Source organism: Micromonospora sp. A202 (assembly GCF_006715105.1).
Lineage (GTDB): Bacteria > Actinomycetota > Actinomycetes > Mycobacteriales > Micromonosporaceae > Micromonospora > Micromonospora zamorensis.
Genome location: NZ_VFMP01000001.1, coordinates 5735980 through 5847931 on the forward strand (window position 1 = coordinate 5735980; position 111952 = coordinate 5847931).

At 70.6% G+C, this 111952-nt stretch carries 107 protein-coding genes and 1 pseudogene (2 of these 108 running past the window's edge); 56 read left to right on the top strand and 52 right to left on the bottom strand.

The window, feature by feature from the left end; genetic code table 11:
• The 4 genes from FBZ33_RS26480 to FBZ33_RS26495 all read left to right on the top strand — a co-directional run.
• Positions 1–267: the end of a TldD/PmbA family protein gene (locus FBZ33_RS26480; protein WP_141911072.1), read on the top strand. The gene continues 1131 nt to the left of window position 1, outside the view; only the last 267 of its 1398 coding nucleotides appear in the window; the start codon falls outside the window, past its left edge; its stop codon occupies positions 265–267.
• Positions 268–520: 253 nt separating this feature from the next.
• Positions 521–1327 carry a hypothetical protein gene (locus FBZ33_RS26485; protein ID WP_088950095.1) on the top strand — a complete coding sequence of 269 codons (807 nt, stop codon included), beginning with the start codon at positions 521–523 and terminating at the stop codon, positions 1325–1327.
• A 12-nt stretch (positions 1328–1339) separates the two neighbouring features.
• On the top strand, positions 1340–3268 hold the full coding sequence (locus tag FBZ33_RS26490; RefSeq protein ID WP_141911073.1) for a fumarate reductase/succinate dehydrogenase flavoprotein subunit: 1929 nt from the start codon (positions 1340–1342) through the stop codon (positions 3266–3268).
• Complete coding sequence (locus tag FBZ33_RS26495) at positions 3265–4329, top strand: succinate dehydrogenase/fumarate reductase iron-sulfur subunit (RefSeq protein ID WP_088950097.1); 1065 nt, start codon at positions 3265–3267, stop codon at positions 4327–4329. The genes FBZ33_RS26490 and FBZ33_RS26495 overlap by 4 nt, the downstream gene beginning before the upstream one ends.
• Positions 4330–4512: 183 nt before the next feature.
• Here FBZ33_RS26495 and FBZ33_RS26500 read toward each other — a convergent pair whose 3' ends face one another.
• Entirely contained in the window at positions 4513–4962 is a 450-nt protein-coding gene (locus FBZ33_RS26500) for a (deoxy)nucleoside triphosphate pyrophosphohydrolase (protein WP_099848486.1), read from the bottom strand.
• Positions 4963–5145: 183 nt separating this feature from the next.
• Between FBZ33_RS26500 and FBZ33_RS26505 the strand changes: the two genes are divergently transcribed.
• Entirely contained in the window at positions 5146–5454 is a 309-nt protein-coding gene (locus FBZ33_RS26505) for a 4a-hydroxytetrahydrobiopterin dehydratase (protein ID WP_141911074.1), read from the top strand.
• A gap of 123 nt (positions 5455–5577) precedes the next feature.
• On the top strand, positions 5578–5901 hold the full coding sequence (locus tag FBZ33_RS26510) for a hypothetical protein (RefSeq protein ID WP_141911075.1): 324 nt from the start codon (positions 5578–5580) through the stop codon (positions 5899–5901).
• Positions 5902–5980: 79 nt separating this feature from the next.
• Here FBZ33_RS26510 and FBZ33_RS26515 read toward each other — a convergent pair whose 3' ends face one another.
• Positions 5981–6409, bottom strand: coding sequence for a VOC family protein (locus FBZ33_RS26515; RefSeq protein ID WP_141911076.1), 429 nt, complete (start codon positions 6407–6409; stop codon positions 5981–5983).
• 115 nt (positions 6410–6524) lie between these two features.
• On the opposite strand from FBZ33_RS26515, the gene FBZ33_RS26520 reads away from it, so the two are divergent.
• From FBZ33_RS26520 to FBZ33_RS26545, 6 genes are all read left to right on the top strand, one after another.
• Positions 6525–7427, top strand: coding sequence for a LysR family transcriptional regulator (locus FBZ33_RS26520; protein WP_141912964.1), 903 nt, complete (start codon positions 6525–6527; stop codon positions 7425–7427).
• A 10-nt stretch (positions 7428–7437) separates the two neighbouring features.
• The gene (locus FBZ33_RS26525; RefSeq protein WP_030337500.1) at positions 7438–7800 is read left to right on the top strand and encodes a PH domain-containing protein; all 363 of its coding nucleotides are present in this window, start codon (positions 7438–7440) and stop codon (positions 7798–7800) included.
• A gap of 220 nt (positions 7801–8020) precedes the next feature.
• The gene (locus tag FBZ33_RS26530) at positions 8021–8752 is read left to right on the top strand and encodes a class I SAM-dependent methyltransferase (RefSeq protein WP_141911077.1); all 732 of its coding nucleotides are present in this window, start codon (positions 8021–8023) and stop codon (positions 8750–8752) included.
• A 27-nt stretch (positions 8753–8779) separates the two neighbouring features.
• Positions 8780–8980, top strand: a complete 201-nt coding sequence (locus FBZ33_RS26535; RefSeq protein WP_088950102.1) for a hypothetical protein — start codon at positions 8780–8782, stop codon at positions 8978–8980.
• Between the two features lie 197 nt (positions 8981–9177).
• Entirely contained in the window at positions 9178–9462 is a 285-nt protein-coding gene (locus FBZ33_RS26540; protein ID WP_141911078.1) for a hypothetical protein, read from the top strand.
• Between the two features lie 81 nt (positions 9463–9543).
• Positions 9544–10824 carry an MFS transporter gene (locus FBZ33_RS26545; RefSeq protein ID WP_141911079.1) on the top strand — a complete coding sequence of 427 codons (1281 nt, stop codon included), beginning with the start codon at positions 9544–9546 and terminating at the stop codon, positions 10822–10824.
• Here FBZ33_RS26545 and FBZ33_RS26550 read toward each other — a convergent pair.
• The 3 genes from FBZ33_RS26550 to FBZ33_RS26560 are packed head-to-tail and all read right to left on the bottom strand — an operon-like array spanning position 10808 to position 12059.
• On the bottom strand, positions 10808–11251 hold the full coding sequence (locus tag FBZ33_RS26550; protein WP_088950105.1) for an SRPBCC domain-containing protein: 444 nt from the start codon (positions 11249–11251) through the stop codon (positions 10808–10810). The genes FBZ33_RS26545 and FBZ33_RS26550 overlap by 17 nt on opposite strands.
• 2 nt (positions 11252–11253) lie before the next feature.
• Positions 11254–11604, bottom strand: a complete 351-nt coding sequence (locus FBZ33_RS26555; RefSeq protein WP_088950106.1) for a metalloregulator ArsR/SmtB family transcription factor — start codon at positions 11602–11604, stop codon at positions 11254–11256.
• Positions 11601–12059, bottom strand: coding sequence for an SRPBCC domain-containing protein (locus FBZ33_RS26560; protein WP_141911080.1), 459 nt, complete (start codon positions 12057–12059; stop codon positions 11601–11603). Before FBZ33_RS26560 ends, FBZ33_RS26555 begins: the two co-directional genes overlap by 4 nt.
• 116 nt (positions 12060–12175) lie before the next feature.
• Between FBZ33_RS26560 and FBZ33_RS26565 the strand changes: the two genes are divergently transcribed.
• Genes FBZ33_RS26565 through FBZ33_RS26575 form a run of 3 tightly spaced genes read left to right on the top strand, consistent with a single transcriptional unit; the run spans position 12176 to position 14011 of the window.
• Positions 12176–12550 carry a VOC family protein gene (locus FBZ33_RS26565; RefSeq protein ID WP_141911081.1) on the top strand — a complete coding sequence of 125 codons (375 nt, stop codon included), beginning with the start codon at positions 12176–12178 and terminating at the stop codon, positions 12548–12550.
• A gap of 12 nt (positions 12551–12562) precedes the next feature.
• Positions 12563–13165: an NAD(P)H-dependent oxidoreductase gene (locus FBZ33_RS26570; RefSeq protein ID WP_141911082.1), complete on the top strand. Its 603-nt coding sequence runs from the start codon at positions 12563–12565 to the stop codon at positions 13163–13165.
• A gap of 39 nt (positions 13166–13204) precedes the next feature.
• Positions 13205–14011, top strand: coding sequence for a nucleotidyltransferase domain-containing protein (locus FBZ33_RS26575; RefSeq protein ID WP_141911083.1), 807 nt, complete (start codon positions 13205–13207; stop codon positions 14009–14011).
• Between the two features lie 344 nt (positions 14012–14355).
• Here FBZ33_RS26575 and FBZ33_RS26580 read toward each other — a convergent pair whose 3' ends face one another.
• Positions 14356–14733, bottom strand: coding sequence for a helix-turn-helix domain-containing protein (locus tag FBZ33_RS26580; RefSeq protein WP_141911084.1), 378 nt, complete (start codon positions 14731–14733; stop codon positions 14356–14358).
• Positions 14734–14833: 100 nt separating this feature from the next.
• Here FBZ33_RS26580 and FBZ33_RS26585 point away from each other — a divergent pair, with 100 nt between their 5' ends.
• The gene (locus tag FBZ33_RS26585; RefSeq protein ID WP_141911085.1) at positions 14834–15199 is read left to right on the top strand and encodes a DoxX family protein; all 366 of its coding nucleotides are present in this window, start codon (positions 14834–14836) and stop codon (positions 15197–15199) included.
• Positions 15200–15258: 59 nt separating this feature from the next.
• Here the strand turns inward: FBZ33_RS26585 and ychF are convergent, their stop codons facing one another.
• From ychF to FBZ33_RS26600, 3 genes are all read right to left on the bottom strand, one after another.
• Positions 15259–16344, bottom strand: a complete 1086-nt coding sequence (ychF, locus tag FBZ33_RS26590) for a redox-regulated ATPase YchF (protein ID WP_141911086.1) — start codon at positions 16342–16344, stop codon at positions 15259–15261.
• A 94-nt stretch (positions 16345–16438) separates the two neighbouring features.
• Positions 16439–17173 (bottom strand): peptidase E, encoded by a 735-nt coding sequence (locus FBZ33_RS26595; protein WP_088950114.1) that lies wholly within the window; start codon positions 17171–17173, stop codon positions 16439–16441.
• Between the two features lie 61 nt (positions 17174–17234).
• Entirely contained in the window at positions 17235–17741 is a 507-nt protein-coding gene (locus FBZ33_RS26600; RefSeq protein WP_255509049.1) for a hypothetical protein, read from the bottom strand.
• 139 nt (positions 17742–17880) lie between these two features.
• On the opposite strand from FBZ33_RS26600, the gene FBZ33_RS26605 reads away from it, so the two are divergent.
• The 8 genes from FBZ33_RS26605 to valS all read left to right on the top strand — a co-directional run bounded on the left by FBZ33_RS26605 (position 17881) and on the right by valS (position 29130).
• A complete protein-coding gene (locus tag FBZ33_RS26605) occupies positions 17881–18390 on the top strand; it encodes a SigE family RNA polymerase sigma factor (protein ID WP_141911087.1) in 510 nt (169 codons plus the stop codon).
• A complete protein-coding gene (locus FBZ33_RS26610; RefSeq protein ID WP_141911088.1) occupies positions 18387–18902 on the top strand; it encodes a hypothetical protein in 516 nt (171 codons plus the stop codon). The genes FBZ33_RS26605 and FBZ33_RS26610 overlap by 4 nt, the downstream gene beginning before the upstream one ends.
• A 282-nt stretch (positions 18903–19184) precedes the next feature.
• Complete coding sequence (locus FBZ33_RS26615) at positions 19185–20609, top strand: FAD-binding oxidoreductase (protein ID WP_141911089.1); 1425 nt, start codon at positions 19185–19187, stop codon at positions 20607–20609.
• Positions 20610–20680: 71 nt separating this feature from the next.
• A complete protein-coding gene (locus FBZ33_RS26620) occupies positions 20681–22171 on the top strand; it encodes a DNA-3-methyladenine glycosylase 2 family protein (RefSeq protein ID WP_141911090.1) in 1491 nt (496 codons plus the stop codon).
• Positions 22168–22677 (top strand): methylated-DNA--[protein]-cysteine S-methyltransferase, encoded by a 510-nt coding sequence (locus FBZ33_RS26625; RefSeq protein WP_141911091.1) that lies wholly within the window; start codon positions 22168–22170, stop codon positions 22675–22677. Before FBZ33_RS26620 ends, FBZ33_RS26625 begins: the two co-directional genes overlap by 4 nt.
• Before the next feature lie 38 nt (positions 22678–22715).
• Positions 22716–24593, top strand: a complete 1878-nt coding sequence (locus FBZ33_RS26630; protein WP_141911092.1) for an ABC transporter ATP-binding protein — start codon at positions 22716–22718, stop codon at positions 24591–24593.
• The gene (locus FBZ33_RS26635; RefSeq protein WP_141911093.1) at positions 24590–26470 is read left to right on the top strand and encodes an ABC transporter ATP-binding protein; all 1881 of its coding nucleotides are present in this window, start codon (positions 24590–24592) and stop codon (positions 26468–26470) included. Before FBZ33_RS26630 ends, FBZ33_RS26635 begins: the two co-directional genes overlap by 4 nt.
• A 95-nt stretch (positions 26471–26565) precedes the next feature.
• Complete coding sequence (gene valS, locus FBZ33_RS26640; protein ID WP_141911094.1) at positions 26566–29130, top strand: valine--tRNA ligase; 2565 nt, start codon at positions 26566–26568, stop codon at positions 29128–29130.
• Between the two features lie 46 nt (positions 29131–29176).
• Here the strand turns inward: valS and FBZ33_RS26645 are convergent, their stop codons facing one another.
• From FBZ33_RS26645 to FBZ33_RS26665, 5 genes are all read right to left on the bottom strand, one after another.
• A complete protein-coding gene (locus FBZ33_RS26645) occupies positions 29177–29827 on the bottom strand; it encodes a hypothetical protein (RefSeq protein WP_247671908.1) in 651 nt (216 codons plus the stop codon).
• Positions 29828–29914: 87 nt separating this feature from the next.
• Positions 29915–30625, bottom strand: coding sequence for an ABC transporter permease subunit (locus tag FBZ33_RS26650; protein WP_099848524.1), 711 nt, complete (start codon positions 30623–30625; stop codon positions 29915–29917).
• Position 30626: 1 nt separating this feature from the next.
• Positions 30627–31538 (bottom strand): ABC transporter ATP-binding protein, encoded by a 912-nt coding sequence (locus FBZ33_RS26655; RefSeq protein ID WP_141911095.1) that lies wholly within the window; start codon positions 31536–31538, stop codon positions 30627–30629.
• Positions 31538–32443, bottom strand: coding sequence for an ABC transporter permease (locus FBZ33_RS26660; RefSeq protein WP_088950125.1), 906 nt, complete (start codon positions 32441–32443; stop codon positions 31538–31540). The genes FBZ33_RS26655 and FBZ33_RS26660 overlap by 1 nt, the downstream gene beginning before the upstream one ends.
• A complete protein-coding gene (locus tag FBZ33_RS26665) occupies positions 32436–33350 on the bottom strand; it encodes an ABC transporter ATP-binding protein (protein ID WP_088950126.1) in 915 nt (304 codons plus the stop codon). Before FBZ33_RS26665 ends, FBZ33_RS26660 begins: the two co-directional genes overlap by 8 nt.
• A gap of 331 nt (positions 33351–33681) precedes the next feature.
• On the opposite strand from FBZ33_RS26665, the gene cysC reads away from it, so the two are divergent.
• The 3 genes from cysC to galT all read left to right on the top strand — a co-directional run bounded on the left by cysC (position 33682) and on the right by galT (position 37221).
• On the top strand, positions 33682–35211 hold the full coding sequence (gene cysC, locus FBZ33_RS26670; protein ID WP_141911096.1) for an adenylyl-sulfate kinase: 1530 nt from the start codon (positions 33682–33684) through the stop codon (positions 35209–35211).
• 112 nt (positions 35212–35323) lie between these two features.
• On the top strand, positions 35324–36148 hold the full coding sequence (locus tag FBZ33_RS26675) for a DeoR/GlpR family DNA-binding transcription regulator (RefSeq protein ID WP_141911097.1): 825 nt from the start codon (positions 35324–35326) through the stop codon (positions 36146–36148).
• Positions 36145–37221, top strand: coding sequence for a galactose-1-phosphate uridylyltransferase (gene galT, locus FBZ33_RS26680; protein WP_141911098.1), 1077 nt, complete (start codon positions 36145–36147; stop codon positions 37219–37221). The genes FBZ33_RS26675 and galT overlap by 4 nt, the downstream gene beginning before the upstream one ends.
• A 369-nt stretch (positions 37222–37590) precedes the next feature.
• On the opposite strand, the gene FBZ33_RS26685 is transcribed toward galT, so the two are convergent.
• Positions 37591–38808, bottom strand: a complete 1218-nt coding sequence (locus FBZ33_RS26685) for an NADP-dependent isocitrate dehydrogenase (RefSeq protein ID WP_091406326.1) — start codon at positions 38806–38808, stop codon at positions 37591–37593.
• Positions 38809–38946: 138 nt separating this feature from the next.
• Here FBZ33_RS26685 and FBZ33_RS26690 point away from each other — a divergent pair, with 138 nt between their 5' ends.
• Positions 38947–39753: an MBL fold metallo-hydrolase gene (locus tag FBZ33_RS26690; RefSeq protein ID WP_141911099.1), complete on the top strand. Its 807-nt coding sequence runs from the start codon at positions 38947–38949 to the stop codon at positions 39751–39753.
• Between the two features lie 165 nt (positions 39754–39918).
• On the opposite strand, the gene FBZ33_RS26695 is transcribed toward FBZ33_RS26690, so the two are convergent.
• Both FBZ33_RS26695 and FBZ33_RS26700 read right to left on the bottom strand, forming a co-directional pair.
• Positions 39919–40869 carry a malate dehydrogenase gene (locus FBZ33_RS26695; RefSeq protein WP_088950131.1) on the bottom strand — a complete coding sequence of 317 codons (951 nt, stop codon included), beginning with the start codon at positions 40867–40869 and terminating at the stop codon, positions 39919–39921.
• A 140-nt stretch (positions 40870–41009) separates the two neighbouring features.
• Positions 41010–41870: a bifunctional methylenetetrahydrofolate dehydrogenase/methenyltetrahydrofolate cyclohydrolase gene (locus FBZ33_RS26700; RefSeq protein ID WP_141911100.1), complete on the bottom strand. Its 861-nt coding sequence runs from the start codon at positions 41868–41870 to the stop codon at positions 41010–41012.
• Between the two features lie 448 nt (positions 41871–42318).
• Here FBZ33_RS26700 and FBZ33_RS26705 point away from each other — a divergent pair, with 448 nt between their 5' ends.
• The 5 genes from FBZ33_RS26705 to FBZ33_RS26725 all read left to right on the top strand — a co-directional run bounded on the left by FBZ33_RS26705 (position 42319) and on the right by FBZ33_RS26725 (position 48123).
• Positions 42319–43920 carry an ABC transporter substrate-binding protein gene (locus FBZ33_RS26705; protein WP_141911101.1) on the top strand — a complete coding sequence of 534 codons (1602 nt, stop codon included), beginning with the start codon at positions 42319–42321 and terminating at the stop codon, positions 43918–43920.
• A gap of 197 nt (positions 43921–44117) precedes the next feature.
• The gene (locus FBZ33_RS26710) at positions 44118–45056 is read left to right on the top strand and encodes an ABC transporter permease (RefSeq protein WP_088950134.1); all 939 of its coding nucleotides are present in this window, start codon (positions 44118–44120) and stop codon (positions 45054–45056) included.
• Positions 45049–46005, top strand: coding sequence for an ABC transporter permease (locus FBZ33_RS26715; RefSeq protein ID WP_088950135.1), 957 nt, complete (start codon positions 45049–45051; stop codon positions 46003–46005). The genes FBZ33_RS26710 and FBZ33_RS26715 overlap by 8 nt, the downstream gene beginning before the upstream one ends.
• Positions 46006–46070: 65 nt before the next feature.
• A complete protein-coding gene (locus FBZ33_RS26720; RefSeq protein ID WP_099848537.1) occupies positions 46071–47102 on the top strand; it encodes an ABC transporter ATP-binding protein in 1032 nt (343 codons plus the stop codon).
• Positions 47083–48123: an ABC transporter ATP-binding protein gene (locus FBZ33_RS26725; RefSeq protein WP_099848539.1), complete on the top strand. Its 1041-nt coding sequence runs from the start codon at positions 47083–47085 to the stop codon at positions 48121–48123. Before FBZ33_RS26720 ends, FBZ33_RS26725 begins: the two co-directional genes overlap by 20 nt.
• 120 nt (positions 48124–48243) lie before the next feature.
• Here FBZ33_RS26725 and purH read toward each other — a convergent pair whose 3' ends face one another.
• Together purH and purN are read right to left on the bottom strand one after the other, a co-directional pair.
• Positions 48244–49815 carry a bifunctional phosphoribosylaminoimidazolecarboxamide formyltransferase/IMP cyclohydrolase gene (purH, locus tag FBZ33_RS26730; RefSeq protein ID WP_141911102.1) on the bottom strand — a complete coding sequence of 524 codons (1572 nt, stop codon included), beginning with the start codon at positions 49813–49815 and terminating at the stop codon, positions 48244–48246.
• The gene (gene purN, locus FBZ33_RS26735) at positions 49812–50432 is read right to left on the bottom strand and encodes a phosphoribosylglycinamide formyltransferase (protein WP_141911103.1); all 621 of its coding nucleotides are present in this window, start codon (positions 50430–50432) and stop codon (positions 49812–49814) included. Before purN ends, purH begins: the two co-directional genes overlap by 4 nt.
• Before the next feature lie 329 nt (positions 50433–50761).
• Here purN and FBZ33_RS26740 point away from each other — a divergent pair, with 329 nt between their 5' ends.
• Positions 50762–51250 carry a DUF4190 domain-containing protein gene (locus FBZ33_RS26740; protein ID WP_141911104.1) on the top strand — a complete coding sequence of 163 codons (489 nt, stop codon included), beginning with the start codon at positions 50762–50764 and terminating at the stop codon, positions 51248–51250.
• Positions 51251–51304: 54 nt separating this feature from the next.
• Here FBZ33_RS26740 and FBZ33_RS26745 read toward each other — a convergent pair whose 3' ends face one another.
• On the bottom strand, positions 51305–52594 hold the full coding sequence (locus FBZ33_RS26745; protein WP_141911105.1) for a DUF6350 family protein: 1290 nt from the start codon (positions 52592–52594) through the stop codon (positions 51305–51307).
• Between the two features lie 198 nt (positions 52595–52792).
• Between FBZ33_RS26745 and FBZ33_RS26750 the strand changes: the two genes are divergently transcribed.
• The gene (locus tag FBZ33_RS26750; protein ID WP_088950142.1) at positions 52793–53059 is read left to right on the top strand and encodes a hypothetical protein; all 267 of its coding nucleotides are present in this window, start codon (positions 52793–52795) and stop codon (positions 53057–53059) included.
• A gap of 96 nt (positions 53060–53155) precedes the next feature.
• On the opposite strand, the gene sucD is transcribed toward FBZ33_RS26750, so the two are convergent.
• The 3 genes from sucD to FBZ33_RS26765 all read right to left on the bottom strand — a co-directional run bounded on the left by sucD (position 53156) and on the right by FBZ33_RS26765 (position 56056).
• The gene (sucD, locus tag FBZ33_RS26755) at positions 53156–54043 is read right to left on the bottom strand and encodes a succinate--CoA ligase subunit alpha (RefSeq protein WP_088950143.1); all 888 of its coding nucleotides are present in this window, start codon (positions 54041–54043) and stop codon (positions 53156–53158) included.
• A gap of 2 nt (positions 54044–54045) precedes the next feature.
• Positions 54046–55224, bottom strand: coding sequence for an ADP-forming succinate--CoA ligase subunit beta (sucC, locus tag FBZ33_RS26760; RefSeq protein ID WP_088950144.1), 1179 nt, complete (start codon positions 55222–55224; stop codon positions 54046–54048).
• 427 nt (positions 55225–55651) lie between these two features.
• The gene (locus FBZ33_RS26765) at positions 55652–56056 is read right to left on the bottom strand and encodes a cobalamin B12-binding domain-containing protein (RefSeq protein ID WP_141911106.1); all 405 of its coding nucleotides are present in this window, start codon (positions 56054–56056) and stop codon (positions 55652–55654) included.
• Between the two features lie 504 nt (positions 56057–56560).
• Between FBZ33_RS26765 and FBZ33_RS26770 the strand changes: the two genes are divergently transcribed.
• A complete protein-coding gene (locus FBZ33_RS26770) occupies positions 56561–57268 on the top strand; it encodes a M23 family metallopeptidase (RefSeq protein ID WP_141911107.1) in 708 nt (235 codons plus the stop codon).
• Positions 57269–57541: 273 nt separating this feature from the next.
• On the top strand, positions 57542–58309 hold the full coding sequence (locus FBZ33_RS26775; RefSeq protein WP_141911108.1) for a M23 family metallopeptidase: 768 nt from the start codon (positions 57542–57544) through the stop codon (positions 58307–58309).
• Positions 58310–58324: 15 nt separating this feature from the next.
• Here the strand turns inward: FBZ33_RS26775 and FBZ33_RS26780 are convergent, their stop codons facing one another.
• Together FBZ33_RS26780 and pcrA are read right to left on the bottom strand one after the other, a co-directional pair.
• Positions 58325–59335, bottom strand: a complete 1011-nt coding sequence (locus FBZ33_RS26780) for a hypothetical protein (protein ID WP_141911109.1) — start codon at positions 59333–59335, stop codon at positions 58325–58327.
• Between the two features lie 104 nt (positions 59336–59439).
• Positions 59440–61845, bottom strand: coding sequence for a DNA helicase PcrA (gene pcrA, locus FBZ33_RS26785; protein WP_141911110.1), 2406 nt, complete (start codon positions 61843–61845; stop codon positions 59440–59442).
• A gap of 326 nt (positions 61846–62171) precedes the next feature.
• Here pcrA and FBZ33_RS26790 point away from each other — a divergent pair, with 326 nt between their 5' ends.
• Positions 62172–62567: a chorismate mutase gene (locus tag FBZ33_RS26790; RefSeq protein ID WP_172862108.1), complete on the top strand. Its 396-nt coding sequence runs from the start codon at positions 62172–62174 to the stop codon at positions 62565–62567.
• A 141-nt stretch (positions 62568–62708) separates the two neighbouring features.
• On the opposite strand, the gene FBZ33_RS26795 is transcribed toward FBZ33_RS26790, so the two are convergent.
• The 7 genes from FBZ33_RS26795 to FBZ33_RS26825 form a co-directional block, all read right to left on the bottom strand.
• Positions 62709–63722 carry an ABC transporter ATP-binding protein gene (locus FBZ33_RS26795; RefSeq protein ID WP_088950150.1) on the bottom strand — a complete coding sequence of 338 codons (1014 nt, stop codon included), beginning with the start codon at positions 63720–63722 and terminating at the stop codon, positions 62709–62711.
• Positions 63715–64758 carry an ABC transporter ATP-binding protein gene (locus tag FBZ33_RS26800; protein WP_370453048.1) on the bottom strand — a complete coding sequence of 348 codons (1044 nt, stop codon included), beginning with the start codon at positions 64756–64758 and terminating at the stop codon, positions 63715–63717. The genes FBZ33_RS26795 and FBZ33_RS26800 overlap by 8 nt, the downstream gene beginning before the upstream one ends.
• Before the next feature lie 10 nt (positions 64759–64768).
• Entirely contained in the window at positions 64769–65737 is a 969-nt protein-coding gene (locus FBZ33_RS26805) for an ABC transporter permease (protein ID WP_141911111.1), read from the bottom strand.
• Positions 65730–66656 (bottom strand): ABC transporter permease, encoded by a 927-nt coding sequence (locus FBZ33_RS26810; protein ID WP_088950152.1) that lies wholly within the window; start codon positions 66654–66656, stop codon positions 65730–65732. Before FBZ33_RS26810 ends, FBZ33_RS26805 begins: the two co-directional genes overlap by 8 nt.
• A gap of 148 nt (positions 66657–66804) precedes the next feature.
• Positions 66805–68445, bottom strand: coding sequence for an ABC transporter substrate-binding protein (locus FBZ33_RS26815; protein ID WP_141911112.1), 1641 nt, complete (start codon positions 68443–68445; stop codon positions 66805–66807).
• 582 nt (positions 68446–69027) lie between these two features.
• A complete protein-coding gene (locus tag FBZ33_RS26820) occupies positions 69028–69714 on the bottom strand; it encodes a response regulator transcription factor (protein WP_141912967.1) in 687 nt (228 codons plus the stop codon).
• A gap of 2 nt (positions 69715–69716) precedes the next feature.
• Complete coding sequence (locus tag FBZ33_RS26825; RefSeq protein WP_141911113.1) at positions 69717–70955, bottom strand: ATP-binding protein; 1239 nt, start codon at positions 70953–70955, stop codon at positions 69717–69719.
• A 181-nt stretch (positions 70956–71136) separates the two neighbouring features.
• On the opposite strand from FBZ33_RS26825, the gene FBZ33_RS26830 reads away from it, so the two are divergent.
• The 3 genes and pseudogenes from FBZ33_RS26830 (at position 71137) to FBZ33_RS26840 (ending at position 74986) form a co-directional block, all read left to right on the top strand.
• Positions 71137–72960, top strand: coding sequence for a PspC domain-containing protein (locus tag FBZ33_RS26830; RefSeq protein WP_141911114.1), 1824 nt, complete (start codon positions 71137–71139; stop codon positions 72958–72960).
• Positions 72957–73190 (top strand): annotated as a pseudogene (locus FBZ33_RS26835) (hypothetical protein); the annotation flags it as partial. The gene FBZ33_RS26830 and the pseudogene FBZ33_RS26835, both read left to right, overlap by 4 nt.
• 542 nt (positions 73191–73732) lie before the next feature.
• Positions 73733–74986 (top strand): phosphatidylserine decarboxylase, encoded by a 1254-nt coding sequence (locus tag FBZ33_RS26840; RefSeq protein ID WP_141911115.1) that lies wholly within the window; start codon positions 73733–73735, stop codon positions 74984–74986.
• A gap of 126 nt (positions 74987–75112) precedes the next feature.
• Here FBZ33_RS26840 and FBZ33_RS26845 read toward each other — a convergent pair whose 3' ends face one another.
• The 3 genes from FBZ33_RS26845 to FBZ33_RS26855 all read right to left on the bottom strand — a co-directional run bounded on the left by FBZ33_RS26845 (position 75113) and on the right by FBZ33_RS26855 (position 78834).
• On the bottom strand, positions 75113–76051 hold the full coding sequence (locus FBZ33_RS26845) for a phosphatidylcholine/phosphatidylserine synthase (protein WP_141911116.1): 939 nt from the start codon (positions 76049–76051) through the stop codon (positions 75113–75115).
• Positions 76052–76398: 347 nt separating this feature from the next.
• Positions 76399–77301 carry an NUDIX hydrolase gene (locus tag FBZ33_RS26850; protein WP_141911117.1) on the bottom strand — a complete coding sequence of 301 codons (903 nt, stop codon included), beginning with the start codon at positions 77299–77301 and terminating at the stop codon, positions 76399–76401.
• A 582-nt stretch (positions 77302–77883) separates the two neighbouring features.
• Positions 77884–78834, bottom strand: a complete 951-nt coding sequence (locus tag FBZ33_RS26855; protein ID WP_099848569.1) for an NUDIX hydrolase — start codon at positions 78832–78834, stop codon at positions 77884–77886.
• 143 nt (positions 78835–78977) lie between these two features.
• On the opposite strand from FBZ33_RS26855, the gene FBZ33_RS26860 reads away from it, so the two are divergent.
• The gene (locus FBZ33_RS26860) at positions 78978–79298 is read left to right on the top strand and encodes a PspC domain-containing protein (protein WP_141911118.1); all 321 of its coding nucleotides are present in this window, start codon (positions 78978–78980) and stop codon (positions 79296–79298) included.
• Positions 79299–79305: 7 nt separating this feature from the next.
• Here FBZ33_RS26860 and guaA read toward each other — a convergent pair whose 3' ends face one another.
• The gene (gene guaA / locus FBZ33_RS26865) at positions 79306–80862 is read right to left on the bottom strand and encodes a glutamine-hydrolyzing GMP synthase (protein WP_099848573.1); all 1557 of its coding nucleotides are present in this window, start codon (positions 80860–80862) and stop codon (positions 79306–79308) included.
• Positions 80863–80927: 65 nt separating this feature from the next.
• On the bottom strand, positions 80928–82625 hold the full coding sequence (locus FBZ33_RS26870) for an FAD-dependent oxidoreductase (protein ID WP_141911119.1): 1698 nt from the start codon (positions 82623–82625) through the stop codon (positions 80928–80930).
• A 146-nt stretch (positions 82626–82771) separates the two neighbouring features.
• On the opposite strand from FBZ33_RS26870, the gene FBZ33_RS26875 reads away from it, so the two are divergent.
• Positions 82772–83890, top strand: a complete 1119-nt coding sequence (locus FBZ33_RS26875; RefSeq protein WP_141911120.1) for an LCP family protein — start codon at positions 82772–82774, stop codon at positions 83888–83890.
• 6 nt (positions 83891–83896) lie between these two features.
• Here the strand turns inward: FBZ33_RS26875 and FBZ33_RS26880 are convergent, their stop codons facing one another.
• Positions 83897–85354: a M1 family metallopeptidase gene (locus tag FBZ33_RS26880; protein ID WP_141911121.1), complete on the bottom strand. Its 1458-nt coding sequence runs from the start codon at positions 85352–85354 to the stop codon at positions 83897–83899.
• A 110-nt stretch (positions 85355–85464) separates the two neighbouring features.
• A complete protein-coding gene (locus FBZ33_RS26885) occupies positions 85465–86886 on the bottom strand; it encodes a M1 family metallopeptidase (RefSeq protein ID WP_141911122.1) in 1422 nt (473 codons plus the stop codon).
• Between the two features lie 185 nt (positions 86887–87071).
• Here FBZ33_RS26885 and FBZ33_RS26890 point away from each other — a divergent pair, with 185 nt between their 5' ends.
• A complete protein-coding gene (locus tag FBZ33_RS26890) occupies positions 87072–88181 on the top strand; it encodes a sugar phosphate isomerase/epimerase (RefSeq protein WP_141911123.1) in 1110 nt (369 codons plus the stop codon).
• A gap of 72 nt (positions 88182–88253) precedes the next feature.
• Here FBZ33_RS26890 and FBZ33_RS26895 read toward each other — a convergent pair whose 3' ends face one another.
• Together FBZ33_RS26895 and guaB are read right to left on the bottom strand one after the other, a co-directional pair.
• Positions 88254–89372: a GuaB3 family IMP dehydrogenase-related protein gene (locus FBZ33_RS26895; protein ID WP_088950166.1), complete on the bottom strand. Its 1119-nt coding sequence runs from the start codon at positions 89370–89372 to the stop codon at positions 88254–88256.
• A gap of 30 nt (positions 89373–89402) precedes the next feature.
• The gene (gene guaB / locus FBZ33_RS26900; protein ID WP_088950167.1) at positions 89403–90965 is read right to left on the bottom strand and encodes an IMP dehydrogenase; all 1563 of its coding nucleotides are present in this window, start codon (positions 90963–90965) and stop codon (positions 89403–89405) included.
• 186 nt (positions 90966–91151) lie between these two features.
• Here guaB and FBZ33_RS26905 point away from each other — a divergent pair, with 186 nt between their 5' ends.
• A complete protein-coding gene (locus FBZ33_RS26905; protein WP_088950168.1) occupies positions 91152–91571 on the top strand; it encodes a DUF5319 domain-containing protein in 420 nt (139 codons plus the stop codon).
• Positions 91572–91644: 73 nt separating this feature from the next.
• Here the strand turns inward: FBZ33_RS26905 and FBZ33_RS26910 are convergent, their stop codons facing one another.
• Positions 91645–92463, bottom strand: a complete 819-nt coding sequence (locus tag FBZ33_RS26910) for a helix-turn-helix transcriptional regulator (protein WP_099848589.1) — start codon at positions 92461–92463, stop codon at positions 91645–91647.
• A gap of 253 nt (positions 92464–92716) precedes the next feature.
• Between FBZ33_RS26910 and FBZ33_RS26915 the strand changes: the two genes are divergently transcribed.
• Complete coding sequence (locus FBZ33_RS26915; RefSeq protein ID WP_088952018.1) at positions 92717–93100, top strand: WhiB family transcriptional regulator; 384 nt, start codon at positions 92717–92719, stop codon at positions 93098–93100.
• An 889-nt stretch (positions 93101–93989) separates the two neighbouring features.
• A complete protein-coding gene (locus FBZ33_RS26920; protein ID WP_141911124.1) occupies positions 93990–94553 on the top strand; it encodes a hypothetical protein in 564 nt (187 codons plus the stop codon).
• Between the two features lie 275 nt (positions 94554–94828).
• On the opposite strand, the gene FBZ33_RS26925 is transcribed toward FBZ33_RS26920, so the two are convergent.
• The 3 genes from FBZ33_RS26925 to groES form a co-directional block, all read right to left on the bottom strand.
• Positions 94829–96592 (bottom strand): molybdopterin-dependent oxidoreductase, encoded by a 1764-nt coding sequence (locus tag FBZ33_RS26925; protein ID WP_141911125.1) that lies wholly within the window; start codon positions 96590–96592, stop codon positions 94829–94831.
• Positions 96593–96717: 125 nt separating this feature from the next.
• A complete protein-coding gene (groL, locus tag FBZ33_RS26930) occupies positions 96718–98358 on the bottom strand; it encodes a chaperonin GroEL (RefSeq protein WP_141911126.1) in 1641 nt (546 codons plus the stop codon).
• A gap of 70 nt (positions 98359–98428) precedes the next feature.
• Positions 98429–98743: a co-chaperone GroES gene (gene groES / locus FBZ33_RS26935; RefSeq protein ID WP_030330046.1), complete on the bottom strand. Its 315-nt coding sequence runs from the start codon at positions 98741–98743 to the stop codon at positions 98429–98431.
• 259 nt (positions 98744–99002) lie between these two features.
• Between groES and FBZ33_RS26940 the strand changes: the two genes are divergently transcribed.
• From FBZ33_RS26940 to FBZ33_RS26975, 8 genes are all read left to right on the top strand, one after another.
• Positions 99003–100199 (top strand): methyltransferase domain-containing protein, encoded by a 1197-nt coding sequence (locus FBZ33_RS26940; protein ID WP_141911127.1) that lies wholly within the window; start codon positions 99003–99005, stop codon positions 100197–100199.
• A gap of 10 nt (positions 100200–100209) precedes the next feature.
• Positions 100210–100689 (top strand): Cys-tRNA(Pro) deacylase, encoded by a 480-nt coding sequence (gene ybaK, locus FBZ33_RS26945; protein ID WP_141911128.1) that lies wholly within the window; start codon positions 100210–100212, stop codon positions 100687–100689.
• 179 nt (positions 100690–100868) lie between these two features.
• Positions 100869–101954, top strand: coding sequence for a sugar ABC transporter substrate-binding protein (locus FBZ33_RS26950; RefSeq protein WP_141911129.1), 1086 nt, complete (start codon positions 100869–100871; stop codon positions 101952–101954).
• A gap of 114 nt (positions 101955–102068) precedes the next feature.
• A complete protein-coding gene (locus FBZ33_RS26955; RefSeq protein WP_141911130.1) occupies positions 102069–102887 on the top strand; it encodes an ATP-binding cassette domain-containing protein in 819 nt (272 codons plus the stop codon).
• Complete coding sequence (locus FBZ33_RS26960) at positions 102884–104146, top strand: sugar ABC transporter permease (protein ID WP_141911131.1); 1263 nt, start codon at positions 102884–102886, stop codon at positions 104144–104146. Before FBZ33_RS26955 ends, FBZ33_RS26960 begins: the two co-directional genes overlap by 4 nt.
• 22 nt (positions 104147–104168) lie before the next feature.
• A complete protein-coding gene (locus FBZ33_RS26965) occupies positions 104169–105350 on the top strand; it encodes an ROK family protein (RefSeq protein ID WP_088950177.1) in 1182 nt (393 codons plus the stop codon).
• 19 nt (positions 105351–105369) lie between these two features.
• The gene (locus tag FBZ33_RS26970) at positions 105370–105666 is read left to right on the top strand and encodes a DUF1707 domain-containing protein (protein ID WP_088950178.1); all 297 of its coding nucleotides are present in this window, start codon (positions 105370–105372) and stop codon (positions 105664–105666) included.
• A 125-nt stretch (positions 105667–105791) separates the two neighbouring features.
• Positions 105792–106535 carry a DUF4142 domain-containing protein gene (locus FBZ33_RS26975; RefSeq protein ID WP_141911132.1) on the top strand — a complete coding sequence of 248 codons (744 nt, stop codon included), beginning with the start codon at positions 105792–105794 and terminating at the stop codon, positions 106533–106535.
• A 31-nt stretch (positions 106536–106566) separates the two neighbouring features.
• Here FBZ33_RS26975 and FBZ33_RS26980 read toward each other — a convergent pair whose 3' ends face one another.
• From FBZ33_RS26980 to tsaB, 4 genes are read right to left on the bottom strand one after another with little or no spacing between them, the layout of a single operon-like run.
• Entirely contained in the window at positions 106567–106821 is a 255-nt protein-coding gene (locus FBZ33_RS26980) for a hypothetical protein (RefSeq protein WP_053660576.1), read from the bottom strand.
• A gap of 14 nt (positions 106822–106835) precedes the next feature.
• Positions 106836–107882 (bottom strand): tRNA (adenosine(37)-N6)-threonylcarbamoyltransferase complex transferase subunit TsaD, encoded by a 1047-nt coding sequence (gene tsaD / locus FBZ33_RS26985; RefSeq protein ID WP_088950181.1) that lies wholly within the window; start codon positions 107880–107882, stop codon positions 106836–106838.
• Positions 107875–108357 (bottom strand): ribosomal protein S18-alanine N-acetyltransferase, encoded by a 483-nt coding sequence (rimI, locus tag FBZ33_RS26990; RefSeq protein ID WP_141911133.1) that lies wholly within the window; start codon positions 108355–108357, stop codon positions 107875–107877. Before rimI ends, tsaD begins: the two co-directional genes overlap by 8 nt.
• Positions 108354–109031 carry a tRNA (adenosine(37)-N6)-threonylcarbamoyltransferase complex dimerization subunit type 1 TsaB gene (gene tsaB, locus FBZ33_RS26995; protein WP_088950183.1) on the bottom strand — a complete coding sequence of 226 codons (678 nt, stop codon included), beginning with the start codon at positions 109029–109031 and terminating at the stop codon, positions 108354–108356. Before tsaB ends, rimI begins: the two co-directional genes overlap by 4 nt.
• A gap of 358 nt (positions 109032–109389) precedes the next feature.
• On the opposite strand from tsaB, the gene FBZ33_RS27000 reads away from it, so the two are divergent.
• A complete protein-coding gene (locus tag FBZ33_RS27000) occupies positions 109390–110094 on the top strand; it encodes a helix-turn-helix domain-containing protein (RefSeq protein ID WP_141911134.1) in 705 nt (234 codons plus the stop codon).
• A gap of 58 nt (positions 110095–110152) precedes the next feature.
• Here the strand turns inward: FBZ33_RS27000 and FBZ33_RS27005 are convergent, their stop codons facing one another.
• From FBZ33_RS27005 to FBZ33_RS27015, 3 genes are all read right to left on the bottom strand, one after another.
• A complete protein-coding gene (locus tag FBZ33_RS27005) occupies positions 110153–110854 on the bottom strand; it encodes a uracil-DNA glycosylase (protein ID WP_141911135.1) in 702 nt (233 codons plus the stop codon).
• 67 nt (positions 110855–110921) lie between these two features.
• Complete coding sequence (tsaE, locus tag FBZ33_RS27010; protein WP_141911136.1) at positions 110922–111404, bottom strand: tRNA (adenosine(37)-N6)-threonylcarbamoyltransferase complex ATPase subunit type 1 TsaE; 483 nt, start codon at positions 111402–111404, stop codon at positions 110922–110924.
• On the bottom strand, positions 111401–111952 hold the 3' end of the coding sequence (locus tag FBZ33_RS27015; protein WP_088950187.1) for an alpha/beta fold hydrolase. 552 nt of this gene lie beyond the right edge of the window; 552 of the gene's 1104 nt are visible here — the last part of the coding sequence; the start codon falls outside the window, past its right edge; it ends in the stop codon at positions 111401–111403. Before FBZ33_RS27015 ends, tsaE begins: the two co-directional genes overlap by 4 nt.

Consider the following 111952-nt stretch of genomic DNA (forward strand, 5'->3'; position numbering starts at 1 on the left):
TGGTACACCCGGGTGCTGGACCCGAAGAGCCTCGTCGTCACCGGGTTGACCCGCAACGGTGTCTGGCTCATCGAGGACGGCACTGTGGTGCGGGCGGTCCGCGACCTGCGGTTCACCGAGTCGTACCCGCGGGCGCTGGGGCCCGGGGCCGTGCTCGGCCTGGGAGCGCGGGCGGTGCGCCAACCGGATCGGGTGGACGGTGCATGGTGGTCGGCGCCCTCGGTGCGGCTGGCGTCGTGGCACTTCACCGGGGGCGCCTCGGGCTGAACGCGGCGATGTGCACGACGATCCGCCGCCGACCGCCGTGTCGGGGTATTTCCGCAGGCCAGACGCTCGGGACACTCCCTTGCGCGGACGGCTCGCAGAGATCGGCGTAACGTGTGTCACTTAGCTGCGTCGGTCGATCCGGCGTGGTCGTTGGTGTGCGCATGACGTGGCAGCGGGTGCGGGTTCGCCGGTCCGCGTGCCGACCGGAGAAAGATCCGCCCGCCCGTACGGGCCCGTCGAGGAGACGACTCGAATGACTTCAACGGCAACGAGGCCGCGGGGAGCGCGGGCGCGCGCCGCGATCGCGGCGAAGACGTTGCGTACCGACCGCTGGTGGTTCGCCCCGCTGATCACCGTGATCGGGCTGAGCGCCTGGGTCGCGTACGCGACGGTCCGGGTCTTCATGCACGACTTCTACTGGGTCGCGGATTACCACTACCTGACCCCGTTCTACTCGCCCTGCGTCACCGAGCGGTGCATCGAGGGCGCCTCGCACTTCGGCCGGTTCCTGCCCGGCTGGTGGATCATTCCGGACGCGGCGCTGACCCTGCCGTTCCTGCTGCTGTTCCGGCTGACCTGCTACTACTACCGCAAGGCCTACTACCGGTCGTTCTGGCTGTCGCCGCCGGCGTGCGCCGTCCCGGACGGCCACAAGGAGTACGGCGGTGAGACCCGCTTCCCGCTGCTCGGGCAGAACCTGCACCGCTACTTCTTCTACGCCGCCGCGATCATCTCGCTGATCAACACCTGGGACGCGATCCTCGCCTTCCACTCGCCCAAGGGCTTCGGCTTCGGGCTGGGCAACATCATCCTGCTGCTGAACGTGGTGATGCTCTGGGCGTACACGATCTCCTGCCACTCCTGCCGGCACATCATCGGCGGCCGGCTCAAGCACTTCTCCAAGCACCCGGTGCGCTACAAGGCCTGGACGTTCGTCTCGGCCCTGAACGTTCGCCACATGCAGCTCGCCTGGATCACCCTCGGCACCCTGGCGCTGGCCGACTTCTACATCATGGCGCTCGCGGCCGGCTGGTTCTCCGACCTGCGGTTCATCAACTAAAGGGCCCCTGACATGACCACAACCACTCGCATCGAACGACACCACTACGACGTCGTCGTCATCGGGGCCGGCGGCGCCGGTCTGCGCGCGGCGATCGAGGCCCGGCTGGCCGGCAAGAAGACCGCGATCATCTCCAAGTCGCTCTTCGGCAAGGCGCACACGGTGATGGCCGAGGGCGGCGCGGCCGCCGCGATGGGCAACGTGAACAGCCGGGACAACTGGCAGGTGCACTTCCGCGACACCATGCGCGGCGGCAAGTTCCTGAACAACTTCCGGATGGCCGAGCTGCACGCGAAGGAGTCGCCGCAGCGGATCTGGGAGCTGGAGACGTACGGTGCGCTCTTCGACCGCACCAAGGACGGCAAGATCTCGCAGCGCAACTTCGGTGGCCACGAGTACCCGCGCCTGGCGCACGTGGGCGACCGGACCGGCCTGGAGCTGATCCGCACCCTCCAGCAGAAGATCGTGTCGCTCCAGCAGGAGGACCAACGGGAGTTCGGCTCGTACGACGCCCGGATCAAGGTGTTCTCCGAGACCACCATCACCGAGCTGCTGCTCGACGGTGACCGGGTGGCCGGCGCGTTCGGCTACTACCGCGAGTCGGGCGAGTTCATCCTCTTCGAGGCGCCGGCCGTCGTGCTGGCCACCGGCGGCGTCGGTCGCTCCTACAAGGTCACCTCGAACTCCTGGGAGTACACCGGGGACGGGCACGCGTTGGCGCTGCGCGCCGGGGCGACGCTGATCAACATGGAGTTCCTCCAGTTCCACCCGACCGGCATGGTCTGGCCGCCGTCGGTGAAGGGCATCCTGGTCACCGAGTCGGTGCGTGGTGACGGTGGCGTCCTGAAGAACTCCGACGGCAAGCGGTTCATGTTCGACTACGTCCCCGATGTCTTCCGCAAGCAGTACGCGGAGACCGAGGAGGAGGCGGACCGCTGGTACACCGACCCGGACAACAACCGGCGTCCGCCGGAGCTGCTGCCCCGTGACGAGGTGGCCCGCGCAATCAACAGCGAGGTCAAGGCCGGTCGGGGCTCCCCCGCCGGTGGCGTCTTCCTGGACATCGCGAGCCGGCGTTCGGCCGAGGAGATCCGCCGGCGGCTGCCGTCGATGTACCACCAGTTCAAGGAGCTGGCCGACGTCGACATCACCGCCGAGGCGATGGAGGTCGGGCCGACCTGCCACTACGTGATGGGCGGCGTCGAGGTCGACCCGGATTCGGGTGCCGCCTTCGGCCACGTACGCGGGCTGTTCGCCGCCGGTGAGGTCTCCGGCGGCATGCACGGCTCCAACCGTCTGGGCGGCAACTCCCTGTCCGACCTGCTGGTCTTCGGCAAGCGGGCGGGCGGGCACGCGGCCAGCTACGCCGACGGGCTCGCCGCTCGGCCGAAGGTGGCCGTGGACGCGGTCGAGGCCGCCGTGGAGACCGCACTCGCCCCGCTCCAGCGCGACACCGGCGAGAACCCGTACACCCTTCAGCAGGACCTCCAGGCGGTCATGGGCGACCTGGTCGGAATCATCCGGCGCGAGGGCGAGCTGGCCGACGCGCTGGTGCGACTGGCCGAGCTGCGCGAGCGGGTCGCCAAGGTGAGCGCGTTCGGCGGCCGGCGCTACAACCCGGGCTGGCACCTGGCCCTGGACCTGCGCAACATGCTGGTGGTTTCGGAGTGCACCGCGAAGGCGGCGCTGGAGCGGCAGGAGTCGCGCGGCGGGCACACCCGGGAGGACTACCCGGCGATGGAGCCGAAGTGGCGGCAGGTCAACCTGGTCTGCTCGCTGGACGGCGACAGCGTACGGCTGACGCGTAAGCCGCTGCCGACGATGCGGCCGGAGCTGATCGGCCTCTTCGACCGTGCGGAGCTTTCCAAGTACCTCACCGACGAGGAGCTGGGCGACTTCGACGCCCTCGTCGCCGACGCTGGAGAGGCGGACAACCGATGAGCGCGAAGCGTCAGTTCCGGATCTGGCGGGGCGACGAGACCGGCGGGGACCTGCAGGACTACATGGTGGAGGTGAACGAGGGCGAGGTGGTCCTCGACGTCATCCACCGCTTGCAGGCCACCGACGCTCCCGACCTGGCCTGCCGGTGGAACTGCAAGGCCGGCAAGTGCGGCTCCTGCTCCATGGAGATCAACGGCAAGCCGCGACTGGGCTGCATGACCCGGATGTCGACCTTCGGCGACGAGGAGACGGTCACGGTCACCCCGCTGCGTACCTTCCCGGTCATCCGGGACCTGGTCACCGACGTCTCGTTCAACTACGAGAAGGCACGGGAGACGCCCGCGTTCGCCCCGCCTGCGGACGTCGCCCCGGGTGACTACCGGATGCAGCAGGTCGACGTCGAGCGCTCGCAGGAGTTCCGCAAGTGCATCGAGTGCTTCCTGTGCCAGACGGTCTGCCACGTGATCCGTGACCACGAGGAGAACAAGCAGGCGTTCTCCGGCCCGCGGTACTTCATTCGGGCCGCCGAGCTGGACATGCACCCGCTGGACGCCCGGACGGACCGCAAGGAGTACGCACAGGCCGAACAGGGCCTCGGTTTCTGCAACATCACCAAGTGCTGCACCGAGGTCTGCCCCGAGCACATCAAGATCACTGACAACGGGATCATCCCCATGAAGGAACGGGTCGTCGACCGCAGGTACGATCCCCTTGTGTGGCTTGGTAGCAAGATCTTCCGTCGGGGCGAGACGCCCCAGACCAGCGTGACCACCGCCCGTCAGGGCTCGCCGACGCCGGGCTCAGCCCGTGGTGGGCTGCACTCGCATGCGGGTGGCTCCCACGACTCGCAGGCTGAGGCGCAGGCGCAGAGCGGCGTCAACTGGCACCGGGAGGTGCCCCACCCGACCGCTCCGGCGGTGGACGACCGGGGCAAGCTTCCGCTGACCGAGCTCACCTTCGACCGGGCTGCCGCGCCGTCGCCGTTCGGTGACGACGTGACGTTCCCGCTGCCTCCGGAGCACCTGAACTTCGCGCACCCGGACCAGGACAACAAGCACTAGAAACCTCAACGAAGAAGGGGGCCGCGGCTATAGCCGCGGCCCCCGTCCGCATACCCCCACCCCCGCCCCCACCCACCCCGGCCCGGCCCCGGCCCCGGCCCCGGCCCCGGCCCCGACCCCACCCCCGGTCGATCATGAAGTTATTGCCAGCTCAGTCGGCGTGTCGCGGCAATAACTTCATGGTCAACGGGAGCTGGGGGGCCGCAGGAGGGGGCGGAGGGCGGCGACTATGGGGGCGTCGGCGGGGAGCCAGGTGACCGAGTCCAGTTCGTCGGCCGTGAGCCAGCGCAGCGCCTCGTGTTCCAACGCCTCGGGCTCCTCGCCGTCGAGCAGGCGGGCCGCGTACACCTTGAGCACCGAACGGCCGTGCGCCATCCGTACGTCACGGCCGACCCGGTCGCCGATCTCGACGCGTACGGCCAGCTCCTCGACGCACTCCCGGATCAGCGCGTCGATCTCCGCCTCGCCCGGCTCGACCTTTCCGCCCGGAAACTCCCACATTCCTGCCACTTCGGGTGGGGCGGAACGCGCGCAGGCGAGCACCCGCCCGTCCCGGATTATCGCCGCGCCGACGATCACCTTCAGGTCCCGTCGTTCGACCTGCCCGCCACCATTCGCCCGTTCGGTCCGCACGGGCGTCCAGGGTGCCAGATCAATCGGCGGTTTGGGTACCGTAGCCGTCCGCTAGGCCAACAGAACACGGAAGTGTGGGCGTGGACACCCCATCCACGCGGCGAGAGACTAGAGGACACCGACAAGACACGGGATGGCGACGATTTGGCCACGAGCCGGCAACGGCGCTTGGGGGGTGCGGTGATGCGCGTGCTGTTCAACAGCAGGGCCAAGCACGACTACCTTGCCGACGCGTTGACCTTGCTGTCTGGTTGGACACGCGAGGGGGAGCAGATCCGACGGACGCTCGCGATCGACGATACCCAACACGCGGCACTAACTGAACGGGTCAAGGTGGTCGCGGATGCGCTGCGCCTTCGCCCGGAGATCAGCCGGCAGTCCGACAGCACCCAGATCCGGGTCGGGCACGGCAACGGTGAACCGCTGACCGAGGGCGAGGTCCTGTTGGCCGCCCGCATCGAGGACGCGTACCGGGCGGTCACCGAGTCCTGAGCTTCTACTGGTTGGTAAGTCTGAGGTTTTCCTGAGAAGCACTGGGGTACCAGTTCTGCGCGGGAGTTGACAAAGCTCTCGCGACGGACCGAACTACTCAAACCGTGCTTTTCAGGAGCTGACATGACCACCCCCACGCAGAACCGCGCCAACGACCACGTCGAGCACGCCGGCGACCACGACGTCCGCCGCGTGAACCGCCGCGGCGACGAGACCAAGCCGTCCTGGAAGACCAGCGAGCTGGCGATCTACGTGCTCGCCGTCATCGGTGTGCTGATCGCCTCGAACGCCGTCGGCGACGGCGCCGCGAACGACGGCGGCGACTACTTCGCGGCCGACAAGGCCTGGTGGTACATCACCCTGCTCACCATCGGCTACCTGGTGAGCCGGGGTCTGGCCAAGGCCGGCAGCCGCAGCACGGACCACGACCCGCGCAGCGACCACTGACCTGTCGCCGAAGCCCCGCGCCCGCCCGTTTCCGACAGGCAGGCGCGGGGCTTCCGCATGTCCGTCAGGCAGCCGGGGCTCACCGGTCGGCTACGGCGTCCTGCGGGTACCAGCGCAGCTCCACGGAGTTGCCGTCCGGGTCCTGCACGTAGATGGACGTCGCCGACCCGCGGGCGCCGAACCGCCCGACCGGCCCGGTCAGCACCGTGAAGACCCCTGATCCGGTTACTTCGGCCCAGTCCAGCGGTGCCACCACCAGGCAGAAGTGGTCGACGTTCGTGCCCTGCCGCTCGCCACGGACCAGGTCGATGATGCTGTCGCGGCTGATCCGCACGGACGGGAACGGGACGGTGCCCGCGCGCCACTCGTCGACCCGCACCGGCTCCAGGCCGAGTCGGCCGCAGTAGAAGTCCAGTGCCCGTTCCACGTCGGCGACGGTCAGCACCAGGTGGTCGAAGCCGGTTACCCGTACCGCGCTGACGTCGGCCCGCTTTTCGTGGATGCTCATGTCGCAGCCTTTCGCTCGGTGTTCCCTGCCGCGTTCACGATCCCCGGACGGGAGACGCCGACCAAGAGCCGATATCGCTACGATCGTTGCCCACAGGTCAACGATGGGGGCGGACGTGCTGGAGCGGTACGAGGTCGAGACGTTCCTGACCCTCGCCGAGGAGCTGCACTTCGGCCGCACCGCCGAGCGACTGACCGTCAGCACCGGCCGGGTCAGCCACGTGATCAAGAAGCTGGAGCGTCGGATCGGCGCACCGCTGTTCGCCCGCACCAGCCGGGTCGTCCGGCTCACCCCGATCGGCCGGCAACTCGCCGACGAGCTGGCCCCACTGGTTGCCGGGATGGACGAGGCCGTCCGCCGAGCCGTCGACGCCGGCCGGGGCGTGACCGGGACCCTACGGGTGGCGTTCCTCGGCGAGTGGACCGCACCGGTGCTGCTGCGGGCCGTGGCCCTGTTCACCGAGCGGCATCCCGACTGCCAGGTCGAGGTGCGGGAGGCGCAGCTGGCCAACACGCGGTCCGGCCTCCTGGACGGCTCCACCGACGTCCTCATCGCCTCGTTTCCCTTCGACGGGATGGCCACCGGCCCGGCGCTGCTCTCCGAGGACCGGGCGCTGGCGGTCGCGGCGGGTCACCCGCTCACCCGGGAACGCTCGGTGTCGCTGGAGGTCCTCGCCGACCACCCGGTGGTTCAGTACCCGGCAGTGACCTCGGTGGAGTTCAAACGGGACCGCACCCCGGAGCGCACCCCGGCCGGCCGGCCGGTGCCGAAGGGACCCGCCGGGAACACCTTCTCCGAGATGCTGTCCCTGGTCGCACTGGGCCGGGGCGTCCTGCCGGTGGGTGAGCACACGAGGCGCTACTATCCCCGCCCCGACGTGGCGTACGTGCCCATCCACGACGCGCCGCCGATCGAGCGAGGGCCGGTCTGGCTGCCCAGCAACACCACCACCCGGGTACGCGAGTTCGTCCGCGCCGCAACCGACGCGAACGCCGGCACGTTGGCACCGGTTTTCTAGCCTGGATCTCATGGCGAACATCGCGTACGACCGCAAAGAGCAGGTCCAGCAGATCGAGAGTGGCCTTCTCGAGGGTGAGCAGATCATCGCCGTCTACGACGCGGTCGGCACCGGCACCGGGTTCATCGGGCTGACCGACCGCCGGGTGATCATCCAGGACCGTTCCTTCGTCGGGAAGCGGTTCGCGATCACCAGCATCCCGTACTCGAAGATCACCAGCGTGAGTGTGGTCAGCAACAAGTCCTGGGGTGGCTCGTTCTTCTCCACCGGAGCGATCGCGATCCACGTCGGCACGCACACCTACGAGGTGGAGTTCCGTGGCGCGCAGAAGAGCCACCACGTGCACAACGTGATCCTGCACCACATCTCCTGACCGCACGTCCCGTCCTGGGCCCGGCTGGCGTAATTGCCTTGCCGGGCCTGCGGCGTCTCTGGTGTCCTCGGTCGACAGCCGTGCGAAGGGAGCAGCCACCATGCCAGACACGACGAGGTCCCACGAACCCACCGTCATCCGACCTGAGGAATCGAGACTTCGTGAGCACTACCGCTCCCCTGGCGCTGAGCGCCACTGAACCCAACCCCGGAGGCCGCTGATGTCGGTCTTCGACGATCCCGGCCTGTTCGGCCGGCTCTGGGCCACCGACTACGACGGCCCCGGCAACCCCGACCCGGCGCCAGCGGTGGACTTCCTGGCCGATCTTGCCGACGGGGGTCCGGTTCTCGAACTGGCGATCGGCACCGGCCGGGTCGCACTTCCGCTGGCCGAGCGCGGTCTCACCGTGCACGGTGTCGAGGCGTCCGAGGAGATGGTGGCGCAGTTGCGGGCCAAGCCCGGCGGCGACCAGATCCCGGTCGTCATCGCCGACATGGCGGACGTGCCGGTGAAGGGTGAGTTCCGGCTCGCGTACCTGGTCTTCAACACGCTGTTCAACCTGGTGGACGCCGAGCGGCAGGCGGACTGCTTCCGCAACGTCGCCCGCGTGCTGTCGCCCGGCGGCGCGTTCGTCATCGAGACGTTCGTGCCCGACCCGCGCGACTTCGACTCGGACGAGCAGGTGCAGGTGCGGTCCGTGACCGAGGACTCCGCGACGATCCGGCTGCACAAGTACGACCGGCCGGCGCAGCGGTTCATCCGGCAGACCATCACCTTCGACGCCGAGGGTGTGCACCTCAAGCCGTTCGCCATGCGGTACGCCTGGCCACACCAGATCGACGAGATGGCGCAGCAGGCGGGGCTCCGGCTCACCGAAAGGTACGCCGACTGGCAGCGGCGACCGTTCCACGCCGACAGCCCGTCGCACATCTCCGTCTACCGGGCGGAGTAACGGTTTGGTCGAAAGTGAGGTGCCGCCATGAGCAAACGAGCCATCCAGGCAGTCCTGGCCCTGTCGGTCGTCCTGATGGCCACCGGCATCATCCTCAAAGTGACCGGCGACGGCGGCGCCGACACCGCCGGCACGGTGGCGGTGTCGCTCGCCTCGGTGGGTTCGATCGTGGCCGCCATCGGCTCGTCCTTCCGCGCTGCCCGCGAGGACGACAGCCCGCACCGGTGATCCGGCTGTCGCGTTGCCCGATCAGACGGATCCCAGCGGCAACGAGCTGCGCGTCCGGGCCGATGAGGACAGCGCGGTCAGCGCAGCGGTAGATGGATTTCGGTCCCCAAGGGCACGGGCGTGGATGTGTCACTGTGGGCACGACGCCCCGCCACCGAGGGGACGGGGTCGATCTCCGCCAGCGGAAGCGACTGCCCATGATGTTCAAACGAGCCGATCTGGCCGTCCTGGCGCTGGCGCTCGGCCTGTTGATCGTCGGTTACATCCTGCGGGACGACGTGCACGGCACGGCCGCAACGGTCGGCCGGGTGCTGGTGCCGCTCGGCTACATCTGCGGCATGATCGCCGGTATCGGCCCCGCTCGCCGCGCCAGGCGCGAGAACAACCGACTACGAGCGGTACTGCTCCACGGCGACACCGCACCCGTTGCAGACGAGCGCCCGGGCCAGCCTCGCGCCGAGGACACCCACCCGGACCGGTAGTTCGCACGTTTCGCGCTCGGCTGATTCTGCTGCCGGCAGCCTTTCTTGAATCGTCGGGCCCGCGCCGGGTGAGCTGGCAGCATGCCAACAGACGCCGCACGTTTCTCACGCTCCTCGCCGTACTGGCCGGTGGTCAGTCACCCACAACTCCGGCGCGTCCTGCCCGGGCTCGCCGTGTCCGCGTTGGGCGACGGCATGGCGGTGGTCGCGGTGACGTGGCTCGCCATCCAACTCGCCCCGCACGGTCAGCGCGGCACCTGGATCGCGGTGGCCATGGCGGCGTACACACTGCCCAGCGCGGCCGGGACGGTCGTCTTCGGGCGGTTGCTGCGTGGGCGCGGCGGCGCGCAGCTCGCCGGGTGGGACGCGATCCTGCGGGCCTCCGCCCTCGCGGCGATTCCCCTCGCCCACCTGGCCGGCGTGCTCACCATCGGGCTGTACGTGGCCCTGCTGGCCGCGTCGGCGCTGCTGCACTCGTGGGGCTCCGCCGGCCGGTTCACCCTGATCGCCGAACTACTGCCGCAGCAACACCATCTGCCGGCCAATGCCGTGCTCAGCACCATCGGAGGGTTCGCCACCATCGTCGGCCCGCCACTGGCGGGCATCCTGATCGGCTGGGTGGGGCCGGTCTGGATCATCGCCATCGACGCCGCCACCTTCGCCGCGCTGGCCCTCACGTACCGTCTCGCCCTCCCCGCCAACGACGGACCCGCACGGTCCGAGAGCGGCGCTTCGCGAACGGCCGGCTTCGCGGTCATCCGCCAGAACCCGGCCCTACTGGGCCTGCTGGTGCTGAGCCTCGGGTTCTTCTTCCTCTTCGGACCGGTGTACGTGGCGATGCCGATCCACATCACCGACGACCTGCACGCCTCCGCGACGCTGCTCGGGGCCTACTACACCGCGTTCGGCGTCGGCGGCCTCACCGGAGGTCTGGTCGCCGGTTACCTCCGCCGCTGGCCACTGCGAGCCACCACCATCGGCATCGTCGTCGCGTTCGGCGTCGCCATGCTGCCGCTCGGCCTGGGCGCACCGGTCGGTGTGTCGTTGCCGGCGTTCGCCCTGGCGGGCTTCATCTGGGCGCCGTACATGTCCACGTCGATGGCGCTGTTCCAGCGCAGCACGTCGACCGCCCAACTGCCCGCGGTGCTCGCCGCGAACGGTGCCATCCTCGTGCTGGCGGTGCCGCTGGGCACCATGCTGGGCGGGCCGCTGGTGGGTGCCATCGGCCCCCGACCGACGCTGCTGCTCTGCGCCGTGGCGATCGTGGCCCTCGGCCTGATCGCCGGGGCAATCGCTATCCCCAGGCGGAGCTCGCGATTGCCCGGCGATGCAGCCGTCACCGAGGTCAGTGCCAGTCGCTGATCCGGACGTCGTCCGGGGCCGGTCGGCCGTGGCCGGTCTCGACCTGCTCCTTGAGGCTCATCAGGAACAGCGCCCACTTGGTGCTGCAGTGGTGCATGAACTCGACCGGCTCGCGCCAGCCCTGGTGCGCGAACTGGACGATCGTGTACTCGCCGCGCTGGTCGAGACGCCAGTCGACCTCGGTGCCGACCCACTCCTCGGGGCCGTCGACGACGCGCCACCGCACCCGCCCGGCGGGGTTCAGCTCCAGGACCTCCATGTCGAAGCCGCCGGCATCGCCGAACCGGAAGGCCAGCTTTCCACCGACTTCGCTCTTGCCCACCGTGTCGGTGGTCCACCAGGCGGCGAGGCCCTCCGGCGTTGCCACCGCTCGGTAGACGTCGTCGAGCGGTGCGACGACGCCGACCCGGTGCAGGATGTCGACCATTCTCATTCTCCTTCGTCGTTGGTGCGGGTGCGTTCGATCGCCTCGGCGATCCGCTTGATCCGGCGGAGTCGGACGTCCCAGGTGGAGCCCACAGCCGACAGCTGCGCGACGGCGCGGGCGAGCTGTGCCTCGTCGACCTGGTAGTGACGCTCGCGACCGGCCGACTCGGCGTGGATCAGCCCGACCCGGTCCAGGACGGCCAGGTGCTTCGAGACGGCCTGGCGGGTGACGGGTAGCCGCCTGCTCAACGAAGTGGCCGTGCCCGGCCCGTCAGCGAGAAGAAGATCGATCATCGTACGCCGAATCGGGTCGCCGATCGCCGACCACAACTCGTCGTCGACCGCCGTACTCATGGGGTGGAGACCAGCCGCGCGACGTACGCGCCCAGCCGGGGCATGTAGTGGTCCCACCCGTTCTCGTGGTCCTGGTACTGCGCCTCCAGAACGGCGATCTCCCAGCCCATCTCGCGGAACCCGGTCTCGGTCATCCGGATCTGCGTCCCCGTGCCGTCGGGGATCAGGTCGAAGGTGACGAGCAGCGCCTGCCCACTGCGGTCCGGCTCGGTGAAGCACCACCGGAAGGAGAATCGCTTCGGCGGGTCGACCTCGACGACCGCGAGCGCGACGGTCTTCGTCTCACCGGTGTCAGCGTCGCGCCAAACCAGCTCGCCGGGCGCGCCCGCGACCGACTCGAACCGCGCGTCGTCGGGCCACCACTCCCGCATGTGCTCGGGCTGACTGACCACCTCGAAGACCACCTCGGGTGACGCGTCGACGTGGATGTCGCGTTCGATGGTTCCCTGCTCCATGAGCCTCAACCTTTCGCAACCTTTGGTTGCACTCAACCTACGACAGTCCCGCGCTCTCGCGCAACCTTTAGTTGCATGTTGCGGTCGCGTCGTACCCGGGGAGCACAATGCCGTGCATGTCTGAGCCATCGCCGCACCGGCACCACGCCATCGACTACGTCGAGTTCACGGTGACCAACCTCGCCGAGGCCAAGCGCTTCTACGCCGACGCGTTCGGCTGGGAGTTCAACGACTACGGGCCGGCGTACGCCGGCATCCGCAGCCCGCACGGCGACTCCGCGGCCGAGGTCGGCGGTCTCCGCGAGGATCAGGCCGTCCAGGCGGGCGGGCCGCTGGTGCTGCTCTACTCGGCCGACCTCGACCGCTCCGTCCAAGCCGTGAAGGAGGCCGGCGGGCAGGTGGTGAACGGCCCGTACGAGTTCCCCGGTGGCCGCCGGTTCCACTTCACCGACACCAGCGGCAACGAGCTGGGCGTCTGGGCCGAGCGGTAGGGACGCGCACCCGTGCACACCCTGCTGGTAGCCGTGCACCCGGAGCCCGGGTCCCTCACGCACCACACGGTTCGGCAGCTCGCGGCGGCGCTGCGCCCGGGCTCGGTCGAGATCGCCGACCTGGCGGACGAGGACTTCGACCCGAGGTTCGGTGTGGCCGACCGTCGGGCATACCAGCAGCGTGGCGAGCCCCCGCCCGACGTGCGCCGCGAGCAGCAGCGCCTCGACCGCGCCACCGACCTCGTGCTGGTCTTCCCGGTCTACTGGTGGTCGATGCCGGCCCTGCTCAAGGGATGGATCGACCGAGTCTTCATCAACGGCTGGGCCTTCGACTACGCCCCCTCCACCGGCATCCAACCCAAGCTGCAACAGCTCACCACCCACCTGCTCCCCATCGCCGGTGACGACGCGGGGCTCTACGAGCGCCACGGGTACGGGCAGGCGCTGCGGACGCAGATCGAACACGGGATCGTGGACTACTGCGGCAGCCGCCGTGGCGTCACCGCATTCGTGCACGAGTCCGAACAGGACGACTCCTCCGCCACAGGGCGGGAGGTCGAGCGGGCCGTAGCCATGATCCGGGACGCCATCTCCGTACCACTCGACGCCCGTTAACCGGTTCGCGGAGATCGCAAGCTCCGGCAGAGTGGTCGTGTGACCGGAAGAGGACTGCGCGTCGACGGATCGATTGCCCGTGAAGGGGCCCTGAGTCGGGTTCCCGGCGCATTCGCCGATGTTGTCGACGCCGCACGCGATCGGATAGCCAGGCGTTTCGGCGACGGTCAGCTGCACAGCGCCTACGTCTACGGCAGCATCCCGCGCGGCACCGCCAGGCCCGGGATCTCCGATCTCGACCTGCTGCTCGCCCTGCACGCCGAGCCGACCGAGACCGACCGGCTGGATGCGGCGAGGATCGAGCAATCCCTCGACCAGGCCTTCGACCAGATCGACGGCGTGGGGATCCTGCTGTTCAGCACACGCACCCTGCTCAGCGAGCTCGAACGTCATGACCTCGGCTTCTTCGTCGCCTGCCTGTGCACTCCACTGCTCGGCGACGACCTCGCCGAGGAACTTCCCCGTTACCGGCCCACTGCCCTGCTCGCCCGGGAGACGAACGGCGACCTGTCATCGGCGCTGCCGGAATGGGGCAGGCAGGCGGCCAGGGCGACCACTGACAACCAACGTAGGGGCCTCAGCAGGCTCGTCGCTCGTCGCATCGTCAGGACCGGATTCACTCTGGTCATGCCTCGTTGGGGAGGTTGGACGAGCGACCTCACCGAGTCCGCCGAGGCGTTCGGCACCTACTACCCGGCACGTGCCGAGCAGATGCTCGGGGCTGCCAGGATCGGCCGTGCACCGTCGGCGGATCCGGCTGTCCTACGCCAGCTCATCGACGACCTGGGGCCGTGGCTCGCAGCGGAGTACACCGCCGTGCATGGCTTGAAGGCCGTCCGTCCCTGACGTCGCAGCATGCCCCGAGGAAGGCACTGACTCCACGGCGACACCAATGTCGTCCGCTAGCGCCTTTGCTGCCGCGTCGGTCGGCCGACACGAAGGTGCGGGCGACAAGACTCTGTATCTCGACCGGGTCATCCGCTGCGACGAGCGCGATGCCTGTGAGTCATCAATATGACTCACAGGCATCAGCCTCAAAAGAGCGTGGCCACCCAACCGGGGACCGCAGGAGTCAGACGTCGAAGCGGAACTGAGAGCCGCCCCCGGTCATCCTGGAGCGGGAGCCCGCCGGAGGCGCGGGACCCGCCACACCGTGACCGGAGACAGCTCGTCGGCGCGGCCGGAGTCGGTCAGTGCTCGCGCAGGTCGTAGGTGTGCTGATTGCGCTCGATGTCGGCGTTGTGTTCGACAGCCCACTCGGCGAGGGTCACGGCGGGCCCGATCAGGGTGCGGCCGGTGTCGGTGAGCTGGTACTCGACGCGCGGAGGCACCTCGGCGAAGACGTGCCGGGAGACGAGGCCGTCGCGTTCCAGGTGCCGAAGGGTCCGGGTCAGCATGCGCTGAGAAACCCCCGGGATGCGCTGCTGCAACTCGCTGAAGCGCATGCGTTCGCCGTCGAGGGTCGCCACGACCAGCAGGCTCCACTTGTCCCCGATCCGGTTGAGGATGCCGCGAATGACACGGCCGCCGTCGCCACGGATCAGACACGACTTCCCGTACTTCGACATGACCCCTCGATGTGGGTAGGGCACAGGGATGTGCCTTTTGTAGAGCCCTCGATCATGCCCGAGGATCTGGTTACTTACTACTCGTGACCACGGGGGACTGATGGAGATCGCGTACTGGATCGTCAGCGGGCTGCTCGCGCTGTTCTACCTGTACTCGGGCGGCATGAAGATGGTCCGGAGCCAGGCACAGCTCGCACCGATGATGGCGTGGGCAGGCACCGCGGTCCCGATGGCCGGCGTACGCGCCATCGGCGTGGCAGAGGTGCTCGGCGCCCTCGGCCTCATCCTGCCGCCGCTCACGGGAATCGCACCCGTCCTCGCAGTCGCGGCAGCCGCCGGGCTGACGATCCTGCAGGTCCTCGGGGCCGGATTCCACCTCTCCCGAGGCGAACGGAAGGACGTGTGGCTGAACCTGGTTCTGGCCGCGGTCGCCGCGATCGTCACCTGGCTCGCCGTCGCCCTCTGAGCGCCCGACGTCCGCGTGTCAGCCAGACCTGCCCGGCTGGACGGCTTGAACCACAGGGGTCAGACGTTGAAGCGGAACTCCACCACGTCGCCGTCCTGCATAACGTAATCCTTGCCCTCGATGCGGACCTTGCCCGCCGCCTTGGCCGCCGCCATGGAACCGTACTCAACCAGGTCGTTGTACGAGACGACCTCGGCCTTGATGAAGCCGCGCTGGAAGTCGCTGTGGATGACACCCGCGGCCTCCGGCGCGGTGGCGCCGACCGGGACGGTCCAGGCGCGTGCTTCCTTGGGGCCGGCCGTGAGGTACGTCTGGAGGCCGAGCGTGCGGAAGCCGACCCGGACGAGCTGGTTGAGGCCGGGCTCGTTCTGCCCGATCGACTCCAGTAGTTCGCGGGCCTCCTCCTCGGGCAGGTCCACCAGCTCAGATTCGATCTTGGCATCCATGAAGACCGCCTCGGCGGGGGCGACCAGGGCGCGCAGCTCGTCGAGGAACGACTCGTTGGCCAGTTCGGCCTCGTCGACGTTGAAGACGTACAGGAAGGGCTTGGTGGTGAGCAGGTGCAGCTCGCGCAGGTGCTCCAGCTCGATCTTGGCGGCAGCGGCCCCGGAATAGAGGGTGGTGCCGCCGTCGAGCACCTCGATCGCGGCCTTCGCGGCGGCGACCGCGGCGGCCCTGTCCTTGCGGAGCTTGGCTTCCTTCTCCAACCGGGGCAGCGCCTTGTCCAGGGTCTGCAGGTCGGCGAGGATCAGCTCGGTGTTGATCGTCTCGATGTCGTCGGCCGGGGAGATCTTGCCGTCGACGTGCACCACGTTCGGGTCGGAGAAGGCCCGCACGACCTGGCAGATCGCCGAAGCGTCCCGGATGTTGGCCAGGAAGGCGTTGCCCCGGCCCTGCCCCTTGGAGGCGCCGCGGACCAGGCCGGCGATGTCGACGAACGACACCGGGGCCGGCAGCACCTTCTGCGAGGAGAAGATCTCGGCCAGCTTGCCCAGCCGCTCGTCGGGCAGCCCGACCACGCCGACGTTGGGCTCGATGGTGGCGAACGGGTAGTTCGCCGCCAGCACGTCGTTCTTGGTCAACGCGTTGAAAAGCGTGCTCTTGCCGACGTTGGGCAGGCCGACGATGCCGATGGAAAGACTCACGACCGGCCAGCTTACGCGGGTGTCGACCGGACCGGTCCAGGCGGCTCGGTTTCCGACGGCACGGCCCCCGGCGAGGGGCAGCGATGACCGGTCGTCAGCCGAGCAGGCGTGGGGCGATGACCGCCTCGCGGACGCTGCCGTCCGCGCCACGGCTGACCTCGTACGCCGAGACACCCTCGCGGTCCGCGATTGCCTCGACCAGGCGGATGCCCCGGTAGACCAGACCGACCCCGTCGTCGGTGCAGTGGCTGGTCGGGAGCGTCCCGTTGCCCACCAGCTCGTGCATCAGCGGGCGGCGCTGGCCCTCGCTGTCGTAGTGCACCCCGTTGCCGTACGGCAACCAGGCCAACCCCTCGGTGAAGCCGCGCAGTCGGGGGCCGAAGCTGTCGGTGGCACCGCCGACGTGCCAGCAGATCGAGCCGGCGGAGACACCGGCCAGCACCACACCGGCCTGCCAGCACTCGTGCAGGATGTCGTCGAGCCCGTGCACCCGCCAGACGGCGACCAGGTTGGCCACGCTGCCGCCACCGACCCAGATCACGTCCTGGGCGAGCAGGTGGGCGCGGACGTCCTCGACGTTCGGCATGGGGAAGAGGGCGAGGTGCGACAGCCGGAACCGGGTGTCGGCGAACGCGCCGTAGACGGCGGTCAGCGAGGTGGGCTGGTCACCGACGGCCTGCCCGAGGTAGCAGATGCGTGGCTGCGGACCAGCCTCGGCGAGCTCCGCCGCCAGCTCGAAGACCGGGCTGGGGCGCATGTCGTACGGCCCTCGGTCGCCCCGGGAGAAGCCCATGCTGGTGGCGATGATGGTCGGTTCGCTGGCGGGCATCGGGGCGTCCTTCCGTCGGGGCGGTGCGGCGTCCATCCTGCCGCAGCCACGAGGCGGCCGGTCACCCGCCCGCGTGCCGGCCGCGGCGCTGGCGGGGCACCTCGACCTCGGGCCACTGGGCCTCGGGCGGCCGGTCGGCCGGGGGCAGTTGCGCCGCGGCTGCGCGGGGCAGGGTGAACCGGTCGGCGGCGGCCGGGCCTGCCGAGAACGACTCGCGCAGCATCCAGCGCACCTCGTCGGCCGTCCAGCCCAAGCCGGCTCGCGCGGCGATCTCGCGCACCAACCGCCGGCCGACGCGGGTGTCGTCGTCGTAGAAGCGCATGCACCAGTGGTGGGTCCACATCCCGAGTGCCCGCAGGCCCGCGTCGTCGAGTGAGCCGACCAGCCGACCGCAGGCGGTGTCGGAGAAGGCCTGATCGGGGTCGACCGCCCGGTCCCGTTCGATGGCGCCGACGGCGGCCGGTGCGACGGCCCGCATCCGCCGGTAGAAGGACTGCGCCACCGCGCGGGGCAGCGCCGGGAACGCGCCCGGTGTCGACGCCGCCGCCCAACCCGCCACGCTCGTCATGTCCCGCACCCCTTCTTCAGTTGGTTGCCGGACGGTACCCGTCACGACCGACACTTCCGGACCGAAAAACACCCCGGATCGCGGATAGCGACGATGACCTGGGGCGTCTGTATGGGTGACAACGAAACGGGGGTGGTGGGTGGACGAGGACGAACGCGCTCGGCTGGCCGAGTTCGTCGGCAGCCGGACACCGGCGTTGATGCGGGTCGCGTACCTGCTGACCGGGGACCGCAACGCCGCCGAGGACCTGTTCCAGTCGGCGTTGGCGCGAACCATCCCGAAGTGGGAGACCATCCGGCACGCCGATCCCGAGGGGTATCTCCGCGTGGTGATGTACCGCGAGCAGATCAGCTGGTGGCGGCGACTTCGCCGACGGCGGGAGACGCCGCTCAACCCGGCCGACGAGCCCGTTGGCGCCGACCCGAGCGGTGGCTCCGACGTACGGCTGGCGATGCGTGCCGCGCTGCGCCACCTGCCACCGGCGCAGCGGGCGGTGGTGGTCCTGCGCTACTACGAGGACCTGCCCGAAGCCCGGGTGGCCGAGCTGCTCGGTTGCTCGGTGGGCACCGTCCGCAGCCGTGCGCACCGGGCGGTCAAGCGCCTGCGCGACCTGCTGCCGGAGATCGAGTTGCTGGAGGTACGGCGATGATCGATCCCTTCGAGAGCCTCATCCGCTCCACCCTCACCGACCTGGCCGAGGAGGCACCGATCGTGCATGACCAGTTGAACCGAGCGGAACGGCGGGTCCGCAACAGACGCCGCGCCACGGTGACCATGGGGGCGGTGGGCACGCTCGCGGCGATCCTGATCGCGACGCCGATCGCCCTGGCCGCGAGCGGCTCGGACGGGCCTCCGCCAGCTGCGCCGAGCCCGGCGGGCCCGGCAGCCGTCCCCGTCCCGTCCGGGCCGCCGCCCGGCGTGCCGATCGTCACACCAAGCCCCGCCGACCCCACAGCGGTGCCGAGCCCGCCCGGCGTGCCGGGCCGACCGACGGTCACGCCGGTTCCGGGAGGCCCACCCGGCGTACCGGGCCGGCCCACTGTCACCCCGGTTCCGGGAGGCCCACCCGGCGTACCGGGCCGGCCCACTGTCACCCCGGTTCCGGGAGGCCCACCCGGCGTACCGGGCCGGCCCACTGTCAGTCCGACCCCGTCCGGATGAGCAGGACCGGTCAGGCCGGCGGCGTCCCGGCACCGGCCTGACCGGCCGCCCCACGGTCATCTCCGGCCCCGGCGGTGCCACGACGCAATTGACGTCCGTGAGCCGCAGGGCAGGGAATCGGTCGGAGATCCCGGTCACCATCGCGCGGCGCTCCCCGTACCGGCGAGCGCCGCGCGTGCTGGCGAACACGACGCATCGGTCCACCGAGTTTGTCGGGGCCGGCATGCCCGCTCATCCTGGGGCCATGACCGACCACGACGGCCGAGCGGCTCAGGGGCAGCGATGACCACCGCCATGGCCCGGGTGCCCGACTCCCTCCGGGGGCAGATCGTCACACCCGGCGACCGCCGGTACGCGCAACTGCGCTCGACGTACACCACGTCGGCGTCGCCGGCCGCCGTCCTGCTGCCGAAGACCACCGCGCAGGTGGTCGACGCGCTCCGGTACGCGCGGGAACAGCGGCTGCCCATCGCCGTCCGCAGCGGCGGGCACGGCTTCTCCGGGGCGTCGTCCAACAACGGTGGCGTGGTCATCGACCTGTCCATGCTCAACCGGGTGCAGGTCCTCGACGAGCGGGCCGGGCTGGTCCGCATCGAGGCCGGTGCCCGCTGGGCGAACGTCGCGAAGGCGCTGGCCCCGTACGGCCTGGTGGTCAGCTCGGGTGACTACGGCGGCGTGGGCGTCGGCGGCCTGGCCACCGGCGGCGGTGTGGGGTGGCTGGTCCGTGCCCACGGCCTCACCATCGACCGCGTCCGCGCGGTCGAGGTGGTGCTCGCCGACGGGACGCTGGTGCGTGCCGACGCCTCGCACGAGCCGGAGCTGTTCTGGCTGGTCCGGGGTGCCGGAGCAGGCGCGGGGATCGTGGTGGCCTTCGAGGTCGAAGCGGCCGAGCAGCGCAACGTCGGCGTGGCGCAGCTGGTCGTCGAGGCGCACCCGGACGGTCGCACCATCCGGGAGTGGACGAGTTACCTCGCGCAGGCCCCACGGGAGCTGTCCGCGGCCGCCGTGGTGTACGCCGAGGGTCGCTCGGTCCTCATGTCCATCACCGCCGTGGTTGCCGCCGAGAGCCTGCGCCGGGCCCGACCGGCGGTGGAGCCACTGCTCGCCATCGGCAAGGTGCTCGAACACCGGACCGACCTGCTGCCCTACCCGACGCTGGTGCCGACCGCGCACCTGCACCCGAACATCGGGCAGCAGCGGGGCACGACCACCAACGGTCTGTTCACCGGGCTGGACGACGCCGGCGCGCGGGCCGTGACGCGAGCGGTGACCGGGCCGGGGCGGGCGGTGGTCCAACTCCGCTCGTTGGGTGGGGCGGTCAACGACGTCGCGCCCGACGCGACCGCGTACTCCCATCGCCACCAGAACACGATGGTGGTCGCGTCGGTTTTCCCGCCGCAGGGCGCCGGGGCGTTGGACGCGGTCTGGCGGGCCGTCGGTGCCCGCGCCGACGGCGCGTACGTCAACTTCGAGAGCCGACCGGACCCGGCCGCGTTCGCCCGGATCTACCCGGGCGAGACCGGGGCCCGGGTGCGGCGGCTGTGGAAGCGCTACGACCCGGACGGCGTGTTCCGGTCGGCCCTGCTGACCGGCCAACCCAACCGGTCCGGCCAGTCCACCCGCGCAGGCCAGCAGGCCCGCTCCGGCCAGCCCAGCCGCGCCGGGCAGTCCGCCCGGTCCGGCCAGCCTCACCGGCGTCGCCGCTGACCACGCCGGGCGTACGCCGAGGTCCGATTCCCGCCAGCCGACGACGCACCGAGCGGGGCATCATCGGTGACATGGAGATGGACTTCGAGCGGTGTTACCGGGCTGTGGACAGCCGTGACCAGCGGTTCGACGGCTGGTTCTACACCGGCGTGACGTCCACCGGCATCTACTGCCGGCCGTCCTGTCCGGCGATCACGCCGAAGCGGAAGAACGTCCGGTTCTTCCCGTCCGCCGCCGCGGCGCAGGGTGCCGGGCTGCGCGCCTGTCGCCGCTGCCGGCCCGACGCCGCTCCCGGCTCGCCGCAGTGGGACATCCGCGCCGACGTGGTCGGCCGGGCGATGCGGTTGATCGCGGACGGCGTGATCGACCGGGATGGCGTACCGGGGTTGGCCTCCCGTCTGGGCTACACCGAACGGCACCTGCACCGGATGCTGAGCGCCGAGATGGGCGCCGGGCCGCTGGCGCTGGCCCGGGCCCAGCGAGCGCAGACCGCCCGGATCCTGATCGAGACGACCGACCTCGGGATGGCCGAGATCGCGTTCGCCGCGGGCTTCGGCAGCGTGCGGCAGTTCAACGACACGCTCCGCGAGGTGTACGCGAGCGCCCCGTCCGACCTGCGCGCGGCCCGTGGGCGCCAGCAGGCGGCGGTCGGGGCGGGGACCATCGCGCTCCGGCTGGCGTACCGCCCGCCGCTGCACGCCCGGGCGCTGCTGGACTTCCTCACGGTGCGGGCGTTGCCCGGCGTGGAGGAGGTTCGCGACGGGACGTACCACCGGGGTCTGCGGTTGCCACACGGCACCGGCGAGGTGGCGCTGACCCCGGCGGACGGGCACGTGGCGGCGACGCTGCGGCTGACCGACCTGCGCGACCTGGCACCCGCTGTGGCCCGCTGTCGCCGGCTGCTCGACCTGGACGCGGACCCGGTGGCGATCGACGGCACGCTCGCGGCGGACCCGGCGCTGGCGCCGGCGGTCGCCGCCGAGCCCGGCATTCGGGTGCCCCGCGCGGTGGACGGCTTCGAAATGGCCGTCCGTGCCGTCATCGGCCAACAGATCTCGGTAACCGCAGCCCAAAAGACCCTGACCCGCCTCCTGGCCGCCCATGACCCCGTTGATCATGAGGTTGACGAGGCCGATGGAGATCAAACTCCAGGCCAACCTCATGATCAACGCGGCGAGGGCGGGCTGCGGGGGTTCTTGAGCGCCGACGAGCTGCTGGGCGTGCCGGACTCCGGGTTCGGGATGCCGGTGGGGCGGCGGGAGACCTTGCGAGGGCTGGCGCGGGCCGTCACCGACGGGACGGTCGACCTGGCGCCTGGGGTGGATCGGGAGGAAGCCGTGCGGCGGCTGCTCGCCCTGCCCGGCATCGGCCCGTGGACCGCCAACTACCTGGCCATGCGCGCCTTCGGCGACCCCGACATCCTGCTCAGCACCGACCTCGCGGTCCGGCGCGGCGCCGCCGCGCTCGGCCTGCCGGACACCCAACAAACCCTCGACGGGTACGCCGACCGTTGGCGTCCCTGGCGGTCCTACGCCACGATCAGACTCTGGAGAGCGGCATGACCATTGACAGCACCGTCCTGAGCACACCGACCGGCCCGCTGAGCATCCTCATCGGCCCGGACGGCGACGTACGGGCGGCCGGCTTCACCCCGGACCCGGCGGCGCTGCTGCCCCTGGTCCACCCCACCCTGCGGGCGCCACTGCGACAGCTGGCCGACCTCGGCCCGGTGAGCACGGCAGTCCGGTCCTACCTGGACGGCGACCTCGCCGCCATCGACACGGTGCCGGTCCGTCAGCTCACCGGCGGAGAGTTCATGGCGCACGCCTGGCAGGTGCTGCGTGAGGTGCCGCCGGGCACCCCGGTCACCTACACCGGGTACGCGGCACTGGCCGGCCGGCCACCGGCGGTGCGGGCCGCCGCCGCAGCCTGCGCCCGGAACGCGGCGGCACTGTTCGTGCCCTGCCACCGGGTGCTCCGCACCGACGGGACGCTCGGCGGTTACCGCTGGGGGCTGGACGTGAAGAAGTGGCTTCTCGGTCATGAGCGGCGCTTGACAGCAAGCTGACAGAGGCATCGACACCTGTTAGACGCTACCGTCTGGTAGTGCCTGTGGAGAGCGACGGCGACCCGGCCGCCCGGGTCGCCGCGGGCAGCCACCCCGTGCACAACCTCTGGCGGCTGCGCCCCTACCTGCGCCCGTACGCGGCTGAGTTCGCCTGGTTGCTCCTCGCGGGGCTCGCCGGCACGGCGGCCGGGATCGCCGTACCGCTGGTCGTGCAGCGGGTGGTGGACGGGCCGGTGGCCCGCCACGAACCTGCCGGGCTGCTCCAGCTCGGGGGCCTGGCGCTGCTGCTCGGCGTGGCCGAGGCGGTGCTCATCTTCATCCGCCGGTGGGTGCAGTCCTCCTCGGCGGTGGGCATGGAGGCGGCGCTGCGCGCCGACGTCTACGCCCACCTGCAACGGTTGCCGACGAGCTTCCATGACCGCTGGCAGTCCGGGCAGTTGCTCTCCCGGATCACCAGCGACCTGTCGGTGATCCGCCGGTTCCTCTCCTTCGGCGTGTTCTTCCTGGTGCTCAACCTGACCACCTACGTGGTCGTGGTGGTGCTGCTGATCAACCTGCACACGGCACTCGGGGTGCTTGTGGCGGCCAGCGCGGTGCCACTGCTGCTGATCAGTCGCCGGTTCGGGCGGCACTACCACGCCGCGTCCCGACGGATGCAGGACCAGCAGGGCGACGTGGCGACCCTGGTCGAGGAGACCGCGCAGGGCCTGCGCACCATGAAGGCGTACGGCCGGGGGCCCGAACTCGCCGCCCGCTTCGCCGGTGGGGCCCGGAGGTTGCACGACACGGGCGTCGGCAAGGGTCGGCTGCTGGCCAACACCTCGGCGTTGCTCGACCTGGTGCCGAACGTGACCCTGGGCGTGGTGCTGGTGGCCGGGGCGGCCGCCGCCGCCGGAGGCGCGCTCACCATCGGCGAGCTGGTCGCGTTCGTCAGCCTCCAACTGATGCTCATCTGGCCGGTGCAGTCGCTGGGTTGGATCATCGCCAACGGCCAGGAGGCAGCCACCGCCGCCGACCGGATCCAGGAGGTGCTGGACACCCCACCCCGGATCGTGGACTCCCCCGGCGCGCTCGCGCTCCCCCGCGACGCGGTCCACGGGCGGCTCCGCTTCGAGCGCGTCGCGTTCAGCTACCCGGGTGCCACCGCGCCGGTGCTGCACGAGATCGACCTGACCATCGAGCCGGGTGAGACGCTGGCCCTGGTCGGGGCCACCGGGTCCGGCAAAAGCACACTGCTGTCCCTGGTGCCCCGGCTGCACGACGTCACCGCCGGCCGGATCACCCTCGACGGGCACGACCTGCGCGAGCTGCGACTGGCCTCGCTGCGCCGGCTGGTCGGGGTGGCGTTCGAGGAACCCACGCTGTTCTCCATGTCGGTCCGCGAGAACCTCACCCTGGGTCACCCGGACGCCGGCGACGACGACGTACGCGCCGCTCTCGCGCTGGCTCAGGCCGACTTCGCCTACGACCTGCCGTGGGGGTTGGCCACCCGCGTGGGTGAGCAGGGGCTGTCCCTCTCCGGCGGGCAACGGCAGCGGCTCGCGTTGGCGCGCGCCGTGCTCGGCCGGCCGCCGGTGCTGGTGTTGGACGACCCGCTGTCCGCGCTCGACGTGCACACCGAGGCACTGGTCGAGGCGGCGCTGCGTCGGGTCCTGCGCGACAGCACCGCGCTGTTGGTCGTGCACCGGCCGTCGACGATCGCGCTGGCCGACCGGGTGGCGCTGCTCCAGGACGGCCGGATCACCGCGATCGGCCGGCACTCCGAGCTGCTCGCCACAACGCCGGCCTACCGGGCGCTGCTCGCCGCCGAACCGCCACCCAGGACCGGCGAGCCGTCCGTCGGGCACCCGCCGTCGTCCGGAGCCACCGGGTCGAGCCCGTCCGCTTCCGACGGCTGGGGGCTGGTGCACTCGTGACCGTCCCGAAGCAGGCCGACCCACCGCCCGAGGAGGAGCCCGAACTCACCCGCTGGCGCGGAACCGCCACCGACCCGGAGGCCGACCGGAGCCGGGCCGAGGACACCGCGCCCGAGGCGGTAGCCCGGCTACGCCGGCTCAGCCGGGTCCTGCTGGCCAACCTGCTGCGCCCGCACCGGGGGCGACTCACCGTCGCGGTCGGCCTCCTGCTGGCCCAGAACGCCGCGGCGATGGCCGGCCCGTACCTGGTCATGATCGGCATCGACCGGGCCATCCCGCCGCTGCGGGCTGGCGACCCCGGCCCGTTGGTCGCCGTCGCCGGGGCGTTCGCGGCGGCCTCGGTGATCGAGTACGTGGCCCGTCGCGGGTTCCTCACCCTCTCCGCGCGCATCGGCCAGGCCGTCCTGCTGGACCTGCGGCAGCAGGTGTTCGGGCACTTCCTGCGGCTGTCGGTGGGTTTCCACGAGCGCTACACCTCCGGCCGGATGGTCTCCCGGCTCACCAGTGACCTGGACTCGATCGCCGAACTGGTCGACGGCGGGATCGACAGCCTGGTGCTGGCCGGGCTGTCCATCCTGTCGGTGGCCGCCATCCTGCTCTGGCTGGACCTGCCGCTGGCCGCCGTGACGCTGCTCGCCTTCCCGTTCCTGTTCTGGATCTCCCGCTGGTTCGCCCGGTCCTCGGCCAGCGCGTACCGGCGGACCCGGGACGCTGTCGCGCTGGTCATCGTGCATTTCGTCGAGTCGATGCGGGGCATCCGGGCGGTGCAGGCGTTCCGCCGGGAGCCGCGCAACCAACGGATCTTCGTGGCGCTCGGCGACGACTACCGCCGCACCAGCCTGCACGCGTTCCGGCTGATCGCCACGTACTCGCCCGCGATCAAGCTGATCGGCAACATCACAGTGGCGGTGGTGCTCTGCTACGGCGGTTGGCGGGTGCTCGGCGGGCAGACCGAGGTCGGGGTGCTCGCCGCGTTCCTGCTCTACCTGCGCCGCTTCTTCGAGCCGATGCAGGAGCTGAGCCAGTTCTACAACTCGCTCCAGTCGGCCACCGCGGCTCTGGAGAAGCTGGCCGGGGTGCTCGACGAACGACCGGCCGTCGCCGAGCCGGCCCGACCCACCCCGCTGCCGACCGGTCCCGGTCGCGGTGAGCTGACCTTCCGGGCGGTGTCCTTCGGCTACCGCCCGGACACGCCGATCCTCGCCGAGCTGGAGCTGACCGTGCCGGCCGGGCAGACCGTGGCGCTGATCGGGCCGACCGGCGCGGGCAAGTCGACCATCGCCAAGCTGGTCGCCCGGTTCCACGACCCGGACACCGGCACGGTACGGCTGGACGGGGTCGACCTGCGCGACGTGCGCGACGCCGACCTGCGCAGGGCGGTGGTGCTGGTGACGCAGGAGAACCACCTGTTCAGTGGGACAGTCGCGGAGAACATCCGATTCGGTCGCCCGGGCGCGGACGACGCCGAGGTCCAGGCCGCGGCGCGGGCGATCGGCGCGCACAGCTTCATCGCCGCACTGCCTGAGGGGTACGCCACCCAGGTGCACCGGCGCGGCGGCCGACTCTCCGCCGGGCAACGGCAGCTCGTCGCGTTCGCCCGGGCCTTCCTGGCCGACCCGGCAGTGCTGATCCTGGACGAGGCCACGTCGTCGCTGGACGTGCCGACCGAGCGGCTGGTGCAGCGGGCCCTCGGCACCATCCTGCGCGACCGCACCGCCCTGGTGATCGCGCACCGGCTCTCCACTGTGGAAACCGCCGACCGGGTGCTGGTCCTCGACGACGGCAAGGTCGTCGAGGACGGCCCGCCCGCCGTGCTGGCCGAGGCCGACGGCCGGTACGCGGCCCTGCACCGGCAGTGGCGCGACTCGCTGATCTGACTGCCTGTCCCCGGTCGATGCCCGCCCGTCTGCCCGCCGGTGTGTTCGGCGGCAACTACGTGGCCGGGCACCCGGGAGGTGCCTACGATCGCATGATGACCGAAACGGCGAGGACGGCCCGCGCCGGCGTTCCCGAGCGTCCGACCCTGGACGGGCTCGAGAAGAGCTGGGCACGCCGCTGGCAGGAGGAGGGCACGTACGCGTTCGACCGCTCGAAAGAGCGTAAGGACGTGTACGCCATCGACACCCCGCCGCCGACCGTATCGGGCGAGCTGCACATGGGGCACGTCTTCTCGTACACGCACACCGACACCGTCGCGCGCTACCAGCGGATGCGCGGCAAGGCCGTCTTCTACCCGATGGGCTGGGACGACAACGGCCTGCCCACCGAGCGGCGCGTGCAGAACGTGTACGGGGTGCGCTGCGATCCGGCGCTGGCGTACGACCCGGTGTGGCGGCCACCGGCGGCCCCGGTCGACGACGCGGCCCGCCGTGACCCCACCCCGATCTCCCGACGCAACTTCATCGAGCTGTGCGAACGACTGACGGTCACCGACGAGCAGGTGTTCGAGGCGTTGTGGCGGCGGCTCGGGCTCTCGGTGGATTGGTCGTTGACCTACACGACGATCGGCCGGGTCGCCCGGGCCACCAGTCAGCGGGCTTTCGTGCGCAACCTGCTGCGGGGCGAGGCGTACCAGTCGGAGGCACCGACGCTCTGGGACGTCGGCTTCGCCACCGCGGTCGCCCAGGCGGAGTTGGAGGACCGGGAGCGCCCCGGCGCGTACCACCGGCTGCGGTTCGCCACGCCCGACGGGCGTGAGGTGCTCATCGACACCACCCGACCCGAGCTGCTGCCGGCCTGCGTGGCGCTGGTCTGTCACCCCGACGACGAGCGGTACGCCGACCTGGTCGGCGGCACGGTGCGCAGCCCGTTGTTCGCCGTCGAGGTGCCGGTCTATTCCCACCCCCTCGCCGACCCGGCCAAGGGCACCGGCGTCGCGATGGTCTGCACGTTCGGTGACCTGACCGACGTGACCTGGTGGCGTGAGCTGCAACTGGACACCCGGGTGGTGATCGGCCGGGACGGCCGTCTGCTGCCCGAGCCGCCGGCCGGGGTGCCGGCCCAGCCGTACGCGGCGCTGGCCGGGCAGACCGTCAACGGCGCCCGCCGGGAGATCGTCGGGATGCTGGCCGACGCGGGTGACCTGATCGGTGAGCCGCGCCCGATCACCCACCCGGTCAAGTTCTACGAACGCGGCGACCGGCCACTGGAGATCGTCTCGACTCGACAGTGGTATCTGCGCAACGGCGGCCGGGATGCCGAGCTCCGGGCGACGCTGCTGGCCCGGGGCGGGGAGCTGCACTGGGTGCCGGGGCACATGAAGCACCGCTACGACAACTGGGTGGGCGGCCTGACCGGGGACTGGCTGGTCAGTCGCCAGCGCTTCTTCGGGGTGCCGGTGCCGGTCTGGTACCGGCTCGACGACACTGGCGAGCCGGACTGGTCCCACCCTCTCACGCCGGACGAGTCCGCGCTGCCAGTCGATCCATCCAGCGATCCGGCGCCCGGCTACGACGAGTCGCAGCGTGGCCGTCCGGGTGGCTTCATCGGCGACCCGGACGTGTTGGACACCTGGGCCACCTCGTCGTTGACCCCGCAGATCGTCGGCGGCTGGGAGACCGACCCGGACCTGTTCGCCACGGTCTTCCCGATGGACCTCCGCCCCCAGGGGCAGGAGATCATCCGGACCTGGCTCTTCGACACAGTGGTCCGGTCGCACTTCGAGCACGGGGTGCTGCCCTGGCGGGACACCGTGCTCTCCGGCTGGATCCTCGACCCGGACCACAAGAAGATGTCCAAGGCCAAGGGCAACGTGGTCACCCCGCTGGCGCTGTTGGAGCAGCACGGCTCGGACGCGGTGCGCTACTGGGCGGCCAGCGGCAAGCCCGGCATGGATCTGGCCTACGACCCGGCACAGATCAAGATCGGCCGGCGGCTGGCAACCAAGCTGCTCAACGCGTCCAAGTTCGCGCTCGGGCTGGGTGCGGCGGACGCGTTACGCGCACCGGCGACCAGTGCGCTGGACCGGGCCATGCTCGCCGAGCTGGCCACCGTGGTCACCGCCGCCAGCACCGCCTTCGACTCGTACGACCACACGGCGGCGTTGCAGGCCACCGAGGCGTTCTTCTGGCGGTTCTGCGACGACTACATCGAGCTGGTCAAGGAACGCGCCTATGGCACCGGTGCGGGGGCCGACTCGGCGCGGGCGGCGCTGGCCTCGGCGCTGTCGGTGCAGCTGCGACTGTTCGCCCCGTTCCTGCCGTACGTGACCGAGGAGGTCTGGTCGTGGTGGCGGTACGGCTCGGTGCACCGTGCGCCGTGGCCCACCACCTACGAGGTGGCCCGGACGATCGAGGGGTCGGGTGACCCGGCGCTGCTGCGCCTCGCCGGCGACGCGTTGAGCCAGGTGCGGCGGGCCAAGTCGGAGCGGAAGCTGTCGATGAGGGCGGAGGTGCCGCTGGCCGAGGCGCTCGGCCCGGCGGCGCTCCTGGAACAGCTCACCCTGGTCGCCGACGACCTGCGGGCAGCCGGCCGGATCGGCAAGCTCGACCTGCTCCCCGACCGCACCCCGGAGCTGGTGATCGCCTGCGCCTTCTGACCCGTGTCCGCCGCCGCCCACCCCCCGAGGCGGCGGCGGACCGGTGTCACCAACCGCGCAGGAAGCGCAGCCCGAGCAGGAACGCGACCACCGCGGGCCCCACCAGCAGGGTGATCGCCTGGAGGCGGTACGGCATCCGGTGCCGGGTCAGCTCGCCCGCGTTGCCCAGCACGATGGCCCCGGCCAGCATCAGGAACGCACCCCACCAGCCGGTCTCCAGGTCGATCAGGTCCACCCGGATCAGTTGCAGCGTCAGACCGAGCAGGGCGCCGGTCAGCGCGAGCAGGGCCACCGCCCGGTGCAGGCCACGGGCCAGCGGGTGGGCCGCCCGCCAGTAGTAGGTGCCGGCGACCGCCAGACAGGGCAGCACCACCAGCAGGGGCCAACCCCGCCCCATCACGCCGAACATCAGCAGCGCGCCCACCGCGAACACCAGGGTGCCGATGCAGGCGAGCATGTAACCGGCGAACGCCCGGCCACCACCCCGGGCCAGCAACGGCCCGCCGCTGGCCGCGATCAGGGCGGCCGGGATCAGGATGAACACGGCCCACCAGTGGAACTGGCCGGTGCCCTGAGCGGCCGTGGCGACCGTGGCGCAGGCCAGCCCGGCGACGGCCAGACTGGTCAGCCATGGCCGGCTGCTCCGGGAGTACGGCTCAGCCAACGACGTCTGCTCCGCTTCGACGCTCACGCCCATCAGCCTGGCCTGAGGTGGCCTGACCGGTCCATCCGGCCAGCCCTACCGCCAGGCGGGGGCTGGCCGGAACAGCGCTTCGCACCGGTGTCAGCTCGTCTCGCCGGCCACGCTGAACGAGCGCAGACGGTCGATGGCCAGCACTGTGAAACCGACACTGACCAGAGCGGTCATCACCGACGCCACCGGCACCGACACGCTGGTCTCCAGCAGCCCGGTGGGGGCGAGCCGGTCGGCGAGGGCGATCACGTACTGCTGGATGGAGAGCACCTTGGTGCCGCTGACGAAGTTGCCCAGCAGCCCCTCCCAGATCAGCACGTAGACCAGGCCGAGCAGCACCGGCCGCCTGGTGACCAGACTGAGGGCGAGGAACAACGCCGAGTACGCCAGCGCGCCGAGCGCCGCAGCGACCGCCAGTGCCAGTCCGAGGCGTACCGAAGCGGCCAGCACGCCCGCGACGTAGAGCGGCACCACCACGGTGGCCGCGGTGACCCCGGCGGCCACCGCGAGCTTCGGCAGCACGATCTGCCAGCGCGGCAGCGGCTTGGTCAGGATGTGCACCACAGTGCCGTCGTCGATCTCGGCGCCCAGCACGCCGGTGCCGATGATCAGCGCGACCACCGGCAGCACCACGGCCAGCCCGAGGCCGACCAGCACCGGAGGCCCCCACTCGCCCGGGTCCACCCCCAGCGACCGGCAGAGCACTGCCAGCCCGAGCAGCACCAACGGCAACGGGAGCAGCAGCAGGAACCGACGCCGGCCGAACAGCCCGCGTGCGGTGATCCAGGTAATGGTCGACATGTCAGGCCTCCACCAGGTAGGAGAAGACGCTCTCCAGAGACTCGTCGGACGGCACCAGCTGGCGCACCCGGATGCCTTGCTTGAGCGCGATCCGGGGTAGCGCCCGGGTGAAGGCGCCATAGTCACCGGCGCGCACGGTCAGGCCCGTCGGGTCCAGCTCGACTCCGCTCACCGACGGCTCGGCGATCAGCGCGACGGCCAGCGCCCTGTCGTTCGTCGACCGCACCGCGAACACGTGCGGGCGATTGGTCATCAACCGACGGATGGTCCGGAAGTCGCCGGAGGCCGCCAACCGCCCGGCCACCATCACCTGCACCGTCCCGGAGACCTGCTCGACCTCCTCCAGGATGTGCGAGCTGAACAGGATCGTCCGGCCGGCGTCGCCCAGGCTGTGCAGCAGCTCCATCATGTGCAGCCGCTGGCGCGGGTCCATCCCGTTGAACGGCTCGTCGAGCAACAGCACCTGCGGGTCGTGCACCATCGCGGCGGCCACCCGGGCCCGCTGTCGCATGCCCTTGGAGTACGTGCCGATCCGGCGGTCCTGCGCCGACTCCAGCTCCACCAGGTCGATCGCCCGCCGGGTCGCCGCCGCCGGGTCGGGCAGCCGGTGCAGCTTCGCGCTGGCATGCACGAACTCGTACGCGGTGAGGAAGCCCTGCACCGCCTCCCGCTCGCTGACCAGCCCCAGCCGCCGGTAGACGTCGGGGTTGCGCCAGGTCGGCTCGTCGTCGAGCGTGACCGTGCCGCGTGACGGGGACAGGAAGCCGGCCATCATGTGCAGCAGGGTGGTCTTGCCGGCGCCGTTCGGGCCGAGCAGCCCGGTCACGCCCGGCCCCAGGGCCATGCTGATGTCGTTGACCGCGACCACGTTGCCGTACCACCGGGACACCCCGGTCAGGCTCAGCGTGCTCATCAGGAGGCGACCTTCCGGTAGCGAGCCAGCAGGAGGGCGGTCGCGCCGGCGACCAACAGCACCGCGGCCAGGGCGTAGACCGGGCCGAACCCGCCGATCATCATCTCGCCCGGATCGCCCTCGACCAGCAGGTCACCCAGCGACCAGATGCCCACCCCCTGCACCAGCGTGGAGGGCGAGGCCAGCCCGGCCAGCTCGTTGGCGGCGCGCGACGGCAGGATGCTCAGCACCCCGACGATCGGGGTGGTCATCAGGAAGACCGCCACCACCCCACCGGCGGCGAAGGCGCGCTTGCCGGTCAGCGAGGCGACCAGCAGCCCGACCGAGGCGAAGACCACCGCCCACAGCCCGGCGTAGAGCAGCCCGGGCAGCAGGTCGAGCAACTCGTTCCACACCCCGCGCATGCCCTGCTTGGTGGTGAAGGCGGCACCCAGGAACATCAGCAGCTGTGGCCCGCCGAGCAGCAGCCAGAGGGCGGTGACCAGCGCCAGCAGCTTCGCCAGCGCGTAGTCGCTGCGCGGCAGCGGCCGGGAGAAGTACAGCGGCAGCACACCGCTGCGCAGGTCCCGAGAGACCAACTCCGGAGCGACGACAGCGACGAAGAAGATGACAAGCCAGCTCATCGCGTCGGCGAACTGGGCGTACGTGGCGACCGGCTCGCCGATCTGGCTGCGTACCGCGGCCAGGGCCACCGCGACCAGGGAGACGATGCCGACCACCAGCCACGGGAAGATCTTGGCCTTGGCGCTGCGCCCGAACCCGAACGCGGTGCGCAACCCGTGCAGGTAGAGGGCGCCGAAGACCTGCCGGCGGCCCAGCCTCGGGCCCTCGTAGCGCTGGTAGCCGATGTCGTGGATGACGCCTGTCGGCGCGGGGCGCACGGCGGAGGCGGTCGGCTCAGGCATGGGAGAGCTCCCTCGTGGCGAAGAGTTCGGCCACCCGGTGCCGGCGCTGGTCCAGTCGGTGCAGTGGCAGGTCCAGTTCGGCGACCGCGCCGAGGATCAGGTCGTAGGTGCCGTCGTCGGCGAGTGGCACGAGGAGCAGTCGCCCGTCCCGCGCCACCGGCAGTTTGAGCTCGGCGAGCCGGGCGGCAAGCTCCTCGGTGCCCTCGCTCACCTCGACGGCGAGCACGTCGGTGGCCGAGGTCATCGCGGAGATGTGGTCGGCGCGCAGCAGTTTGCCGCCGTCGATGGCGATCAACGTGTCGCAGATCCGCTCCACCTCCCCGAGCAGGTGCGAGCACACCAGCACGGAGATGCCGAACTCGGTGCCGATCCGGTGCACCAGGGCCAGCATGGCGTCGCGGCCGGCCGGGTCAAGGCCGTTGGTCGGCTCGTCGAGCAGCAGCAGGTCGGGGTCGTGCACCAGCGCCTGGGCCAGCTTGACCCGCTGCTTCATGCCGGTCGAGTAGCCACCGACCGGGCGGTAGCGCTCCTCATAGAGCCCCACGTGCCGTAGCGCCTCCGAGGCCCGCTCGCGAGCCGCGGTGCGGGGCAGGCCGCTCATCCGGCCAAGATGGGTGACCAGTTCGGCGGCGGACAGGTCCGGTGGGAGGCAGTCGTGCTCCGGCATGTAGCCGACCCGGTTGCGGACAGCCGCCGGGTCTGCGGTCGGGTCGATGCCGAGCACCGAGACCTGACCGCTGGTTGGTGCGATCAGGCCGAGCAGAATCTTGATCAAGGTGGATTTACCGGCGCCGTTCGCGCCCACCAGGCCGATGATCCCGGGCTCGACGGCGACGGTGAGGTCGGCGAGCGCGGTGACCCGACCTCCGTACGTCTTGGTGAGCGACTGGGTCGCGATCAGTGTCACGGTGCCCAGCGTAGGGAGTGCGGGCCTGCCTGAGACACCGGCGCGCCCCCGGCGCTTCCCTGATCCTTGGCGTAGCGGACCCCTAAGGTCCCCTGCCCTGCTGCTGGGGAGGTTTTTCCGCAGTCCCGCGCCCGGCGCCACCCCGCCTCAGAAAAAGCCCATCGGGGGTGGGACGATTCACGTTCCGTTCAACGGGCAGTAATCGGGCGGTCGTCAGTGAGCGCTGGCGGATCCGGCGCTGCTCCGGCCCGTCGAGGTCGTGGAGTGGCGCCCTCGACCGATCGGCGGTCGGCTGCGAAACTGTGTGCCGGTCAGCGAGTGGGGGGTGTGGATGAGCAACAGCTGGGTGCTGCCCGACGAGGTGCTGCGGGACGCACCGGCGTACACGCCACGTCCGGGTGAGCTCGCGGATCTGGAGCTGCTGCTGACCGGCGCGTACGCCCCTCTGAACGGCTTCATGACCCGCGCTGACCTGGTCTCGGTGAGCCGACGCGGCCGGCTGGCCGACGGCTCGCCGTGGCAGGTCGCGGTGACCCTCCAGGTGCCGGCCGCCCTGGCGCAGAGTTTCGATCCGCGCGACCCGGCCCGTCGGGCGCTGGTGCTCACCGACGGCGAGGGCGCCCCGACGGCTGCCCTGGACGTGGCGGACGTCTGGCCGGTCCGCGAGGGCGTGGCGGGGGTCGGCGGCCAGGTCCGACGACTGGGCGACGGTGGTCACGGCCCGTTCCAACGGCTGCGCCGCAGCCCGGAAGAGGTCCGCGCGCTGCTGCCCCCGGGCCGGGTGCTCGGCGTCGTCGCCGATCGGCCGCTGCATCGTCCGCAGCTCGCCCAGATCGCCCATGCCGCCCGCACCCTGGCCGCGCACCTGCTCGTGATGATCCCGGTCGGTGAGGGTGGCGTCGGCGGGCTCCCGCCGGAGGCGCTGGTACGCGCCGTCTTCGCCGCCCGCGACCGGATGCCGCCCGCCACCCTGGTCGCGGTGCCGTTGTCGCACCGACAGGAGGAGATCAGCGACGCGCTGCTGCGCGCGCGGGTCTCCGCCTCGTACGGGGTCACGCACCTGCTCTCCACCGGCGAGATGCTCTCCGGTGCCGGGCTGCGGGTGCTGGTGCCGCGCGAGCTGGCGTACGACAACCGGGACGGGCAGTGGCGCTGGCGGGAGGACATCCCACCGCGCAACCGCCGGCTCGCGTTGACCCAGCAGGAGATCGACGACCTGCTCGACCGGGGTTTCCCGTTGCCGGAGTGGCACACCCCGCCAGCCGTGGCGAGGGAGCTGGCCCGGGCCCGGCCGCCGCGCCGGCACCGAGGGCTGGTGGTCTTCATGACCGGCCTCTCCGGTTCCGGCAAGTCGACGATCGCCCGAGGGTTGGCGGACGCGTTGCGCGAGAGCGGCGACCGGACCGTGACACTGCTCGACGGGGACGTGGTGCGGCGGGAACTCTCCGCCGGGCTGGGCTTCAGCAAGGCCGACCGGGATCTCAACGTCCGACGGATCGGCTGGGTGGCCGCCGAGGTCGCCCGGCACCACGGGGTGGGCATCTGCTGCCCGATCGCCCCGTACGCGGCCGCCCGCGCCACTGCCCGGGAGATGGCCCTGGCCGCCGGTGCGGGTTTCGTGCTGGTGCACGTCGCCACCCCGCTGGAGGTGTGCGAGCGGCGCGACCGCAAGGGCCTGTACGCGCGGGCGCGGGCGGGCCTGCTCACCGGGATGACCGGCATCGACGACCCGTACGAGGAGCCGACCGACGCCGACCTGGTGCTCGACACCACCGACCTGAGCGTCCCGGACGCGGTGCAGGCGGTGCTGCACCACCTGACCGAGACCGGCTGGGTGGAGCTGAAGATCGCCTCCGCCTGAGGCGTCGCCGTGCCCCCGTTCCTTCCACAGCTGCCCGCTACGCGCTAGTGTTCATCTTTGTTGGAACACGTTTGACCGCGTGAGAGTACGGGGACCCCCGGGAGGCACGGCAATGCTCGCTCAGCAGCGGCAGGTGGCCATCCTGGAGCGGGTCCGGTCGACCGGCGGCGTCCGGGTGAGCGAGCTGGCCACCGAGTTCGGTGTCTCCGACATGACCATCCGCCGTGACCTGGAGGCGCTGCACGAGCGCGGCCTGCTGGCCAAGGTGCACGGCGGCGCCACCACAGCCGGGCCGGGGTCGACCGACGAGCCGGGGTTCCACGCCAAGTCGGTCCGCCAGCTGCCCGAGAAGGCCGCCATCGCGGACCGGGCCGCCCAGCTCGTCCGGCCGGGCGCGGCGGTCGCCCTCTCCGCCGGCACCACCACCGCCGAGCTGGCCCGGAGGTTGGTGGACGTGCCCGGCCTGACAGTGGTGACCAACTCGCTGCCGGTGGCCGAGATCCTGCACGCCGGAGGTCGACCGGACCAGACGGTGGTGCTCACCGGCGGCGTACGCACACCGTCGGACGCGCTGGTCGGTCCACTCGCGGTCGGTGCGGTCCGGTCGCTGCACCTGGATCTGCTCTTCCTGGGCGTGCACGGCATCACCGAGCGGGCCGGCTTCACCACCCCGAACCTCATGGAGGCGGAGACCGACCGGGCGCTCGTGGCCGCGGCGGACCGGTTGGTGGTGCTCGCCGACCACACCAAGTGGGGCACGGTGGGCATCTCCTCGATCGTCGAGCTGGCCGCCGCACACGTACTGGTCAGCGACGACCGGTTGCCTCCGCCCGCCCGACGGGTACTCGGCGAACACGTGGGCGAATTGATCATGGTGAAGGCAACAGGGGCGGGCCGCGCGACGCGCACGCCGACGAGTGAGGGGACGGCGCCGTGAAGCGCACAGCGATCGACCTGGCCGACGGCCGGGAGCTGATCTACTTCGACGAGCGCGACGACGCCGTCCGCGACCAGCCGGACCGCCGCGACCTGCCGCCGCCGCCTCCCGCGTCCCAACTGCGCTACGACCCGCTGACCGACGAGTGGGTGGCGGTCGCCGTGCACCGGCAGACCCGCATCTTCCTCCCGCCGGCGAACGAGTGCCCGCTCGACCCGTCGGTGGGCGACCGGCTGACCGAGATCCCCGCGCCCGACTACGACGTGGTGGTCTTCGAGAACCGGTTCCCGTCGCTGAGCGGCCGGGTCGCCGACGAGCCCGGGCAGATCACCCCGTTCACGTCGGTCCGGCCGGGCCTCGGGCGGTGCGAGGTGGTCTGCTTCACCTCGGACCACAACGCGTCCTTCGCCAGCCTGCCCCCGCGCCGGGTCCGCACGGTGCTGGACGCGCTCGCAGACCGCACCGAGGTGCTCGGTGACCTGCCCGGCGTGGAGCAGGTCTTCTGCTTCGAGAACCGGGGCGTCGAAATCGGCGTCACGCTGCACCACCCGCACGGGCAGATCTACGCGTACCCCTTCGTGACGCCGCGCACCCGCGCGCTGCTGGCCGCGGCCCGCCGGCACGCCGAGCGGACCGGCGGGGGCAACCTGTACGCGGACGTGCTGGCCGCCGAGCGCGCCACCGGCGACCGGGTGGTCACCGAGAACGAACACTGGACGGCGTTCGTCCCGGCGGCGGCCCGTTGGCCATTCGAGGTGCACGTCGCGCCGCGCCGGGTGGTGCCGGACATCCCGGCGCTCAGCGACAGCGAGCGGGACGCCTTCGGGCCGCTCTACCTGGATCTGCTGCGCCGCTTCGACGGCCTGTTCGACATGCCGATGCCGTACATCTCGGCCTGGCACCAGGCGCCGGTGCGCATCGACCGGGAGCTCGGCCACCTGCACCTTCAGCTGTTCAGCATCCGACGCGCCAAGGACAAGCTGAAGTATCTGGCGGGCTCCGAGTCCGGGATGGGTGTCTTCATCAACGACATCTCCCCGGAACGCGCCGCCGAGCTGCTGCGCGCCGCCTGAGCCGCGCTGCTTTCCCGCCCTGCAGTGAGCGCTGCGAAACCCCGCGCTGAGCGCTGCGAAACCCCGCGGTGAGCGCTGCGAAACCCCCGCGCTGAGCGCTGCGAAACAGGGCGCGGGGGGCCCGGGACAGGGCCCCCCGCAGGGAAGGGACGGCTGGCTGTGCACGGCACAGCCGGGAAGGCTGGCTGATCGGCGCACGGTTGCCGCGGGTCGACCGAGGTCAACCTTCCTGGACGCGACTGGCATCTCGTCCATCCTGGTCAACGAGGCGCGCCGACGGCGGTGACGACCCTCGGCGCGTCAGCCCCGGACACGCCGAAGCCCGCCGGCTGAGACGCCGGCGGGCTCCGATGATGCGGTACGCCTGGATCAGGCGGCGATCTTTCGGGCCAGGTTCTCGTCGAGCGCGTTCATGAACTCGTCGGTGGTCAGCCACGGGGCGTCCCGCGAGATGAGCAGCGAGAGGTCCTTGGTCATCTGGCCGCCTTCGACGGTGTCGACGATGACCTGCTCCAGGGTGTTGGCGAACTCGGTGACCGCCGGCGTGCCGTCCAGCTTGCCCCGGTGGGCCAGACCCCGGGTCCAGGCGTAGATCGACGCGATCGGGTTGGTCGACGTCTTCTCACCCTTCTGGTACTGCCGGTAGTGCCGGGTGACAGTGCCGTGGGCGGCCTCGGCCTCGACGGTACGACCGTCCGGGGAGAGCAGGACGGAGGTCATCAGACCCAGCGAGCCGAAGCCCTGCGCGACGGTGTCGGACTGCACGTCGCCGTCGTAGTTCTTGCAGGCCCAGACGTAGCCGCCCTCCCACTTGAGCGCTGCGGCGACCATGTCGTCGATCAGCCGGTGCTCGTAGGTGATGCCGGCGGCGTCGAACTCGGCCTTGAACTCGGCCTCGAACACCTCGGCGAAGAGGTCCTTGAACCGACCGTCGTACGCCTTGAGGATGGTGTTCTTGGTGGACAGGTAGACCGGGTAGTTGCGGTCCAGCCCGTAGCGGAACGACGCCCGGGCGAAGTCCCGGATCGACTCGTCGTAGTTGTACATGCCCATGGCGATGCCGCCGCCGGGGAAGTTGGCGACCTCCATCTCCATCGGCGCGCCACCGTCGGCGGGGGTGTAGGTGATGGTCACCGTGCCCGGGCCGGGGACGACGAAGTCGGTGGCCTTGTACTGGTCACCGTGGGCGTGCCGGCCGATGATGATCGGCTTGGTCCAGCCGGGGACGAGCCGCGGCACGTTGGACATGATGATCGGCTCACGGAAGACGACGCCGCCGAGGATGTTGCGGATGGTGCCGTTGGGCGACCGCCACATCTTCTTCAGGCCGAACTCCTCGACCCGGGCCTCGTCCGGGGTGATGGTCGCGCACTTGACGCCGACGCCGTGCTCCTTGATGGCGTTGGCGGCGTCGATCGTCACCTGGTCGTCGGTCTCGTCGCGGTGCTGGATCGACAGGTCGTAGTAGTGCAGGTCGACGTCGAGGTAGGGCAGGATCAACTGCTCCCGGATCTGCTTCCAGATGATCCGGGTCATCTCGTCGCCGTCGAGTTCAACGACCGGGTTGTTTACCTTGATCTTCGCCATCGACCGGCGCTCCTCTCGGGGGACACGTGCTCAAGCAGTACGAGCGTACTGCAATTGGGCCGGCAGCCCCCAGCCGGCCTCGACCGACCGGCGGAAACCGGGCTGCGCGGAACAGGAATGCCCTGGAATCATCGCCCGATGCCACTGAACCGCACCCTTGGGTCTATCACGGTCACCGCACTCACCGACGGTGAGGGTGCCTTCTTCCAGCCCCGCGCGGAGGCGTTCCCGCAGGCCACGGCGGCGCATTGGGCGGAGGCCGACCGGCGCGACCCAGGCTCGGTGACCGCCGACGGGCAGTGGTGGCTGCCGTTCCGCAGTTTTGCGATCCGCCCCGGCGACGGGCCGGTCACCCTGGTCGACGCCGGGATCGGGCCCGTCGACGCGCCGGCCGCGAGCTGGGCGCCCGTGCCCGGCCGGATGCCCGCCGAGCTGGCCGCGGCGGGCATCGACCCGGCCGACGTCGAAACCGTGGTGCTGACCCACCTGCACAGCGACCACATCGGTTGGGCCGTCACCGGCACGCCGGGCCGGCCGTACTTCCCGAACGCCAGCTATCTGGTGCAGCGCGCCGAGCTGGACGCGGCGGAGACGCTCAACCCCGGACTGCCGGCCGGCCTGATCGCACCCCTGCGCGCCGCTGGCCAGCTCCGGGTGGTCGACGGCGAGACCACTCTCACCCCGGCGGTACGACTGCTGCCCACCCCCGGCCACACCCCGGGCCACCAGTCGGTGCTCCTGACCTCGGCCGACGAACGGATGCTGGTCACCGGCGACCTGCTGGTGCACGCCGTGCAACTCGTCGACCCCGACCTGGCGTACGCCCACGAGGTGGACCCGGACCTGGCCCGCACCTCCCGGCGAACCGCCCTGCGCACCCACTCCCCCACCGTCCTGGCCACCCCCCACCTGGCCACCCCCTTCACCCCGCTTTCCCACCCCTAACCCACCCTCCGAGTTGGTTGATCATGAGGTTGACGGGGTTTTCGATCTCCATCACTGCCGCCAACCTCATGATCAACCGCAGACAGGGGGGTGGGAGCCCCGGGGGACGGGGAAGGGCCCGCCGGTTTGCCGGCGGGCCCTTCGGGTGGTTCTGGTTCGGGGGAACTACATGCTGGAGATGTCACCCTGCTTGGCGCGGACGGCTTCGGCCGCCTCCAGGAGGCTGGCGCGCTCGTCGGCGTCCAGGTCGGTCTCGACGACCCGCTTGACGCCCTCGGCGCCGATCTCGGCCTCGACACCCAGGTAGACACCGGAGATGCCGTACTCGCCGTCGACCCAGGCGCAGACCGGCATGACCTCGCCCGAGTCCTCGGCGACGGCCTTCGCCATCCGAGCCGCGGCGGCGGAGGGGGCGTAGTAGGCCGAACCAGTCTTGAGCAGCGCGACCACCTCGGCGCCACCGTTGCGGGTCTTGACGACCAGCTCCTCGATCTGCTCGGCCGGCATCGCGTCACGCAGCGGCTTGCCGTTGACGGTGCTCTTGGAGGGCACCGGGACCATGGTGTCGCCGTGCGAGCCCAGGGTCAGCGTGCGTACCGACGCCACCGGCACGTTCAACGCCTCGGCGACGAAGTTGCTGAACCGGGCGGTGTCGAGCATGCCGGCCTGGCCGAGCACCCGGTTCTTCGGGAACTGGGTGGCGAGCTGCGCCAGCGCGGTCATCTCGTCCAGCGGGTTGGAGACCACGATGACGACGGCGTTCGGGGCGTACTTGGCGACGTTCTCGGCGACCTGGCGGACGATCTTGGCGTTGGTCTCCAGCAGGTCCATCCGGCTCATGCCGGGCTTACGCGGCAGACCAGCGGTGATCACGACGACGTCGGAGCCCTCGATCTGCTCGTAGCCCTCACCGTTGGGGCCGGTGGTGACACCGACCACCTTGGTCTCGAAGCCCTCGATGGCCCGGGACTGGTTGAGGTCGAGCGCGAGGCCCGCGGGCTTGCCCTCCACGATGTCGGTGATCACTACGGTGTCGAAGACGTCGTACTCGGCCAGGCGCTGTGCGGTGGTGGAGCCGTAGAAGCCAGCCCCGACGACAGTGACCTTCTTACCCATGGTCGTCCCACTCCCTGATACCAGTCGGTTTTCCGGACCGTATCAGTCATCCTGGCACCGATCAGGCCAGGGGCGGCGGCCATCGCCGGGATGGGGCGAACGTCACCGCCGTCCTGGTTCGGCGCTACCGGCGCGCGGGCTCAGCCGCGCTCGGCGCGCTCGACGACGTTGGTGAGCAGCATGGCCCGGGTCATCGGCCCGACACCACCGGGCATGGGGACCAGGGCGCCGGCCGTCTCGGCCACCTCCGGGTCGACGTCGCCGGTGTAGCGGCCCTTGCCGTCCGCGCCGATCACGCGCGTGATGCCGACGTCCACCACAACGGCGCCGGGGTTGATCATGTCGGTGGTGAGCAGGCCCGGCACGCCGGCCGCGACGATGACGATGTCGGCGGCCCGGGTGTGCGAGGCGAGGTCCAGGGTGCCGGTGTGGCAGAGGGTGACGGTGGCGTTCTCGGAGCGGCGGGTGAGCAGCAGGCCGAGCGGTCGGCCGACGGTGTTGCCCCGACCGACCACTGCGACGGTCGCGCCGCGCAGCGCCACGTCGTGCCGGCGCAGCAGCTCGACGATGCCGCGCGGGGTGCAGGGCAGCGGGCCGTCGTAGCCGAGGACGAGCCGGCCCAGGTTGATCGGGTGCAGGCCGTCGGCGTCCTTGTCCGGGTCGATCAGCTCCAGCACCCGCTGGGTGTCGAGATGGGCCGGCAGGGGCAGCTGGACGATGTAGCCGTGGCACGCCGGGTCGGCGTTCAGCTCGGCCAGCACGTCGTCGACCTGCTGCTGGGTGGCGTCGGCCGGCAACTCCCGGCGGATCGAGGCGATGCCCACCTCGGCGCAGTCGCGGTGTTTTCCGTTGACGTACGCCTGGCTGCCCGGGTCCGCCCCGACCAGCACCGTGCCCAGCCCGGGGGTGATGCCGCGTTCCGCGAGTGCCTTCACCCGGATTCGCAGCTCGTCCTTGATCTCCGCCGCGGTTGCCTTGCCGTCCAGAAGCGTCGCCGTCACGTCCAGATCGTCTCACGGCCACCGGCCGCAGTTCCGACGGACCTCGCCCGCGCGGCTCGTCGCCACCTCGGCCACCACCGTTGTACATGACCGTGCGTAACGTGTTGCACGTCACTCTCAGTCACTGTTTGTTCATTCGGTCACCGTCGAACCAGACAGTCGGGCCGAGCACGACGGAGATCGGATGGCCCATCCGGAGAGCCCTATCCCGCCTCAGACCGGCACTGCCGCCCCCACGAACGACAAGACTTTTGCAGGCTGGCGAGGTTTACGGCGGTTTTCGCTAGCAGGCGGACCCGCCTTCGACAAGGGGACCACCCCCGGACCGTTACCCACCCGCAACCGCGTCGTTGTCAAAGGCCTATCGCCGACCTACCGTTGCCGCTTGTTGCGCAGCGTAACCCAGCGTCGGGCCTGACTGCGCAGCGTGAGGAGATGAGGAGGCTCAATGCGAGTTCGTAGACTCGCCGCCTGGACCGCCCTCCCGCTCGCGGTGACGCTGGGCCTCGCGGCCTGCGGCAGCGGCGGAGACGGTGGATCCAGCGGCAACGGCAATTCGGCGGTCAGCATCCAGATCGGCGAGCCGAAGCACCTGGTTCCCACCAACACCACCGAGACGTCCGGCTCGCAGGTGATCGCCGGCCTGTTCAGCCCGCTCGTCGACTACGACGCCCAGAACAAGCCTTACGAGGTCGCGGCCCAGTCGGTGACCTCGTCGGACAACAAGGTCTGGACGATCAAGCTCAAGGACGGCTTCACCTTCCACAACGGTGAGAAGGTCACGTCCGAGGACTACGTCAACGCCTGGAACTACGGCGCGTACGCCCCCAACGGTCAGGACAGCAACTACTTCTTCGAGAAGATCGCTGGCTACGACGACCTCCAGGGCAAGGCGCCGAAGGCCAAGGAGATGTCCGGTCTGAAGAAGGTCGACGACCTCACCTTCACCGTGACGCTCTCCGAGCCGTACATCGACTTCAAGACGGTGCTCGGCTACAACGCGTTCTACCCGATGCCGGACGCCGCGTTCTCGGCCCCGGGCGTGCTCAAGGACTCCTACGAGCAGGCGCCGATCGGGCAGGGCCCCTTCAAGATGAAGGGCACCTGGCAGCACGACAGCAAGATCGAGGTCGAGCGCTACGACGCGTACCCGGGTGAGAAGCCCAAGGTCAAGAACGTTGAGTTCCGGATCTACCAGCAGCTGACCGCGGCCTACGCGGACGTCCTGGCGGACAACCTGGACGTGCTGCCGACGATCCCGACCGAGAGCCTGAGCACCGCGCCGAGCGACCTGGGCGACCGGTACCAGACCAGCCCGATGTCGTCGTTCCAGTTCCTCGCGTTCCCGACGTTCGACAAGGACTACAGCAACCCGGACGTGCGTAAGGCCATCTCGATGGCGATCGACCGTGACGAGATCACCAAGTCGGTCTTCAAGGGCTCTCAGCAGTCGGCGCGCTCCTTCGTCTCGCCGGTCCTGCCGGGCTACCGGGAGAACACCGCGGGCACGGCCGGCGAGTTCAACCCGACCGAGGCCAAGAAGCTCTACCAGGCCGCGGGTGGTCCGTCGAAGGTCGTCATCTCGTACAACGGCGACGGCGGCCACAAGGACTGGGTCGACGCCACTGTCAACCAGCTCAAGGCCAACCTGGGTGTCGACGCCGTCGGCTCGGCCGAGCCGAAGTTCGCCGACCTGCTGACCAAGGTCGAGAAGAAGACGCCGGTGGGTGCGTTCCGGATGGGTTGGGTCATGGACTACCCGACCATGGAGGACTACCTCGGCCCGCTGTACAGCACGAACGGCTCGTCGAACTACTACGGCTACAGCAACCCGGAGTTCGACAAGCTGGTCAAGGAGGGTTCCGCCGCCAAGACGCAGGACGAGGCGATCGCCAAGTACCAGCAGGCGGAGGACATCCTGGCCAAGGACATGCCGGTGATCCCGCTCCGCTTCGGCGAGAACGTGTTCGGCCACTCGTCCAAGGTCAAGAACGTGCAGATGGACCTGTTCCAGCGGGTCAACCTCGTCAAGATCGAAGCGGCCAGCTGAGCTGACCACGGTGCGGGCCACCCGGGCGACGACGCCCGGGTGGCCCAAATCGCGCCACCGGAGCCGGGCCGCAGCAGCGGACCCGGCGTCGGTGGTGCCGGCTCCCCCGGGCCTGACGGCACGTCTCGGATATTTCGGGTACGACCAGAGATGCCGTCCTGCGACCCTTTCGCACATTTCCGGAGAGACTGCTAAGCATGTTCCGCTACATCTTGCGGCGCCTACTGCAGATGGTCCTGGCGTTCTTCGGGACCACCCTGATCGTCTACGCGCTGACATTCGCCGGACAGGGCGACCCGATCCAGGCGCTCGCCGGTGAGCGGCCGGTGACGCCAGCCCAACGGGCCTACCTGACCGAGAAGTACAACCTGGATCAGACGGGCGTCGGCGGCTTCTTCTACCGCTACTTCGACTACGTGAAGGACCTGCTCCAAGGCAACCTGGGCGAGTCGCTCACCGGTCGGAGCATCGGTGACATCCTCCAGCAGGCCTGGCCGGTCACCGTGCGGCTCGCGCTCATCGCCCTCGCCGTGGCGATCATCTTCGGAGTCAGCGCGGGCGTGATCGCCGGTATCCGCCGAGCCAGCATCTTCGACAACTCGACCCTGGTGCTGACCCTGCTGGTGCTGGGCATCCCGACGATCGTGCTGGCGCCGCTGGCGCAGTATTTCCTGGGCGTCAAGTGGCAGCTGTTCCCGCCCACCGCCGGCTCGGACCCGACGTTCTACGCGCTCCTGCTGCCGGGCATCGTGCTCGGCTCGCTGTCGCTGGCCACCGCGCTGCGGCTCACCCGGGCCTCGGTGGCGGAGAACCTGCGCGCGGACTACGTCCGGACCGCCCGGTCCAAGGGCCTGGTCAAGCGCCGCATCGTCATCGTCCACGTGCTGCGCAACTCACTGATCCCGGTGGTCACCTTCCTCGGTGTGGAGCTGGGCAACCTGATGAGCGGCGCGATCATCACCGAGGGCGTCTTCAACATCCCCGGCGTCGGCTTCAACCTCTTCCGCGGCATCCGCACCGAGGACGGCCCCCTCGTGGTGGGCATCGTCAGCGTGCTCGTCGTGGTCTACCTGGTCTCGAACCTGGTGGTGGACGTCCTGTACGCCGTACTCGACCCGAGGATCCGCTATGAGTGATTTTGAAACTGTGGCGGCGACCGAGAACCAGGCCGCGCGGCGTGGCCCCTCGGGCGAGCCGGGCACACCCAATCAGGTCGGCGCCGCGAACAAGCCCCGCAGCCTGGCCGGAGACGCCTGGCGGGACCTGCGCCGCAACCCGATCTTCTGGATCTCGCTGACGCTGGTCGTCATCTTCACCCTGATGGCGCTGCTCCCCGGGGTGTTCACCGCCAACAACCCGAACGACTGCCTGCTCTCCCGGCAGCACGCCGGGCCGTCCGGTGGGGCCATCTTCGGGTACGACTTCCAGGGCTGCGACACGTACTCCCGTGCGGTCTACGGCACCCGCGCCTCGCTGCTGGTCGGCGCGCTCGCCGCTCTCGGCACCGGGATCATCGCGCTGGTGATCGGCATGCTGGCCGGTTACTTCGGCCGGTGGGTCGACGCGGTGCTCTCCCGGGTGATCGACGTGGTGCTCGGCATCCCGCTGCTGCTGGCCGCGATCGTGCTGCTCAAGCGGGTCTCCAGTGACAGCCAGTGGGCACGGATCGGCGCTGTCGTCTTCGTGCTCGCCCTGCTCGGCTGGACCACCGCCGCCCGCGTGGTCCGCTCCTCGGTGATCACCGCAAAGGAGCAGGACTACGTCGCGGCAGCCCGGATGCTCGGCGCCGGCAACAGCCGGATCATGTGGCGGCACATCCTGCCGAACTCGCTGGCCCCGGTCATCGTCGTGCTGACCATCGCGCTCGGCTCGTTCATCGCGGCCGAGGCGACGCTCTCCTTCCTGGGCATCGGCCTGAAGGCGCCCACCATCTCGTGGGGCCAGGACATCGACACCGGCCGCATCCACATGCGGGAGGCGGCCACGCCGCTGATCGTCCCGTCGGCATTCCTCGCGCTGACCGTGCTGGCGTTCATCATGCTCGGCGACGCGATCCGTGACGCCTTCGACCCGAAGCTGCGGTGACTCATGCGAGCGCGAGGAGTGAGCGAAGCGAGCCCCGCAGTCGCGAGCGAAAGGCAGGCACAGCCATGACCGTTCAACCGACGCCCGCCTCCGCCACGCCCGAGGGCGGCCACCTGCTGGAGTTGCGGGACCTGCACGTCGAGTTCCGCACCAACGAGGGCGTGGCCCGGGTGATCAACGGCGTGTCATACCACCTGGACGCCGGCGAGACACTGGCCGTGCTCGGCGAATCCGGCTCGGGCAAGTCGGTCACCGCCCAGGCGATCATGGGCATCCTGGACACCCCGCCCGCGTTCGTCCGCTCCGGCCAGATCCTATACCAGGGTCAGGACCTGCTCACCCGCTCCGAGGAACAGCGCCGGCAGGTACGCGGCAAGGAGATCGCGATGATCTTCCAGGACGCGCTCTCGGCCCTGAACCCGGTGTTTCCGGTCGGCTGGCAGATCGGTGAGACGCTGCGTCAGCGCTCCGGCCTTTCCCGGTCCGACGCCCGACGCCGTGCCATCGAGCTGATGGACCTGGTCAAGATCCCCGGCGCCGCCAAGCGGATCGGCGACTACCCGCACCAGTTCTCCGGCGGCATGCGGCAGCGCGTCATGATCGCTATGGCGCTGGCGCTGGACCCGAAGGTGCTCATCGCCGACGAGCCCACCACGGCGCTCGACGTGACCGTCCAGGCCCAGATCATGGACCTGCTGGCGGACCTGCGCCAGGAACGCAACATGGCGATGATCCTGATCACCCACGACCTGGGCGTGGTAGCCGGTGTCGCGGACCGGATCGCGGTCATGTACGCCGGCCGGATCGTCGAGCACGCCGACGTCCGCTCGCTCTACAAGGCGCCCGCCCACCCGTACACCAAGGGTTTGTTGGAGTCGATCCCGCGCCTGGACGTCCGCGGCGAGGAACTGTCGACGATCAAGGGGTTGCCGCCGAACCTGATGCGCATCCCGTCCGGCTGCCCGTTCCACCCCCGGTGCCCGTACGTCCAGCAGGTCTGCGTGGACGTCGTGCCGCACGACCTGGTCCTCGGCGACGGCCGGACCAGCGCTTGCCACTTCGCGCAGGAGGTCCGTGATGACAGCGCCGCCCGCTAGCCCCAGCAAGGTCCGCGGCGAGACGATCCTCTCCGTCGACAACCTGGTGAAGCACTTCCCGATCACGCAGGGGGTGCTGTTCCAGCGGCAGGTCGGCGCGGTGAAGGCCGTCGACGGGGTGAGTTTCGAGCTGCGTCGGGGCGAGACGCTGGGTGTGGTCGGCGAGTCCGGCTGCGGCAAGTCCACCCTCGCCCGGCTGCTGATGCGCCTGGAGACGCCCACCTCCGGAGGCGCGACCCTGGAGGGCAAGGACCTGTTCAAGGCCTCCGGGGGTGAACTGCGCCGGGTGCGCCGCAACATGCAGATGGTGATGCAGGATCCGTACACGTCGCTGAACCCGCGGATGACCGTCGGCGACATCATCGGCGAACCGTTCGAGATCCACCCGGATGCCGCGCCCAAGGGCAGCAAGCAGAAGCGAGTCCAGGAACTGCTCGACGTGGTCGGGCTCAACCCGGAGCACATCAACCGGTACCCGCACCAGTTCTCCGGCGGTCAGCGTCAGCGCATCGGCATCGCCCGCGCGCTCGCGCTGCGACCCGAGGTGATCGTCTGCGACGAGCCGGTGTCGGCGCTGGACGTCTCCATCCAGGCTCAGGTGATCAACCTGCTGAAGCAGTTGCAGAACGAGCTGGGGCTGTCGTACATCTTCATCGCCCACGACCTGTCCGTGGTGCGGCACATCGCCGACCGGGTGGCGGTGATGTACCTCGGCCGGATCGTCGAGATCGGCACCGAGGACGAAATCTACGAGCGGGCCACCCACCCGTACACCCAGGCTCTGCTCTCGGCGGTGCCGGTGCCCGACCCGGAGGCCCGCGACCAGCGCAACATGATCCGGCTGGTCGGCGACGTGCCCAGCCCGGCCGACCCGCCGAGCGGCTGCCACTTCCGCACCCGCTGCTGGAAGGCCCAGGAGATTTGCGCCGTGGAGGACCCGAAAACGGTCCCGAGAGCGGCGGACCCCCACCCGTCCGCGTGCCACTTCGCCGAACTCCGCCCCACAACCCCAACGGCCTGACCCGCCCGCGCCCGCCCGCCTCACACGTCGATCATGGAGTTGTGGTGGCCGATTTCTTGGCCGGCACCCCTTTTGCGGGGCGCCACAACTCCATGATCGACGCGGACGGGGGTTGGCGGCCTAGTGGAAGAAGTGGCGGGTTTTCGTCAGGTACATCGTTACGTTTGCCTTCTTGGCCGCTGCGATGACTTCTTCGTCGCGGATCGAGCCACCGGGCTGCACGATGGCGCGGACGCCGGCGTCGATGAGGATCTGCGGACCGTCGGCGAACGGGAAGAACGCGTCCGAGGCGGCGACCGAACCCCGAGCCCGCTCGGCGCCGGCGCGGTTGACCGCGAGCTGCGCCGAGTCGACCCGGTTGACCTGACCCATACCGACCCCGACGGTGGCGCCGTCCTTCGCGAGCAGGATCGCGTTGCTCTTCACGGCACGGACCGCCCGCCACGCGAACGCCAGGTCCCGCAGCAGCTCCTCGTCGGCGGCCTCGCCGGTCGCCAACTGCCAGGTCGCCGGGTCGTCGCCCGGGGCGTCCACCCGGTCGGCGACCTGGGCCAGCACGCCACCGGTCACCGGCCGCAACTCCACCAGCGCCGGCGTCCAGGCCGGCGCCCGCAGCAGCCGGATGTTCTTCTTGGCCTGCAACACCTCGACCGCGCCCTCGTCGAAGCCGGGCGCGACCACCACCTCGGTGAAGATCTCGGCCACCTGCCGCGCCAGCTCGACCGAGACCGGCCGGTTGACCGCGATGACGCCGCCGAACGCCGACACCGGGTCGCAGGCGTGCGCCCTGCGGTGTGCCTCGGCCACGTCCACGCCCACCGCGATGCCGCACGGGTTGGCGTGCTTGATGATCGCGACGGCCGGCTGGTCGGCGAAGTCGTTCGCCGCCCGCCAGGCGGCGTCCGCGTCGACGTAGTTGTTGTAGGACATCTCCTTGCCGTGCAGCTGCTCGGCCTGGGCCAGCCCCGCCGGGGCGTCCGGGTCGGTGTAGAGCGCAGCCGGCTGGTGCGGGTTCTCGCCGTAGCGCAGCGCCGCCGACCTGCGCAGCGCCAGCCCCGCGAACTGCGGCCACCAGTCGTCGGCGGGCGCCAGCTCCTGCGCGCACCACCGGGCCACGGCCACGTCGTACTCGGCGATGTCGGCGAACGCCCGGGCGGCCAGCGCGCGCCGCTGAGCCAGGGTGAAGCCCCCCTCGCCGAGCGCGCCGATCAGCGCCGGGTAACCGGCCGGGTCGGTGAGCACGGCGACCGAGGCGTGGTTCTTGGCGGCGGCCCGCACCATGGCCGGGCCACCGATGTCGATCTGCTCCACGCACTCCTCGACGTCGGCGCCGGAGGCGACGGTCGCCTGGAAGGGGTAGAGGTTGGAGACCAGCAGGTCGAACGCCGCAACCCCCAGCTCGTCGAGCTGCGCGACATGCGTGTCCTTGCGCAGGTCCGCGAGGAGACCCGCGTGCACCTTCGGGTGCAGGGTCTTCACCCGGCCGTCGAGCACCTCGGGGAACCCGGTCACCGTCTCCACCGGCGTCACCGGCACACCGGCGGCGGCGATGGTGCCCGCCGTGCTTCCGGTCGACACGATCTCCACACCGGCGGCGTGCAGGGCCTGAGCCAGCTCGACCAGCCCGGTCTTGTCGTAGACGCTGACCAGCGCCCGCCTGATCGGGCGGCGCCCGTCCTGAGTGGGACTCACGGAACCGTGACCTTCCTTCCGGTGATGGTCCAGCCTTCGCGGACCAGGCGACCGACCTGCTCGACGAGCTGGCGCCGCTCGGCTTCCTTGATGCGCTCGGTGAGCTTGTCCACGTCGTCGTCGTCGAGCACCGGCACCGCGACCTGCGCGACGATCGGCCCGGTGTCCATGCCGGCGTCGACGAAGAAGAGGGTGGCACCGGTGAGCTTCACGCCGTAGGCGAGGGCGTCACGCGGGCCGTGGATGCCGGGAAACGCCGGCAGCAGGGTGTTGTGGGTGTTCAGGTAGCGGTCGCCGAAGGCAGCGAGGAAGTGCGGGCCGACCAGCTTGAGGAAACCGGCGGAGATGACCAGGTCGGGTTGGTGCTTCGCGACGTGCGCGGTGAGCGCACGGTCCCAGTCCTCCCGGGTGTCGTGATCACGGACCCGCTCGACGAAGGTCGGCACCCCCGCGGCCTCGGCCCGGTCCAGGCCCGCGATGCCGTCACGGTCCGCGCCGACCGCGACAACCTGCGCACCGTACGCGGGGTCGACGGCGGCATCCAGCAGCGACTGGAGGTTGCTACCGGAGCCGGAGATGAGGACGACGATGCGGGCGACAGGCGCGGGCTCGGTCACCGGGCCACCCTATCGGGCAGGTCAGGGAGCCCTCCGGCTGGGCGGCGCGCCGATCTTTGACAGTGCCGACGTGCATCGACCCGGTACGCTGCCGCTCGCTCGGACTTGACACCTCGTCGGTCCGAACCCCCGCACCGATCGGCACACCAGCGGTGTCGCTGCACTGAGGAGCACCGCGTGTCGCCCGGTCACCACCCGAACGGCAACCGTCGATCGGCAGCACCGTGACGATGTCGTGGTCCTGCCGCGCTGTGCAATCCGAGGACTGACAGCGATCATGGGTGGCAACAACAGCAGTAACTGACGGAACCAGTTCAAGGAGCTCTCGAATGCAACCCGGTAACCCCGGCCAGGACCCGTACGGCCAGCAGCCCAACCAGGACCCGAACGCACCCCAGCCGCCGCAGTACGGCCAGCCGCCGGCGGCCCCGTACGGCCAGCAGCCGACCTCGGGTCAGCCGTACGGCCAGGACCCGTACGGCCAGCAGCAGCCCCAGTACGGCGGCGGCGGTCCGACGTACCCGAACGCCGGCTACCCGCAGGGGGGCCAGGGGCAGAACAACACCCTCGGCCTGGTGTCGATGATCCTCGGTATCGCGTCGATCCCGCTGATCTGCTGCTTCTACCTGGGCATCCCGGTCGGCATCGCGGCCGTGGTGACCGGTTACCTCGCCCGGCAGAAGGTCGCCCAGGGCCAGGCGAACAACGCCGGGCAGGCCAAGGCCGGCCTGATCTGCGGCGCGATCGGTGTCGGGTTGGGCATCATCCTGATCATCCTCGGCATCGTGGCGAACGTGGCCCTGCCCACCCAGCCCTGACAAGCTCGGATTCGACGGGGCGCTCCGGATTCGTCCGGGGCGCCCCGCGCGCGTCTACTGGGCGGGGGTGCGGGTGAGGGCCCGCGTGGCGGCGGCGCCGAGCAGTGCGCCGACCGCGATGACGACAGCGGCCACCGCACCGACCTGCCAGCCCACCGGCCCGACCTGTGCCAGCCGGCCGGCGCCCAGTGACCCGCCGGAGACCGCGGCGGCCACACCGAGCAGCACGCCGGCCACCAGCCCGGCCAGCACCGCCGGGGCCAGCACCTCGGCCCAGCGCTGCGGGGCCCGCTCCGGCCCGGCGAGTCGGGCCACCCGGCGGGCGAGCAGGCAGCCGGCCACCATTCCGGCCAGCACCGGCACCGCGAGCAGCAGGGCGCCAAAGCCGTCCACCGGGCCTCGTGGCAGACCGGCGAGCAGTGGCACGGCTGGCAGTGCGCCGACCGACACCTCGCTGGTGCGAACCGCGGTGTCGGTGCCGACCGCGAAGCCCGGCCCGAGCAGATAGCTGGCCGACCAGATCGCCGCGTTCGGCGCGTACGCGACGCTGACCAGGGTGATCCCGGCCTGCCCGGCGACCCCCGTCCGGTACGCCCCGATCATGTCCGCCGCGTCGCCGCCGCCGGTGGCCACCGCCAGACCGGCCGCACCGGCACCCGCGCCGAGCAGCAGCAGCCCGGCCACCAGGCCGGTGCGAATGCCGTCCCGCACCGGGTTTGACAGCCGGGTGACGAGCAGCCGGGTCACGGCGGTGATGCGGGTGGCGCCGATCAGTGCGGCGAGTGTGCCGACCACCGCGAACGTGGCGCCCGCACGAATCGGGGACACCGTCGGCCCACCGGCTCCCACCAGCACTGCCGCGAGTGCGCCCAGCAGCGCGTACGCGATGCCGACAGCGCCTGCGGCGAGCAGCGCGCGGCGCGGTGAGCGGGTGTCCCGGGCGCCGATCGCGCGGCTGACGTGCACACCGGCCCGGCTGAGCCGCCAGAGCGCGAGCACGGTCAGCGCCAGCGGGGCGAGCCCGAGCGGGCCGGAGTCGGTGTGCAGCGGCACGCCGTGGCCGAGCAGCCAGCCGGCCAGCGCCGTGCGCAGGGTGCTGACCAGTGTCGTCGAATCCGTGCCGAGCTGGACCAGGCCGAGCACGATGGCGACCGGCAGGTAGGAGGTGAGGGCGGCCCAGCCGGCCGCCACCCCCGCGGCGACGGGCAACGGCGCGCGCCCGCGTGGCGCCCCGCCCGCGCGGGGCGCGGGCACCCGTCGGGCCCGGGCGGCACGATCGACCGGCCGGTCGTCGGCGCTCACACCGCCGGGACGGCTGGGACGGTCAGGGGTGACGGGGGACATCCGCTCTACTCTGGCACGTCGCGCGGGCGGTGGCAGTCCGTTAAGCCGCCCGAAGGGCGGCGAGTTGACCGAACCGGGGCCCAGGCCATCCGGCCCGGTCTAGCCTCGGCCAGAGGGGGCGCGAGTCGCCGCCACCCGGGTCGGGTCCGCCGGTCGCGGTCCGGCCGGCTCGCCGCCCACGACCGCCCGGAGGACGCCGTGACAACGCCGTACGCGCCATCCCCGCCCCCACCGGCCCGGGGACGGGACCGGACCACGCTCTGGGGCGTGCTGGGCATCGTGCTGGGGCTGATCTGCTGCGGCATCCTGGGCATCATCTTCGGCTACCTGTCCATCCGCGACGCCCGTCGGTACGGGCAGTCACCGCTACTGGGCTACCTCGCCATCGTGTTCGGCGTGATCAACATCATCGGCGGCGCGATCCTGCGCGCCACCGGCAACTACCCGTTCTGGAACAACGACTGAGCGGGCTGCGCCACCAGCGGGACGCGCCGGCAGCGCAGGTACGCCGAAGGGGGCCGACCGGCTGCGGTCGACCCCCTTCGGTGTTGCCTGACCGGCTCAGTTGCCGGACATGATCTCCCGCATCAGCTTCGCGGTCTCGGTCGGCGTCTTGCCGACCTTGACGCCGACAGCCTCCAGCGCCGCCTGCTTCGCCTCGGCGGTGCCGGCCGAGCCGGAGATGATCGCCCCTGCGTGACCCATGGTCTTGCCGGGAGGAGCGGTGAAGCCGGCGATGTAGCCGACCACCGGCTTGGTGACGTTGGTCTTGATGAACTCGGCGGCCCGCTCCTCGGCGTCGCCACCGATCTCACCGATCATGACGATGGCGTCGGTCTCCGGGTCGGCCTCGAACGCCGCCAGGGCGTCGATGTGGGTGGTCCCGATGATCGGGTCACCGCCGATGCCGACGCAGGTGGAGAAGCCGATGTCGCGCAGCTCGTACATCATCTGGTAGGTCAGCGTGCCGCTCTTGCTGACCAGGCCGATCCGGCCGGAGCCGGTGATGTCGGCCGGGATGATGCCGGCGTTGGACGCGCCGGGCGAGGCGATGCCGGGACAGTTCGGCCCGATGATCCGGGTCTGCTCGCCCTTCGCCACGTTGTACGCCCAGAACGATGCGGTGTCGTGCACCGGCACGCCCTCGGTGATCACCACGGCCAGCGGGATCGCGGCGTCGATCGCCTCGACCACTGCGGCCTTGGTGAACTGCGGCGGCACGAAGATGACAGTGACGTCGGCCCCGGTCTCGGCCATCGCGTCCGCGACGGACGCGAAGACCGGCAGCTCGGTGCCGTCGAAGTCGACCTTCTGGCCCGCCTTGCGCGGGTTGACGCCGCCCACCACGTTCGTGCCGGCGGCCAGCATCCGCCGGGTGTGCTTGGAACCCTCGGAACCGGTCATCCCCTGGACGATGACCTTCGAGTCCTTGGTCAGCCAGATAGCCATGATCAGACCCCCGCAGCTGCCAGCTCGGCGGCCCGCTCGGCCGCACCGTCCATGGTGTCCACCCGCTGCACGAGCGGGTTGTTCGCGCTGTCCAGGATCGCCCGGCCAGCCTCGGCGTTGTTGCCGTCGAGACGGACGACGAGCGGCTTGCTGACCTGCTCGCCCCGCTGCTCCAGCAGCGCCAACGCCTGGATGATGCCGTTGGCGACCTCGTCACAGGCGGTGATGCCGCCGAAGACGTTGACGAAGACGCTCTTCACGGCCGGGTCGGAGAGCACGATCTCCAGCCCGTTCGCCATCACCGCGGCGCTCGCGCCACCGCCGATGTCGAGGAAGTTGGCCGGCTTGACGTTGCCGTGCCGCTCACCGGCGTACGCGACCACGTCGAGGGTCGACATGACCAGACCCGCGCCGTTGCCGATGATGCCGACCTCGCCGTCGAGCTTGACGTAGTTGAGGTCCTTGGCCTTGGCGGCCTGCTCCAGCGGGTCCACCGCGGCCTGGTCGACCAGCGCCTCGTGGTCCGGGTGCCGGAACGCCGCGTTCTCGTCCAGGCTGATCTTGGCGTCGAGCAGGAGCATCCGGCCGTCGCCGTTCTTGGCGAGCGGGTTGACCTCGACCAGGGTGGCGTCCTCGGCGACGAACGCCTGCCACAGGCCGACGGCGATCTCGACCACCTGGTCGGCGACCTCGGCCGGGAAGCCGGCGGCGGTCACGATCTCGCGGGCCTTGGCCTCGTCCACGCCCTTAACGGCGTCGATCGGGGCCTTCACAACCTTGTCGGGGGTGTCGGCGGCGACCTGCTCGATGTCCATGCCGCCGGCGACGCTGGCGATGCAGAGGAAGGTGCGGTTCGCTCGGTCGAGCAGGTACGAGAAGTAGTACTCCTCGGCCACGTCCGCGGTCACCGTGATCATGACCTTGTGGACGGTGTGACCCTTGATGTCCATGCCGAGGATGTCGGTGGCGCGGGCCACCGTCTCCTCGGCGCCCTCGGCGAGCTTGACGCCGCCGGCCTTACCTCGGCCGCCGACCTTCACCTGCGCCTTGACGACCACGCGACCGCCGAGGCGTTCGGCGATCGCACGGGCCTCTTCCGGGGTAGTGGCGACGCCGCCGGCCAGCACGGGCAAGCCGTGCCGTTCGAACAGGTCCCGCCCCTGGTACTCGTACAGGTCCACGATTGCGCGTCCCGTCCCGTCTCCGCGGCGCGCCGTCGCGCCGCCACCAGCGTTCAAAAAAACAGTTTGACGCCTGTCATCAGTTGAAACAGGCCATTGGCCGCAGCCTAGCGAGGTCGGCACCACCGGCAACCGAGCGGGTGCGCGGTGTGCGGTAATGCACAACCGGACATCAGACGCGGCCGGTTTGCGGCCACGACACGGATGGCATCAACCATCCGGGCGATGTTGTCCGGCTTGCGTAACCCGGCCGTGGGGGCGTCGTTGAGTCAGGTGTCGGAGCGCTGAGAAGCGTGACGACGGGAGACGGCCGATGCCCTGTCGGTCGAGGGGTGGCGGCGGGGCATCGTGCATAGAGGGGCCGGACGTGTGAGGGGTGCGTCCGGCCCCTCCCCCGTGCCCAAATCCGGGCGCTGAGCAACGAGACTCAGGAAACCGGCTGCGCCACGTTCTGCCGGACCCACTCGACAATCGACTGAGTGGTGGCGCCCGGCGTGAAGATCTTCGCGACGCCCAGCTTCTCCAACTCCGGAATGTCGCCGTTCGGAATGATGCCGCCGCCGAACACGACGATGTCGCGGGCGTCCCGCTCACTGAGCAGTTCCAGCACCCGCCGGAAGAGCGTCATGTGCGCGCCGGAGAGGACGGACAGGCCGACCGCGTCGGCGTCCTCCTGGATGGCGGTCTCCACGATCTGCTCGGGAGTCTGGTGCAGGCCGGTGTAGACGACCTCCATGCCCGCGTCCCGCAGAGCGCGTGCGACGACCTTCGCGCCCCGGTCATGGCCGTCCAGGCCGGGCTTGGCGACGACGACCCGAATACGAGAGCTCATCAGCGCACACCTTTCACCGGCTTCACGGGCCTTCACCTGAACGAACGGTAACCCGACGGGCCCGGCCCAGGAAATCGGGGCCGGAAACCGGGCTCAGCCGCCGATCCCTGCCCGGCATTGTCGTACGGGCGTACCCGAAGTGGCGGGCAGCGGACCGGGGGCCGTCCGGGGAAGCCGCCGAGCCAGATCCGGGGAGGCTCACCAAGGCACTCTGGCACTGCCCCGAGTCAAGTCGGACGACTCCGCCGGATCGGTCACGCTCGGCGACGAACGGGCAGCATCAGGGGCACCGTTTAGGGGCGCGATGCGTGACAATCATGGACGCAAACGGACAGATCGACACGCCAGTTTGGCGGTCTAGCTTGTGACTCGCCTGGTGGTTGGCTAACGTGTCCACGGTTGTCATCAGGTCCATGGACGGGTGACGACGCGGTCAGCGGACGTTCATTCGAGCTTCACGAACGCCCACCGGCCGCTTCGGAACCCCGACAACGGAGGGTGTGCGTGCGCCAGCGCCTGTCGTCTGAGCCCGATCGATATCGCGGTCGTCGCCGTGTGCCCACCCCACCGCGCAGCCGTTACGCCGCTGTCGTCACCACGGCGTTCGTCGGGGCCGGCATCGTCGCCCTCGGCGCGAGCGCTCTGCCCGACGCCAAGGACGTCAGCCCGTCGGTGCTCGACGAGCTCAAGCAGGCGTCGGTCACCAGTCAGGACGCTGCGGCCCGTGCCGAGAACGCCGAACGCGCCTCGCGGGACAGTCGCAGCAAGGACAGCGCCGAGCCCGAGGTCTGGCTGCTGCCGCTGCAGGGCTACGACTTCAACTCCCCCTACGGGCTCCGCTGGGGCAAGATGCACACCGGCGTCGACCTGGTCGCCGGCGAGGGCACGCCCTACGTGGCGATCCACGACGGGCTGGTCACCAAGGCCGGCTGGTTCGGCGGGTACGGCAACGCGGTGATCGTCCAGCACGCCGACGGTAGCGAGGCCATCTACGGCCACTCCTCCTCGGTGAGCGTGAAGGAAGGCCAGCAGATCAAGGCCGGCGACCAGCTTGGTCTGGTGGGCCAGACGGGCCACGCCTACGGCACGCACCTGCACCTGGAGATCCATGTCAAGGGCCAGCCGGTCGACCCGGTGCCGTTCCTCCAGGACCGCGGAGTGGACATCAAGCTGCAAGTCGAGGCACTCTACAACGAGGTAGCCGCCTCCTGACTTTCCGTAACGACCGTTAACCGCCCGGATCTGTCGATCCGGGCGGTTTTTCGTTGCCCCGGCCGGATGGATGTATCCCGGGTCACAGCCACGATTGTGACCGGCGACACCACGGAGCATGATCACTTTTCCGGATAGAACGCCGTAGAGCGGGTCATATCTGGGCAGCCATCACTCCACGCGCCGCGCGGTCACCCGGTCCCCGCGCCCACCCCAGCTCGGTTCGACACCAGTATTTCGAGGTCAAGTGCCCCTCGACTGTGAAGGTCCGCCGTGCAGGAAGACAGCCCCGTCCAGAACAAGACCGACGCCCCCCATACCGGGCAACCGCAGCGCGCCGGCCGGCGGAACCGCCTCATCGTGCTCAGCGCCGCCGCCCTGGTGGCCCTCGGCCTCGGTGGCGTCGCGGTCGCCACCACCGGCGGCGACCACCCGGCACCCGCAGCCGTCTCCCTCGACGCGCAGAGCCGGGCCGAAGCCGCCAGCCGGGCGGACCGCTCCGCCCGCGAGTCGAGCACACCGGTCGCCTCGCCCAGCCAGACACCGAGCCCGTCCGCGGCCAGCGCCAGCCCGACGCCCGCGAAGACGGCCACCGCCAAGGCCAAGCCGAAGCCGAAGCCGAAGAAGACCACCAAGCCCACGCCCGCCTGGGTCAACCCGATGCCGGGCGCAGCCGTCACCTCCTGCTACGGGCAGCGATGGGGCACCCTGCACGCCGGTATCGACCTGGCGCTGCCCTCCGGCACGCCACTCCGCGCCGCAGCCGCAGGCACCGTGACCCAGGCCGGCGACGCCTCCGACGGGTACGGCAACTCCGTCTTCATCGACCACGGCAACGGGTACCTGACCCACTACGCCCACCAGAGCCGCATCGCGGTCACCGTCGGCCAGAAGGTGAAGGCCGGCCAGGTCATCGGATACGAGGGCGCGACCGGCGACGCCACCGGCCCGCACCTGCACTTCGAGGTGCACCAGGGCATGTGGAACCAGATCGACCCGGCCCCGTTCATGCGGACCCGCGGCGTGGACCTCGGCTGCTGAGCCAGAAACGTCGGTTCACCCCACCGGCCCGCCCGTCCCACTGGCAGCGACGCCGCGCTCGGCTGCTTCGTAACACCGCGCCACCTGGTGGAAGGCTTCCTTGGGCTCCCACTGTGACGGGTCCTCGGGCGGCACCCGCACCACGCCGAAGCCCGCCATGTCCAGGTCGTGACGCGGGTCCGCGCGGTGCGGGAAGTCCGGCATGGCAAAGGTGTAGACGAAGCAGCCGTGCACGTTGTGTGCGGCGTAGAGGTCGATGAGCTCGGCCAGATACGCCGCCTGGGTGGGCTCGTCGCGTACGTGCCCGTCCCTGACCTGGGGCGGTTGGGTGAACCAGTTCACGATCCGAAACGAGCCGGGCCCCCGGCGCTCGGCCCCGAGGTGGGCGCCGCACCCGAACTCGGTGATGACCACCGGCTTGTCCGCCTCGCGTAGCAGGGCACGCAGCCGTTGCTGGTAGGCGGCCGGGTCGGGGCCGAGACGGTAGAGGTTGACGCCGACGAGGTCGAAGCCGGACCAGTCGACCTTCTCCCAGAAGCCCGCGGCGTAGCTGATCGGGCCGCCGAATGCGGCTCGGGCGACAGGCAGGGCGGTGCCGAGCAGGGCGTTGAGCTTGCGGGTGATCCGGCGGTCGAAGAAGCGTCGCCACCGCACCAGCACCTGTAGCCGGATGAAGACACGCGGTCCCGGCAGCATCCCCGGGGAGGTGAGGGAGAACTCGCTGCCGAGCAACAGCGTGACTCGACCCGGATACTGGACGCGCAGTTCCTCGGCCGCGGCGGCCGTCGCCGAGAGATGGGCCAGGATCTCTCGGTGCGGGCGGTCGGCGACATACGGTCGGATGTAGACATCGAGCCCGACTTCCAAGGCGCGCCGCGCGGCTTCCATCTGCGTCCGGGTATCGGTGTCAATCACCATCACGGTCGTGCAGTGCAGGTCCTCGCGGATGGCGCGCATGTCCCGGCGCACCGCCTCGCCGGAGGTATAGCCGGCGACGTACGAGATACCTCTGATGTCCAGGCTCACGCTCCCACTATCCGGGCCGGATGCGTTGCCGGAAACGCCCGAGGAACTGAAATAGACCTTGGTTCACATCCCTATACCTTCGGCGCTGCTGCCCGCCGCGCCGGTCAGAGCTTGTCGACCGGGGCGTGCCGGAGCACCAGCCACATGGTCTGGTCACCGAAGTCGATCTGCGCGCGAGCACCCGGGCCGTGCCCCTCGACGGCGAGCACCCGCCCCAGCCCGTACCGCTGGTGGTTGACCCGGTCCCCGGCCGCCACCTTGGGCCCCTGCGGCAGCTCGCTGGCCGTGGTCAGCCGGCTGGCGTCCACGCCGAGCCGCTGCGCCAACTGGGCCGCCTTCGGCGTACCCCCGGTGAAGTTGCCACGCACGCCGGGCGCGCGGTCCGCGCGGCCTCCGACGCCGCCGCCCCCGCCGGCCCACGAGGTGTACGACCCTTCGGTGCGCTCCCAGTGCACCAACTCGGTCGGCAGCTCCTCCAGGAACCGCGACGGCGGGTTGTAGGACGGCTGCCCCCAGGCCGAGCGGGTCACCGCCCGGGAGAGGTAGAGCCGCTGCCTGGCGCGGGTGATGCCGACGTACGCCAGCCGGCGCTCCTCCTCCAGCTCGCGGGTGTCACCCAGCGAGCGCAGGTGCGGGAAGACGCCGTCCTCCAGCCCGGTCAGGAAGACCACCGGGAATTCCAGCCCTTTGGCGGTGTGCAGCGTCATCAGGGTGACCACCCCCTGGTGGTCGGGGTCGTCGGAGGGGATCTGGTCGGCGTCGGCGACCAGCGCCACCTGCTCCAGGAAACCGGCCAGGGTGGCCCGCTCCCCCTCCTCGCCCAGCGCCTCGATCCGCTCGGTGTACTCCCGGGCGACGCTGACCAGCTCCTGGAGGTTGTCCACCCGGCCGGCGTCCTGCGGGTCCAGGCTCTCCTCCAGCTCGGTGAGGTAGCCCGAGCGGGTCAGCAGTGCTTCCAACACCTCTTCCGGGGTGCCGGTCTCGGACAGCTCCCGGGCCCCGTCGAGCAGCGCCACGAAGTCGGCGATGCCATTGGCTGCCCGGCTGGAGATGCCCGGCGCCTCCCGGGCTCGTCGCAGCGCCGCGCCGAACGAGATCCGGTCCCGGCTGGAGAGCGCCTCGACGCACGCCTCGGCGCGGTCGCCGATCCCCCGGCGCGGGGTGTTGAGCACCCGCCGCAGGCTCACCGTGTCGTCGTCGTTGACCACCGAACGCAGGTACGCCAGTGCGTCGCGGACCTCCTTGCGCTCGTAGAAGCGCACCCCGCCGACCACCTTGTAGGGCAGGCCGACGCGGATGAACACCTCTTCGAACACACGGGACTGGGCGTTGGTGCGGTAGAAGACCGCGACATCGCCGGGGCGGGTCTCGTCGGCGTCGACCAGCCGGTCGATCTCCCGGGCCACCCAGTCGGCCTCGGCGTGCTCGGTGTCGGCCACGTAACCGACGATCCGCTCGCCAGCACCGGCCTCGCTCCACAGCCGCTTCGGCTTGCGGGAGGTGTTGCGGTCGATCACCGCGTTGGCCGCGTTGAGGATGGTCTGGGTGGAGCGGTAGTTCTGCTCCAGCAGGATCGTCCGAGCGTCGGTGAAGTCGCGTTCGAACTCCAGGATGTTGCGGATCGTCGCACCGCGGAACGCGTAGATCGACTGGTCCGCGTCGCCGACCACGCACAGCTCGGCGGGCTCCAGCCCGTCGGTGCCGGAGACCAGCTCCTTGATCAGCGTGTACTGGGCATGGTTGGTGTCCTGATATTCGTCCACGAGCACGTGGCGGAACCGCCGACGGTAGCTCTCCGCGACGTGCGGGTGCGACTGGAGCAGGTGCACCGTGGTCATGATCAGGTCGTCGAAGTCCAGTGCGTGCGCCTCGCGCAGCCGGCGCTGGTAGAGCGTGTACGCCTCGGCCAGCGCCCGCTCGTTGGGCCCGGTGGCCCGTGCGGCGAACTGCTCCGGGTCGACCAGCTCGTTCTTGAGGTTGGAGACCTGGGCGGCCAACCCCCGCGCCGGGTAGCGCTTCGGGTCGAGATCCAGCTCGCGGGTGACCAGCTGCATCAGTCGCCGGGAGTCGTCCGCGTCGTAGATGGAGAAGGTCGACTTGAGGCCGGCGTGCTCGTGCTCGGCGCGCAGGATCCGGACACACGCGGAGTGGAACGTCGACACCCACATCAGGCGCGCCCGCGGACCGACGAGCGCGGCGACGCGCTCCTTCATCTCGCCGGCTGCCTTGTTGGTGAAGGTGATCGCGATGATCTCGCCGGGATGGACGTCCCGTGCGGCGAGCAGGTAGGCGATCCGGTGCGTGAGCACCCGGGTCTTGCCGGACCCGGCGCCGGCCACGATCAGCAGCGGCGAGCCGGCGTGGCTGACCGCGTCGCGCTGCGGCCCGTTGAGCCCGGCGAGCAGCTGCTGCGGATCGAGGCGGACGGCGGCGGGCCGGGGCCGGTCCGGGCGGGCCGGCGCGGACTCCGGCGCAGGCGGGGACGCGGGAATGTCGAAGAGAGGATGCATCGCCCGACAAGTCTATGCCGCCAGTCGGACACTACGGTCTCTGGCGCTCGGCAGCTCGTGCCCGACCGCGTGCTCCCACCGCACTGCGCGCCAGTCGGGCAAAGATCGGCGTCTCCCCACGGAATGCTTGCGCACCCGGCGTCGACGTGGGCATACTCGACGGCGTGATCGCTGCGCGCTACTACTTTTACTACGGCACCGGGAGTCCGGCTGCCGTAGGTCGCGCCTGATCGATTCAGACCTACGAAAGCCCCGGGCTCCTGGAGTCCGGGGCTTTTTCCGTCCCGGGTTCCGGGCACCGGGCACCACAGTGCGAGAGGTACCCGATGATGACAGACGTGATGGAGCAGAGCGGCGGCCCGACCCGACCGAAGGCCGAGCAGCCCGCGGCCAACGGGAGCGAGCCGGCGGCACCCCTGTCGCCGACGGCCGAGGCCGCCGGGCCGCCAGAGGCACGGACCGGCACCGAGGAGCCGTCCGCCTCCGCTCGGATCGTGCAGATCAGAGAACGGATCGACGAGATCGACCACGCCCTGATCACGCTCTGGCAGGAGCGGGCCGCGTTGTCCCAGGAGGTCGGGGTGACCCGGATGGCGTCCGGCGGGACTCGCCTGGTGCTCTCCCGCGAACGCGAGATCCTGGAGCGCTTCCGGGTCGCGCTCGGCGCCGACGGCACCCAGTTGGCCCTGCTGCTGCTCCGCGCGGGCCGCGGCCCACTGTGAGCCGCGCCGGCCCACGGCGACTCACCAGGCCCGTGCGCCCCTCGTGACCTTCGCTGCGCCACGCGGCGCCGGCCCCGGGGCACGGACCAGACGAAACCGCCTGCCGTCGTCGTGGTGACGTCGGCAGGCGGTTCCGGTGACTCACGCCTCGTGGGTGGCGACGATCTGGCGACGCTCCGCGAAGTGGCAGGCGCTCGGGTGGTCCGAGTCCCGTCGGATCTCCAGCAGCGGGACCTGCTCGGCGCAGACGTCCTGCGCCTTCCAGCAGCGGGTCCGGAACCGGCAGCCCGAGGGCGGGCTGATCGGCGACGGCACGTCACCCGTGAGCCGGATGATCGTCTTGTTGTTCCGCTGCGTCGGGTCCGGCACCGGCACCGCGGAGAGCAGTGCCTGGGTGTACGGGTGGGTCGGCCGCTCGTAGATCTCGTCCTCGGTGCCGATCTCGACGATCTTGCCGAGGTACATCACCGCGACCCGGTCCGAGAGGTGGCGAACCACCGACAGGTCGTGCGCGATGAAGACGTACGACAACCCGAACTCGCCCTGGAGCTGCTCCAGCAGGTTCATCACCTGAGCCTGGATGGAGACGTCCAGCGCCGACACCGGCTCGTCGCAGACGATGATCTCGGGCCGCAGCGCGAGCGCGCGGGCGATGCCGATGCGCTGACGCTGACCGCCGGAGAACTGGTGCGGGTACCGGTTGATGTGCTCCGGGTTGAGCCCCACCAGGTCGAGCAGTTCGCGGACCTTGGCCCGGCGGCTGCCCTTCGGTGCCACCTCCGGGTGGATCTCGAACGGCTCACCGAGCAGGTCACCGACGGTCATCCGCGGGTTCAGCGAGGTGTACGGGTCCTGCATGACCAGCTGGATCTGCCGGCGGAGGCGTCGCAGCGCCGCACCGGACAGCTTGGAGGTGTCCTGGCCCTTGTAGACCACGCTGCCTGCGGTCGGCTTCTCCAGGTTCATCAGCACCCGGGCGAGGGTCGACTTGCCACAGCCGGACTCGCCGACCACACCGAGCGTCTCGCCGGCGCGCAGACCGAACGAGACCCCGTCGACCGCCTTGACCTGACCGACGGTCTTCCTGAACACCACGCCCTGCGTGACGGGGTAGTGCTTGACCAGGTCGTTGACCTCGAGGATGTTCTCAGACACGGTTCACCAGCTCCTCGGCGAAGTGGCAGGCGCTGGCCCGGTCGCGGCCGACCTGCAGCAGCGGCGGGACCTTCTCCCGGCACACCGGCTGAGCCATCGGGCAGCGCGGGTTGAACGGGCAGCCCGGCGGGATGTTCATCAGGTTCGGCGGGAGGCCCTTGATCGTCCGGAGCTGCTGCCCCTTCTCGTCCAGGCGCGGGATCGATTCGATCAGACCGATGGTGTACGGGTGCGCCGGCTTGGCGTACAAGTCGTACACGTTGGCTTCCTCGACGATCCGGCCCGCGTACATGACCGCGATCCGGTCCGCGACGTCGGCGACCACGCCGAGGTCGTGGGTGATCAGGATCATGCCCATCTGCCGCTCACGCTGAAGCTCGGCGAGCAGGTCCATGATCTGGGCCTGCACTGTCACGTCGAGAGCGGTGGTCGGCTCGTCCGCGATCAGCACCTCCGGGTCGAGCGCCAACGACATCGCGATCATCGCGCGCTGCCGCATACCGCCGGAGAACTGGTGCGGGTAGTTGTTGAACCGGCTCTTGGCGTTCGGGATCTTGACCTGGTCGAGCATGTCGATCGCGCGCTTCTTGGCCTCCGCGCGACCCATGCCCCGCCGGACCCGGAACTGCTCGGCGATCTGGAACCCGACGGTGAAGACGGGGTTCAGCGCGGAGAGCGCGTCCTGGAAGATCATCGCGATGCCCTCGCCGCGGATGCGGCGGCGCTCCTCGTCGGACATGCGGAGCATGTCCTTGCCGTGGAAGCGGACCTGGCCACCGGTGACGAAGCCGGGCGGCGTGTCGAGGATGCCCATGATGGTCTGCGCCGTGACGCTCTTACCGGAGCCGGACTCGCCGAGCACGGCGAGGGTCTCCCCCGCGTCGACGTGGTACGTGACCCCGTTGATGACCTTTGCGACGCCGTCCCGGGTGCGGAACTCCACCCGCAGGTCGTCGACCTCGAGCAGCCGGCCGGAGGGACGTCCGGACCCGCCGGGTCCCGGCGCGGACTGCTCGGACACGAGAATGTCGGACACTGGATATCCCCTAGCGGAGTTTCGGATCGAGGGCCTCGCGGACCGCCTCACCGAGCATCACGAAGCTCAGCACTGCGGTGACGAGGAACGCGGCGGGGAAGAAGACCAGCCCTGGCGCGACTCGGAGGAAATCCTTACCGTCGCTGATCATGATGCCCCAGGACACCACCGGAGACTTCAGACCGACGCCCAGGAACGACAGGGTGGCCTCGGCGCCGATGAACGAGCCGACCATGATCGTGCCGTAGACCAGCAGCGGTGCCAGGCAGTTCGGCAGCAGGTGCTTGAGGATGATCCGGCCGGTGCCGGCGCCCAGGGCGCGGGCCGCGACGATGTAGTCGGCTTCCTTGGTGGCGAGCACCGAGGAACGCATGAGGCGCATCACGACCGGCCAGCTCAGCACGATCAGCGAGGCGATCACCAGGCCCATGATCTGGGCCTTGCTGTTGCCGGAGCCCGAACCGTTGAACGTCGTCAGGATGACGATCGCGCCGAGCACGAAGGGCAGACCGAAGAAGACGTCGGCGATCCGGCTCAGCAGCCCGTCCACCCAGCCACCGCGGTAGCCGGAGATGATGCCCATGGCACCACCGACGAGCAGGGTGCCGACCACGGACAGCACGGCGACGATGACGGATGCCCGCGCGCCGTAGATGACCCGCGCGTAGACGTCGCGGCCCTGCACGTCGTAGCCGAACCAGCCATTGGCGGACGGCTTGTCGAGGCTGCGGGACAGCGATCCGTTGACCGCGTCACCCGGGGCGAACAGCGCCGGGAAGGCCGCCATCAGCAGGAAGATCAGAATCAGGACGCTGGCGATCCAGAACAACGGCTTGCGGCGAAGGTCCCGCCAGGCGTCACCGAGCAGGCCACGGGGCTTTTCGTTGCTCTGCGGCTGACCTGCGGTGGCAGGGGCGGCGGAGTCGGTCGGGTGCGCGCCAGGGGTGCTGACGATTGATGCGGTACTCGGGTCACTCATAACGGATCCTCGGGTCCAGGGCGGCGTAGAGCAGGTCAACCAGCAGGTTCATCACGAGATAGACCAGCACCAGGACGACCACAATGCCCACCACGGTGGCGCTCTCCTTGGTCACGATCGCGCGGTACACCGCACGGCCGATCCCGTTGATGCCGAAGATCCCCTCGGTGACGATCGCGCCGCCCATCAGGGCACCGAGGTCGGTGCCGAGCAGGGTGACCACCGGGATGAGCGAGTTACGCAGCAGGTGTACGCCCACCACCCGGCGCATCGGCAGACCCTTGGCGATCGCGGTGCGCACGTAGTCGGCGCGGCGGTTCTCCGCGATGCTCGTACGTGCAACCCGGGCGATGTAGGCCACTGACGCACTGCCCAGCACGAAGCCCGGCACGATCAGCTCGGACCACCGCATCTCGGAGGAGACGGTCGGCTTGACGATGCCCCACTGCACGCCCAGGAGCCACTGGAGCACGAAGCCGACGACGAAGACCGGCAGCGCGATCAGGAAGAGCGTGGAGACCAGGACCAGGTTGTCCAGGAAGCCGTTGCGGCGCAGACCGGTCAGCACGCCGGCGCCGAGGCCGATCACGGCCTCGATGGCGAGTGCCACCAGGGCCAGCTTCAGCGTGTTCGGGTACGCCGTGGCGATGATGTCACCGATCTCGCGCTGCGAGAACGTCTGACCGAAGTCACCCTGGAGCAGGTTCTTCATGTAGTTGGCGTACTGCACGAAGACGTTCTGGTCGAGGTGGTACTTCTCGGTCATGAAGGCGATGTACTGGTCCGGGCAGCGTCGCTCGCCGCACTTGCCGGCGAACGGATCGCCCGGAACGGCCCAGACGAGCCAGTAGATCAGGAACGTCGTACCGATGAAGACCGGCACGAGTTGGAGCAGCCGTCTCAACAGATAACGGCCCATGGGGTGGTCCTCCAGACAGGGGGCGCGTCGGACGGCCGACACGGTGGTGACAACGTGCGAGTGGAGTGTTGTAACACCCAGTCGCGGAACGGCCCCGGGTCGGGCTCACCGGATGTGGCGAGCCCGACCCGGGGTCAGACCGTTCGGATCAGAGCTCGACCGAGGTGATGTCGAGTTCGCCGACGTTGTTCAGCTCGAGCTTCTTGATCTTCTCCGAGTGGCCGGACTGCTGGCCGTAGAAGTAGATCGGGATGCTCGGAACGTCCTGGTCGACCAGCTCGACGGCCTTGGAGAACGCCTCGTGGGAAGCCTCCAGAGTCGGCGCGGAGCTGGCCTGCTTCGCCAGGGCGTCGACCTCCTTGCTGCTGTACAGACCATCGTTCGAGGAGCCGTTGGTGACGTACAGCGGGTTGACCCAGTTCTCGACGTCCGGGTAGTCCTGCTGCCAGGCGGCGCGGTACGGGCCCTTCATCTGGTGGGCGTTGATGCTCTGGCGGAAGACCGCGAAGGTCGGCACGCCCTCGGCCCGAGCGTTGATGCCCAGGTTGGTCTTGACCTGCTGCGCAACGGCGTCCATCCAGTCCTTGTGGCTGGAGTCCGAGTTGTAGTAGAAGACCATCTCACCGGTGAAGCCACCGGCCTCGGTCAGCAGCGTCTTGGCCGTGGCCGGGTCGAACTTGCAGGCGGTGCAGTTGCCCGGCTTGGCGCCCGGGGTCAGCGGGTTCGCCCAGCTGTCGGCCGGCTTACGGGTACCGAAGAAGATCTTGTCCGAGATCTCCTGCCGGTTGATCGACAGCGACACGGCACGACGCAGCTTCGGGTTCTGGAAGCGCTTGTCGTAGGTCGGGAACGCGATCAGCGCGGTCGACGGCGTGACGGTCGACAGGCCCCGGTCACCGAGGTCGGTCTTCCACTTGTCACCGGCGAGCGCCGAGGTGGGGACAACCTCCATGAAGTCGAGGTTGTTCGCCAGCAGGTCGGCGTAGGCGGCCGTCTCGTCCTGGTACAGCTTGACGTCGACGTCCTTGACCTTCATCTTGTCGCGAAGGTTGTAGTCGTCGAAGCGCGTCAGCTTGATGAGGACGTTGTCCTCCCACGACACGAACTTGACCGGGCCGTTGCCGACCGGCTTCTTGCCGAACTCTTCCGGCTTCTGGGTGAAGAAGACGTCCGGCAGCGGCATGAAGGCGCTGTAGCCGAGCTTGGTGGGGAAGACCGCGGTCGGCGCACCCAGGGTGACCTCGAAGGTCTGCTCGTCGACGACCTTCAGGCCGGACATCTTGTCGGACTTCGGTGCCGGGGCCTTCTGCGGGCCGTCCGGGCCGTCCGGGTCCGTGGTGTAGGTGTCCTCGAAGCCCAGGATGTCCGAGAAGAAGGTGCCGTTCTGCGCGCCGTTCGGCGAGTAGGCGGCCCAGTTCCAGGCGTCAACGAAGTTCTTCGACTTCACCTCGGTGCCGTCGTGGAACTTCGTGCCCTTCTTGATCTTGATCGTGAAGACCTTGGAGTCCGTGGTGTTGATGGACTCGGCCAGCGCGTTGCGCGGGGCCCCACCGTCGTTCGGGTACTCGACCAGGCCGGTGAACAGCCAGTCGATCACCTTGCCGCCGCCAGTCTCCGTGGTGTTCGACGGGACCAGCGGGTTCTCCGGCTGGACGCCGTGGACGGTGATCGCGCCGTCCTTGCTGGCGGCAGCGTCGTCGTTGCTGTCACCGCTCGAGCAACCGCTCGCGACAAGCGCGGCAGCCGCGCTGAGCGCGATTGCGCTCGTCGCCCGCTTCGAGACTCTCATTCCGAGGGGCCTCCTCTTTCTAACCAGGTTCCGTCGTGGGTTTCACGCACGTTTGGGGGTGACACCGCCCGACCACCCCGAGGCGCGGGTCGCCGGGACCACAGGGAATTTGGGGACACCCTGATGTTCCGATCCGCCGGGCTCCCTCACCGACGAGGCGCGACACGACGCAGGAGGCACAGCCACGAATCGCCGCGAGCGGCGAGGGACGTGGTCGTTGGCCGTACGGAGTGCCACACACCGATGGTGAGGTGCTGCCACTGTGACACCAACTGGCCTCTTCCGTGAAGGTGCCGTTATCAAGCCGTTAGTTGCCCGCCACGTTGCCGATACTTGAAAAATGATCATAAAACGGTCGGTGCAGGCAGCATTGAGCAGGAAATACGTTGCGCCACCCGTGAACCTGGGTTCGGCCGGCACGTACAGGGCGGGCTTCACCTCTGCCCGATGGGACGTACGTCACCATCCGTTTTTCGACCCGTCCGGATGAGGTCTACTACGGCTGCACGGGCACCATCACACGGCTGGGTGGACGAGGGCGCAAAGATCGTCTGTCTGATCCTCCGGCCCGGTGACGTGTTGTCACACGAGCCGGCGGTCCGCCGCCCAACGGGAGAGCTCGTACCGGTTGGACATCTGGAGCTTGCGCAGCACGTTCGACACGTGCGTCTCCACCGTCTTGATGGAGATGAACAGCTCCTTCGCGATCTCCTTGTACGCGTACCCCCGGGCCAGCAGCCGCAGCACCTCCCGCTCACGGTTGGTGAGCTGGTCCAGCTCGGGGTCGGCCACCGGTGCGTCCGGTCGGGCCGCGAAGGCGTCCAGCACGAAGCCGGCCAGCCGCGGGCTGAACACCGCGTCCCCGTCCGCCACCCGGCGGATCGCCGCAGCCAGCTCGTCCGGGGAGATGGTCTTGGTGACATACCCCCGGGCACCGGCGCGGATCAGCCCGATCACGTCCTCCGCCGCGTCGGAGACACTCAACGCGAGGAACTTGACCTGCGGGTGGGTGCGGCGCATCGCCTCCAGCACCGCGCGTCCGCCGCCGTCGGGCATGTGCACGTCGAGCAGCACCACGTCCGGTCCGACGGCGGCGATCCGCGTGACCGCCTCGGCCACAGTGCTCGCCTCGCCCACCACCTCGACGTGGGCGCCCAGCTCCGCGCGCACCCCGGCCCGGAACATGGCGTGGTCGTCCACCAGGAACACCCGCAGCCGCTCGGGGCGGGCCTCCGCCGGGTCGAGGTGCTCGGTCGGCTGCTCGGCCATGGTCATCTGTTCCTCTCCGCTGCGGACGAGTCCCGGGAGATCGGCAGGATCAACCGAACCTCGGTCCCCTCCCCCGGGCCGGACCGGATCTCGGCCCGTCCGCCGTGCCGCTTCATCCGCCCGATGATCGAGCCGCGTACGCCGTGCCGGTGGTCCTCCACGGTATCCGGATCGAAGCCCTTGCCCCGGTCCCGGACGAAGACGCTGACCTGATCCGGCTCCACCTCGGCGTAGAGCGAAACGGTCTCCACGCCGGCGTGCCGGGCCGCGTTCACCAGCGCCTCCCGCGCGGCCGCGACCAGCGCCCCGACCTTCTCGTCGGTCTCCCGGTCCCCCACCACGACGGTCTCCACGGTGATCGCGAAGGTGTCCTCGACCTCGGCGGCGGCCTGCTCCAAAGCGGCGGCGAAGCGCTCGCTGGGCGACGCGGTGGGCTTGTAGAGCCAGTTGCGCAGGGAACGCTCCTGCCCTCGGGCCAGCCGCTGCACCGTCTTGACGTCACCGGCGTTGCGCTGGATCAGCGCCAACGTGTGCAGCACCTGGTCGTGCACCATCGCGGCCAACTCGGCCCGCTCCTGCTCGCGGATGCGCCCCTCGCGCTCCGAGCGGAGCTGGCTGTACGTCCGCCAGAGCACCGGCGCGGCGACCACGCCGACCCCGGCCAGCCCGACCAGCGCGAAGATCACGCCATTGATCACCGCGTCGAAGTTCTGCGCCGGCGAGTAGACCGCCGCGACGCCGATGATGCCGACCGCGACCAGCACTCCCCCGCCGATGAACCGGAGCACGAAGGCCCGCCGGTCACTCTCCTCGACGACCGCGCCGAGCCATGGCACCGGCATCGTGTCGCCCCACTGCCGCCGCCGTTCGGGCGCGGACTGGTGCCAGATGACCCCGGCGCCGACCGCGATGATGGCCACCAGCCAGCCGGCGGTGCCCGCAGCGCCGACCGAGTCGAAGACCATCACCTGGATCAACAGCACACCGAGCCCGATCCCCACGAACGGCAGGAGCTGGGCCACGTCGCGGCGGGGCGGCACCGCGGTGTCACCGGGCCGCAGCGGCACCACGGCCCAGAAGGCCGCGTAGAGCAGCAGGCCGAGCCCACTCAGCCCGAGCAGCACCATGAACGCGACGCGCACCCGCAGCACCGAGATGCCGAGATGGTCGGCGATACCGGCGGCGACGCCGGCGGCCATCCGGTGCTCCGGTGCGCGGTAGAGGCGCGGAGGCGAAGTCACGGTGCTGATCGGAGGCTCCCTGTCACGGTGGCGGGATGGTCGAGGTCGGTGATTCGATCGTCACACGCTGCGGCGCTCACGACCACGGGGACGCCCCCGACATTCCGGCCGCCGGATCTCAGGGTGGGGTCAGGGTCGGGTCCTGAGGTCGAACGGGTGCACCGGGCAGCAGGATCGAAGCATGACCGAGGAAGCTGCCCCGCCACCCCGTCCCGGGTCGGCACAACCGGGAGGCACATCGCCGCCCACGCCGGCCGCGACGGCCGGCGGATGGACCGAGCCCGGCACGTCCGGTCCGCACCCCGGCGCCGCACCTACCGATCCGTACGGCGGCTACCCGCCGCCCACCGGCCCGGGCCCCAGCTTCGCGGCCGGTACCGGTTACGGAGCCGGCGGCGCCGCGGGCACACCACCCGGGCAGGGTGGCGGTCCCGGCCCGTCCGCGCCGCCACCACCGCTGGGCGGCACCGGCTTCACCTCGCGGTACGGGCTGGTCCGGCCACGCGAGGGACGGTATCTGGCCGGCGTCTGCGCGGCGATCGGGCGAGCCACCAACACCGATCCGGTGCTGTGGCGGGTGCTGCTCGCGGTGCTCGGGTTCTTCGGGGGCATCGGCATCCTGGTGTACGTCGCCGCCTGGCTGATCATCCCGAACGAGGGCGACACCGCGTCCCCGGTCGAGTCGATGCTCGGGCGCGGGCGTTCCAGCATGTCGCCGGTAACCGTGATCGTCCTGGGCATCCTGGTCGCGGCCAGCTTCGGCTACATCGTCACCGACGCCTTCCGTGCGGTGCTGCTCGGCGCGGCCATCCTGGTCGCCGGCGCGCTGCTGCTCAACCGGGACAGCCGCAACTCGCAGCCCGGTGCTCCGAGCGGGCCGGCGCCGTCCGCGCCGACCGGCTCCCCGCCCGGTCCCGTTCCGCCGGTGACCTGGCCAGCTCCGTCGTACGGCGTCGCGCCGTCGACCGGCCCGCTGACGACGACACCGGGGGCCGGCGGCGATCCCGCGTACGTCACCGCGACGATGGGGGGAACACCCACCATGGCGTACGACGTGCAGCCGACCGCTGGTCCGCAGCTCTCCGCCCCCACGCAGCCGGTGTCCGGGGTAGGTCCCGTGTCCGGAGTCGGTCCCGTGTCGGGGCAACCGGCCGGCACGACGGCTGTCCAGCCCGACTGGCCGACGCCTTCCACCGGCTGGCCGAGCACCGCCGCCCCCAGCGTCGGCTGGCCGTCGGCACCCGTGACCGGCGCACCCGCTGCCCCGTCCGGCTATCCGACCGCCCCTCCGCCGTCCGGATACCGGCCTCCGTTCGCGCCGCACGGCCCGTACGCCTCGCCGACTCCGGCCGCGCCCCCTCCGCCCAAGCCACCCAAGCCGCCGAAGCGCCCCAAGGAGCGTTCGCCACTCGGCGCGGTGACCTTCTCGTTGATCTTCCTGGTCCTCGGTGTGGTAGCCCTGCTCGACCTGCTGGACGTCTTCGCCATCAGCGCCTCGTCATACTTCGCGGCCGCGTTGGCCACGATCGCGCTGGGGCTGCTGGTCGGCACGTGGTTCGGCCGCGCCCGCTGGCTCATCGCGCTCGGCCTGGTGACCGCGGCGGCGCTGGGCACGGCGACGGTCGCCGAGTCCTACGACCGGATCCGAGGAGTCGACGGTGCGGTGACCTGGGCGCCCACCGACTATCGGGACCTCGCCGACCGATACGAGAACAGCTTCGGTGACGCCGTGCTCGACCTGCGCGGCATCGACTTCACGAAACGGGACAGCCAGGTCACCGTCGCCATCAACTTCGGCCAGGCGACCGTTGTCGTACCGCCGAACGTCGACGTCACCACGGTGGCCGACGTCAACGCCGGCGACGCCAACATCTTCGGCAACCGGTCCGGCGGGTTGGACGGTCGCCTGCGGGAGACCACCGATGTCGGCGCGGACGGGCCCGGCGGCGGGACCCTGCGCCTCTACGTCCACGTCAATGCCGGCAATCTGGAGGTGACCCGGTGAAGGCTCACCGCACTGATCTGGTGTCTTTCGCCTTCGGGCTCGTGTTCCTGGCGCTGTCCGGCTGGTGGTTGCTCGCCCAACTGCTCGGGCTCGCGCTCCCCGCGGTCGGCTGGTTCCTGGCCAGCGCACTCATCCTGATCGGGGTCTTCGGGCTGGTCGGAGCGCTGCGCTCAGGTAGGTCGCCGCAACCGGAGGCGGCCACCGAGGCCGCTGCCACCGAGACCGCTGCTCCCGTCTCCGGCGCGAACGCACCCGTCTCCGGCGCGGCCGCACCGACCGCTGGTGCCGCCGTACCGACCTCCGGCGCCCCGCTGCCGGTCTGGGAGGCCGAACGGTCCACCTGGGACGTTCCCCCCTCGGGTCCCACACCGGAGGCGCCGACCGCCGAGGTGATCCACCCCGCCTGGCTGGCTCATCCGCCCTCCGAGGAGCAGACCGCACCGGTCTCCGGCCCGCCCGACGACCGGAACGAGGAGCCGACCCTCGGGATCGACACCCGACCGGCCCCGGCGGAGGGGGACGAGTCGACCCGCTCCGACCACCCGGTCGAGGCCGTCGGCGACCAGTCGGCCGACGAGCGGGACGGCCGGCGCGGGCAGGGGTGACCTTGGGCGCCTGCCGGCGTCGGCGTACTCCACCGCTACGGCGGTGCGGCTGACGCGAACGGACGCATATGCTGGCCGGTGGAGATCTCGCCTCCGCCGGCCGGCCCGTCCCGCCATGGCGGTCCCGCCGCGATTCCCGTCTCTACCCCGTCAGGAGCCCGCCCGACATGACCCAGTCCCCCGCCGTGCGTACCACCGGCCGGTCCGGTCCGGTCCGCATCGGCGAGCGAGCCGCCCGTACCCTCGTCACCGAGCTGGCCCGAATCAACGATCCCAAGGCCGCCCTGCTGGTCGGGGCGAGCCCGGAGTCCGCGGTGCTGGCCGCGGCGATCGACGCGCTGCTCCCCGGTGACCGGCTCACCGCGGTGCCCGCCGAGCCGTTCGGCGCTGCCGCGCTCCGCGAGCACATCACCGCCCAGGGTCGCTGGGTCGCCGACCGGGTGAGCGTCGTCGACTCGCTGGCTGAGGCCGAGCCCGCCGGGGTCGTCATCGCCGGCGAGGTGTTCGCCGGCACCGCCGAGGAGACCCGCAGCGGCATCGAGGGCCTGGCCAAATACCTCTCCGACGGCGCGGTGTTGAGCGTGGCGACCATCGCCATGCCGGGCCGGACCACCGGCGCGGCCACCGAGCTGGCTCGACAGGACGCCCTCTACGGCGTCGGCGCCGACCTGGTGCTGCGCAACTCGCCACCGGTGCGGGTCTACCGGCTGCGGTTCACCCCGGCCAGCCCGGCCAAGGCCGACAGGTTGGCCCCCGCACACCGCCCGTCGAGCGTGCCGCTGACCCGCGGCATGCACATCGACTCCAACGGCGTGGCCGCGGCGGGCATCGCGCTGGGCCTCGCGGCGCTGGCCCGGGTGGCTCGTCCGTCGTCCAAGCTCTGGCTGCTGCCGGCGCTGGCCGCCGGGCCGGTCGCCGCGTTCTTCCGCGACCCCGAGCGGGACGTGCCGGAAGACCCGAGCGCCGTGGTCGCCAGCGCGGACGGCAAGGTCCTGTCGGTGCAGCGGCTGCACGACGAGCGTTTCGGCGACGGCGACTGGCTCCGGGTCGCGGTCTTCCTGTCGGTGCTGGACGTGCACGTCAACCGGTCCCCGGTCGCCGGCAAGGTGGTGGACTACTTCGTCGCCGACGGCGGCTTCGTCAACGCGATGAAGCCGGACGCCGAGCACAATGTGGCGGCGTACACCGTGCTGGACACCGCTCGCGGCACGGTGGTGGTCGCGCAGCGCACCGGGCTCATCGCCCGCCGGATCGTGCAGCGCGCGCCCATCGGCGCGCTGCTGGCCAGGGGCGAGCGCTTCGGGCTGATCCGGTTCGGCTCCCGGACCGACGTCTACCTGCCGGCCGATGCCGCTGACCCGCTGGTCGGGCCGGGCGACAAGGTCGTCGGCGGTTCCACGGTCATCGCCCGCTGGCGCTGACCCACGAACGAGGAAAGGGGCGCCGCTGTCCGCGGCGCCCCTTTCTCGTTGCTGCAATCAAGCGGTACGTGGTGCGGTGCTCATCTGGCGCGATGTGCTGTGCTCATTTGCCGCGATGTGCTGGGCTCAGGCGGTGCGACGCTGCCGCAGCCAGAGCACCGGCCCGCTGACCAGGTAACCCACCACGATCAGCGCGAACGTGATCCGGATGTCGACCAGCGCGCCGATCACCGGAGCCAGCCAGAGCCACGGGGGCAGCTTCACCAGGCGGGCGAGCTTGGCGTACGGGAAGCTCGAAACCATCGCGAAGGCCAGCAGCGCCACCCCGGCGACCAGCACGGCCCCGGGCACCGGCAGGCCGATCGCCACGGTCAGGGCGAGCACCGCCGCCGCCATCGTGGTCGGCACGCCGCAGAAGAAGCGGCCGTCCTTCGGCGAGACGTTGAAGCGGGCCAGTCGAATAGCGGCACAGGCCGCGACCAGGGCGCACGCCACCGCCGCCGCGGCGGTGGAGACGGAGCCGGCGAGCGAGGCGTAGACCACGACCGGCGCGGCGAGACCGAACGAGCACATGTCGGCGAGCGAGTCCATCTGCGCGCCGAACGGGCTGGCCACCCCGAGTCGGCGGGCCAGTGCGCCGTCCAGACCGTCGAAGGCGACGCAGGCGATCAGGCAGAGCGCGGCGATGCGCACCTCGCCCTGCATGGCCAGGAAGATGGCCAGCATGCCGAGCATCAGGCTGGCCAGCGTGCAGGCGTTGACCAGGCCGAACTTCATCCGACGGGCGATGGTGGGCTCGCCGGGAAGCAGCGGGATGGTCGCGGCGGACGCCTCGTCGGCGTACGCCATCGGCGGCATCGCCGGGCTGACCGGCATCACCGCCTCGATCTCCGCCCGACCGACGTTGACAGGCGGCCGGTTGAGCCGGTCCAGGCCGTAACGACGGCGCTGCCGGTCGGCGTACCGGTGCTCGGTAGGAGCCAGGTCGGTCCCGTGCAGGTCGTCGTCACGACGACCGACCCGGACCAGGAGCACCTGGCGGGCGAACGTGCTGCTGCGGCGCAACCTGCCCGCCCAGCGACGCCCTGCGGGGCGCGGACTGTCAGTAGTACGACGCCGGCGCCATGGGGCTCTCGGCACGTTTCCTCCATCACCGGATCGGCTGACCGCCGTGGGGGGCGGGTGTCCGGCTATCTCGTGCCGGACCTTGCGTGGCCCGGCAGCCGTTTTGCGGAGTACACCATCGCATGGGAGAACATGGCTTGGCGATAGCTGCCGGCGGTACTTATATCTGGCTTAAACCGCTCGAACCGCTCGCTTGTTCCCATCCCGGGCTTCATCGCCCGTTTCCTCCACCATTCCCGCCTTTGACTGTACCGGAGGGTCACCAGTTCGGCTCACCGAGCGGCGTGCTATCGGCCACTCTGTCCGATTGCCAGCGCAGCGATGTCGCTCAACGGCAGGTGAACAGCTTCGGTGCGGGTGAACCAGCCGGCCCTCGCCGTCGAGCCCCCTGCGGATTCGGTGACCACCGCATCGGTAGGTACGTCCACCAGCACCCGATAGATCACCCGTACGCCGTGCCAGTCCAACGGCCGACCCTCCGGGCCGAGCGCGGCAGGGTTGTGCAGATTGTCCACCCCGAGGAGCTCCACCACCCGACCGAGCTGACCACCCTCCTCGACCAGCTCCCGGAGCAACCCGGTGGTCGGCTGCTCACCGTGATCGGTACCCCCACCGGGCAGGTGCCACAAGCCAGCCCCCGGATAGCCGTCCGCGATCTGCGTGAGCAGGATCCGCCCGGCCGGATCGGTCACCAGCCCGTACGCCCCGAAGCGCAGCCGGCGATCGGGGTGCCGCGGCGGAAACGACTGACCCGGCCGGTTTGACCCGGGCGGCAGCGGCGTGACCGGCAGGCCGAGCATTTCGGCGGTGAACGGTGTCAGCGACAACCCCGCCGCCTCGGCCAGGGTGAGCCAAGCAACGCGATCAACCAACCCACCACCAGCCTCAGCCACCGGCCCGTCACGCTGGGCCAACTCGAAGAACAGCCGGTCGGTGTGCAGCGAGACGTCCTCCGGATAGCTGGTCACGTCCGCGACCACCGCCCGCAGTCGACCCGCCGCAACCGTCAGCCCGGTCTGCTCGGCGACGGCACGAACCACGGCACGCTCGGGATGCTCGGCGTGCGCGACAGCACCTCCAGGCAGCCGCCACACCCCGGGAAACTCACCGCCCACCCCGTCCCGAACCACCAGCACCCGATCGCCATCCCAGAGAACCCCATAAACCCCAACCCGCCGCAAGAACCCCATCCCGCCCACTCCCGCCCGCCCACCAAACCCGTCGATCATGAAGTTATAGCCGTCCATCGCGGCGTGTCCTGACAATAACTTCATGATCAACTGGGCGAGGCGGGCAGGAGGGGCGCCCCGACGACCTCGACCTGTGGCGCCGACCCTCCGCACCGGGCTGCGTTCAAACCGGCCTCAGGTCCGAAGGACCGCCCCTTTGCCGAAGGGGCCTTTTCTGCGGATATGTCCGTGCTGCGTCGGGTCACCGCGCGGCTACGACGCCGCTCAAGCGACGATCGACTCGGTTTTGCGGAAATCGGGGTGTCCTGGTGCTGGGATACCGCGACTTCAATGAAACCGAGTCGATCATTCGGCCGCAGCACTTCGCCGCGGGATTGCCGGGTATCCACACCCGATCGGCCTGCTGAGCGCGCAAGACCACACCACCACACGCCCGCAAAACCGCCGGCAGCACGCAGCAAGGACATCCCCGACGCCAGGCAACGCGGCCGCGGTCACCTGCGCGCGCCTGACGCGAGATCCACCGAGCCCGCATCACCGCAGGTCACACCGGCGCCAGAAATTGGTCCGGATGACCACGGGTCAGGTGAGCTGGGCGGCTTGGACTGCTTCGGCGGTCACCTCGGTGAGGTGGTGGGTGGGGAGAGCGCCCAGCTCCTCGCGCCCGAACCAGCGGGCCTCGCAGGTGGAGCCGCCCACGTCGGCCACGGTCAGCGGGTTGGGTTGGTCGACGACGACGCGGTAGAAGGCGCGCACCCCGTGCCAGTCGATCGGGTAGCCCTCGGGGCCGAGCGAGGCGGCGTCGCGGTGGCTGGCCACTCCGAGAAGCTCGACCAGGCGGCCGGTCTGCCCGGTCTCCTCGACCAGCTCGCGGATGAGGGCCGCTCCAGGCTGCTCGCCGTAGTCGGTGCCGCCGCCGGGCAGGTGCCAGCAGCCGGCGCCGGGGTAGCCGTCGGAGACCCGGGTGAGCAGCACCCGGCCGGCCGGGTCGGTGCAGACGGCGTACGCGGCGAAGCGCTGCGCCCGGTGCAGCCCGTCCGGGCCGGGCACCGCGTAGAACGAGGGGAACTCGGGTGCCTCGTCGGGCACCACGTCGGCCGAGGAGGCGGGCAGCCCGAGGGCGCGTGCGGTGAACGAGCGCAGGGGCAGTTCGCGCGCCTCGTCGAGCGTGTACCAGCGGGCCAGGTCGGTGGGACGCTCGCCGACCCGGTCGGCCAGTGTGCCGCCACGCACCGCCACCCGGTAGATCAACCGGTCGGTGTGGATGGTGATCCCGCGGTCCGGCAGTGCGCGCATGTCGGCGAGCACGTCGGCCAGGCCGGAGACGGCGACCGAGAGGCCGGTTTCGGCGGCGGTTTCACGGACGACAGTGTGGTTCGGGTCCTCGCCGTGGTCGACCGCCCCGCCAGGCAGCGACCACGTGCCGGGGGTGCCGGAGCGCTCCGATGCGCGGACCAGCAAGACTCGGCCTCTTGAATCAGCACAAACTGCGTATGCCGCGATCCTGCGGAGCGGCTCCAGCAAGGTGGTCACGGGACCAAATTCTCCCCGCGCCTGGTTACCGGAACGGAAAAGAGTCGGATTCCTGACTGTCTGACACCGATCAGGGATCGGTCAGGGTAAGGATCCGGGCGGTCACCGAGGGCGGGCCGGTCGCCAGCGCGGACAGTGGGGTCATGACATCGACCACCGCTCCCCACGCCCCGTACAAGCAGCTCCGGCGACCCACCACCGACCGCATGGTCGCGGGGGTCGCCAGCGGCATCGGCCGCTACTTCTCCATCGATCCCACACTGGTCCGGGTGCTCTTCGCGGTCAGCGGCCTGCTCACCGGCGGGCTGGCGCTGTTCGCGTACCCGATCATGTGGTTTCTGATGCCGGAGGAGCCAACCGGCGCGCCGGCCTGGCCGCACCCGGCGGGCACCGCGCCGCAGCCCACCGCCCCGACGCCGCCCTACCCGCCGACGACCCCGTTCAACACGCCTCCGGCCGCCTGAGCGGCGCCTACTCCCACTCGATGGTGCCCGGCGGCTTGCTGGTCACGTCCAGGACCACCCGGTTCACCTCAGCCACCTCGTTGGTGATCCGGGTGGAGATCCGAGCAACCACCTCGTAGGGCAGTCGTGACCAGTCAGCGGTCATGGCGTCCTCGCTGGAGACGGGGCGCAGCACCACGGGGTGCCCGTAACTGCGCCCGTCTCCCTGCACACCGACGCTGCGGACGTCGGCGAGCAGCACCACCGGGAACTGCCAGACGCCGCGATCCAGACCGGCGGCGGTCAGCTCCTCGCGGGCGATCAGGTCGGCCTCGCGGAGCAGGTCGAGGCGCTCCTGGTTGACCGCGCCGATGATCCGGATGGCCAGGCCGGGGCCGGGGAACGGGTGCCGCCAGACCATCGCCTCGGGCAGGCCCAGCTGGAGGCCGAGCGCCCGGACCTCGTCCTTGAAGAGGGTGCGCAGCGGCTCGACCAGGGCGAACTTCAGGTCCTCGGGCAGACCGCCGACGTTGTGGTGACTCTTGATGTTGGCGGTGCCGGTGCCGCCGCCAGACTCCACCACGTCGGGGTAGAGGGTGCCCTGGACGAGGAACTCGACGTCGCCGTGCGAGGCGATCTCGCGGGCGGCGGCCTCGAAGACCCGGATGAACTCCCGGCCAATGATCTTGCGCTTCTGCTCCGGGTCGGTCACGTCGGCCAGCGCGCCGAGGAACCGGTCGGTGGCGTCGACCACCTTCAGCTTGATGCCGGTGGCGGCGACGTAGTCCTTCTCCACCTGCTCGGCCTCACCGGCGCGCAGCAGACCGTGGTCGACGAAGACGCAGGTGAGCTGATCACCGACCGCCTTGTGCACCAGCGCGGCGGCGACCGCGGAGTCCACCCCGCCGGACAGGCCGCAGATGACCTCCTTGTCGCCGACCTGGGCGCGGATCCGGGCAACCTGCTCGTCGATGATGTTCTCGGGCGTCCAGGTCGGCTCGATGCCGGCGATGTCGTACAGGAAGCGGGTCAGCATCTCCTGGCCGTGCGCGGTGTGCCCGACCTCCGGGTGGAACTGCACGCCGGCACGCCGGCCGGCCAGGTCCTCGAAGGCGGCGACCGGCGCGCCCGCCGACTCGGCGGTCACCGTGAAGCCCGCAGGGGCCTCGGTGACGGCGTCACCGTGGCTCATCCAGACGGGCAGGTCCGCCGGCAGATCGCGCAGCAGCACACCGGGTTCGAGCAGGCGGGGGCGCAGCGGCGTGCCGCCGTACTCGCGGTTGCCGGTCTTCGCGACAGTGCCGCCGAGCGCCTGGGCCATCGCCTGGAAGCCGTAGCAGATGCCGAAGACCGGCACGTCGGCGCTGAACACGCCCGCGTCGATCTGCGGTGCGTCGACTGCGTAGACGCTGGCGGGGCCACCGGAGAGGATGATCGCGGCGGGGTTCTTCGCCAGCATCTCGGCGATCGGCATCGAGTGCGGCACGATCTCGGAGTAGACCTTCGCCTCACGGACCCGGCGCGCGATGAGCTGGGCGTACTGGGCTCCGAAGTCCACCACGAGGACGGGGCGAGGCAGGCTCATGTGCGCAAATCCTACCGACAGTCACGGCCACGCCCGGCACCGGCTCGCCCCCGCGCCCGCCGGCCTCACTGCCGCAGCGCGCCCGGGGCGTCCGCCGGCACCGCCGGGTGGTGCGGGGGTACGGGTGCCAGCCGGCGGTACGGGGACCCGAGCGTCGGGCGGAGGTCCTCCTCGCCCCGGTTGGGCCAGAAGGACATCGCCCGTTCCGCCTGCGCGGTGATCGTCAGCGACGGGTTCACGCCGAGGTTGGCCGAGACCGCAGCGCCGTCGACGACGTGCAGCCCGGGGTGCCCGTACACCCGGTGCCAGGGGTCGACCACCCCGTCGTCCGGGGTGGCGCCGATGGGCGCCCCGCCGAGGATGTGCGCGGTCACCGGGATGTCGAACGGCTCGGTGAGTGAGCCGCCGGGGGTGCCGCCGATCTCGTCGGCGAGCAGTCGGGCCGCGGTGTTGCCGGCCGGGATCCAGGTCGGGCTCGGGGTGCCGTGGCCCGGGCCGGTGACCAGTCGACGACCGAACAGGCCGCGCCGCCACCGGGTGGTCAGGGAGTTGTCCACCGACTGCATCACCAGGGCGATCACCGTCCGCTCCGACCAGCCGCGCACGGACAGCATCCGGGCGGCCAGCCGTGGCTGGCGCACGATGCTGCCTAGCCAGCGGCGTACCCGGTGGGGACCGCCGTCGACCAGCAGCGACTGGAGCAGCCCCATCGCGTTGGAGCCGCGCCCGTAGCGGACCGGTTCGATGTGGGTCTGCGGGTCGGGGTGGAACGAGCTGGTGATCGCCACGCCGTCGGTGAAGTCCAGCCCTTCGGCCCGGGCCTGCTGGCGTGCCACCGAGGCACCCAGGATCGCCTCGGAGTTGGTCCGGGTCAGCTCGCCCAGGCGGGGCGAGAGCCCGGGCAGCACACCGTCGTCCTTCATCGCGTGCAGCAGCCGTTGGGTGCCGAGCGCTCCGGCGGCGAACACCACCTGGTCGGCGTGGATCACCTGGCGGCGATGACGCACCCAGGCGCCGGTGCGGACGGTTTGCACCTCGTACCCGCCCTCCGCGGCGGGTTTGACGGCGGTCACCGTGGTCAGCGGGTGCACGACGGCGCCCAGCCGCTCGGCGAGCCAGAGATAGTTCTTGACCAGGGTGTTCTTCGCCCCGTGCCGGCAGCCGGTCATGCACCCGCCGCAGTGCGAGCAGCCGGTGCGCTCCGGGCCGGCGCCGCCGAAGTACGGGTCGGCGACCCGCTCGCCGGGGCGGCCGATGTGCACGCCCACCGGGGTGGCGTGGAAGGTGTGCCCCACCCCCATCCGCTCGGCCACCGCCCGCATGGCCCGGTCCGCGCCGGTGTTCACCGGGTACGTGGTGACGCCGAGCATCCGCTTCGCCTGGTCGTAGTGGCGAGCCAACTCGTCGCGCCAGTCGGTGATGTCCCGCCACTGTGGGTCGGTGTAGAAGGGCGGCAGCGGCTCGTAGAGGGTGTTCGCGTAGACCAGTGAGCCGCCGCCCACCCCGGCTCCGGAGAGCACCAGCACACCACCGCCGGAGCGCTTCGCGGCCGGGCGGAGCAGGGTGATCCGCTGGATGCCGTAGCAGCCCAGCTTCGGTGCCCACAGGAACCGGCGGGCGCGCCAGGACGTCTGCGGGAACTCGTCGTCGGCGAAGCGCCGGCCGGCTTCCAGCACAGCGACGGAATAGCCCTTTTCGGAGAGGCGGAGCGCGGTGACGCTGCCACCGAAGCCGGACCCGATGACGACCACGTCATACCGCATGGATGCATCATTACTCGCCAGTAGCGCTCGCGCTAGCGCCCGATTTCGCGCGATCATGCTCCGGCCGACCGACCCGGCGCCTTCCGGCCGCAACCCGGAGCACCCGTCGGAGCGTTGTTCACCAGACGGGTGGAGGGAAGTTTCAGATGGTCCTCGGGTCGATGGCACCGCGCCGACGGTGGTTGTTGCTGGGGTTGACGGTCCTCGCGGCCGTCGCGCTGATCGCGGCCGGGGCGGTGGTGATCACCCGGCTGACCAGCGACAACAAGCCGGGCGGCGCTCCGGTGGCCGGCTCGCCGACGCCGACGCCGATTCCGACGCCCACCCCGAGCCCCAGCGGCCCACCGCCGGGCGCGGACATCACCGGCCCGCTCAACCTGCTGCTGGTCGGTGTGGACACCCGGGTCAGCGTGCCCGGATGGGAACCGCACTCGGACGCCGTGCTGGTGCTGCACGTGCCGAAGGGGTTGGGCCGGGCGTACCTCTTCTCGCTCCCCCGCGACCTGCTGGTGGACATCCCGGCGTTCCCGAAGGCCGGCTACAAGGGCGGCAAGACCAAGCTCACCCACGCGATGAGCTTCGGCAGCCGGGTGCCGGGCAAACCCAAGGAGCCGAGCACCGCCCAGGGGTACGAGCTGCTGCGCAGCACGGTCGCCGGGTACACCGGGCTGCGGATCGACGCCGGTGCGGTGCTCACGTTCAACGGGTTCGACAAGCTGGTCAACGCGCTGGGCGGGGTGGACATCTACGTCGACCAGCGGGTCGAGTCGATGCACCGCCGACCGGACGGCAAATACCGGGAGAGCGTGCCGGGCGGTTACACCGGGCCGCAGCAGGTCTACGAGAAGGGCGAGCAGCACCTCAACGGCTGGCAGGCACTGGACTACGCGCGGCAGCGCTACATCACCGGCGGCGACTACGCCCGGCAGCGTCACCAGCAGCAACTGATCAAGGCGATGACCAGCAAGATCCTGGACGAGGGCCTGGCCCGGCAACCGGAGCGGGTCGACCAGGTCGTCGCGGCGCTGGGTAACACGCTGATCTACGTGGGTGGGCGGCGGATCGTCGACATCGCGTACGCCCTCGGTGGGATGCCGGAGAACAAGTTCGTGCTCGTCGGCCTGCCCGGGTCCGGCGTCGGCAAGGGCAGCGCCTACCGCGGCGAACAGCTCACCGCCGTCGGCCGGAAGTTCATCACCGAACTCCGCGCCGGCCGCGCCGACGCCTACCTCGCCGCCAACCCCACCCTGGTCGTCAAGAACTGACCCCGCTCAGAGCCGCTTGGGCACGGCCGGCTTCTTCGTGCCGTACAACCAGGCGTCGAAGAGCGCGTCGAGCTGCTTGCCGGAGACGCGCTCGGCGAGGGCGACGAACTCCGCAGTGGTGGCGGTGCCGTTGCGCTTCTCCGCCGCCCAGGTCTTGACGATCTCGAAGAACGCCTTGTCGCCCACAGCCACCCGCAGGGCGTGCAGGGTCATGCCGCCGCGCTGGTAGACAGACTCGCTGAACAACTCCTTGGCACCAGGCTTGCCCGGCGGCGTCTTCCACACCTGAGCGGACATCCGGGCGTACCGGTTGTCGAAGGCCTCCTTGGCCGTGTACGTCCTGGTGTGCTCGGCCCAGAGCCACTCCGCGTACGTCGCGAAGCCCTCGTTGAGCCAGATGTCCTCCCACCTGGCCAGCGCGACACTGTCACCGAACCACTGGTGCGCCAGCTCGTGCGCGACCACCTCGGTGTTCTCGCCCTGCCGGAAGAAGCCGGCGGAGTAGACCGGGCGGCTCTGTGTCTCCAGGGCGTACGAGATCCGGCTGTCGGTGACCACCACACCGCCGTACGCGTCGAACGGGTACGGCCCGAACACGCTCTCCAGATAGTCGGCCACCTTGACGGTCTGGGCGATCGACGTGTCGGCCGCGCCCTTGGCCACGTTGGTGGCGACCGCGTTGTAGACCGGGCGACCCTTGTGCTCGCCGGTGGTGATCCGGAACTTGCCGATCACCAGCGTGCTCAGATAGCTCGCCATCGGCGACTTCTCCGACCACTTCCAGGTGGTCCAGCCGTCCTTGCTGGCCTTGCCGCCCGGCACGCCGTTGCTGACCGCGGTCAGACCGTCGGGCACTGTGACCTCGAAGTCGTACGCCGCCTTGTCGGACGGGTGGTCGTTGACCGGGTACCAGGTGCTGGCCGACTCGGGCTGACCCAGGGCGATGGCACCGTCCGGGGTGTGCAGGAACCCGCCCTCACCGAGAGTCTCGTTCTTCAGCGGCTTCGGCACACCCTCGTAAGTGACCTCGGCGACGAACCCGTTGCCGTTGATCAGGCCGGAGGCCGGCTTGACCACCAGCTCGTTCCGCTTCCGCTCATGGGTCGCCGGCGCGCCGTCCACGGTGACCGTGGTGACCGTCAGGCCGGCCAGGTCGAGGTTGAACGTCGACAGGTCGGTCGTCGCGGTGGCCTGCACCGTGGTCGTACCGGTCAACCGGTCCTTCGCCGGGTCGTAGCGCACCTTGACCGTGTACCGCCCGACGTCGTAGCCGCCGTTGCCGTAGGTCGGGAAGTAGGCGTCCCCGACCCCCTCGGCACCGGCGTTGAACGTCCGCGCCGGGGTGGGCGACGCGCTCGGCGCCGACGCCGCCTCCGGGGCCGACGAGTCGCATCCGGACAGTGCGAGCGCCCCGGCCACCAGCAGACCGGCGCCCATCCGTAGGTCGTGCCGCGTCACCCGCATCTCGAACCCTCCCCGGTACAGTCGCGGTGACGGCGTCCACCGCTCCGCGCGCACGGACGGTCCCCCGCCGTCCGCAGGCGGGAGCATATCGACCGGTGATCACGGCTCCGTCACGGCAGTGTGGGCGCTGATCCACCCACCAACCAGGCGTCGAAGAGCGGTCGAAGCTGCCGACCCGCCACCCGCTCGGCGAGCGCGACGAGGTCCGAGGTGGTCGCGTTGCCCGCCGCCCGCTCACTCGTCCAGGTCCGCAGGAGGCGGAAGAACGTGTCGTCACCGACGGTCCGGCGCAGGGCGTGCACCGCGAGCGCCCCCCGCTTGTAGACGGCCGTGCCGAACATCGATTCCCGGCCCGGCTCGACCGACGGCTGCGACCAGTCGGTCGCCGCGTACTGGAGCTCGAAGTTGCGTTGCGCGGTCCGGCCGCCGTCGTGCTCCTCCCACAGCCACTCCGCGTAGCTGGCGAAGCCCTCGTTGAGCCAGATGTCGCTCCACCAGGTCAGCGACACACTGTCGCCAAACCACTGGTGGGCCAGCTCGTGCGCCACCACGCTCGGGTTGGGTTGGTCGTCCGCGAAGAATGCGGGCCCGTAGACCGGGCGGGACTGGGTCTCCAGCGCGTACCCGATCCGGTCGTCGGCGACCACGATCCCGCCGTACGAGTCGAACGGGTACGGGCCGAACCGGCTGGCCAGGAAGTCGACGATCGCCCCGGTGCGGGCCAGTGAGCTCGCCGCGCCGCCGTTCGCGGGCAGGCTCGCCGCCACCGCCGTGACCATCGGTCGGCCGGCGTGCGTGCCGGTCACCACCCGGTAGTCGCCGATCACCAGGGTGCTCAGGTAACTGGCCATCGGGGCGCGCTCCGACCAGTGCCAGGTGGTCCAGCCGTCGGCGCTGCTCTTCGGGCCGGGCACACCGTTGCTCAGTGCGGCCAGGCCGTCCGGGACGGTCACCGCCAGGTCGTAGGTGGCCTTGTCCGACGGGTGGTCGTTGACCGGGAACCAGGTGGCGGCCGAGTCGGGTTGGCCGAGCGCGACAGCGCCGTCGGCGGTGTGCAGGAAACCCCCGCTGCCCAACGACCCGTCAACCACAGCCGTGGGCACACCCGCGTAGTCGACCGCCACGGTGAACTGGCGGCCGCGCGGGAGCCCGGCGCGCGGGGTCACCACCAGCTCGCCGTCGCCGCGCCGGTGGTCGGCTCGTGCGTCGGCAACGGTGACCGCGCTGACGGTCAGGCCGGCCAGGTCCAGGTTGAACCGGGACAGGTCCTGGGTGGCCGTGGCCGTGATGACAGCGCGACCGGTCAGCCGGTCCGTCGACGGGTCGTAGCGGACGTCGAGGTCGTAGTGCGAGACGTCGTAGCCGCCGTTGCCGCGCCCCGGCACGTACGGGTCGCCCGCGTCGGCCGCGCCGGCGCGGAACCCGTCGCTGTCGCCCGTACAACCGGTCGCGGCCAGTCCGACGACGCAGGTCAGCGTGGCGGCGATGGCGGCCAACCGACTGCCGGCCGATCTCCGTCCGGTCCGGACCATGCACACCCCCCTGCGATACCTCCGGTCAGGACGAGCGTAGTCAGCGCCGCAGACGACACGGCCCGTATTGACGATCATCAGTTACTTTCGTTGAATCAAACAAAAGTAGCCGTCGATCGATACTTTCTTTCGACTTTGACCGACGTTAGTGTCGATCTCCGACCACCGTCGCGAAAGGTGGAACCATGCCAGACCACACCGCACCCGACGCCACCCCAACCGGCCGACTCAGCCGTCGGTCCCTGCTCGCCGCGTCCGCCGGCGCAGCCGCCGCGATCGGCGCGGCCGGCCTGCCGGTCCTCGCCACCGGCACCCCCGCGCTCGCCAAACCCAAGAGCAAGCTGCGGGTCGAGCCGCTGATCCCGGCGAAGAACCGCGGCATCATCCTCTACAGCGTCCGCGACCGGATCACTGCCGCGCCCGACGACAGTGGAGTGCCCTACGGCTTCGAGCGCGTCCTCGCCCGACTCGCCGAGATCGGCTACAAGGAGATCGAGTTCGCCGGCTACACACAGAGCACCGAGATCCTCGGCCGGCAGATCACCCCCACCGAGATCCGCAAGATCCTCGACGACAACGGTCTGGTGGCCAACGGCACCCACGCCTCGATCCAGCCGGCCACCTTCCAGCAGCAGCTCGACATCGCCGAGGAACTCGGCATGAAGAACATCGGCACCGGCAGCGACCCGACCAGCAGCGCGTACAAGGCCGAGTGGGACGCCGCCGCCGACATCTGGAACGAGCTGGGCCGGCAGGCACGGGCCCGGGGCATGCGGCTGTACACGCACAACCACGACGCCGCGTACAGCTTCCTGATCGACCGTGGCCCGCGCGACGCGCAGGGCCGGCAGACCCGGTCGTCCGGCATCCGCCGGCTGGAGTACTTCTTCGAGATCACCGACCCGCGGTACGTCTTCTTCGAGCTCGACATCTACTGGGCCTACGTGGCCCGCTACAAGCACCAGAAGTACGTCGACCCGGCCGGCCAGGAAGTGACCGACCTGTTCGACCCGATCCTCACCGTGGCCGACCGGACCACCCGGTTCCCGCTCTTCCACGCCAAGGACGGCGACCGGGACACCAGCGTTCCCAACGGGTACCAGATGACCCCGCTGGGCGAGGGTGACCTCAACTTCCAGCAGTTCTTCCAGACCATCGGCGAGCGGAACTTCCACCACGCCAACTGGGAGATGGACACCGCCCCCGGCGGTGCCGACAACAAGGGCCAGTCACTGGACTTCGCGGCGACCAGCTACCGCAACATGTCCGACCTGACCATCTACCTGGACAAGTGACTCCCAGCTGAACGCGACGAAGGCCGGCCCCGCAGCACCGCGGGGCCGGCCTTCCGGCGTCTGAGAGAAGGGTCAGCGGTCGAGGACCAGGCCGACCTTCTGGAACTCCTTCAGGTCGCGGTAACCGCACTTGGCCATCGCCCGACGCAGCCCACCGAACAGGTTGAGCTGGCCGTCGGCCTCGTCAGCCGGCCCGAAGAGCAGCTCCTCCATCGAACCGAGCGGCTCACCGGCAACCTCGAACGCGCCCCGAGGCAGCGACGGGTGACTCGCCGCCGAGTGCCACCAGGCACCACCGGCGGGGGCCTCCTCGCAGAGCGACAGCGGCTCACCGAGCATCACCGCGTCCGCACCGCAGCCGAGCGCCTTGGCGATGTCACCCGAGGTCTGGATGTCACCGTCGGCGATGAGGTGCACGTACCGGCCGCCCGTCTCGTCCAGATAGTCGCGGCGGGCCGCCGCCGCATCCGCGATCGCGGTCGCCATCGGCACCCGGATCCCCAGCACCGACTCGGTGGTCGACCACTCGTCGCCACCGATGCCCACGATGACCCCGGCCGCACCGGTACGCATCAGGTGCAGAGCGGTCTTGTAGTCCGTGCAACCGCCGACGATCACCGGCAGGTCGAGGTCGGCGATGAACTCCTTGAGGTTCAACGGCTCATCGGTGGTCGACACGTGCTCGGCCGAGACGATGGTGCCTTGGATGACCAGGATGTCCACCCCGGCGTCCAGGATCACCGGAGCCAGCGCCAGGGTGTGCTGCGGGGAGACCCGCACCGCCACAGTGCCGCCACCGGCGCGCAGCTCACGAACCCGCTCGGCGATCAGGTCCGGGCGGATCGGCTCGGCGTACACCTCCTGGAGCTTCTTGGTGGCGCGGGCGTCCTCGTCGAGGCCGGCCAGCTCCTCCAGCACCTTGGTCGGGTTCTCGTAGCGGGTCCAGAGCCCCTCGACGTTGAGCACACCGAGGCCGCCGAGCTCACCGAGCCGCACCGCCGACGCCGGGCTCATGGTGGCGTCGGAGGGGTGGCCGACGCACGGGATACCGAACGGGTACGCGTCGAGCTGCCAGGAGGTGGAGACGTCGTCGACGTCCCTGGTCCGGCGGCTCGGCACGATGGCGATGTCGTCCAGGTGGTAGCCGCGCTGCGCGGTCTTGCCCAGCCCGATCTCGACCACGTCACGCATGGGGGACTCCAGATGGTTGGGGGTGGTGGGTCAGCGGGTGTGGTAGTTGGGCGCCTCGACGGTCATCTGGATGTCGTGCGGGTGGCTCTCCTTCAGCCCGGCCGCGGTGATCCGGATGAGCTGGCCCCGGCGGTGCAGATCGGGGATGTTCTCCGCACCGGCGTATCCCATGGCCAGTCGCAAACCGCCGACCAGCTGGTGGGCGACCCGGGAGAGCGGCCCCCGGTAGGGCACCTGGCCCTCGACGCCCTCCGGGACGAGCTTGTCGTCGCTGAGCACGTCCTGCTGGAAGTAGCGGTCCTTGCTGTACGACTTGGCCTGCCCCCGGGACTGCATCGCGCCGAGCGACCCCATCCCGCGGTAGGTCTTGAACTGCTTGCCGTTGACGAAGATCAGCTCGCCGGGGCTCTCCTCGCAGCCGGCCAGCAGGCTGCCGAGCATCACCGTGTCGGCACCGGCCACCAGGGCCTTGGCGATGTCGCCGGAGTATTGGATGCCACCGTCGCCGATGACCGGCACGCCGGCCGGCCGGGCGGCACGGGCTGCCTCCATGATCGCGGTCACCTGCGGCACGCCGACCCCGGCGACGATCCGGGTGGTGCAGATCGCGCCCGGACCCACGCCCACCTTGACGCCGTCGGCGCCGGCGTCGACCAGCGCCTTCGCGCCGGCGTACGTGGCCACGTTGCCGCCCATGATGTCGACAGTGACGTCGGCCTTGAGCCGGCGGACCATGTCCAGCACGGCCCGCTGGTGACCGTGCGCGGTGTCCACGATCAGCACGTCGACGCCCGCGTCGACCAGGGCACGGGCCCGCTTGTACGAGTCCTCGCCGACACCGATGGCGGCGGCGACCCGGAGGCGGCCGGCGTCGTCCTTGCTGGCGTCCGGGTACTGCTCGCTCTTGGTGAAGTCCTTCACGGTGATCAGGCCACGCAGCCGGCCCGACTCGTCGACGATCGGCAGCTTCTCGACCTTGTGCTGGCGCAGCAGCGCGAGAGCGTCGTCCTTGCTCACGCCCACCCGGGCGGTGACCAGCGGGGTGTGGGTCATGATCTCGCGGACCGGGGTGTCCGGCTCGGAGACGAAACGCATGTCGCGGTTGGTGACGATGCCGACCAGCTGGCCGTCGCCGTCCACCACGGGGACGCCGGAAATGCGGTAACGCCCGCACAGCTCGTCGACTTCGCGCAGCGTGTCGTCAGGGCTGGCGGTCACCGGGTTGGTGATCATGCCGGACTCGGAGCGCTTGACCAGGTCGACCTGGAGCGCCTGGTCCTCCATGGAGAGGTTGCGGTGCAACACGCCGATGCCGCCCTGGCGGGCCATGGCGATCGCCATCCGGGCCTCGGTCACCGTGTCCATCGCGCTGGAGAGCAGCGGAATGGACAACTCGACGTTGCGGGTGAGCTTCGTCCGGGTGTTGACCCGACTGGGCACCACGTCCGACTCGCCCGGCTGGAGCAGCACGTCGTCGAAGGTGAGGCCGAGCGGAACCACCCGGGCGGAGCCGGCCGGCAGCTCGGGCAGGTGGCCGCCCAGGTCGGCGTGCTCCACGCCGGCCGGAAGATCGGTGCTGGGCGAATTTTCCACGATTGCTCCCCTGAGCTGCTCGGATGGGCTTCAGCGAGGTGGCGCGGGCGGGCACCGGAGCGCGCCACGGTGCCGGCACGTCGCCTCATCGTACCCAGTGACCTGGGCGACCCGTCTGTGGCGGCCCGGCCCGGCGCGCGGCCCGGGGGGCGGACGTCCGTGCCGCGTTGGGTCTACGGTGAAGGGGTGCACGACGAGCCCATCGACCCGTTCAATGGCGACCCGGCCGATCCCACAGCGGGTCTGGATGAGCCGGGCGATGACCCGACGCCGGATCCGCTGACCGACGTCGAGCGGCAGGACGTGCTGGAAGACCTCGCCGACCTGGAGATCTACCAGGCCCTGCTCGCCCCGATCGGGGTCCGTGGCCTGGTGATCGAATGCGAGGACTGCCGAGAGCCGCACTACTTCGACTGGGACCTGCTCCGGGGCAACCTGCGTCACCTGCTCAACTCCGGCCGCCCCCGCGTGCACGAGCCCGCGTACGACCCCGACCCGGACCACTACGTGACCTGGGACTACGCCCGGGGCTACGCCGACGGCGTGCACGACACCCTGACCGAGGGCACCGAGGACGAGCCGGGCACCCCGACCGCAACGCAGTGACGGTCGGGTGCGTGGACGCCGTTTGATGGTGGCGTGCGGCGCATGCCGGTGACCGTGGCGTGCGACCTTTCCCTCAGGCGACCAGCCCGGCGCGGAAGCCGGCTGCCACCGCGTGCGCCCGGTCCCGGGCCCCAAGCTTGCGGAACAACCGGCGAGCGTGCGTCTTGACCGTGTCCTCCGAGACGAACAGCTCCCGGCCGATCTCCGCGTTGCTCTTACCCTCGGCCATGCCGAGCAGCACCTGAAGCTCGCGCTCGGTGAGGCCGATCGACGCCCGGGTGGGCCGGGCGTTCGCAGCGGGCCGGGCCGGATCGGTCTGATCCGCCGACGACTCGCCGGTCGCCGACTCGGCCTCGTCGTCCCCCCGCTGCACCGGCACCGACGGCATCCCCGCCGACCCGTCGCCGGGCGTTGCCGGCCAGCCGGGCTCGCCGGAGCCACGCGGCGACGGCCCGGAGCGACCAGAACCGCCCACCGCCGCGGCATCCCGTGCCGGATCGGTGATCCTCTGCCGGGAGGCCCGACCGGGCGCTGTGAGCAGCAGGAGGGCCTTGGCCACCGCGCTGGTCAGGTCGTGGTCGACGTTCTGAATGAGACCGCGGGCGCCGGCGCTGATGGTGGCCGCCGCCGCCTCGGACTCTTCGGTGCCGAGCAGCAGCACCGCGGCCTGCGGCGCGCGGGCCAGGACCCGACGAACGAAGCCGGCGCTGTCCGGCCGGGTGAGGGCCGTGTCGGCCAACACCACGTCGGCCGGTCGCTCGGCCAGCCGCAGCATCACCTCAGGATCGGAGACTGCGGTACGAACAATTGCTGACAACCCCAGCCGCGCGGCAGCAGAAGCAAGGTGCTGGGCCGCGAGTGGTGTCCGAACGCACACAAGGACGGTACGCACTGTGGTCTCCTCTCCGCCAACGAGCAGACCATGACGGGGTCGGCTCGGGAGGGGGTTCCCGGCAATCCTTCGAACTTTTCCGACAGATAGGGCAAAAGCCGCAATTTGTAGGACGTTTTCGATCACACACGTGTGAGTCGGCTGCAGCCCGGGTACCGGGAGGTCCAGGCCGGGAACGGTGCGCCTGCGCGGCCCGCCGCACGGATGCCGGCCACAAGGATTCTCGCGGAGCCGCGCGGGAGGAGGGGTGCTGATGTCGAACGTACGTAGACTGCCCGGACCCATCGTCGATCTCTGGGACTGGCAACGGCTCGGTGCCTGCCGAGGCCGGGACAGCGCCCAGTTCTTCCACCCGGACGGCGAGCGTGGCTCCTCCCGACTGCGTCGCGAGTCCGCCGCCAAGTCGGTCTGTCGCGCCTGCCCGGTCCGGGCCGAGTGCGCCGCACACGCGCTGTCGGTCCGTGAGCCGTACGGCGTGTGGGGCGGCTTCAGCGAGTCGGAACGACTGCGACTGCTCGCCGTCGGCTGGGAGGACCTGGCAGACCGGCGGCACGCCCGGGTCGACGTTGCACGGCTGGAGGCCCGACTGGGTCACCCGCACAAGTCGACCGTCCCGGCCCAACGCAACGTCGCCTGACCCGACACATACCTGACGTCCGCGAAACCGCGTCCCTGGTTCGGGGGCGCGGTTTCGACGTCCCGACCCTCGACGGTCTCGACGTCCCCGGGTCCTAGGCGGCTCGGCCTCCCCCGCCCGGGCCCGTGGAAAGCTCCAACATCCGCATGATCGACACGAGTTCAATGATGTCGGGGTGTCCCGCCGCCTCGGACACCCCGATATTGGCAAAGCCGAGTGGATCATGCCCAGAACGGAACGGGCTGAGGCCGGCCCCGCCTCCGTATGGGAGGTTTGTCCGGTCTGAGGGGTTAAGGCGAGAGCGCCGATGGCCCCGGTACGAGGGTTGCGGCCTTCGGGGCGTTTGGCCTGTGACCGGTCGCACCGGTGGGTCGGAATGATGGCCGGGCCGGGGTCGTTGAAAACCCTGACGATCGCAGGACCACCGGCTCACCGCCCCGCCCGACCGGGGTTGGAACAGCTGGTAGCGGGGTTGGAATGCCGCCCCGGCCCGCATGGTTGAAGCCTCCCAGCACCCGCGCTCCACGGGATGGCCGGGCCCCCGGAATGACCCCGGGCCCCGGTCGTTGCAGTCCCCACGAGCAACCACCCCGCCACCGCTTCACCCGAGCGGACGTCGGCGGATGGGCCCACCGGGAATGATCCCCGGACGGCGGTCGTTACACATGGACCCGGCGCCACAAGCCCGCGCTTGTCACCGCCGACCCCGGCGCCCGAGCCCCCGCTCGCAGGCCGCCAACCCGGCCCCCAAGCCCTTCCGCTTGACGGTGCCGACCTTCCCAGACTTTTCCCTTGGTTTTGATGCAGCGCCGGACGAGGTGCTCACACCCCTGTGTCGCCGACCCCCCTTGGCGGCCCGGGTGTTCCTACCCCCGAAGGAGCTACCCCCATGAACACGATCATTCGTAAGAGCATGTTGTCTGTTGCTGGTCTCGCGTTCGCCGGTGGTGTCTTCGCCGGCCCGATCGCCGCCCACGCTGCCAACCCCGTGGATGGCAAGCCGGTTGCGGTGGCGGTGCAGTCGGCCGCCCCGAAGCCGCAGGGCGAGCAGTCCCACATCACCCTCAACGACGAGCAGACCGCCAACGTCAAGGCGATCATCGCCGCGACGAAGAAGGCCGGCCTGCCCGAGCGCGCCGCGGTCATCTCGATCGCGACGAGCCTGCAGGAGTCGAAGCTGGAAAACCTGGGCCACCTCGGCGACGCCAACGACCACGACTCGCTGGGCCTGTTCCAACAGCGCCCGACCAGTGGTTGGGGCACGCCGGAGCAAATCACCGACCCCGCCTACTCCACCACCGCGTTCCTCAAGGGCCTCCGCCAGGTCGACGGGTGGCAGGACATGGCGCTGACCGACGCCGCGCAGACCGTCCAGGTGTCGGCCTACCCGGATGCCTACGCCCAGTGGGAGCAGCAGGCCACCGACCTGGTCGGCCAGCACTGGAACAGCTGACACCAACACAAACACTGGACTACCCGACCGCTGGCCGGCACCCCAACCCGGGGTGCCGGCCAGCGGCATATCCGCACCACCCGCGTCCCTGGCCCGGGTCGATCACGGACTTGTGGTGCCGGACTGAGGATGGTTCGGGTGGTCTGTCCAGCACCACAACTCCTTGATCGACCCAAGCGGGCGGGCGGGCCGCCCGGCCGGGCCGGGCTGGGCCGGGCTGGGCCGACAGCACTCCAACGGCTTCCGACCGGGGCGGACCGCCCGGCACTGCCGGATCAGCGGACGGTGACAGTGACCGTGTGCCAGCCGGTGGCGCCGTCCGGGACGACATCCTGCGTACGCTCGGTCTGGGTTTCGCCGGTGGCGTCCGTTGCCCGGACCTGGAGCCGGTGCTCGCCTGGCGTGGCGGCCCAGCGCCACGACCACTGCACCCAGGTGTCCACCGACACGGCTGGGGCCAGCTCGGCCTGCTGCCACTCGCCGTCGTCGACGCGGACCTCGACCTGGCGGATGCCCCGGTGCTGCGCCCACGCCACACCGGCGATGGTCACCGGCCCCGTGGTCAGCCGGTTACGTCCCCGGGGCGTGTCGATCCTCGACTGCGTCTTGATGGGCCCTTCGACCGACCAGCCGCGCGGCACCCAGTACGCGTCGAAGTCCGCGAATCGGGTCAGCTCCAGCTCGGTCACCCACTTGCACGCCGACACGTAGCCGTAGAGGCCGGGCACCACCATCCGGACCGGGAAGCCGTGCTCGACCGGCAGAGGCTCGCCGTTCATGCCGACCGCCAGCAGCGCGTCCCGCCCGTCGCGCAGCGCGGCGGTGGGGGTGCCGCAGGTCCAGCCGTCGACCGACCGGCCGACGACCTGGTCGGCGTCCGCGTCCGGCTCGACCTCGTCGAGCAGTTCCCGCAGGGGTACGCCGAGCCAGCGGGCGTTGCCGATCAGGTCACCGCCCACCTCGTTGGAGACGCAGGCCAACGTGACGTACCGCTCGACCAGCGGCCGGGCCAGCAGGTCGGCGTAGGTGTAGGTGCGCTCGGTGCCGACCCGCCCGTGGATCCGCAGCCGCCAGCTGTCCGGGTCCACCTGGGGTACCACCAGCGCGGTGTCGATCCGGTAGAACCCGAGGTTCGAGGTGACGTACGGCGCGAGTTGCGCCAGCGAGAGGTCCGCGCCTGCTGGTACGGCCGCTGCGGGGGCGACCGGCGCGGGCAGCCGGATCGCGTCCCGAGCGGCGGACACCCCGCGTCGACCGGCCAGCCAGCGCCCACCGAGACCTGCCGCCACGGCGGTGCCGAGCAGAACCCCGCTGCTGGTGAGGAACCGCCGCCGCGACTCGGGGTCGACTTCCGCAGCCCCGGCCGTGGGTTGCCCGCCCGGAGCCACCGGCGCAGCGGGCGCCACCGGGCCAGCAGGCGACATCGGCGCGGCGGGAGTCACCGGCACCGGCAGGCCCTCCGGCGTCGGCGAGGGCGGCTCGGCCCGCGACCCTCGCGCCGGGCCCGCAGGCGGCACCGGACCGACAGGCGGCACCGACCCAGCAGGCGGCACCGACCCAGCGGGCGGCGCGATCGGCGTGGGCGGTGACCATGGCCAGGGGTCCAGCTCGAACGGGCCGTCGATGAACAGCCAGAGCACCAGGCCGCCGAGGCCGGCGCCGACAAGCGACGGCAGCGCGTCGGCGGCGTCCGCACCGGAACGGGTCAGCGCGGCGGCCACACCGATGACGCCGAACGCGGCGATGCCGGCCAGGCCGAATGCCAGCCGTCGGACCGCCAGCACACCGAACAGCGCCGCGAACCCTCCCAGCAACAGGCCCGTACCGACCAGCAGCGCGATCTTGTCGGCGGTGCCGAAGAGGTCGATGGCGAGTTGCTTCAGCGACTCGGGGACGGCGTCGACGACCACCCCACCGACCGCGACCAGCGGTGCCGACCGGGGGCCGGTCAGGACCGCCACCGGTTCGGCGATTCCGATCGCGACGGCGGCGGCGGTGATCCCGGCCAGCGCGGCGTAGCGCCGCGACGTGGTGCTCATCGGCCCAGTGTGCGCGATCATCCGGTCCACTCGCCAACAACGGCGGCGTCGGTAACAGACCCATAAGACGAGCCGGGGCACACCGTCGTGCGACGGTGTGCCCCGGGACGGGTGTTGCTACCGGGTCAGAAGCCCGGGCCGTGCTGGTGGCCGTGACCGTGGCCGTGGCCGCCGCCGGCGGACTGCTCCGCCTGCTCCGGCTTCTCGACCACGAGGCTCTCCGTGGTGAGCAGCAGACCGGCGATCGAGGCGGCGTTGGTGACCGCGTTGCGGGTCACCTTCACCGGGTCGATGATGCCGGCCTTGACGAGGTCGACGTACTCGCCCTTGGCGGCGTCGAGGCCGTTGCCCCACTCCAGGTCGGCGACCTTCTGCGTCACGACGTAGCCGTCGTGACCGGCGTTCTGGGCGATCCAGCGCAGCGGCTCGACGAGCGACTTGCGCACGACCGAGACACCGATCTTCTCGTCGCCGGTGAAGCCCAGGTCGTCGTCGAGCACCGAACGGATCTGCACCAGGGCGGCGCCGCCGCCGGGCACAGTGCCCTCCTCGACCGCAGCCTTGGTCGCCGCGATGGCGTCCTCGATGCGGTGCTTGCGCTCCTTCATCTCGACCTCGGTGGCCGCGCCAGCCTTGATGACGGCGATGCCACCGGAGAGCTTCGCCAGCCGCTCGGCCAGCTTCTCCCGGTCCCAGTCGGAGTCGGAGGCCTCGATCTCCTTGCGGATCTGGGACACCCGGTCGGCGACGTCGGCCTTCTGGCCGCCGCCGTCGACGATCGTGGTGTTCTCCTTGTCGACCACGACGCGCCGAGCGGTGCCGAGCACCTCCAGGCCGACCTGGTCGATCTTGTAGCCCAGCTCCGGGGCGACCAACTCGGCACCCGTGGAGATCGCGATGTCCTGGAGCATCGCCTTGCGCCGGTCACCGAAGCCCGGGGCCTTGACCGCGCAGACCTTGAGGGTCTTGCGCAGCGAGTTGACCACCAGGGTGGAGAGCGCCTGGCCGTCCACGTCCTCGGCGATGATCAGCAGGGGCTTGCTGTTCTGCAGGATCTTCTCCAGCAGCGGCAGCAGCTCTTCGATCGCCGAGATCTTCTGGGTGGTGACCAGGATGTACGCGTCCTCAAGGACGGACTCCTGGCTCTCCAGGTCGGTGACGAAGTTCGGCGAGATGAAGCCCTTGTCGAACTGGAGACCCTCGGTCACTTCCAGCTCGGTGGTGAGCATGGAGCCTTCCTCGACGGTGATGACACCGTCGCGGCCGACCCGCTCCATCGCCTCGGCGATCAGGTCGCCGATCGTGGCGTCCTGCGCGGAGATCGTCGCCACGTTCGCGATCGACTCCTTGCTGGTGACCTCGGCGGCACGGCCGAGCAGCGCCTCGGAGACCTTGGCGGCCGCCGCGTCGATGCCCCGCTTGAGGCCGGCCGGGTTGGTCCCGGCGGTCACGTTGCGCAGACCCTCGCGAACCATCGCCTGGGCCAGCACGGTCGCGGTGGTGGTCCCGTCGCCGGCGACGTCGTTGGTCTTGGTCGCCACCTCCTTGACCAGCTGCGCGCCAAGGTTCTCGTACGGGTTGGTGAGCTCGATCTCCTTGGCGATGGTCACACCATCGTTGGTGATCGTCGGCGCACCGAATTTCTTGTCCAGGACGACGTTGCGCCCGCGCGGGCCGAGGGTGACCTTGACCACGTCCGCGAGGGCGTTGACACCGTGCTCCAGCAGGTGCCGGGCGTCGTCCGAGAAGCTCAGGATCTTCGCCATTTATGTCCCTTCGAAGCGCCATTGCCCCGGCCCGGCGAGCCGGACCGGGGCAATGGCACTGATCGGTTGCTTACTTCTCGATGACCGCGAGGACGTCGCGGGCGGAGAGCACCAGGTACTCCTCGCCGGCGTACTTGACCTCGGTGCCGCCGTACTTCGAGTAGAGGACGGTGTCGCCGACCTGCACGTCAACCGGAACCCGGTTGCCGTTGTCGTCGACGCGGCCCGGGCCGACAGCGAGGACAGTGCCCTCCTGCGGCTTCTCCTTGGCGGTGTCGGGGATCACGATGCCCGACGCCGTGGTGGTCTCAGCCTCGTTCGCCTGGACCACGATGCGGTCCTCGAGCGGCTTGATCGCAACCTTGGTCGCGGTAGTCACGGGCATACCCTCCTGGGGTACTGGTTTCGTTGCTGGCCGGCGGGGCCGACCAGCGTCAATCTGCCTCATGCCACCGGGCGGGGCCGTCGTCGCGGGTGCCGGTCCGCCTGGCGTGCGCCCCCGGGTCGTGAGACCCGGAAGCTGGCACCCTCAGGGTGAGAGTGCTAATCGCAGGTTATTCCGTGGCTAGCACTCCGTCAAGGAGAGTGCCAGCGAGTCGCGCCCCGCCAGCCCGGATTTCCGGGTCCACCCGGACAATGACCGGGTGGATCTCGATCAGCTGGCGGCGCTGCGTACCCCCGAGGGGTCGGCCGCGCTCACGGCGGCGGCCGGGCTGGCCGGCGGTGATCCACTGGCTGCGGCGTCGGCCCTGCGCGCGGCCGGGGTGCCGCCGACGCTCGCCGCGGCCGCGCTCACCCAGGCTGAGCTGCGCCACCGGGCGACCGGCAAGTTCGGCCCGGCAGCCGCTGGGATGTTCCTCACCCGCCCGGGGCTGGAGCAGGCCACCCGCCGGGTGGTCGCCGACCGGCGGGCCGCCCGGCTCCACGCGGCCGGCGTGCGCACCCTGGCCGACCTCGGATGCGGCCTCGGCGCCGACGCGCTGGCCGCCGCCCGCGCCGGCATCCGGGTGTACGGGGTGGAGGCCGACCCGGTGACCGCCGCGATGGCCGCCGCCAACGCCGACGCGGCCGGGCTGGCTGACCTGTTCACTGTCGAGTGCGGGGATGCCACAGCGTTCGACGTCTCCCGGGTCGACGGGGTCTTCTGCGACCCGGCCCGCCGCACCACCGGCACCGGGCGACGGATCTTCGACCCGCGCGCCTACTCACCACCGTGGGACTTCGTGACCGGGCTGGCCGAGCGGGTGCCGCGCACCGTGGTGAAGGTGGCGCCGGGCCTGGACCACGCGCTCATTCCGGCCGGCGCGGAGGCCGAGTGGGTCGGCGTCGATGGCGACCTGGTCGAGGCCGCGCTCTGGTGTGGTGACCTGGCTGAGGTGCCCCGCCGCGCCACCCTCTACCGCCAGCGGGGCGTCGAGACACGCCGCCACCAGCTCAGCGGCTCGGGTGCCGACGAGGCGCCGGTCGGGCCGCCGCGTCGCTACCTGTACGACCCGGACGCGGCGGTGGTGCGCGCGCACCTCGTGGCCGAACTGGCCACCGAACTGGACGCCACCCTCGGCGATCCGAGCATCGCCTACCTCTACGCCGACCAGCCGATCCGCACCCCGTACGCACGCTGCCTGGAGATCACCGACGTGCTGCCGTTCTCGCTCAAGCGCCTGCGGGCGCTGCTGCGGGATCGTCGGGTGGGCCGGGTGGAGATCCTCAAGCGGGGTTCCGCGCTCACCCCGGAGCAGCTTCGACGGGACCTGCGGCTGGCCGGCGGCGAGGCGGCGAGCCTGGTGCTCACCCGGGTCGCCGGCGCACCGACAGTGCTGATCGGTAGGCCGGTCGACTAGCGTCGCCGGTGTGGCAGGACAGGGCACTCCGGCGACGGCACTGGTGGTCAAGCGTGGGGTGGCGCACCGCACCCATCCGTACCGGGTGGCACCGGACGCCCCGAACTACGGCGCGTTGGTGGCGGTGGCGCTCGGCGTGCCACCGGAGCGCGTGTTCAAGTCGCTGGTGACCGAGGTCGACGGCGCACTGACCGTGGCGGTCGTTCCGGTCACCGGCGAGCTGGATCTGAAGGCGCTCGCCGCGGCCGTCGGTGGCAAGCGGGCGGCGCTGGCCGACCGGGCGGTCGCCGAGCGGGCAACCGGCTACGTACGCGGTGGGATCAGCCCGCTCGGGCAGCGCAAGCGACTGCCCACAGTGCTGGACGACTCCGCGCTGACATTTCCGACGATCTACGTCTCGGCTGGTCGGCGCGGTCTGCAACTCGAACTGGCCGCGGCGGATCTGGTGGCGCTGACCGACGCCCGCACCGCGCCGTTGCAGACCCACTGACGACCTTCGTTACGTCGACTCCCTCGTGGGATACCCGCGGAGTAACAGTCGCGTTGCTGAATTGTTATCGCTCCCAACAAACTATGCACCTGCGCGGTCTTGTGGAGCCGGTGTGACGCGAAATACGTTGCCGGACACAACAAAACAACACCTCCCCCACCTCCGAAAGGACCCTGCACATGCGTAAGGGGATCCTCACCATCGCCGCCGTGGGCCTGCTCACGACCGGCGGCTTGACCGCCTGTGGCGACGACTCCGGCGACAAGGCCGCCTCCGCCAAGACCCCCAAGATCGGCGTGATCCTCCCGGACAGCAAGTCCTCGGCCCGTTGGGAAACGGCGGACCGCCGGTTCCTGGAGGAGGCGTTCAAGGCCGCCGGTGTCCAGTACGACATCCAGAACGCCCAGAACGACAAGACCGCCTTCCAGACCATCGCCGACCAGATGATCACCGGTGGCGTGACCGCCCTGATGATCGTCAACCTGGACTCCGGCACCGGCAAGGCCGTGCTGGACAAGGCCAAGTCGCAGGGCGTCGCCACCATCGACTACGACCGGCTCACCCTCGGTGGCTCGGCCCAGTACTACGTCAGCTTCGACAACGAGACCGTCGGCAAGCTCCAGGGCGAGGGTCTGTCGAAGTGCCTGACCGAGAAGGGCGCCAAGAACCCCGTCGTGGCGTACCTGAACGGCTCCCCCACCGACAACAACGCCACCCTGTTCAAGGCCGGCTACGACTCGGTCCTCAAGCCGAAGTTCGACGCCAAGGAATACGTCAAGGGCCCTGAGGACGCGGTGCCGGCGTGGGACAACGCGCAGGCCGCGACGATCTTCGAGCAGCAGCTCACCAAGGCCAACGGCAAGATCGACGGCGTGCTGGCCGCCAACGACGGTCTCGGCAACGCGGCCATCTCGATCCTGAAGAAGAACAAGCTCAACGGCAAGGTGCCGGTGACCGGGCAGGACGCCAGCACCGAGGGCCTGCAGAACATCCTCGCCGGTGACCAGTGCATGACCGTCTACAAGGCGGTCCGGGAAGAGGCCAAGGCCGCCTCCGACCTGGCCATCGCCCTCGCCAAGGGCGAGAAGAAGGACACCGGCCAGACGGTCAAGGACGGTGACCGGGACGTTCCCTCGGTGCTGCTCACCCCGAAGGCCATCACCAAGGAGACCGTCAAGGACGTCATCGCCGACGGCTACGTGACCAAGGAAGAGGTCTGCACCGCGGCGTACGCCAAGTTCTGCGCCGAAGCCGGCATCAGCTGACCGACGCCGCAGTACCCGCCGGAACGACCATCGCCGCCCGGCACGGGAGCACCCTTCCGTGCCGGGCGGCGCCCGCCGGACGGGCCCCGACCCTCCCTTGAGAAGGAGACCCCCGTGTCCCCGACCCCCTTGCTGGAACTCCGCGGGATCGACAAGAGCTTCGGTCCTGTCCAGGTGCTCCGCGACGTCGCCCTGACCGTCCACCCGGGCGAAGTGACCGCACTGGTCGGCGACAACGGCGCCGGCAAGTCGACCCTGGTGAAGTGCATCAGCGGCATCCACCCCACCGACGCCGGAGAGTTCCTGTTCAACGGTGAACCGGTGCACATCGGCAGCCCCCGCGACGCCGCCACGCTCGGCATCGAGGTCGTCTACCAGGACCTCGCGCTCTGCGACAACCTGGACATCGTGCAGAACATGTTCCTGGGCCGGGAGAGGCGCAGCGGCATCGTCCTCGACGAGCCGACCATGGAACAGCTCGCCGCCGAGACGCTGGCGGGGCTCTCCATCCGCACCGTCACCTCGCTGCGTCAGCACGTGTCCAGCCTCTCCGGTGGCCAGCGCCAGACCGTGGCCATCGCGAAGGCGGTGCTGTGGAACAGCAAGCTCGTCATCCTGGACGAGCCGACCGCGGCGCTCGGCGTGGCACAGACCGCCCAGGTGCTCGAACTGGTCCGCCGCCTCGCCGACAACGGCCTGGCCGTGGTGCTCATCTCGCACAACATGAACGACGTCTTCGCCGTCTCCGACCGGATCGCCGCGCTGTACCTCGGCCAGATGGTCGCTCAGGTGAAGACCACCGACATCACTCACGCCCAGGTGGTCGAGCTGATCACCGCCGGGCGCTCGGGCGGGCTCGGCCTCGCCACCGACCCGGGCAGCAACGGCGACGGCCCGCAGCCGGCCGACTCGACCTCAGGAGGCGTCCGATGACCACCACCGCCGTGCGGAAGGACGGCCCCGCCGCCGTCACACCGACGCCGACCATCGGAGGCCACTTCCGCAACTACCTGAGTCGGGTACGCGGTGGCGACGTCGGCGCACTGCCAGCCGTACTCGGCCTGATCGTGCTCTGCACCGTCTTCGCGATCATGCGGCCGTCGTCGTTCCTGTCGGCCGGCAACTTCGCCAACCTCTTCACCCAGGGCGCGGCGGTCACGCTGATCGCGATGGGCCTGGTCTTCGTGCTGCTGCTCGGCGAGATCGACCTGTCCGCCGGCTTCGCCAGCGGCGTCTGCGCGGCGGTGCTGGCCAATGTGGTCACAGTGCTCGGCTACCCCTGGTGGGTCGCCGTGCTCGCCGCCGTCGCCACCGGTGTGGTCATCGGCACCACGCTCGGCATGCTCGTCGCGAAGATCGGTATTCCGTCCTTCGTGGTCACCCTCGCCGGCTTCCTCGCCTTCCAGGGCGTCGTGCTACTGCTCGTCAAGGATGGCACCAACATCTCCGTCCGCGACGACGTGCTGGTCGCCATCGCCAACCGCAACCTCGGCCCCACGTTGGGCTGGGCGCTGACCGCCCTCGCGGTCGTCGGCTACGCGGCGGTGCAACTGCTGCGCCACCGCACCCGGGCGGCCCGCGGTCTGATCACCGACCCGATCGCGGTGGTGGCGCTGCGGATCGGCGGGCTCGCCGTCATCCTCGGCACCGCTGTGTACGTGCTCAACCTGGAGCGCAGCCGCAACGTCCTGATCAGCTCACTCAAGGGTGTGCCGATCGTGGTGCCGATCATCGCGGTGCTGCTGATCATCTGGACCTTCGTGCTCCAACGCACCAGCTACGGCCGGCACATCTACGCCGTGGGCGGCAACCGGGAAGCGGCCCGCCGGGCCGGCATCGGCGTCGACCGGATCCGGATCTCCGTCTTCGTGATCTGCTCGTCCATGGCCGCCATCGGTGGCATCGTGGCGGCCAGCCGGGCCAACTCGGTCGACCCGAACACCGGGGGCAGTAACGTACTGCTCTACGCGGTCGGCGCGGCGGTGATCGGCGGCACCAGCCTCTTCGGTGGCAAGGGCCGCGTCCTCGACGCCGTCCTCGGCGGCGCGGTAGTCGCGGTCATCGAAAACGGAATGGGCCTGATGGGGTACACCGCAGGAGTCAAGTACGTGGTCACCGGCGTCGTGCTGCTGCTCGCCGCCAGCGTCGACGCGCTCTCCCGCCGCCGCGCGGCAGCCACCGGCACCCGCTGACCGCGCGGAAGGTAGCACCAGCATGCGCCCAGGACCGAGCCAGGACGACGTCCGACGGCAGAACCTCGGGGCTCTGCTGAGGCATGTGCACGTCCACGGGGCGACCACCCGCGCGGAACTGACCACCACGCTCGGCCTCAACCGCAGCACCATCGGCGCGCTCACCGCCGACCTGTCCGCGGTGGGGCTGGTCAGCGAAGGCGCGCCGAAGGAGACCGGCCGGGCCGGGCGACCGTCACTGGTCGTCCGGCCCGAGTCGGCCCGGGTCTACGCGTACGCGTACTCGGTGGAGGTGGACCGACTGCGCGCGGCCCGGATCGGGTTGGGCGGGGCGGTCCTGGACCGCCGCGACCTGGACCGGCCACGCGGGCTGCTGGCCGCGGAAGCCGCGCCGCTGCTGGCCGGCGCGGTCAAGGAGATGCAGCAGTTGGTCCCGGCCGACGCGATCTGCGTCGGCGCCGGCGTCGCGGTCTGCGGCATGGTCCGCCGGGACGACGGCCTGGTCCGGCTCGGCCCCACCACCGGCTGGGTGGACGAGCCGATCGGCTCGGCCCTCGCCGACGAGTTGGGCATCGACGTACCAGTCACGGTGGGCAACGTGGCCGACGTCGCCGCGTTCGCCGAGCACGCACGGGGTGTTGCGGCCGGTTGCGACAACGTCCTCTACCTGTACGGCGACGTCGGCGTGGGTGCCGGCATCATCGCCGGTGGACGTCGGCTGACCGGGCACGGTGGGTACGGCGGCGAGGTCGGCCACATGAAGGTGGTCCGCGACGGCCGGCCCTGTGAGTGCGGCTCCCGGGGTTGCTGGGAGACCGAGATCGGCGAGCACGGTCTGCTGCGCGCTGCCGGACGTTCCGACGCCCGGGGTCGCGACGCCCTGCTGGCCGTCTTCGACGCCGCCGACCGGGGCGACGCCCGGGCCCAGACGGCGGTCCGCCAGGCCGGCGACTGGCTCGGCTTCGGCGTCGCCAACCTGGTGAACATCTTCAACCCCGAAATGGTCATCTTCGGCGGCACCATGCGCGACCTCTACCTCGCGGCGGCGGCCCAGATCCGCAGCCGGCTCAACTCCAACGCGCTCGGAGCCTGCCTGGAGCACGTCCGGCTGCGCACGCCCAAGCTGGGCGCGGACGCCCCCCTGATCGGGGCCGCCGAGTTGGCCTTCGAACGACTCCTCGCGGACCCCCTCGACGTGGGCTGATCCGCGTACGCTGTCCGGCGTGGATGTCGAGCTGCGCGCCTCCGACGACGACCGCAACCGGGTGGTCGCCGAGCTGCACCGGCACACCGCAGCGGGCCGGCTGACCCTCGACGAGTTTTCCGATCGGGCGGGTGCAGTGTGGACGGCACGCACCCTCGGTGACCTGGCCGCGCTGACCCGCGATCTGCCGGCGCTTTCCGACCCGCCCGGCGACCGCGACACCGTCGGACACGGGCACCGCGAGCTGCTGATGCTCTTCGCCGCCGCGGCGCTCACCCTACTGCTGCTCGGCGGCTTCCTCGCCATCACCCGCTGATCCACGTCGCCAGACGGTGAACTGATCGCGCGATCAGTCCGTATCAGTGGGCGGACGGGCAGCCGGGAGCGTATGGCTGTCCGGTCCAGACGCGTTTCGGTCCGGACCGAGGAGGCACCACAGACATGGCACCGCTCAGATCCGCCCATCGCCGGCTGGGCAACCGGACCCACCGAGCGGCGATGCTGCTCATCGCGATCGTCGCGGGGATCGGTGTCCTGCCCGGCGTGGCCATGGCCGCGCCCGCCGGCGGCGGGCAGCAGCTCAACGCCGCCGACATGACACTGCTCAACGGGGTACGGCTGGCCGGGCTGTGGGAGATGCCAGCCGGTCAGATGGCCGCGGAGAAAGGACAGTCGGCGAAGGTCCGGGAGATCGGCGCCGGCATCGCCACCGAGCACCAGAAGCTCGACGAGCTCGTGGTCGAAGCAGCCAACAAGTTGCGCGCGACGATCCCCAGCGAGCCGACGGCCGAGCAGAAGGGCTGGCTGGCCGAGATGCAGAAGGCGTCCGGCGCCCGGTTCGACCAGATCTTCGTCACCCGGCTCCGGGTCGCCCACGGCAAGATTTTCCCGGTGATCGGCGCGGTCCGCGCCAGCACCCGGGACGCCACCGTCCGCAAGCTCTGCGACGACTCCAACGGCTTCGTCATGCACCACATGCAGATGCTGGAGAGCACGGGCCTGGTCCGCTGGCCGGAGCTGCCCCCGGCGGCGCTGCCCGCCCCCGGTGACGACGGCCTGTTGGCCGCCGCAGCGGCCAACGCCGGCCCGCAGGTCGGGGTCAGCAGCACAGTCGTCTGGCTGGTCTTCCTCGCCGCGCTGGGCACCGGTGGAATCGCCACCTACCGGATGCTGCGCCGCAGTTGACCGTCGGCGATGGCCTCGTTGGTGGCTCGCGTCAGCGGTCGACCTGGGTGAAATCCCAGGAGTGCGGAGCGCGGGCCACCAGCAGGGCAGGCGGATCGGGCAGCGGTCGCGGGTTGCTGCGCCACTTGGAGATGACCACCACGCGATGGTCGGTGGAGGAGAAGACCTCGCTGGAGACGTGCAGCGGGTCGTGCTCCAACTCGGGCAGGGCGGTATCGCACACCCAGGTGATCAGGTCGGCGACGCCGTACGCCTCGGCGCGCGCCTCCCACATCCGCACGATCATGTCCGCCGCCCCCGTCACACGCTGACCGTGGTCAACGGCAGTGCCGAATCGGCAGGCAGGTCCAGTCGGCTCGGCGCGACCCCAGCCGCGACCAGGTGCGAACCGAGCGCGGCCACCATCGCACCGTTGTCGGTGCAGAGCTTCGGACGGGGCACCCGGACCCGGATGCCGTACTTCTCGGCCCGCTGCTCGGCCATCGCCCGCAGCCGCGAGTTCGCCGCCACTCCCCCGCCGATCACCAGGGTGTCGATGCCCTGAGCGCGGCAGGCGGCGAGCGCCTTGCTGGTCAGGACGTCACAGACCGCCTCCTGGAAGGACGCGGACACGTCGGCCACCGGCACCGGCTCACCGGCACGCTGACGCGCCTCGACCCACCGGGCCACCGCCGTCTTCAGGCCGGAGAACGAGAAGTCGTACCGGTGGGCGGCGAGATCCTTGGCGGCGGTCAGGCCGCGTGGGAAGGCGATCGCGGCGGCGTCGCCGGCCCGGGCCTCCCGGTCGATCGGCGGGCCGCCCGGGAACGGCAGCCCGAGCAGCCGGGCAACCTTGTCGAACGCCTCACCAGCGGCGTCGTCGATGGTGGCGCCCAGCGGGGTGACGCCCCGGGCCAGGTCGTCGACGAGCAGCAGGGACGAGTGACCGCCGGACACCAGCAGCGCGATGGCGGGTTCGGGCAGCGGGCCGTGCTCAAGGGTGTCCACCGCGACGTGGGCGGCAAGATGGTTCACGCCGTACACGGGCTTCTCGGCGGCGAGCGCGTACCCCTTGGCGGCGGCGACACCGACCAGCAGCGCACCGGCCAGACCAGGCCCGGAGGTGACGGCGATCGCGTCGATGTCCGCCAGGGTGACGCCGGCCTCGGTCAGGGCCCGGTCCATGGTGGGCACGATGGCCTCCAGGTGTGCCCGGCTGGCCACCTCGGGCACCACACCCCCGAATCGGGCGTGCTCCTCGACGCTGGAGGCGAGCGCGTCGGCCAGCAGGGTGTGCCCCCGCACGATGCCGACGCCGGTCTCGTCGCAGGAGGTCTCGATACCCAGGATCAGCGGTTCGTCAGCCATGGTCGTGTGGTCCGTCCCCGGTCGGCTCGGCGTCGCGCCGCATGACCAGCGCGTCGGTGTTGCTCGGTTGGTAGTAGCCGCGCCGCACCCCGATCGGCTCGAACCCGTACGTCGCGTAGAGCCGCTGGGCGGCGGCGTTGTCCACGGCGACCTCCAACAGGGTGCTGCGGGCATCCCGCCGGCCCGCCTCGGCGAGCAGTTCCTCCAGCAGGACGCGGCCCACGCCCCGCCGCTGGGCGTCCCGGCGCACGGCGATGTTCTGCACCCACACCTCGTCCGGAGGAGCCCCGGCGAGACCGGCGTAACCGAGCACCGCGCCATCCCCGTCGACGGCGACCCGGTAGTGGTGCCCGTTGGCCAGCTCGTTCCAGAACATGGCCGGCGACCACTGCTCGGCGCCGAAGAGGTCCGCCTCGATCGGGAGCACGTCGTCGATGTGCCACCAGCGGAACGGGACGAGCCGTACCGCTGTCATGGCAGGACCGGTTTGCGGCCGACAGCCGCCACCGCGTCGGGACGGCGCAGGTAGAGCGGGGTGAGCCGCTCACTGGACGCTCCCGCCCGGATCCGCTCGGCCGCGAGCAGCGCCAGCACGGTGGCGTCCGGGTACCTGGGCTCGACCCGCACGGGCAGGTCCAGGATCTCGGCGTACCGGTGTGCCCCGTCCCCGACCGCGATCGTCGCGCCCAACTCCCGGGCGCGCGCGGCGGCCACCGACGGCGTGGACACCTCAGGCCCGACGATCCGCTGGCCCGCACCGTCGTAGACAGCCCAGTAGAGCTCCTTGCGCCGGGCATCGCTGGCGGCCAGCACCGGCTCGCCGGACGCCGCCGGGTAGCCGATGGCGTCCAGCGAGCAGACGCCGTACGTGGGGATGCCGAGCACCTGACCCATCGTCGCAGCGGTGACCAGGCCGACCCGCAGCCCGGTGAACGGACCCGGGCCGAGCCCGGCGACGATGGCGCTCAGGTCCCGTGGGCGCGCGTCGGCGTCGGCGAGGACCGCATCCACCTGGGGAGCGAGCAGTTCGCCGTGCGCGCGGGCATCGACCGTGCACCGGTGCGCCCGGGACACGACACCGTCCGCCGAGACCTCCACCAGCGCTGCGGTCACCGCAGGGGTCGAGCTGTCCACCACGAGTACGAGCACGGTTAGCCAGCCTAGCCGCCCCGCCACCGCCCCCGGTCACGCCCCGCCCCGGTCACCGCCCCCAGGCCCGCCCCACCCACCGCGGTCCTCCGGACGCCCGCCCACCCGCACCCCGCAACCCCGCCGGGCGGCGAAGCGGCCGGGGAGCGAAGCGGCCGGGTGCGACGACGCCACATTTCCTTTTGAGCGTGATGCCTGTGAGTCATCTTGATGACTCACAGGCATCACGCTCACTGGGATGAGGCCCGCCGCCAGCCGCCAGGCCATCGACCGCGGCGGTCCTGGGCCGGATCAGCGGCGAGTCGTCAATATGCCGCAGAGGTATCGCCGGCATCTGGCCCTGGTCCACCATGCGGGGATGCCATCCACTCGCCTTGTCACCCTTCTCGGCGCTACCGTGCGGCAGCAACGACACCTGCGCGAGCTGAGCCAGCGTCAGTTGGCCGCGCTGGCCGGGGTCAGCCAGGCTGCCGTGGCCAGGATCGAACGTGGCGAGCGTGCGCCGACCATCCCGGTGCTGGAACGGATGCTCGCTGCGATGGATGTGCAGCTGGCCGTCGGGGTGGAGCCGCTGGACGCGCACCTTGACGCCCGGATGGACGACCTGGCCGCTCGGCCGCTCGCCGAGCGGATCGACGAACTGGGCCTGGATCGGCTGCTGGACCGGCTCAGCGATCTCCCGCAGGTGCTCACCGGGAGCACGGCTGCCCTGTTGCAGGGTGCGCCGGTGCCGGTGGACGCGCTGGAGATCGCCGTGCGGTGGCAGGACTCGAAGGTGTTGACCCGTTGGCTGGAAAGGAACTACGGGCAGCGGTGGAACGCTCGCTGGGGCGAGTTCGGCGGTGTGTGGCTGGAGCCCGAGGAGCCGGGCGAGCACCGTTGGTCGACCAGGTACGGCGAGATCAGGGCCACGATGTGCGACGAGCTGCCCGAGACGATCGAGGTGCGCCACGGCGGTCGGGGCTACCAGGTGGTGCCGCTCGTCGAATTGGAGCTGACCGAGCCGCGCGCCGGCGAGCTGTTACGCCGCTACCGTGACCGGCAGCTGGCCAGCGGAAGCTGAGCCACCCGCCAGCCACGCCAACAGCAGGGCGGTGACCGGGAGCCGCGAGCCGCAGAGGTCAGCCGGCGGTGCGCTCCCAGTCGATGGTGGGCAGGCCGGCGTCGGCGAGCGCCTTGTTGGCCGCGCTGAACGGGCGGCTGCCGAGGAAGCCACGCGGGTTCATCGGGCTGGGGTGGCCGGCCTCCAGCACGACGTGCTGCGGGTTGGTGACCAGGGCCGCCTTCTTGCGGGCGTAGCCGCCCCAGAGCAGGAAGACCACCCGGTCCGGCGAGGCGTCCAGTGCCCGGATGGTGGCGTCGGTGAACTCCTCCCAGCCGGCGTTGGCGTGCGAGCCCGGGGTGGCCTGACGGACGGTCAGCACCGCGTTGAGCAGCAGCACGCCCTGGGCGGCCCACCCGTCGAGGTTGCCGCTGCGCGGCTTGGGAACGCCGACGTCCTCGCCCAACTCCTTGAAGACGTTGCGCAACGACGGCGGCACCGTCACACCGTCGCGGACGCTGAAGCTCAACCCGTGTGCCTGCCCGGCCCGGTGGTAGGGGTCCTGCCCGAGGATCAGCACCCGGGTGCCCTGCGGCGGGCAGAGCCGGTAGGCCGAGAACAGGTCCTCCAGGGGAGGGAAGACGGTCTGCGTCGCGTATTCCCGAGCGACGAACTCGGCCAGCGCGGCGGTGCGCGCCGCATCCAGGTGTGGGGTGAGCACGGCACGCCACTGCTCCGGCAGCAGGGCCAGCAGATCCAGGGCGGGGGCGTCGTCGGGCATCAGGAACCTCTCACACAGCGCGGGTCGGTCCCCCGCACTCTAGGCATCGGGTACGACAGCGACCGCCCTAGCCCAGGCCGGCGAGCCGACGGGCCCAGTCGCCACCGATCGGGTCCAGCTCGACGATGCGGGTGTCGTCGTCGCGGCGGTCGATCCGGACCCGCAGGTGCGCGTCGACCAACTGCTCCACCAGGCCTTCACCCCACTCCACCACTGTCACCGAGTCCTCGACCGATGCGTCGAGGTCCAGGTCGTCGATCTCGGCACGGGGGTCGGTGGCGGCGCCCAGCCGGTACGCGTCGGCGTGCACCAGGGCGACCCGGCCACCCCGGGCCGGATCGGGGCGGTGCACCCGGGCGATCACGAACGTCGGCGAGGTGATGTCGCCGAGTACACCGAGCCCGGCGCCGACGCCCTGGGTGAGCGCGGTCTTGCCGGCGCCCAGCGGGCCGGTCAGCAGCACCAGGTCGCCGGCGCGCAGCAGCCCGGCCAGGCGTCGGCCGAACTCCCGGGTGTCCTCGACGGTCGGCAGCTTGACGACGTGACTCACCGTTCCTCCGGCTCTGCGAGTGATTCGAGGAACCGCGCGAGCGCGGCGTTGACCTCGTCGGCGTGCTCCAGCATCACCACGTGTCCACTGTCTTTGATCTTGACGAACTCGGCGTGCGGCAACCGCCGGACGATCTCCTCCGAGTGGGTCACCGGAGTGATCATGTCCTTGTCACCGACCACCACCAGCACCGGCGTCGCGGCCAACGCCGCGAGAGCCGGGAAGCGCGAGTGGGTGGCCAGGGTCCGCAGGTAGCGGGTCACCGTGTCGGCCGACGTCCGGGAGTTCATCGTCTCCACGTAGGACACCAGCGACGGGCTGGGCTTGCGGGTGCCGAAGCCGTACTTGCGGGTCAGCAGCCAGGCCACGTTCGACGTCGACTTGCGGGCCTTGTCGATCACCGGCCCGCCGTACCGGGTGGCGTTGCTGACCATGTACAGCACCGGGCCACCGACCCGGCCGAGCAGCGCGGGCGCGACCAGCTTGGTCTCGGCGATGAGCCCGCCCGAGGTGGCCATCAGGACCGTGCCCACCACCCGGTCACCGAA

Excerpts from the sequence above, each read along its gene's own strand:
- FBZ33_RS26485 (WP_088950095.1), top strand. The coding sequence starts at position 521 with ATGACTTCAACGGCAACGAGGCCGCGGGGAGCGCGGGCGCGCGCCGCG.
- FBZ33_RS26490 (WP_141911073.1), top strand. The coding sequence starts at position 1,340 with ATGACCACAACCACTCGCATCGAACGACACCACTACGACGTCGTCGTC.
- FBZ33_RS26495 (WP_088950097.1), top strand. The coding sequence starts at position 3,265 with ATGAGCGCGAAGCGTCAGTTCCGGATCTGGCGGGGCGACGAGACCGGC.
- FBZ33_RS26505 (WP_141911074.1), top strand. The coding sequence starts at position 5,146 with ATGCGCGTGCTGTTCAACAGCAGGGCCAAGCACGACTACCTTGCCGAC.
- FBZ33_RS26510 (WP_141911075.1), top strand. The coding sequence starts at position 5,578 with ATGACCACCCCCACGCAGAACCGCGCCAACGACCACGTCGAGCACGCC.
- FBZ33_RS26515 (WP_141911076.1), bottom strand. The coding sequence starts at position 6,409 with ATGAGCATCCACGAAAAGCGGGCCGACGTCAGCGCGGTACGGGTAACC.
- FBZ33_RS26525 (WP_030337500.1), top strand. The coding sequence starts at position 7,438 with ATGGCGAACATCGCGTACGACCGCAAAGAGCAGGTCCAGCAGATCGAG.
- FBZ33_RS26530 (WP_141911077.1), top strand. The coding sequence starts at position 8,021 with ATGTCGGTCTTCGACGATCCCGGCCTGTTCGGCCGGCTCTGGGCCACC.
- FBZ33_RS26535 (WP_088950102.1), top strand. The coding sequence starts at position 8,780 with ATGAGCAAACGAGCCATCCAGGCAGTCCTGGCCCTGTCGGTCGTCCTG.
- FBZ33_RS26540 (WP_141911078.1), top strand. The coding sequence starts at position 9,178 with ATGATGTTCAAACGAGCCGATCTGGCCGTCCTGGCGCTGGCGCTCGGC.
- FBZ33_RS26545 (WP_141911079.1), top strand. The coding sequence starts at position 9,544 with ATGCCAACAGACGCCGCACGTTTCTCACGCTCCTCGCCGTACTGGCCG.
- FBZ33_RS26550 (WP_088950105.1), bottom strand. The coding sequence starts at position 11,251 with ATGGTCGACATCCTGCACCGGGTCGGCGTCGTCGCACCGCTCGACGAC.
- FBZ33_RS26555 (WP_088950106.1), bottom strand. The coding sequence starts at position 11,604 with ATGAGTACGGCGGTCGACGACGAGTTGTGGTCGGCGATCGGCGACCCG.
- FBZ33_RS26560 (WP_141911080.1), bottom strand. The coding sequence starts at position 12,059 with ATGGAGCAGGGAACCATCGAACGCGACATCCACGTCGACGCGTCACCC.
- FBZ33_RS26565 (WP_141911081.1), top strand. The coding sequence starts at position 12,176 with ATGTCTGAGCCATCGCCGCACCGGCACCACGCCATCGACTACGTCGAG.
- FBZ33_RS26580 (WP_141911084.1), bottom strand. The coding sequence starts at position 14,733 with ATGTCGAAGTACGGGAAGTCGTGTCTGATCCGTGGCGACGGCGGCCGT.
- FBZ33_RS26585 (WP_141911085.1), top strand. The coding sequence starts at position 14,834 with ATGGAGATCGCGTACTGGATCGTCAGCGGGCTGCTCGCGCTGTTCTAC.
- FBZ33_RS26595 (WP_088950114.1), bottom strand. The coding sequence starts at position 17,173 with ATGCCCGCCAGCGAACCGACCATCATCGCCACCAGCATGGGCTTCTCC.
- FBZ33_RS26600 (WP_255509049.1), bottom strand. The coding sequence starts at position 17,741 with ATGACGAGCGTGGCGGGTTGGGCGGCGGCGTCGACACCGGGCGCGTTC.
- FBZ33_RS26610 (WP_141911088.1), top strand. The coding sequence starts at position 18,387 with ATGATCGATCCCTTCGAGAGCCTCATCCGCTCCACCCTCACCGACCTG.
- FBZ33_RS26615 (WP_141911089.1), top strand. The coding sequence starts at position 19,185 with ATGACCACCGCCATGGCCCGGGTGCCCGACTCCCTCCGGGGGCAGATC.
- FBZ33_RS26620 (WP_141911090.1), top strand. The coding sequence starts at position 20,681 with ATGGAGATGGACTTCGAGCGGTGTTACCGGGCTGTGGACAGCCGTGAC.
- FBZ33_RS26625 (WP_141911091.1), top strand. The coding sequence starts at position 22,168 with ATGACCATTGACAGCACCGTCCTGAGCACACCGACCGGCCCGCTGAGC.
- valS (WP_141911094.1), top strand. The coding sequence starts at position 26,566 with ATGACCGAAACGGCGAGGACGGCCCGCGCCGGCGTTCCCGAGCGTCCG.
- FBZ33_RS26645 (WP_247671908.1), bottom strand. The coding sequence starts at position 29,827 with ATGGGCGTGAGCGTCGAAGCGGAGCAGACGTCGTTGGCTGAGCCGTAC.
- FBZ33_RS26650 (WP_099848524.1), bottom strand. The coding sequence starts at position 30,625 with ATGTCGACCATTACCTGGATCACCGCACGCGGGCTGTTCGGCCGGCGT.
- FBZ33_RS26655 (WP_141911095.1), bottom strand. The coding sequence starts at position 31,538 with ATGAGCACGCTGAGCCTGACCGGGGTGTCCCGGTGGTACGGCAACGTG.
- FBZ33_RS26660 (WP_088950125.1), bottom strand. The coding sequence starts at position 32,443 with ATGCCTGAGCCGACCGCCTCCGCCGTGCGCCCCGCGCCGACAGGCGTC.
- cysC (WP_141911096.1), top strand. The coding sequence starts at position 33,682 with ATGAGCAACAGCTGGGTGCTGCCCGACGAGGTGCTGCGGGACGCACCG.
- FBZ33_RS26675 (WP_141911097.1), top strand. The coding sequence starts at position 35,324 with ATGCTCGCTCAGCAGCGGCAGGTGGCCATCCTGGAGCGGGTCCGGTCG.
- FBZ33_RS26685 (WP_091406326.1), bottom strand. The coding sequence starts at position 38,808 with ATGGCGAAGATCAAGGTAAACAACCCGGTCGTTGAACTCGACGGCGAC.
- FBZ33_RS26690 (WP_141911099.1), top strand. The coding sequence starts at position 38,947 with ATGCCACTGAACCGCACCCTTGGGTCTATCACGGTCACCGCACTCACC.
- FBZ33_RS26695 (WP_088950131.1), bottom strand. The coding sequence starts at position 40,869 with ATGGGTAAGAAGGTCACTGTCGTCGGGGCTGGCTTCTACGGCTCCACC.
- FBZ33_RS26705 (WP_141911101.1), top strand. The coding sequence starts at position 42,319 with ATGCGAGTTCGTAGACTCGCCGCCTGGACCGCCCTCCCGCTCGCGGTG.
- FBZ33_RS26710 (WP_088950134.1), top strand. The coding sequence starts at position 44,118 with ATGTTCCGCTACATCTTGCGGCGCCTACTGCAGATGGTCCTGGCGTTC.
- FBZ33_RS26715 (WP_088950135.1), top strand. The coding sequence starts at position 45,049 with ATGAGTGATTTTGAAACTGTGGCGGCGACCGAGAACCAGGCCGCGCGG.
- FBZ33_RS26720 (WP_099848537.1), top strand. The coding sequence starts at position 46,071 with ATGACCGTTCAACCGACGCCCGCCTCCGCCACGCCCGAGGGCGGCCAC.
- FBZ33_RS26725 (WP_099848539.1), top strand. The coding sequence starts at position 47,083 with ATGACAGCGCCGCCCGCTAGCCCCAGCAAGGTCCGCGGCGAGACGATC.
- FBZ33_RS26740 (WP_141911104.1), top strand. The coding sequence starts at position 50,762 with ATGCAACCCGGTAACCCCGGCCAGGACCCGTACGGCCAGCAGCCCAAC.
- FBZ33_RS26745 (WP_141911105.1), bottom strand. The coding sequence starts at position 52,594 with ATGTCCCCCGTCACCCCTGACCGTCCCAGCCGTCCCGGCGGTGTGAGC.
- sucD (WP_088950143.1), bottom strand. The coding sequence starts at position 54,043 with ATGGCTATCTGGCTGACCAAGGACTCGAAGGTCATCGTCCAGGGGATG.
- FBZ33_RS26765 (WP_141911106.1), bottom strand. The coding sequence starts at position 56,056 with ATGAGCTCTCGTATTCGGGTCGTCGTCGCCAAGCCCGGCCTGGACGGC.
- pcrA (WP_141911110.1), bottom strand. The coding sequence starts at position 61,845 with ATGCATCCTCTCTTCGACATTCCCGCGTCCCCGCCTGCGCCGGAGTCC.
- FBZ33_RS26790 (WP_172862108.1), top strand. The coding sequence starts at position 62,172 with ATGATGACAGACGTGATGGAGCAGAGCGGCGGCCCGACCCGACCGAAG.
- FBZ33_RS26805 (WP_141911111.1), bottom strand. The coding sequence starts at position 65,737 with ATGAGTGACCCGAGTACCGCATCAATCGTCAGCACCCCTGGCGCGCAC.
- FBZ33_RS26810 (WP_088950152.1), bottom strand. The coding sequence starts at position 66,656 with ATGGGCCGTTATCTGTTGAGACGGCTGCTCCAACTCGTGCCGGTCTTC.
- FBZ33_RS26815 (WP_141911112.1), bottom strand. The coding sequence starts at position 68,445 with ATGAGAGTCTCGAAGCGGGCGACGAGCGCAATCGCGCTCAGCGCGGCT.
- FBZ33_RS26820 (WP_141912967.1), bottom strand. The coding sequence starts at position 69,714 with ATGGCCGAGCAGCCGACCGAGCACCTCGACCCGGCGGAGGCCCGCCCC.
- FBZ33_RS26830 (WP_141911114.1), top strand. The coding sequence starts at position 71,137 with ATGACCGAGGAAGCTGCCCCGCCACCCCGTCCCGGGTCGGCACAACCG.
- FBZ33_RS26840 (WP_141911115.1), top strand. The coding sequence starts at position 73,733 with ATGACCCAGTCCCCCGCCGTGCGTACCACCGGCCGGTCCGGTCCGGTC.
- FBZ33_RS26850 (WP_141911117.1), bottom strand. The coding sequence starts at position 77,301 with ATGGGGTTCTTGCGGCGGGTTGGGGTTTATGGGGTTCTCTGGGATGGC.
- FBZ33_RS26860 (WP_141911118.1), top strand. The coding sequence starts at position 78,978 with ATGACATCGACCACCGCTCCCCACGCCCCGTACAAGCAGCTCCGGCGA.
- guaA (WP_099848573.1), bottom strand. The coding sequence starts at position 80,862 with ATGAGCCTGCCTCGCCCCGTCCTCGTGGTGGACTTCGGAGCCCAGTAC.
- FBZ33_RS26870 (WP_141911119.1), bottom strand. The coding sequence starts at position 82,625 with ATGCGGTATGACGTGGTCGTCATCGGGTCCGGCTTCGGTGGCAGCGTC.
- FBZ33_RS26875 (WP_141911120.1), top strand. The coding sequence starts at position 82,772 with ATGGTCCTCGGGTCGATGGCACCGCGCCGACGGTGGTTGTTGCTGGGG.
- FBZ33_RS26880 (WP_141911121.1), bottom strand. The coding sequence starts at position 85,354 with ATGCGGGTGACGCGGCACGACCTACGGATGGGCGCCGGTCTGCTGGTG.
- FBZ33_RS26885 (WP_141911122.1), bottom strand. The coding sequence starts at position 86,886 with ATGGTCCGGACCGGACGGAGATCGGCCGGCAGTCGGTTGGCCGCCATC.
- FBZ33_RS26890 (WP_141911123.1), top strand. The coding sequence starts at position 87,072 with ATGCCAGACCACACCGCACCCGACGCCACCCCAACCGGCCGACTCAGC.
- FBZ33_RS26895 (WP_088950166.1), bottom strand. The coding sequence starts at position 89,372 with ATGCGTGACGTGGTCGAGATCGGGCTGGGCAAGACCGCGCAGCGCGGC.
- FBZ33_RS26915 (WP_088952018.1), top strand. The coding sequence starts at position 92,717 with ATGTCGAACGTACGTAGACTGCCCGGACCCATCGTCGATCTCTGGGAC.
- FBZ33_RS26920 (WP_141911124.1), top strand. The coding sequence starts at position 93,990 with ATGAACACGATCATTCGTAAGAGCATGTTGTCTGTTGCTGGTCTCGCG.
- FBZ33_RS26925 (WP_141911125.1), bottom strand. The coding sequence starts at position 96,592 with ATGAGCACCACGTCGCGGCGCTACGCCGCGCTGGCCGGGATCACCGCC.
- groL (WP_141911126.1), bottom strand. The coding sequence starts at position 98,358 with ATGGCGAAGATCCTGAGCTTCTCGGACGACGCCCGGCACCTGCTGGAG.
- groES (WP_030330046.1), bottom strand. The coding sequence starts at position 98,743 with ATGCCCGTGACTACCGCGACCAAGGTTGCGATCAAGCCGCTCGAGGAC.
- FBZ33_RS26950 (WP_141911129.1), top strand. The coding sequence starts at position 100,869 with ATGCGTAAGGGGATCCTCACCATCGCCGCCGTGGGCCTGCTCACGACC.
- FBZ33_RS26960 (WP_141911131.1), top strand. The coding sequence starts at position 102,884 with ATGACCACCACCGCCGTGCGGAAGGACGGCCCCGCCGCCGTCACACCG.
- FBZ33_RS26965 (WP_088950177.1), top strand. The coding sequence starts at position 104,169 with ATGCGCCCAGGACCGAGCCAGGACGACGTCCGACGGCAGAACCTCGGG.
- FBZ33_RS26975 (WP_141911132.1), top strand. The coding sequence starts at position 105,792 with ATGGCACCGCTCAGATCCGCCCATCGCCGGCTGGGCAACCGGACCCAC.
- FBZ33_RS26980 (WP_053660576.1), bottom strand. The coding sequence starts at position 106,821 with ATGATCGTGCGGATGTGGGAGGCGCGCGCCGAGGCGTACGGCGTCGCC.
- tsaD (WP_088950181.1), bottom strand. The coding sequence starts at position 107,882 with ATGGCTGACGAACCGCTGATCCTGGGTATCGAGACCTCCTGCGACGAG.
- rimI (WP_141911133.1), bottom strand. The coding sequence starts at position 108,357 with ATGACAGCGGTACGGCTCGTCCCGTTCCGCTGGTGGCACATCGACGAC.
- FBZ33_RS27000 (WP_141911134.1), top strand. The coding sequence starts at position 109,390 with ATGCCATCCACTCGCCTTGTCACCCTTCTCGGCGCTACCGTGCGGCAG.
- FBZ33_RS27005 (WP_141911135.1), bottom strand. The coding sequence starts at position 110,854 with ATGCCCGACGACGCCCCCGCCCTGGATCTGCTGGCCCTGCTGCCGGAG.